Raw genomic sequence first — 115,343 nt, forward strand, 5'->3', positions numbered from 1 at the left:
TGTAATTGTGCAAGTTGTTTCATTCAAACTAACAGGTAAAAGAATTTTTATGATGGCACCAATTCATCATCACTTTGAGAAAAAAGGTTGGGCTGAATCTACAATAGTCATAAGATTTTGGATTATATCACTTATTTTGGCAATGATTGGTTTAGCCACTTTAAAACTAAGATGAAATCTACAAGGGAATTCTTCCAGAATAAAAAAATTCTAATTTATGGATATGGTAAAACTGGCAAGTCCGCCTTTAACTTTTTGAAAACAAAAAATAATTTAAAAGTTTTTGATGATAATTTACCTTTAACAAACCTTCCTTATAACAAAAAGTTTACCAGAGGAAGTGATAGTATAAGGAACTTTGACTACGTTTTATTAAGCCCTGGGATAAATTACAGAAAATGTTTATTATCGAATGAAATAATAAAAAATAAAGAAAAGATCATCTCTGATTTGGATGTGTTTTATAAAAGTTTTCCAGAAAATTTTTTTATCACAATCACGGGAACAAATGGAAAATCAACAACTTGCAAACTTCTATATCAAGTTCTTAAGTCTCAAGGAATTCATACAAAATTAGTGGGTAATATCGGAAAATCTATTTTATCAAATTATCATTTTACCAAAAAAACATTATTTGTTGTTGAAGCTTCTTCTTATCAAATCGAATATAGCAAATACTATAAAACTAATTTCGCAGCAATTTTAAATGTTTCAGTCGATCATCTAGAAAGACACGGCAATTTCAAAAATTACGTCCAAAGTAAAATTAAACTTATTTTAATGCAAAATAAAAGTTCCTACGCTTTTATAGAAAATAAAAATAAAATAATTGAAAAAGTACTAAATAAAAAAAAGATTAATTCAAAAGTTTTAAGAGTTGATGAGAAAATTTATTTGAAATTTCAAAAATTAATTAAAAATAATTATCTAAATAATAATGTTAATCAAAAAAATCTTATCTTCATTTTCAATATTTGTAATTTTTTAAAAATTAATTTGAAAAAGATTATACCTACTTTAAATAAATTTAAGGGTTTAAGATTTAGAAATGAAATTGTTATAAATGGTAAAAAAATTAAGGTAATTAATGATTCAAAATCGACATCCTTTTCCTCTACGCAAGAACTTATAGACACCAAGAAGAAGACTTTCTGGATTTTAGGAGGATTGCCAAAAAAAGGGGATAAATTTACATTAAGTAAAAAAGATTGTTTTAATTTAAGAGCCTATATATTTGGGAAAAATGCTGAATTTTTTGCAAAAAGACTAAAGGATAAAGTTCATTATCAAAAATTTAAAAATATGATTTCTGCAATAAAGAAAATTAAAATTGACTTTAAAAAAGAACAGATGTCGAATGAAAAAATTATTCTTTTCAGCCCTGCATCAGCTTCTTTTGATGATTTCAAAAATTTCGAGGATAGAGGAAAATATTTCAATTATCAGTTAAAAAAAATTGGAATTAATAGAAAATAAGATATGAATTTTTCTTTATATAATTGGTGGAAAAATATTGATAAATTTTTATTTTTTTTAATAATCTTGTTAATTTCTTTAGGTATTTTTTTTTCACTTGTTTCAACTTCTTTAATTGCATCTACCAAACTTGAAACAACAAGTTATTATTTTTTTTTTAAGCAATTTATTTATACTCTGATAGGAATTTTCACAATTTTCTTTTTTTCCTTACTTGAAGAAAAAACTTTTTATAAACTGTCACTAGTTTCTTTTTTGATAATATTTTGTGCCTTAATTTTAGTCCCAATTATTGGTGTGGAGGTTAAAGGCTCTAAAAGATGGTTAGATATATTCTTTTTTCCAAGGTTCCAACCAATCGAAATACTTAAACCATTTTTAATAATCATACTATCAATGATACTTACATCTGAAAAATATTCGAATAAGTATGCAAGATATCTTTTAAGTTTAATCGCAATCATTCCAATTATCCTTTTACTATTTTTGCAGCCAGATATTGGACAAACATTATTAGTATTATCTCTTTGGTTAAGTCTCATATTTGTTTCAGGTATAAATCTTATATTTTTAATTATTTTTATATTAATTGGTTTATGCACTTTGTTTCTGATGATTAACTTTATCCCGAAATTGAATTACATAAAATTTAGGATTGATTCATTTTTTGATTTAACTTCAAAAGGAAATTATCAGTCTGAGAGAGCATCAGAAGCAATTATGAATGGAGGTTTTTTTGGAAAAGGTATCGGAGAAGGCACTTTGAATGTTAGAGTACCAGAAGCCCATACAGATTATGTTATAGCCGTAATAGCTGAAGAATTTGGAATAATATCAATAATAGGAATTATTTTAATATTTCTATGTCTTATTTTTAGAGTTTTCAAAAAAGTATCAACTGTAGAAGATGAATGTTTCAAATTAATACTTGTTGGCTCTGTAATGTTAATTCTTTTTCAAGTTTTAGTTCATATTGGAGTAAATATTAGATTTTTACCTACAACAGGAATGACTTTGCCATTTCTTAGTTATGGAGGTTCCTCTATAATTGGTTCCTCGATATTAATAGGAATAATTTTAAATTTAACAAAGAGAAAAATAGATAAATGAGCTCCATGATAATAAGCACTGGCGGGACAGGAGGACACGTTATACCAGCTAAGGTATTTTATGATTATTTTAAGGAAAAATTTAATGTAAAAATAATTTCAGATAAAAGAGGTCTAAATTTCATTGAAAAAGAAAATTATAATGTAAATGAAATTCATATCCCACAATTTAAAAAAAATTTTAGTATTTTAATATTTCCTTTTTTTTTAATTGCTTCGTTTTTAAAATCCTTATTTTTCCTTAAAAAAGAAAATCCAAAATTGCTTTTATCTACAGGCGGATATATGAGTATTCCACACTGCTTAGCAGCAAGAATTTTAAATATTAAAATATTCCTTTTTGAACCCAATTTAGTAATTGGGAGATCTAATTTATTATTGTTAAGATTTTGCAAAAAAATATTTGCTTATGAAACTAATTTAAAAAATTTACCCTCAAAATTTTTGTATAAACTTAAAGTAATCAAACCCATAGTTAGAAAAGAATTTTTGAGACAAAAAAAAACCTCACCATCTGATAAAGAATTAAAAGTTTTAATAATTGGAGGAAGTCAAACAGCAAAAAAATTAGACACTATCTTTCTTAAAGATATTTTAAGAATCTCAAAGATGATAAACCTAACTATATATCACCAAACTAGTGAATCTAACCAAGAATATTTAAAAAACTTTTATGAACAAAATAGTATTACAAATAAAGTTTTTACTTTTGAAGATAAATTAAGTGAAATTATGTCATTGTGTGATTTTGCAATCACACGCGCTGGAGCATCTACTTTGTCAGAATTAGTTTCTTTAAAGATCCCATTTCTAGCAATTCCTTTTCCTTTTTCAAAAGATGATCACCAATATTTTAATGCAAAATTTTATGTGGATAAAAATTTTGGTTGGCTTATTAATGAACATGAGATTTTTGAAAACTATTTCTATCAATTTTATGAAAAAAATATTCATAACAAACAAATGTTAGATAACAAAGTAGAAAAAATGAGTAATTTTATTTTTGAAGGATCATGGTCTGAAAACCTTAATATGATAGAACAAACTTTTTATGAAAATTAATCTAGGAAAAAAAGAAATAATCCATTTCATTGGCATAGGAGGCATTGGTATGAGTGGATTGGCATTAATAATGAAACAACTTGGTTTTAAAATACAAGGAAGTGATATTTCAGTAAATAAAAACATTGAAAGACTTAAAAAAAATAATATTAAAATTTTTACAAAACACAAAATTTCCAATCTAAACAAGGCTAATATTATTGTCATATCCTCAGCAATTAAAAATAATAATATTGAGCTAAACGCAGCTAAGAAAAAAGATTTACCAATTTACAAAAGAGGAGACATGCTTGCACACATGACCTCATTAAAAAAGAATATTGTTGTTGCAGGTTCACATGGAAAAACTACTACAACCTCATTGATTGCAAATGTTTTTTCAAAAGCCAAGTTAGATCCTACAATAATAAATGGAGGTGTGATAAATTCAATTAACAACTCGGCCAAATTAGGTAAAAGCGAATGGTGTGTACTCGAGTCTGATGAGTCTGATGGTAGTTTTATTAAAGTCCCATTCACTTATTCAATTATTACTAATATCGATAGAGAGCATATGGATTTTTATAAATCTGAGGATAATTTAAAAAAGCATTTTGAAAAATTTATTTCAAACGTTCCCTCTTTCGGCAAAGCATTTTTGTGTATTGATGATGTCAATAATAGAAGTTTACTTAAAAAAAATCTTGTTAAAAACTATTTTACTTATGGTGTTAATAAAGATTCTAATTTTAGAATTACAAATATAAAGTACAAATTAAATAGGTCAATTTTTGATTTAATTATAAAAATACCTAATAAAAAAAAGATAAGTGTCAACAATATAGAAATCCCTTTAATTGGATTTCATAATATAAGTAATGCGGCTGCAACATTTGCATTAACTTCTCATATAGGAATATCTACAAGCTTAATAAAAAAAAGCCTCAAAGATTTTCAAGGGGTTGAAAGAAGGTTTAATAAAGTTTTTGATTTTAATGGTGTAACTTTTTTTGATGATTATGCTCATCACCCAACTGAAATTAAAGAAGTTTTAAATGGTGTAAAAAAAAGCTTTTTAAACAAAAAAGTCATATCTATTTTTCAACCACACAGAATTTCAAGACTAAATGATTTAAGCAATGATTTTAGCAAATCATTTAAAAATTCAGATCAAGTATTATTATGCCCCGTTTATAAGGCAGGCGAAAAAATTAAATTGAAGTTTAAATATGAAAAATTTGCTAAAGATATATCAAAAAATTCAAAAGCGTTAGTAATTATGGTTAATCAAAAACAAGACCTTGTAAATTTCTTCAAAAACAATTTAAAAGGAAATGAAATTGTAATTGGAATGGGTGCTGGATCAATATCTGGATGGTTAAAAGAGCTTAAAAATTTTCTTAAACAATGAACATGCAAGAAATTAAAACCTTTAAAGATCAAAATAATTCTAATCTAAAATTTGATTTCTCTCTTAAAAATTTGAATTGGATGAATATTGGTGGATCAGCAAAGGTTTTTTTTAAACCAGAAAATTTAAAAGAGCTAATAAGTTTTTTAAAAATAGTACCAAAATATAAAAAACATGTTTTAGGAGCGGGATCTAATCTTTTAATTAGTGAAAAATTGGGGGAAAAAATTTTTATTAAGTTAGGTAAAAATTTTAGCAATATATCATTGATTGATGATAATAAATTAGTTGCTGGCTGTTCATCTTTAGATAAAAATGTTTCTGATTTTGCCTGTGAAAATGGTTTATCTGGTTTAGAATTTTTGTCTTGTATACCAGGCTCAGTAGGTGGTGGTATAAGAATGAATTCTGGATGTTTCGGGTCTGAATTCAAAGATTTTTTAGTTTCAATTCAGGTAGTAGATTTTGAAGGAAAGGTAAGCTCGATTAGAACAAAGGATATTATTTTTGGTTATAGAAAGTGCAATTTACCTAATGATTTAATCTTTTTAAGTGCCACATTTGAATGTAAAAAAAGTAACAAGGAATTTATAAGAAAAGAAATTGAAAGACTAAAAAAACTTAAAGAATCATCTCAACCATTAAGAGTCAAAACTGGTGGGAGTACTTTTAAAAATCCAGTAAAAAGTACCGAAAAAAAAGTTTGGGAACTTATTCGTGAAAGTGTGCCTGAAGATATTAGTTTTGGGGATGCTAAAATTTCATCTAAACATAGCAATTTCTTTGTTAATTCAAAAAATGCCTCTTTTTCTGAGATGAACAAGTTGATTAATTTTGTGAAAGATGAAGTCAAAAAAAAAACAGGTATATCTTTGGATCTTGAGATAGAAATAATAGAATAGATGAAAAAAAGAATTCTTATTCTCGGAGGTGGTATCTCAGGAGAAAGGTCTATTAGTCTCAAAACTGCAAAAGCAGTGATGAACAGTATTAAAAAAAAATATTATTGTAGAATAGTTGAACCTGACGAAAATTTGACAAAAAATATTGACAGGTTTTCTCCCCATGTTGTTTTCAACGCTTTACACGGAAGATTTGGTGAAGATGGTTTCATCCAAACTTACTTAGAGAGCAAAGGTCTTAAATACACCCATTCAGGTGTCCTATCTTCCATGATGGCGATGGATAAAGAAATTTCAAAAAAAATATTCATTAAGAATAAGATTTTAACACCAAAATTTCAAAAAATAAGAATAGATTTAGATAAAAAAAAAGTGATAAAATTTTTAAAAAAGAAAATTAAATTTCCTGTAGTTATCAAACCAATTAATGAGGGATCAAGTTTAGGTGTTTATATTTGTAATGAAAAAAATATCGTTAAAAATCTTAATAAGCTTAAAGCTTATGATGAAATTTTGGTTGAAGAATTTATACCAGGAAGAGAAATTCAAGTTGCAATACTTGGAAAAAAAAAGCTAGGAGCAATTGAGCTGAAACCCAAAAGAAAATTTTATGATTATAAGGCGAAGTATAGTTCCAAAGCAAAAACGAAACACATTATTCCGGTGAATATTAAAATGAAAGAGTATAAAAAAGTGATGAACATTGCTTTGAAAGCTCACAAAGCTTTAAAATGTAGAGGAGTTACCAGATCAGACTTTAAATTTTATAAAGGGAAATTTTATCTTTTGGAAACTAATACTCAGCCAGGAATGACAAATCTTTCATTAGTGCCGGAAATAGCATTATACCATGGAATGAATTTCTTTTCATTAATAGACTGGATTATCAAAGATGCTTCAAAAAATAGATAAGAAAAATTATATTCTTTTTTACTTTATTATTTTTTTAATTCTATCCTCAATACACAATTCAAATTTAAAATTAAATAATTTTTTTAATGTTAAAAAAATTGAGGTTCTTGGTTTAGATAAAAAAAATAGCATAATCTTGGAGAAAAAGTTAGTTAGTTTAATTGGATATAACATTTTTACACTGAAAAAAGAGTCATTTAATTTTATGAATTCTCTAAATTTTATAAAAGATTATAGTGTTAAAAAAATATATCCTAATCATGTAAAAGTTTTTTTTGAGTCAGCTGAGGCCATTAGTACTATAAAATATTTGAATGAATTAGTTGTTCTAGGAAATAACGGAAAAATAATTAAATTAGAAAATTTACCAACCAATGTTCCTAAAATTATTGGTACTAAAAATATAAAAAAAGCTTTTCGAACTTTGAAAATGATAGATAAATCAGATCTTGAAATTGAAAAAATAATGATAATAGAATTTTTTCCAAGCGAGAGAATAGACGTAGAATTAAGAAATAAAAAAAAAATTAAATTTTCAACAAATTTATCAGTTGATAATTTTAATTTTGGTTCGAAACTTTTAAATGATGATGAGTTTAATAAATCAAGAATTATTGATTTAAGAATTCCTAATAAGATAATAACTTATGATTAATAAAGAATATCAATCTTTTTATTTTGCAATAGTTGGTCATAATCTACACATAAATTATTTTAGCTCTAATGACGATAATTTCAATTATCAAAAAAAATATCTGTTGCCAGACACGATAGATAATAATCTTAATTTAATAATATTATCAAAGTTCATTTCAGAAAAGATTAAAGACTTTGAGAAATATGTTGGAAACTTTATTGAAAAAATAAATATAATTACAGATGCTAAATATGATCACTTCTCTTTAAGTCTAAAAAATAAATACGATTCAAATAAGATAAAAGAGACCGATGTTGTTAGATTAATTAGTGATGCGAAACAACTTATTGTAAAAAACAATAAAGATTGCATTATACTACATATATTAATTGATAAATACATTCTTGATGGAAAAGAATATTTAGAATTTCCGGAAAATGTTAGTTATAAAGAACTAATTATTGATGTCAGCTTCATTACAGTTCACAGCTCTACTGTTAAAACATTAAATAAAATCTTTAAAGATTGTAATATTGAAGTAAAAAAAATCATTAGTTATCAATATTCAAATAAGTTCGCAGATAAAAGTGATATCAGTCCTTGTATCGCAGCAAAGAAAGTAATAGATGGCATCAACCCATCAGAAGTAATAACGCATAACATGCACACAAAAAAACAGGGTTTTTTCGAGAAAATGTTCAATTTTTTTGGCTAAATCTTGTATTGTTTTGTAACATAACTTGTTTTTTCTTTGATTTTACAGATGAATATAAGATCTCTTGATGTCAATTTTAAAACAAAAAACTTTAAAAAAAGAAATAAGTTTATCAGGTATTGGCTTACATTCCGGAAAAAAGGTCAACATTAAACTAATTCCCCAGAGGCCAAATACTGGAATATATTTTAAAAGGACTGATATAAAATCTAATAATATTATTTATCCAAGTGTTTTTAATGTATCGAGTGCCTCTTATTGCACTAAAATTTCAAATGAATATGGTGTATCAGTTTCAACTATCGAGCATTTAATGGCAGCATTATACGGCAAAGGGGTTGACAACTTGCTAATAGAAATTGACTCTGAGGAAGTTCCAATACTTGACGGATCTTCAAAAAATTTTGTTCAAGCTATAAATTCGACAGGTTTTGAAATAAGTGATCGACCGATCAAAATAATAACAATCAATAAAGAAGTGATTTACAAAGAGGGTGAAAAATCTATTTCTTTTAAACCAAGCAAGATAAGTTTAGAAATAGATTTTGAAATAAGTTTCAAAAATGAGTTAATCAATACTCAAAAAAATAATATTAACATTTATATGGATGATTTGTCGGATATGTATAATTCAAGAACATTTTGTTTATATGAAGATATTGAAAAGCTCAAAAAGTTAAATCTCGCTAAGGGGGGTTCTCTGGACAACGCAATAGTTGTAAAACAAAACAAAATACTTAATAACGAAAAATTAAGAAATGAAAAAGAATTTGTAAATCACAAGATATTAGATTGTCTTGGAGACCTATATTTATCAGGTTTTAAAATGGTTGGTAAAGTTACCTCTTGTCATGGTGGCCACAATATCACCAATCAAGGCTTAAGAAAATTACTGAGCAAAAATGAAAATTTCTCAATTATTGAGCTAAAAGAGAAAAATATTCCTCATTCCTTTTTGAACAAGAATATTCTAAAATCTATCGCGTAAAGATTAATTAATTTTAAATTAGTCTTTTATATTCTAATAAGATGGTTTTTTTTAAAAATACATTATTGATACTTTATTTATGCGTGATGGTTTTAGCATGTTCAAAGCAAGAAAAGATTTCTGTTGTAGAAGAAAAAGATGCGGAGTCTCAAATGATTGAAGCATTTAAAGAAGGTTATGAAGAATTTGAAAATGGAGATGTACTCTTTGCTGCAAAGAAATTTAATGAAGCCGAACTTTTATTTCCACAATCACCTTGGGCACCAAAAGCAGCTTTGATGTCAGCTTATGTTTATTATTCTCAAGATTATTATTATGATGCTGAAGCTGAGCTAATAAGATTTATAAAAACTTATCCAAAGCATAAGGATTTACCCTATGCACATTTTTTACTAGCTATTTGTTATTATGAAAAAATTGTTGATGAAAAGAAAGATCTTGCTCCATTAATTAAAGCTAAGGATAAATTCAATTTTATTATTGATACATACCCTAACACTGATTTTGCGTTGGACTCTAAATATAAAATCGATTTAATAGACGATTATTTAGCTGCAAAAGAAATGTACATAGCATCACACTATATAAAAAAAAAGAAATGGATTGCAGCAATTAATAGATATAAAACTGTCATTGAAAAGTATGAAAAAACTATATTTGTCGAAGAGGCACTTCATAGACTCGTAGAGTTATATTTTACTCTTGGTTTAAAAAACGAGTCCCAAAAGTATGCCTCTATTCTTGGATATAATTATCAATCTAGTATTTGGTATGAGAAATCATATAAGATTTTTAACAAAAACTATAAGTCAAAGACTCAGCTTAGAAAAGAAAAAAAAAGTATTTTGAAAAAATTTAAAAAACTTTTCAATTAAAATGTTGAAAAAATCCAAAGCAAAAAAAGAATATAAAGAAAAGATCAAGCAATATAAAAAATTTAGCAAACATTACTTCGAAGATAACGCACCAATAGTATCAGATCATGATTTTGATTTTTTGAAAAAAGAAATTTTGGATCTTGAAAAGAAATTTGGTTTTACCGATAAAGACTCTCCCTCCAAAACTTTAGGATTTAAACCCTCCAAAAATTTTAAAAAATATCCTCACAGAGTTAAGATGCTTTCCTTAGCTAACGCTTTTAATGAGGAGGATTTGATAAATTTTGAAAAAAAAATTGTAAATTTTTTAAATCTTAATAAAAATTTTGAGTTTGAATATAGTGCAGAGCCTAAAATCGATGGCATTTCGGCCTCTATTACATATAAGTCAGGCAAACTAATCAGAGGCCTATCTAGAGGGAATGGAGATGAGGGAGAAGATATAACTCCAAACCTGAAGACAATATCTGATATTCCACATTATGTAGACCATAAAGATTTCCCTGATGAAATAGATATTAGGGGAGAAGTTTTCATCCAAAATAATGATTTTGAGAAAATGAAAGATAGTTTTGCTAATCCACGAAATGCAGCCTCAGGTTCGTTAAGACAAAAAGATCCTAAAAAAACTTCCATCATACCTTTAAAATTTGTTGCCTATACATTTGGATTTTCATCTGATCAAACAATGGACAAACAGACTAATTTTTTAATTAAATTAAAAAAATGGGGTTTTAAAACCTCAGAGTTAAATAAAAAAATTATAGGTATTAAAAATTTATTGACTAATCACCAAAATATAGAAAAAAAAAGATTTGAATTAAATTATGATATTGATGGTATCGTTTATAAAGTTAATGATTTTGAACTCCAAAAAAGATTGGGATTCGTAACGAATGCACCAAGATGGGCAATAGCTCATAAATTTTCAGCAAGCAAATCTGTTACTGAAATTTTAAATATTGATATCCAAGTTGGTAGGACTGGTGCATTAACACCAGTAGCTAAGGTAAAGCCTGTAAATATAGGTGGGGTGGTGGTTTCAAATGCGACCCTTCATAATGAGGAAGAAATTTTGAGAAAAGACATACGTATTGGTGATACAGTTAAAATTGAGAGAGCTGGAGACGTAATACCCCATGTAATTTCGGTGGATTTATCAAAAAGAAAAAAAGAGTCTAAAAAATTTATCTTTCCCTCAAATTGTCCATCTTGCGGTTCAAAAACTATTAAAGAATTTAATTCTCAAACTAAAAAATACGATGCCATTCGACGATGTACAAGCGAAGGTTTTAAATGTGAAAAAATTTCTATAGAAAAAATCAAACATTTTGTATCAAAAGATGCACTTAACATCGATGGTTTTGGAAAAAAGATAGTCCAAAATTTTTGGGATATCGGTCTTATTAAACAACCGCAGGACATATTTAATTTAGATTTTGAGAGAATATCAAATTTAGATGGTTGGGGTAGCTTATCAGTCGATAATTTAAAAAAATCTATTCAAAAATCAAAAAATATCTCATTAGATAAATTTATATTTTCACTCGGTATAAGGCATATAGGTCAAGAAAATGCAAAGCTTTTAAGTGAATTCTTAAAGATTAAAGAAAATTTTTTTCGATTAAAAAATAAAAATTACATCGAAGAACTGATTGACATTGATGGAATAGGTGAAACTCAATTAAATTCATTAAAGATGTTTTTCAATGAAAAAATAAATTTAGATGTTATTTCAAATTTATCACAATCATTAAATATTCAAAATTTTAAAGAAAAAAATAGCAGAGGAAAGCTTAAAGGTCAGGTTTTTATGTTTACTGGTAAACTTAGCAATATATCAAGGGCAGAAGCTAAATCGTTGATTGAAAATAATGGAGGCAAAATTGTGAGCAATGTAACCAATAAACTAGACTACTTAGTTATTGGAGAAAAACCCACTAGTAAAAAAGTAGATTTGGCAAAAAAAAATAAGATTAAGGTAATTGATCAAAAAACTTTAGAGAAAATGTTAAATTGATTGTAAAAGCCATTTTTTTTCATTCAAAGACAAAAATTTATGAATTTTGGAATATACCTCAAAATGATAGTTGATTAGATATTTCTTTTCTAGAGAAGATAACAACCTAACATTTACCAAACCCATATCAATTGGCGCAAGGGTTAAGTTTTTAAAAACCAAATTATTTTTTTCTTTTTTGATATAGACCAAATTTTCTATTCTAATTCCGTATTTTCCCCTTGAGTAAAATCCTGGCTCATTACTTAGTATCATACCTTCTCTTAACTTGATATAATTTCTCTTGGAAATTGCCTGTGGACCTTCATGAACATTTAAAAAATAACCAACCCCATGTCCAGTACCATGGCTAAAATCTTTTTTAACTTTTTTAAGACATCTTCTTGCTAATTTATCAATATTTGATCCAGTCTTTTGTTTTGAGATATTTGCAGTGGCTACTGCAATATGTCCTTTTAAAACTCTTGTGAAAGTATCTTTTATGTTTTTGGGTTGTTCTTTAAAGGCAATGGTTCTTGTAACATCAGTGGTTCCATAATTATATTGTCCGCCTGAGTCACAGAGGTATATATCATCTCGTTTAATCTCTCTACATGTTTTGTTTGATGAACGGTAATGAATAATTGATCCATTTTTACCAGTTGCTGATATAGTATTGAAGCTCGGAAACAAATAGTTTTTATTTTGTTTTCTAAAAGATTCTAATTTTTTTTCAGCATCAATTTCAGAAACTTTTCTTTTTTGATTTTTCTTAATCCAGTATAAAAATTTGGTAACTGCCACACCATCATAAATATGGCTTTTAATTGTATTTTTTATTTCTACTTTATTTTTTATAGATTTCATAAAATATAAAGGATCACCAATATTTGAAATTTTAAATTTTAAATTTAATAAATTTTCAAAAAAAAAAGAACAAGTGGTTTTATCAATTATTATTTTTTTTGCGTTTAAATTATTCAAAAAACTAATTATTTGATTTTCATTGAAAAAAGATGTTTTGATAAAATCTTTTTTTTTTTGAATATAAGAAATATTTTTGATATTTGAAAAAAAACTTATTTTTCCTTTTTTGTTAAGTATGACTCTACAATTAGGTATTGGACTGAACGGATTGTCTCTTCCTCTAATGTTTAAGAGCCAAGCAACATTTTCTGGTGCTGTAATAAAAATATGGTCTGCTCCATCTTTTTTTAAAATCTGAATTAATCTTTTAATTTTATTATTTGCTGTTTCCCCGACTATATCTGGTTTTAATGTATAAAATTTCTGAGATTTAAAATTTTTTGAAATATCCGATTTTATCAATGTGGTATTTATTGGAGATAATTTATTTTTGTTTCTAAAATAATAATTCAAGTTTCTAGAGGTGAAAACCATTGGATCGAATCCCAAGTTTAAATTCGGATTTAAAATTTGATAAGGAAGTTTTTTTGGAATTTCTAATATTTGAAAATTTTTTCCTGCTTGAATTTTTGCCTGTTCAACGTATCTTCCATCAACAAATAGAAAGTTTTTTTTTTTTAATATTATTGCTAGTCCAAATGATCCATCAAAACCTGTAATAGTTTTGAGTTTATCCTTGCTGGCAAACTCAGAAAAGTATTCATCATTCTTTGGAATTATATAACCATCTATTTTGTGATGATATAATCTATTTTTTAATTCTTTTAATTTTTGTGGGATCATTTTAATCTTTTTTGATATCTGATCCATCCGGGACTTCTGAAGCTCTCATTTTCATTATCTATATCTTGATTAAATTCAAAATCTTGTTCATCTCTCTCAAGATTGCTATTCTTTTCAATAAATTTTTCGGGAAGTTCGTCCACGAATCTTGATGACAAACTATCTATCCAGTCACCTTGGTAAAATCTATTCAAAGAAAACGATATAAAACTTAAATCTTTTGCTCTTGTTATGCCTACATAAGCAAGACGTCTTTCTTCTTCAAGACCATTTTGACCTTTCTCATCTATAGATTTCTGATGAGGAAACATTCCTTCTTCCCAACAAGGCAGAAACACTGCATCAAATTCCAAACCTTTTGATGCATGCATAGTCATTAAATTTATCTTCTCTCCGTCCCATTGTTGATCAATGGAGGTTGCTAGAGAGACATGCTCAAGAAAACTTTCTAAGTTATCAAATTCTTTCATTGCACTTAAAAGTTCTTTGATATTTTCAAGTCTATTTTCATTTTCTAAATCTTTTTTATCTTTTAGGGAGGCTGAATAACCAGATTCGTCTAATACAATCTGCAATAGTTTTACATGATTTATTTTCTTTATTAAGTGATCATTTCTCCATTTCTTAATCATATTTAAAAATGTTAAAAGCCCTAGTTTAGTTTTAGGTTTAATTAAATTTTGAGCAATTAAATTTTGGGAAGAAACTTCAAGTGATAAATTATTTTTTCTTGCATAATCATTTATTTGTTTAAATGAACTTTCGCCTATAGATCTTTTGGGAACATTTACTATTCTTTCAAAAGCAAGATCATCTTTCTCATGTTGAATGATGCGCAAATAAGCAATACAATTTTTAATTTCAGCCCTCTCGTAAAATTTAGTCCCACCTAGTATTCTGTATGGCAGGCCTATCTTCAAAAATCTCTCCTCGAATTCCCTTGTCTGAAAAATCGCCCTAACAAGAATAGCAATATTATTATATGAATATTTTTTTTTAAGTTCGTTTTCAATTATGTCTGATACACCTATAGCTTCATCTTTTCCATTTCTAAAACAATTTAATCTAATTTTTTCACCTTCAGCTTTATTTGAATTCAATTTTTTTCCAAGTCTATTTTCGTTATAAGAAATTAAGTGGGATGCAACATTTAAAATATTTTGAGTCGATCTATAATTATCTTCCAATCTAATAATTTTTGTGTTTTTATAAACTTTATCAAATTCTAAAAAATTTTTGATCTCTGCACCTCGCCAACTGTAAATTGACTGATCATCATCACCAACACAGCAAATATTATTATGCAATAATGTTAAATGTTTTAGCCATTTGCTTTGAATATAGTTTGTGTCCTGGTATTCATCTACAAGAATATATTTAAACTTTTTTGAATAAATTTTGTTGATATCTTGATTTTCCTCAAAAATTTTAACACAATGAAGAATTAAATCTCCAAAATCGCATGCATTTAGGTCAGTAAGTTTCTCCTGATACACTTTGTAAACTTCTAACATGTTTTTCTCTAAAATCTGTCCCCTAGAGATTTTAACGTTTTTTGGATACCAACCAGAATTTTTCCATTTATTAATTAAAGCTAGCACAAAATTTGGAGAAATTTTTTTGATATCAATATTTTTACTTTTACAAATATTTTTAATTAATCTCTGCTGATCATCTTGATCTATTATAGTAAAATTTTGTGTTAAATTAATAGCTTTAGCATGTTTTCTTAATATCTTTGCACATATTGAGTGAAATGTACCAAGCCATGGTAGACCAACCGCTTTCTTCTTAAGAATTAAACTAATCCTATTCTGCATCTCCCTCGCTGCTCTATTGGTAAAAGTTACGGCAAGTATTTCGTTTGGAAAGGCAAGATTTTTTTCAACAATATTTGCAACTCTTGAGGTCAGAACCTTAGTTTTACCTGATCCAGCTCCAGCAACAATTAAGAGCGGTCCTGAAGTATGCAAAACCGCCTCTTTTTGGAAATTATTCAATTTTTTTATATATTCAGAGTTTATCATTTATTTTAAATCACTATAAATCATTTATAAAATAATGAAAAATTTAAAAATTCGATCCTTTTCCATTAAAAGCTTTTTTAAGAGAAATAAAACTAAGAAGAGTTTTAATAAATTTTCTTTATTTATCAATGCGCAAATAAACAAAATTAAGTCAATCTTTTATCGATTTAGATTAAAAAATATAGAAGTTTATGTGGTTGAAAAATTCAGAGTAAATTACGCTTTATTCTTTCTTAGCATACTCTTCTTTTTGTATTTATTATACTTATCAATCCCAGGTATCTTAGTAAAGAAATCGCTACAAAATGAATTAGAGACTAAACTTAAAAAGGAGTACAACTTTGAATTTGCATTGACACCTGAAATCAAATATTCAATACTTCCAAAGCCACACTATGTTATTAGCGATGTAATTATATTTACTGAAAAAAGTAGTTATCAAAAAGAATTCAGTCAGATCAAAAAACTAAAAATTTTCATAAATCAAAATAATTTTATAAATAAGAAAATAGAAATTAAAAAAATTGAAATAAGTGAGGCAAATTTTTTTATTGAAAAATCGGATTTCAATTTTTTACAAAGATTTTTAAAAAACGGTTTTTCAAGCAATTCTATTAAAATTCAAAAAAGTAAAATTTTTTATAAAAATGATCAAAATCAAATTGTTTCATTCTTAAACCTAAACAATATTTTTATTTATTATGACGAGTTGAAAAAACAAAACATAATGTCTTCACAAGGTAAAATTTTCAATATTCCTTTTAGTTTCGAGTGGAAAAATGATAAAAATTTAAATGAAAATTTAACAAAAATAATTTTGAATTCATTAAAACTAAATGTTACGAACAAATCTTTCATTGATGATAAAAAGAAAACCTTTAGAATTAATTTTAAACGATCAAAATTAATTTTTGATTACTTTTTAGAGAAAGATAAAATTTTGTTAAAATCTAGCAACTCTTTTTTGGGAACAGATAAATTTTTTTATGAGGGTACTGTTGATTTTGATCCATTCGACTTTAAAATAAAATCTAAAATTGATAAACTCGATTTAAGTGATTTAAATCCGAGTCAAAATATATTCAAAGAAATTTTCTCAAGAGATGTGTTATTAAATAACAATCTTAATGGACAATTTTCAATTTCTAGCAATAAGTTGATTAACGCTGTCTTTTTTAATGAAATTTTTTTAAATTGGAATTTTGTAGGTGAAAAAATAGAGCTGAACAACTCCTTTATTGAAAATAAAAAAATTGCAAAATTATTATTTGAATCTGGAAGTATTTATAAAGAAGAAAATAGTTTAATGTTTCAAGGACTATTCAATTTTGAAATATTTAATATAAACAAATTTAATAGGAAATTTGTAGTTGCAAAAAAAAATCAGAAGGATATCAAAAAAATTTCTTTTGGTATAAATACAAACCTCAATACAATGGATACAAAAATTTTTCATATTTCTATTAATGATAAAGACTCTGATGTAAACGAAATTCTTGATGAACTTATTTATGACTATAATAATAATTCAATTAAGGTTAATAATTGGATTAGTTTAAAAAGTTTTGTAAATAAAATTTTCTCTAGCTATTCAGGTTGAGTCATTTTTTTTGGATCAACCACTTTATCGAACTCTTTTTCATTTATTAATCCAGATTTAATTGCTTCAATCTTTAAAGTCGTTTTGTTATTAAGTGCTTTTTTTGCAATCATTGCTGCATTATCATAGCCAATTTTTGGAGCGAGCGCTGTAACGAGCATTAATGAATTGTTAAGATCATCTTTTATTTTAACAATATCTGCTTTAATACCTTTAACGCAGTATTTTGAAAAATTTAATGAACTGTCAGCTAATAGATCTATAGATTGTAAAATGTTGTGGGCAATTAGAGGTTTAAATACATTTAACTCAAATTGACCCTGCGAACCTGCCAAAGTAATTCCAGTATGATTGCCAATAACTTTTACACAGACCATAGTAACAGCTTCACATTGGGTTGGGTTTACTTTACCTGGCATTATTGATGACCCAGGTTCATTTGCCGGCAAGATTAGCTCACCATAACCAGCTCTTGGACCAGATCCTAAAAAACGTATATCGTTTGCAATTTTCATTAGACATACAGCTATAGTATTTAAAGTCCCTGAAAAATTTACAATTGCATCGTGGGACGCTAATGCCGCAAATTTATTTTCTGCAGGTATAAATTTTATTTTTGTAATCTTGCTAATCTGTCTACAAATTTTTATATCAAAGTTTTTTCTTGAATTTATCCCAGTTCCAACTGCAGTTCCACCTTGTGCTAAATAATGAATTTCTTTTAATGAGCTTTCAATCCTGTCTATACAATTTTTTAATTGAGACACATAACCAGAAAACTCTTGCCCAAGAGTTAATGGTGTAGCATCTTGCAAATGTGTCCTGCCAACTTTTATGATTTTTCTAAAACTTTTTTCTTTTTTTTTTAATTGGCTAAGAAGATCTTTTAAGCTTGGTAACAATTTTCTATTAGTTTCTTTGACTATTGAAATATGCATTGCAGTGGGGAAAACATCATTAGTTGATTGAGATTTATTGACATGATCATTTGGGTGAACAGGTTTCTTTGATCCAATTTTTCCACCCAGTATTTGAATTGCACGATTAGCAATGACTTCATTCACATTCATATTAGTCTGAGTACCCGAACCAGTTTGCCAAACTTTCAAAGGAAAATTTTCATCTAATTTTCCTGAAATAACATCCCTAGAGGCTTTGATAATTGCATTAGATATACTGGTATCTATTTGTTTTTCTTTTTTATGAACTATTGCAGCAGCTAGCTTAATAATTGCAATAGATTTTATAAGACTTTTGTTTACAAAAATTTTTCCTATGTCAAAATATTTTTTAGATCTTTGTGTTGAAGCACCCCAATATTTGTCCATAGGGACACTTATTTCACCCATGCTGTCGATTTCTTTTCTAAATTTCATTTGGATAAGATATTAATTCTTATACATTAAAAATTACAAGAATAATATAGGAGCATTATGACGAATTTTGAAAAAGTAGGTTTTTTTATGAAAACTTTTGGACAAGAGGTTAAAACTACGGCTGGATTTGCCTCAGAAAAGATAAATAATCTAAGATTAAGTTTAATCGAAGAAGAGTTGGAGGAGTTTAAAGCAGCTTTAAAAAATAAAGATTTAAAAGAAGTGGCTGATGCTTTAACTGACATACTTTATGTAACTTACGGCGCAGGACATGCACTAGGAATTAATTTAGACAAATGTTTTGATGAAGTTCAAAATTCAAATATGAGTAAACTAGGTGAGGATGGAAAACCTATTTATAATCAAATTGGAAAAGTTATGAAAGGTCCAAAGTATTTTAAACCCAATTTAGAAAAATTTTTAAAATAACTTTATCAATTTTTTTTAAATAATACATCTTGATAATGCATTGTTGGAAAATTGAATTTTTTACAAATACTAAAACCAGTGTTAGTTAAGATTTTTTTGATCGAATTAAAGTCTCTATTTTTATAATGATTTCCAAATTGATTTTCTACGATTATGAATAAAACTTCGTTCAGTTTATTTCTACTACCCTCAATAACGTTGGCTTCAAATCCTTCAACATCAATTTTCAGAAGGCTTTTTTTAAGATTTATATTTTTAAAATAGATATCAATAGATGTTGTATCAACTTCGTATTCTTCTATGTAATTTCGACTCGTTCCTGCTAAAAAATTCTTGATTCTCAAATAGACAGATCTCTCATTAAATTCAGACATGGTAGATGTCATAGTTAAATTGTTAATATATATTTTTTTTTTTGAAATCTTATTATCAACTGCTTGATTGATAAAAGATATATTCTTATATTTTAAAAAATTATTCTTCAGATCAGCAAATATTTTTTTTTGCGGCTCAAAAGCATAGAATGTATCAACAGTTTTAAGATTTAATGCGTAAGTTAAAAACTCTCCTTTATGTGCGCCTACATCAATTACAGTTTGAATGTCAAAATTATTCAGATAATTTATTATTCTTTTATGATGGAACCGTGATAAAGAATAAAAAAATTTTTCTAAAAATTTCATTTTTCAATAAATTTTTTGATACAAATTAGAAATATCAGTTTTATTTTTTTTGTCATATGCAGTTAAATAAAAAAAAGTTAAATCTGGACTCCCATAAATAAAGGATAGAATTGAGGCTTTAAGCAAATTTAAACTTTCCATTTTTGAAACATCATTAATTTTTTTTATAAAAATAGCGTCAGACCAAAATTGTTGAGTGGCAAAATTTTCATTGTTTCCCATTATGACTGGTTTCAATGTTCTTCCACCAAAGCCTAAAAACTTATGAAACATAAATTCTTTTCCATCTAAAAACGAGCTTACGTCTCCAAAAAGTGGTTGATTAATATACTGGTGAACAAACTCAACTTCGCTGACGATCATTAAAACTTTATCTAGTATTTTATTTGCGCCTTTAAACACATCTAATTCTGCGCCTTGTATATCAATTTTTATGAAATCAAGATCATCAATTTTATTCAATTTTAAAAATTCATCTAAGCTAATAGTTTCTATCTCAGTTATTTCTTTTAAGTATGCAATATTTAAATTATTATAATTACGAATTAATTTTTCATTAGGCTCGTATAAAGAACTACAGACTGGATGATATGTTTGGTAAAATTTTCTTTTTTCTTTTTTTTCCCCTAAGGCAAATGGAAAAAATTCTATTCCTTTTTTACAAGTTGTATTAAGTTTTTTACATTCTTCTTCATCTACTTCAAAGGCATAAATTTTTGAATTTGGGAAATAGTCCAATAACTGATGAAAATTTTCTTTTGGATCTCCATAAGGATGAGCTCCGATTTCAGCGATTTTAAAAGATAAATCCTTTTCGAATTTTTTAATCAAATCTATAAACTTTTTAAGTTTGTTTGGTTCATTCATTTCAAAATTATTTTTTTATCTTAGTTTACAAAAATTCTCTTTAAATTAAATAAGTTTTGTTTGTTTGTGTTAATACCAAATTCTGCTGAAGGACAAATTTTAATTCCATTTTTTTTTAGTAAATTAATTTCTCTTTTTCCATATGTGTGTTTCAATCCTTCTGGATAACTATAGTGTTCAACTTTAATATTTGTTTTTTTCTTTATAGTATAAATAGAATTAGCAATTTCCTTTTTAACATCTTCAAAATTTAAAAAAGAAAGTATAGTATGATTTATTGTATGACCACCTATTGAAAAATATTTTGATTTATTAAGCTTTTTTACTTGAGACCAATTCATTTTTTTATCTAGAATATTATTCAAGTTAGATAATTTATCATTATATCCAATCTGCGATTTGATACTTGATACTAATTGTTCAAAATTAGTCTTAGATTTTTTTGCATGTCTACGAACTGAATTTAGAAACCTTATCTTAGATTTGTGAGTATTTTGGATTTTGAATTTCTTATTGAAAATATATATTAATTTCACAAATTTAATTTTTTCAACCATTTGTTCAATTTTATCGATCCAACTCATTTCATTTTTATCGATAAAGTTTGTTGTAATATAAAAGGTAGCAAATAATTTTTTTTTTTTTAATATAGGAGCAGCAATTTTAAAATTATTATAAAAACCATCATCAAATGTTATACAATAAGAAAAATCTTTAAATTTTTTTTTCTTTTTCATCGTTAAATAAACTTCATCTAAAGAAATACATCTTCCTTTAGTTTCTAAGTCGTTAAGCACCTTGATGAAATCTTCTTTTAATAAGTGTTTTTTCGTATAATTTCTGATCTTAAAAGGATTTCTATCGATTACACCGTGAAAAAGAAAAATTGTGAGGCTTTTCTTTTTTAGAAATTTAGAATATTTTTTCATCCATTTTCTCTTAAAAATTTTTTTTCTATATTTTTTTTTATCTCTTTAGGCATAAATGAATAGTATCGACCTATTTTTTTCTGTTTTAAGGATGGAATTTTTTTCTTATTCTTAATAAGTTTAATAAGATTTTTAACAATAGAAATACAACATAATGTATTAATTGATCTTAATTGATGTATCTTTACATTTTTGTTTAACTTTATTTTTTTTTTAAAAATGATATCACCATCATCAAGTTTGGTGTTTATCTTGTGTAAGCATGAATAAAGTTTAAAATTTTCGTGATATATAGACCAATAATGACTGTCTAACCCTCTAAATTCTTCCGGATCTCCTCCGTGTAAATTAAATATTTTATTTTTATATTTATTTATTATTTTTTTCTTAATTTTTCTAGTGCCAAAAACTATTATAAATTTTATCCTGTTCATTTTCAGTATATTGATTACATTTTGATCATTAATATTCTTAACTAAATAACTTTTACTTTTAAAACTCATTTTTTTGTTTTGGAAAAATTTTTTTTTTTCATATATGTCTCTCTTTTTTTCAAACTGAACTTCTGTTGAAAACTTAGGCTTTAAGGTGCTGGTCTCGCAAATATTAATCAATTCTTTAAATTCCTTAAAAATTTTATTTTCGAAATAGACGTGGTGAGTTGTGTATGTGGTAAACAAAGCAATCATATTTTAAGGGGCGTTCTGTTGCCAGGTGCCCCAAACCCCGTTACTTAATTAATAAATTAATTAAGCAGCAAGAGCAAATTTATCATTTGCAATTGTAAATAGCCCGTCACGGTGGAACAATTCCGAACGAAAAAATAGCTTTTAGACACTCGTCGATCCTAGTTCACCCCCATAAGTTGTAAATGGTGGAGGTGGTGGGTACTGCCCCCACGTCCGCAATGTTTATTACGAAATTCGTTTATCGTCATAGTTGGAAAACCAACACTATTAATATAAAAGTTATAATACAAGATTCAATAAAAAATCATGAAGTTAACCAAAGAACAAACTCAAGAAATAAAAGACCTGCAGTCACAAGAGAACAGAACAAAAAGAGTCACCGCACCTAATCTTGAAAAAATATTATATGAGGCTATTCCTGTTTTAGACCACGGTTTTGTGAGAGTAATTGATTATATGGGTGATGACACATCTATAGTCCAGGCTGCAAGAGTATCTTATGGAAAAGGTACTAAAAAAGTTTCTACAGACAGTGGTTTAATAAAATACTTAATGAGACACTGGCACAGCACGCCTTTTGAAATGTGTGAAATAAAATATCATGTTAAGTTACCAATTTTTATCGCTAGACAGTGGATCAGACATAGAACAGCAAATGTAAATGAATATTCTGCAAGATATTCAATTTTAGACAAAGAGTTTTATTTACCAAAAGGAGAACATCTAGCTGCACAGTCAACAAATAACAGACAAGGTAGAGGAGAAGTTCTTAAGGGTGATCAAGCAAAAAAAGTTTTAGATTTGTTGAAGAATGATGCTGAAAAAACTTATCAGAATTATGAGTCTATGTTAAATGAAAGGTACGATGGCTCAAAAATTGACGAGAATAAACCTGGGCTAGCAAGAGAACTTGCTAGAATGAATTTAACATTAAATACTTATACTCAATGGTATTGGAAAACTGACCTATTAAATTTAATGAATTTTTTAAGGTTAAGGGCTGATCATCATGCGCAATATGAGATCAGAGCGTATGCAGATGTAATGATGGATACATTAAAAAAATGGGTTCCAATTACACATGATGCTTTTATGGATTATAGAGTTGGTGGAACTGAAGTATCGTTGAAAGGAAAAGTTATTTTAAAAAAATTAATTAATGGGGAAAAAATTGATATTGAAAACTCTGGACTTTCAAAGCGAGAGTGGAATGAGTTGATGCAGTCTTTTGGATTAAAAGACCACTTCATTAACTAAAATTTTGCAATGATTGATACAATAATATTTGATCTTGATGGTGTACTAATTAACTCCAAAAACCTTCATTTTGAAGCTTTAAATAGAGCGATAAGTGATAATAAAATAAAATATCAAATTAGTTATGAGGATCATTTAAAAACTTATGATGGTTTACCTACTATAACTAAATTACAGATTTTAAATAAAAAAAAACTTGTACCAAAAAAACTTAACAAAAAAATTAAACTATTAAAGAATAGATATACAAGAAAGTTGCTTGAAAAAAACCTACAATTTGACAAGGAAATATTTTCTATTTTTCAAAAACTTTCAAAAAAATATAAAATTGCAATAGCGACAAATGCGATAGATGAAACTTTAAAAATTGCAATAAAAAAACTAAGAATTCAAAAATTTGTTGATTATAGAATTTCAACTGAAAAAATTAAAAATCCAAAACCTCACCCAGAAATTTATTTGAGATGTATGATAAATCTGTCAAGCAAGCCTAAGAATACTCTGATTTTAGAGGATTCTCATAATGGTAGAATTTCTGCAAAAGAGGCTGGAGCAAAATTAATGCCAATAAAATCTTTAGGCGATGTAAGTTATAAAAATATTATAAATTTTATAAATAATAAAAAATCAGAATTTTCAAAAAAAATAGATAACTGGGATGATGATGAACTTAACATTGTTATACCTATGGCTGGTGAAGGGAGCAGGTTTGTTAAAGCTGGTTATACTTTTCCAAAACCAATGATTGAAGTTCATAAAAAACCAATGATACAATTAATTGTTGAGAGCCTAGGTCTGAAAGGAAATTTTATTTTTATCGTTAGGAGGGAGCACATTGAAAAATATAACATTAAAGGCTTATTGAATATGATGGCTCCAAATTGCAAAATTATTGCTATTGATAAACTAACTGAAGGAGCTGCATGCACGGTTTTGTTAGCAAAAAAGTTTATTAATAATAATAAACCACTTGTAATTGCTAATTCTGATCAGTTTATAGAGTGGAGTCCATCTGAAACAATGTATAATTTTTCAACAAAAAAAATTGATGGTGGTATTTTAACATTTAACGCAATTCATCCAAAATGGTCTTATGCAAAAGTTGATAACAATAACGTTGTAACAGAGGTAGCAGAAAAGAAAGTTATTTCAAACCATGCAACGGTTGGAGTGTATTACTGGAGGAGGGGAGATGATTTTGTAAAATATGCAGAGCAAATGATAAAAAATGATATAAGGGTCAATAATGAGTTTTATGTTTGTCCAGTTTTTAATGAAGCAATAAAAGATAAAAAGATAATCAAAATTTCTGATGTTGAAAATATGTGGGGCTTGGGAACTCCAGAAGATTTAGATTACTACCTTAAATATTATGAAAAAAAAAATGAGATTGGATGATGTTATTTTTTTAAAAATATATTTTTTTTATTTTTTCAGCTAATTTTAGATAAATTTTTGAGATTAAATGATCTGGCAATCCTTGAACAATTGGAATTCCAATGTCACCCTGTTTTCCAACTTCAGGACTAATTGGTATTTCTCCTAAAAATTCTTTATCAAATTCATCCGCAGTTCTTTTTACCGCTCCTTCACCAAAAATATTATATTTTTTTCCATCATCTCCTAAAAAAAAACTCATATTATCAATTAAACCTAAAATTTTAGTTCCTAGTTTATCAAACATTTTTATTCCCCTTTTTACATCTTGAAGGGCTAATTCCTGTGGTGTAGAAACAATAATGACACCATCCATTTTAACTTCTTGTGAAAAAGTAAGTTGTGTATCACCAGTCCCCGGAGGCATATCTACAATTATAAAATCCAAATTTTTCCAAGCAACTTTTTGTGTAAATGTTTTAATTGCGCTAGTGACCATTGGTCCTCTCCAAATCATAGGAGTTTGTTCGTCAGTTAAAAAACCAATTGACATACATTGGATGTCGTATTTGTTTATTGGAATTAAGTTTTGACCATCACTTTCAGGTTTTTGATTTATATCAAACAACTTTGGTAAAGATGGTCCATAAATATCAGCATCTAACAAACCAACTTTACATCCTTGTTTGTTCAAAGCTAATGCAAGATTCGATGCAAAAGTAGATTTGCCTACTCCACCTTTCGCGCTTGATACTGCTATTGTGAATTTAGTGCCTATAATCGGGTTTTTAGTAAAGGTTTTTGCTCTTGTTTTTTCAATCATTGCTTCATTAAGTCCACTATTTATATGGAAGTTTTAACATACTTAACTTGTTTTTCACATTAAAGACACTATATACATTGTCATGGTCGATGATTTTAGAGGTAGAGGTGGAAGTCCATGGGGATCACCCCCTGGAGGAGGTTCAGGAAATGGATCTGGAAGAAGAGGTCCAACTCCACCGAATATAGATGAATTAATAAAAAATCTTCAAGATAAAATAAATAAATTTCTACCTGGGGGAGCTTCAGGTGGAGGAAAACCAATTATTTTTGGACTTACAATTTTGGTTATTGTGTGGGCACTGAGCGGACTTTACAGAGTTTTACCAGATGAACAAGGTGTAGTTTTAAGATTTGGTAAATTTGTTTCAACAACACAACCTGGATTAAATTATCATATTCCTTTTCCAGTGGAGAGTGTTTTAACTCCCAAAGTAACAAAAGTTAATAGAATTGATATTGGTTTTAGATCAGAAAGAGATACAGGTTTTACATCAGGTGTTGTAGCTGATGTTCCCGAAGAGAGTTTAATGTTAACTGGAGATGAAAATATTGTAAACATAGACTTTTCTGTTTTTTGGGTAATAAAAGATGCTGGAAATTTTTTATTTAAGATACAAGATCCTGAGGGAACGGTAAAAGCTGCAGCAGAAACAGCAATGAGAGAAGTAATAGCTAGAAGTGACATTCAACCAATTTTGACTGAAGGAAGGTCACAAATAGAGATTGATGCAAGTGAGATTATACAAAATATTTTAGATGAATATCAAAGCGGAATTCAAATAACACAGGTACAAACGCAAAAAGCAGACCCACCAGATCAAGTAATTGATGCGTTCAGAGATGTTCAGGCTGCAAGAGCTGACATGGAAAGATCAAAAAACGAAGCTGAAGCTTATGCTAATGATGTAATCCCAAGAGCACGGGGTGAAGCTGAAAAAATCTTACAAGCTGCTGAAGCGTATAAAAAAGAGGTTGTTGCAAAAGCAGAGGGTGAAGCAAGTAGATTTACCGCAATTTTTAATGAGTACAAAAATGCAAAACAAGTTACACAAGAACGTATGTATCTTGAAACGATGGAAAAAGTTTTAGCAGATATAGATAAAGTAATAATAGAGAAGAATGCAGGATCAGGAGTTGTTCCTTACTTGCCACTTCCAGAATTAAAAAAGAAAACAAATTAAATGAAAAAAATTATTCTTCCAATAATTGGTGTTCTAGCTTTGACAGTATTCTTTTCAATTTTTATTGTAAAAGAAGTAAACCAAGCGATAGTACTTCAGTTTGGTGATCCAAAAAGAATTATACTTAAACCTGGTTTAAATTTTAAATTACCGTTTATACAAAACGTTGTATTTTTAGATAAAAGAATTTTAAATTTAGATGCTCCACCAGAAGAGGTAATTGCATCAGATCAAAAAAGATTAATCGTTGATGCATTTGCAAGATTTCAAATTGTGGATCCATTAAAATTTTATATTTCTGTTGGAAATGAAAGAGTTGCTAGATCAAGATTATCAACAATTATTAACTCAAGAATAAGAAGTGTTTTAGGTACTCAAGAACTTCAAACTTTATTATCTGAAGATAGAAATAAACAAATGGCTCTTATTCAAGAAGGAGTTAATAATGAAGCACAAAACTTTGGTATAAAAATAGTTGATGTAAGAATTAAAAGAGCAGACTTACCACAAGCAAACAGTGATGCAATTTATAGAAGAATGCAAACCGAAAGGGAGAGGGAAGCAAAAGAGTTTAGAGCAAAAGGAGCAGAGATGGCTGTAACAATTACTTCTACAGCTGATAAAGAAGTTACAGTTATTCTTGCAGAGGCTCAAAAAAAATCAGAGATCATGAAGGGTGAAGGTGATGGTCAGCGTAATAAAATATTCGCTGATGCTTTTGGAAAAGATGCAGAATTCTTCGCTTTCTATAGAGCTATGCAAGCTTATGAAAGAGCATTAATAGGTGGTGAAACCTCTCTTATAATGTCACCTGACAGTGAATTTTTCAAATTCTTTGGAAACGTAAAAGCACAAATTAAAAATTAGTAAAATGGACGACTTAATTGTCGCTTTCGGTTTATTTCTCTTTATTGAGGGAATTCTTTATGCCTTATTTCCTTCAAAAATGAAAAGTATGTTAGAAAAACTAAAAATGGTTAATGATAAACAATTAAGATCAGGTGGAATTATATTCGCTTTAATTGGTTTCTTTATTATATGGTTTATTAAAGGATAACGATAATGAGGGCTCTCAGATCAATATTTTCAATTATAGTTTTTATATTTTTCAGTCACTCAGCAATTTCACAAGAAAGACCTGCTTCATTTGCTGATTTAACTGAAAAGTTAATGCCTGCCGTTGTAAACATTTCAACATCTACAACTGTTGTTAAAAACGTAAATCCTTTTCCATTTGAATTCCCGCCAGGATCACCTTTTGAAGACATGTTTAAAGAGTTTGGAACACCTCAAAAAAGAAAATCAAGCGCACTAGGCTCAGGTTTTATAATTGATAAAAAAGGAATTGTTATTACTAATAACCACGTAATTCAAGGCGCAGAAGATATATTTATTAGAACAAATGAGAATAAGGAATATAAAGCAAAAATTTTAGGAACCGATCCTTTGTCTGATGTTGCGGTTTTACAAATTATTACTGATGATAAATTTGAAACAGTAAAATTTGGAAATTCAGATACTGCAAGAATTGGAGATTGGGTCATAGCAATTGGAAATCCATTTGGATTAGGTGGAACAGTTACCGCAGGAATAGTTTCAGCAAGAAATAGAAATATTGGTATGGCACGTTATGAAGATTTTATTCAAACTGATGCATCTATAAACTCAGGAAATTCTGGAGGTCCGCTATTTAACATGAAAGGAGAAGTGGTAGGAATTAATACTGCTATATTAGGTCAATCAGGATCCATCGGTATTGGATTTGCTATACCATCAAACAGTGCGAAATTAGTAATAGATCAACTTTTAGAATTTGGTGAAACAAAAAGAGGTTGGTTAGGGGTAAGAATTCAAACAGTTACAAAAGAAATAGCTGATGTAGAAAAATTGAAAAAAGCAAGAGGTGCATTAGTTGCAAGTGTTGCGCCGGGCAGTCCATCAGATAAAGCCGGGATAAAGGATGGTGATATAATTCTAGAATTTGACGGAAAAAAGATTAATGAGATGCAAGAACTTCCTTTAATTGTTGCACAAACAAAAGTCGGAAAGGTTGTAAATGTTAAAGTTTGGAGAAATAAAAAAGAAATTACAAAAAAAATTACGTTAGGTAGATTAGAAACTTCTGAGGATTTTAAAGCAGAAAAACCAACAAAACCTAAAACGACTTTCATAGATGGATTAAAAATTGAAGTAAGAAAAATAACAAGAGATGATTTAGTTGAGAAAAAAATTCCATTAAATACAACTGGAGTTGTGATCACAAAGATAGATACCGAAAGTCCTATAAACTATTTAAAAGTTGGTGATTTAATAGTTGAAGCTCAAAAAAGAAATATTAAGAGTCCAACTGAACTAAATAATTTAGTAAATGCAGCTTTAAAAACATCAAGTAAAACAATTTTAATAGCTGTGATTAATGATCAAAATCAAAAAAGATATATAGGTGTCAAACTAAAATAACATGGACTACAAGTCCAAAATCATTCTTATTGCTGGTCCTACAGCCTCTGGAAAATCAAAAATAGCAATCAACCTAGCGAAAAAAATCAATGGAGAAATTGTTAATGCAGACAGCATGCAAGTTTATAAACAACTTAAAATTCTAACAGCAAGACCTTCAGAAAAAGATCAAAAAACTATTAAACACCATTTATTTGGCATCATTGATGTGCGGAAAAGATTTTCGACTGGCCAATGGCTTAAAAAGTGTATCAAAATAATTAATCTAATTAGAAAAAAGAATAAAACTCCAATTATTGTTGGTGGAACTGGCCTCTATTTTAAAGCTTTAGTGGATGGATTAGTAAGCATTCCAAAGTTCAAACCTTCAGAAAAAAACAAGATACTTAAGCTTCATAAAAAATTGGGCCAAAAGCAATTTTATAAAAAATTAGTCAAATTAGATCCTGTCTCTAAAAAATTTGTTAATTCAAATGATGTTAATAGATCAATTAGAGCGTACGAAGTTAAAAAGCTTACAAAAAAATCATTATACAAATGGTTTAAAGAAACAAAGACCTTTTTTGATAAGAATGAGTTTGTGATGACTTATGTGGATTATCCAAGAGACAAATTAATAAAGAATATTAAAAAAAGAATAGATAGGATGTTTGATTTAGGAGCCATAAAAGAAGTAAAGAAATTTAATCTCATTAAAATTAACAAACTGAATAGCGTTAATCATGTGATTGGTATTAAAGAGATAAACACTTTTTTAAGTAAAAAAGCTGAATTGAACGATATTAAAGAACAGATATTAATAAAAACTAGACAATACGCCAAAAGACAGAGTACTTGGTCTCGAGGTCATATGATTAATTGGCACAAAATTGATCCAAAATCAAAAAATCCATTCAAAAAAATTTTAAAATAATTTCTGCTAAAACTTGACCAATTAGCTCAACTTCAGCTAGATTGGCCAAATGTCTAAATTATATTCAGGTGCAGAAATTGTTTTCAAATGTCTTGAGGATCAAGATGTAGAATATATATTTGGTTATCCTGGTGGTGCGGTTCTTCCAATTTATGATGAATTAAAAAATCACGAAAGTATAAAACATATTTTAGTAAGACATGAACAAGGTGCGGGACATGCAGCAGAAGGTTATGCAAGATCCTCGGGAAAGCCTGGTGTTGTATTAGTTACTTCTGGACCAGGTGCAACTAATGCCGTTACTGCTTTGACAGATGCATACATGGACTCTATACCGTTAGTTTGTATATCTGGACAAGTTCCTACTCATTTAATTGGTACAGATGCGTTTCAAGAGTGTGACACAACAGGAATAACAAGACCATGCACAAAACATAATTGGCTTGTAAAGGATGTTAAGGACTTGTCAAAAATCATACATAAGGCTTTTGAAGTTGCCACAACAGGAAGACCAGGACCAGTTCTAGTTGATATACCAAAAGATATTCAGTTTCAAAAAACAAAATATGTTGGTTCAATCAAAAGAAAAAAACTAAACGGTAAAATTCATAACAAATTTAATCAAAGTGAAATTGATCAACTTGTAAAGTTAATGATAAATTCATCAAGACCAATATTATATACTGGCGGAGGTGTAATTAATTCTGGGCCAAAGGCTAGCGAGTTATTAAGAGAACTCGTATCACTCACAGGTTTTCCAATAACTTCTACTTTGCAGGGCTTAGGATCATATCCTGGTGATGACAATCAATTTTTAGGTATGCTTGGTATGCACGGAACTTATGAAGCAAACAATGCAATGCATGATTGTGATTTGATGATTAACATTGGCGCGAGATTCGATGATAGAATAACTGGAAAGATAGATGAGTTTTCACCAAAATCGAAAAAAGTTCATATAGATATCGATCCATCATCTATCAATAAAAATGTAAAAGTTGATTTACCAATCGTCGGTGATGTTTCTGAGGTGATGCTTTTGGTAATAAAGACTTTAAAGAAAAAGAATCCGAATTTTGCAAGCTCTAATAAAGAAAAAACTTCGAAATGGTGGGAGAAAATTTCTGAATGGAGATCAGTCAACTCACTTAATTTTATAAACAGTGATAAAACTATAAAACCACAACACGCTATTCAAAGATTATATGAACTTACAAAAGAAAAAGATACTTATATAACCACTGAAGTAGGCCAACATCAAATGTGGGCAGCGCAACATTATAAATTTAATAAACCAAACAGATGGATGACGTCTGGAGGTTTGGGAACAATGGGATACGGTTTGCCCGCAGCAGTTGGCGTTCAAATTGCACATCCTGATAAATTAGTGGTTGATATAGCAGGAGAGGCCTCTGTGTTAATGACAATACAAGAGATGTCTACAGCAGTTCAGTATAATTTACCTATTAAAATTTTTATTTTAAACAACGAGTATATGGGAATGGTAAGACAATGGCAGGAACTTCTTCACGAAAAAAATTATTCAGAAAGTTACACTGCAGCGCTTCCAGATTTTGTAAAACTAGCTGAAGCTTATGGATGTGTTGGTATAAGGGCCAAAACTCCTGACGAACTTGATGAAAAAATTAAAGAAATGATAAACGTAAACAAACCAGTTATTTTTGATTGTCTAGTTGACAAAGAAGAAAATTGTTTTCCAATGATACCATCTGGTAAACCACATAACCAAATGTTATTAGGTCCAAATGATCAAAAAGAAAATAAGATTACTGGAAAAGGAAAAACTTTAGTTTAATGTCGAAACCTAAATCAGCTTACAGTATCCCTGGAAAAAAACAAAAAAATGATACACATGTTATTGTTGTTTGGGTCGATAATGAGGCAGGTGTTTTAGCAAGAGTTGTGGGTTTATTTTCTGGGAGAGGTTACAATATCGAGTCTTTAGCAGTTGCTGAAGTAGATCCAAAATTAAATATTTCAAGAATTACGATAGTCACAACAGGAACACCACAAGTAATAGAACAGATTAAACTCCAATTAGGAAAATTAGTACCTGTTCATAAAGTTGCTGATTTTATGAGAGGTGATAAAAAAATCATTTTTAAAGAAATGGCTTTGCTAAAGATTGTTGGAAACAACGTAAAAAGAAATAAAGCTATTAAGTTTTGCAAAAAATTTAATCCTGTTGTATTAGATAAAACAAATAAATCAGTGGTAATACAAATAACTGCTTTAAGAAGAGAGATAGATACTATAATGAATGATCTTAAAAAGACTGGTCTAGTGAGTGTATCGAGAACTGGTGCTGTAGCAATGACTAGAGGGGCTGAAGTTTTTAAATAATTTAAGGAGAATATTATGAAGATGTTTTATGAAAAAGATACTGATCCAAATCTAATTAAGAATAAGAAAATTGCTATTTTCGGGTATGGTAGCCAAGGACATGCTCATGCCTTAAACTTAAAAGATAGCGGGGTTAAAGAGGTCGTCGTAGCACTAAGAGATGGTTCTGCTAGCAAAGCAAAAGCTGAATCCAAAGGTTTAAAAGTTATGAATTTATCTGATGCTGCTGAATGGGCAGACGTGATTATGGTTTTAACACCCGATGAACTTCAAGCATCGATTTATAAAAATCACATTGAACAAAGAGTAAAAGAGGGAACTTCAATTGCTTTTGCTCATGGGTTAAATGTTCATTATGATTTAATTAAAGCTAGAAAAGATTTAGATGTTTTTATGGTTGCACCAAAAGGCCCAGGACATTTGGTTAGAAGTGAATTCGAAAAAGGAGGCGGAGTTCCATGTCTTTTTGCAGTTCATCAAAATGGATCAGGTAAAGCTAGAGATTTAGCTATGTCATATGCTTCTGCAATTGGTGGAGGTCGATCTGGTATTATTGAAACAACATTTAAAGATGAAGTAGAAACAGATTTATTTGGAGAGCAAACTGTTTTATGTGGGGGATTAGTTGAACTAATAAAAAATGGTTATGAAACTCTGGTTGAAGCTGGCTATGAACCTGAGATGGCGTACTTTGAAACTGTTCACGAAGTAAAATTGATTGTAGATTTAATTTATGAAGGTGGAATTGCAAATATGAATTATTCAATTTCTAATACTGCTGAGTATGGGGAGTATATGTCTGGTCCAAGGATCATTAATAAAGAGGAAACAAAAAAAAGAATGAAAGAAGTTCTTCAAGATATTCAATCAGGTAAATTTACCAAGCAGTGGATGGATGAATGCAAAAATGGCCAGAAAAATTTTCTTAAAACAAGAGAGAAACTTGCTGAACATCCAGTTGAAAAAGTAGGTGCTAAATTAAGAGCTATGATGCCTTGGATTTCAAAAAAGAAACTAGTAGATAGCGATAAGAATTAATTTAGAACTAATAAATAACAAGTTTAACTCTTTTATTTTGCAATCTGTGCTAGAGAATGTATTATCTTTATAATTAAATTTATTATTTTATGAGCGACAAAGAAAAAGTTTATATTTTTGACACGACAATGAGAGACGGTGAGCAATCACCTGGGGCTTCAATGAGTGTTGAAGAAAAAATTCAAATTTCAAGAGTATTTGATGAGATGGGAATTGATATAATTGAGGCAGGATTTCCAATTTCGTCTCCTGGTGATTTTGAAGCAGTTTCGGAAATAAGTAAAAGTGTGAAGAATTCTATACCGTGCGGTTTATCAAGAGCATTAAAAAAAGATATAGATGCTTGTCATGAGTCACTTAAGTTTGCAAAAAGATTTAGAATTCATACTTTTATCTCCACTAGTCCAGTTCATATGAAGCATAAACTTGATATGACTAACGACCAAGTTTTAGACGCAATTAAAGAAAGTGTAACTTACGCAAGAAAGTTTACTAACGATGTAGAGTGGTCTTGTGAAGATGGAACTAGAACAGATTTAGATTTTATGTGTAAAACTATCGAGCTAGCAATTAAATGTGGTGCGACTACAATTAATATACCTGATACCGTTGGGTATTCAATTCCTGAGGAATTTGCGCGAACAATAACACATATAAAAAACAACGTACCAAACATTGATAAAGCAATTATATCAGCACATTGCCATAATGATTTAGGTTTAGCAGTTGCAAATGCTTTAGCAGGATTGTCAGCAGGTGTAAGACAAATTGAATGTACTATCAATGGAATTGGAGAAAGAGCAGGTAACGCTGCTTTGGAAGAAATTGTAATGGCTATCAAAACAAGAAATGATTTAATGCCTTATGAAACAGGAATTAAAACAGAACTTATAAGCAAAGCTTCAAAGATAGTTTCAAACGCAACTGGATTTCCAGTTCAATTTAATAAAGCGATAGTTGGTAAAAATGCTTTTGCACATGAGTCAGGAATTCATCAAGATGGAATGTTAAAAAATAGAGAAACATATGAAATTATGACACCAGAAAGTGTCGGTGTTAAAAAAACATCTTTAGTAATGGGTAAACACTCTGGAAGACATGCGTTTAAAGATAAGTTAAATGATTTAGGATATTCAGACTTAACAGATGATGTTGTACAAGCAGCATTTGGAAAATTTAAAGTTTTAGCCGATAAGAAAAAGCACGTTTATGATGAAGATATAATTGCTTTAGTAGATGATAGCTTAATTATTGATAATAAAATAAACGCGATCAACCTAAAATCGTTGAAGGTTTTTGCAGGTACTGGTGAACCCCAAAAAGCTGAGATGACACTGGATGTCTTTGGCGAAATTAAAAAAACTTCACAGACAGGAGACGGCCCTGTTGATGCGACATTTAAGTGTATCAAAGCGCTATATCCTCATGACATGAAACTTTTATTGTATCAAGTCCATGCTGTAACAGAAGGGACTGACGCTCAAGCAACAGTGAGTGTCAAGATTGAGGAAAATGATAGATCTACTGTTGGACAATCTGCAGATACTGATACACTAGTTGCCTCAGCAAATGCTTACTTGAATGCTCTGAATAAAATGTTAATAAAGCGAGAGAAAAAAGCTATGAACGAAAGTATTAAACACCAAAAAGTAAAAGGAATTTAAATGTCAATATTAGGTAAGCTAACACAAATATGGAGCCAGGATATGGCAATCGATTTAGGAACAGCAAACACTCTTGTAGTTTTAAAAGGGCAAGGAGTTGTTTTAAATGAGCCATCAGTTGTAGCTGTTGTAGATAACAAAGGTAAAAAATCAGTTCTTGCTGTAGGTGATGAAGCAAAAACGATGTTAGGTAGAACTCCAGGAAATATTCAAGCTATAAGACCTTTAAGAGATGGGGTTATCGCTGATTTTATTGTTACAGAAGAAATGATTAAACATTTTATTAAAAAAGTTCATAAAAGAAGTTCTTTTGCAAACCCAAGAATTTTAATTTGTGTACCGACAGGTTCAACACCAGTTGAGAGAAAAGCAATTCAAGACAGCGCTCTCGCAGCAGGTGCAAGACGTGTTCAATTAATTGAGGAACCAATAGCAGCTGCTATCGGTGCGGGCCTACCAATATCAGAAGCAACAGGGTCAATGGTAATTGATATAGGTGGTGGTACAACAGAAATCGCAGTTATGTCTCTTGGTGGAGTTGTGTATTCAAATTCTTTAAGAGTAGCAGGTGATGCAATGGACGGCGCATTCGCGAATTATATGAGGAAAGAATATAATTTAATGATTGGTGATAGTACTGCAGAAAAAATAAAAAAAGAAATTGGTACAGCGATTGCAACTAATAATAATACTTATGCTGTAAAAGGTAGAGATTTAAGATCAGGAACACCTAAGGAAGTAGGTATTACCGAAGAGGACTCTGTTGAGGCTTTAAATCCCATTTTAAGAGAAATGATTAATGGAATTAAAGATGCTTTAGAAAACACACCACCTGAATTATCAGCAGACTTGGTTGATATGGGTTTAACTTTAACTGGAGGCGGTGCATTATTAAAGAACATTGATAAAAGATTATCCAAAGAGACTGGTCTACCAGTTCATATTGCAGATGATCCTTTAGCTTGTGTTGCAATCGGAACCGGGAAGGCATTGGAACAAGAGGAAATATTCTCTACTGTATTATCTGAATATTAAAAAACAATGCAAACTAACAGAGATGATTTCATTATCGCAATCAGATCTGCATTTCTTAAAAAAGGAAACCAACAGAGATTTTCATTAATAGCTCTTATACTTTTTTCAATTTTTATAATAGTGCTTGGTAAATATAATTTTAAAGGGGTAAACTTTTTAAAATTATCTATAAAAGAAATCGTTTACAGAACTACATTTATTGTATCTGTTCCAGAAAACTTTGTCATTAATAGCTATCATACAATAAGTGATCATTTTAATTTATATTCAAATTATGAAAATTTAAAAAAAGATTATGAGAGTCTTAAGGCGACAAAGTTAAATGCAGATTTCCTAAAATCTGAAAACGAAGCGCTTAAATCAAAGATTGATGATGTATCAACACAATCATCTGAGTTATTAGCAAAAGTAATTATAGATAAAAAAAGTCCGTTTTTAAGATCGGTAATAGTAAACAGGGGAAGTAAAGATAATGTGATATTGGGAATGGCGGTTTTAGATGAAAAATTTCTTGTAGGAAAAGTTGTCGAAGTAAATTATTCAACATCAAGAGTTCTTTTATTGTCTGATTTAAATAGTAAAATTCCTGTATCTATAGAACCAAATGGTGTCCAATCAATACTTTCAGGAACTGGATCAAGTTTTGGAGAAATTCAATACATTAAAGAAGATTATGAAATAGAAAATAACTCTGAAATTTTCACGTCTGGATCAGGAGGAATTTTCCGTTCGGGAATTCCAATTGGAACAACGATTGGTGATGAGGAAATTGGTCTTGATACGATTAAAATTAAATTTCACTCAGATTTTTCCCAATTGCGTTTGGTAAAAATTGTATCTTTTGAAGAGGTTAAACAAAATGATTGAAATTTCAAAAATATCAATTTTAGGTAAAATTTTTAATTCTTTACCAATTATTATATTATTTATCTCAGTTCTTAATGAATTTGATTTTAACTATCTTAACTTTAAATATTTCTCTTTTAATTTTCCATTTATATTAATTTTTTACTGGAGCTTAAAAGGTGGAGAAAAGCTAGGATATGGCCTCGTTTTTATTGCTGGATTGATAAATGATGTCGTTGTTGGATTACCTATGGGTATAAGCAGTCTTTCATATCTGCTTATATGTGGTTTTGCGGTATACTTAAGAAATATCACACTGAGGCCAAACCTTGTTAAAGATTGGCTCTTTTTTCTGTTCACTATTTCACTAGTGAATTCAATACTTTATATTGTTCTAATTCTATTCTTTGGAATAGACATGAATTTTTATTTCCTATTTTTTAATATTATTTTTACATTTATGTTTTATTATATTTTTTCATATATTTTTGATTATTATTCAAAATTTAATATTACGAGATAATTATGTTTGGCGGTGGAGGAGATTCAGGATACAAAAAACTTAGCACAGTAAATAGAAGAATGTTCATTATGACTGCTGCTAAACTAGTAATATTTGGTGGAATTATAACAAGACTTTTCAGTCTTCAAATAAATGAGAATAAAAAATATTTAACTTTATCTGATAAAAATCGATTAAGAGAGTGGAGATTACCACCTGTCAGAGGAGATTTTGAAGATTTTTTTGGAAATAAAATTGCCAGCAATCTCAAAGTTTATCAATTACATGTGGTACCTGAGCAAGTTGAAGATTTTAGATATTTAATGATAAGACTTAGAGATATCTTAGATATAGACTCTAAAACTTTTAAAAAGATTTTGAAGAAAAAAAGTCAGCAAAAATCTTGGGAGACATTGATAATATCGGAGAACTTAAGCTGGGATCAGTTTGCAAAAATTAATTTTTACCTTCATGAATTATCAGGCGCTAAACCTGTGCTTTCAGTTGCAAGAAACTATCCTTATAATGAAAAATTTACTCATTTACTTGGATATGTTGCTCAAGCAAGTGAAAAAGATTTAATTGAAAATGAAGTTATTAAAAAAAGTCACGTTCCCGGTCTAAGAGTTGGTAAAATCGGTTTAGAAAAAACTTATGAAAATCAATTAATTGGCTCAAATGGTATTCAACGATATGAAGTGAATGCATATGGGAAACGAATTAACCAAATCGATTTTGTTGAAGGTAAAAAGGGAACCAATATTAAACTAACAGTCGACACAGAAATACAAGCTCAATGTAACGAACTTCTTAAAGATAAAGCTGGATCAATATGTGTTATGGATATTTATACTGGTGAATTGATTGCAATGCATTCTTCCCCATCTTTCGATCCAAATTTATTTTTATATGGAATAAGTCATGATAATTGGAATGAAATACTTAATAATCCAAAAAAACCTTTAATAAATAGATCTATACAAGGTTTATATCCTCCAGGATCAACCATTAAACCAATTGTTGCACTTTCTGCACTTGAAAATGATGTGATCTCAACAAAGTTTAAAGTTAACTGCACCGGTAAAACAGAAATGTATGGACAAACATATCATTGCTGGAAAGATACAGGTCACGGTATAGTCAACTTAAGAGATGCTCTTAAAGTATCTTGTGATACTTTTTTTTATGAAATGTCACGAAGACTTGGAGTAGATAGATTAAATCTTACAGCAAAAAAATTTGGTTTAGGAGAAAAAGTATTTAATGGGACTTACAACGAAGAAAAAGAAGGATTAATACCATCAACACAATGGAAAAAGAATGCACTAGGAAGAGGATGGGTTTTAGGAGAAACTTTAATTACTGGTATAGGCCAAGGATATATGCAAACAACACCACTTCAATTGTGTCTTATGACTGCGCAATTGGCCAATGGAGGATTTAAAATTAAACCTAAGATAATCTATGACAAAAATAGTGACACCTATGAAAAAATAAAGTCTGAAATGGAAAAAAATAGAATTGAATTATTAAGCGACTTTCAACAAGACGATGCATTGGTTGACTTTTCTTTAGAGAAGAAAAAACGTGATACTGATCTTTATAAACCTCTGTATAGAAACCAAGAAAATATAAAATTTGTTCTTGAAGCAATGTTTGCATCTACAAATGAAGTTAGAGGCACATCTTATTCATCTAGAATAAGTGATAAAAAATACCAATTTGCAGGAAAAACTGGTACCTCCCAGGTCAAAAAAATTACAGAAATTCAGAGAGAACTTGATTTGGATATATCCCAAATTCCTTATGAAGAAAGAGATCATGCTTTATTCGTAGCATTTGGACCATATGTTAATCCACGGTATGCTTTAAGTGTTTTTGTAGAGCATGGTGGGGCGGGAAGTTCTGCTGCAGCACCCTTAGCAAAAAAACTATTTAAAAATATTGTTGATAGACACGAAGAGAGAGAAAAAATCAGAGAAAAAAGTTTAATGGAAATATAAATGTTTAAAGAAACAGCACTAAGTGGACAAACAACATTCTTTCAAAAATTAAGATCGATGGATTATATTCTTTTAGTCTGCATTTTAATATTAGGTGTCATAAGTTCTTTAGCAATGTATGCAACTGACGGAGGTGAACTTTTATACCATACAAAAAGTCATGTTTTAAGATTTATAATTTTCTTTGGAATGATGTTTGTTCTTTCTTTCTTAAATATAAGATTTTGGCATGCAACTGGTTATTTATTTTATATTATAGTTTTAGGATTACTTATATGGGCATCTCTTTACGGAATTACTGCCTCTGGTTCTCAAAGATGGGTCGATTTGTATTTTATAAATCTTCAACCGTCAGAATTGATGAAAATTGCTATTATAGTTTGTTTTGCAAAATTTTATCACAGAGCCCAGATAAATCAGATTAATCACTTTAAAAATTTACTTGTTCCAATGATGATATTGATTTTACCAATATTGTTAGTTGTCAGTCAACCTGACTTAGGTACCTCAATTTTAATTGCATTAAGCGGAATTATAGTGCTGTGGCTAGCAGGTATTAACTTAAAATATTTTATATATTCAGGTTTGTTTTTATTAATTTCAATGCCTTTTGTTATTGCATTTTTAAAACCATATCAAAAACTTAGAATTTTAACTTTTTTTAATCCTGATAAAGATCCTTTAGGTGCAGGTTATCAAATTATTCAATCTAAAATAGCTATAGGATCAGGTGGTCTTACTGGAAAAGGTTTTTTAAAAGGAACACAAGGTTACCTTGAATTTTTACCTGAGAAACATACAGATTTTATTTTTACGTTATTTTCCGAAGAGCATGGTTTTATTGGGTCGTTAACACTTTTATTTATTTACGGCGTTATTATTTATAGAGTGATAGATATAGGAAAAAACGCTAGAAGTTTTTTTGGTAAACTATTTTGTTTTGGGTTTGCATCATCAATTTTTGTATTTATCACTGTAAATATGTCTATGGTTTTAGGTTTATTACCAATAGTTGGTTCCCCTTTACCGATAATGTCTTATGGCGGTTCTTCAATGTTAGCAACGATGATAGGTTTTAGTATTGTGATGAGTACAAAAATTTATCAAAAGCAACTTATTGCTTAATTTGTCGCAATAATTTTTTACTTTGATATTGTATCTTTAAGAATGAGTAATACTAAAATTGGAATAGTAGGCGCTGGTATTCAAGGCGTTTGTAACGCTTTATTTCTTCAAAAAAAAAACTATGAAGTACATCTTTTTGATAGAGAGGAACCTGGTTCAGCAGCATCATATGGAAATGCTGGTCATTTTTCACCATACGCATCTGTACCACTTAATAGACCAGACATATTAACAGATGTTCCCGCTATGCTAATGAGCTCAACAGGACCATTAGCCTTAAAATGGAATTACGTTCCAAAAATGATTCCATGGTTTTTTAAATTAATTAAAAATTGCACAACAAAAAAAATGATGCATACAGCAAAATACATGCATCAAATTTTAGATTTAGCATTACCTGCTTATGACGAACTATTTGACGAAATTGATCTTGATGGTTTGGTAAAAAAAAATGGCATAATGTATGTCTGGACGAAAAAAAATATAGCTAGTAGAGAATTAGAAATAAAAATAAGGGATCAACTTGGTGTAGAACAACAATTAGTAACTCCTGAAGAAATAAGTGATTTAGAGCCTAATTTAAAAAAATTTTATCATGGTGGAGTTTTTTATCCTAATGCAAGACACACCATAAATCCTAGAAAAGTATTATTGAAATTATTTGATCTTTTTTTAAAAAAAGGCGGCAAATTTAAAAAAAATAACGTAGAAAATATAATTTTCAATGGCGACACACCAATCATAAAGACCCCCAATGAAAAAATAATTTTTGACAAAGTAATTGTTGCATGTGGAGCGTTTTCAAAAAAATTAACTGATAATTTAAATGAAAAAATTCCTTTAGACACGGAAAGGGGATATCATGTTCACTTCAAAAACTGTGAACATTTAATTTCAAGACCTGTTGTTTTTGCAAACAGAGGTTTCGGTATGACACCAATGGAACAGGGTTTAAGAGTTGTTGGAACAGTAGAATTTGGAGGATTAGACAATCCACTTTCAAAATCCAGAATTAAAAATTTAATAGATAATGCAAAATATATGCTTGATGGATTACCTGAGCATGAAGATGAATGGCTAGGATTTAGACCAACACTTCCAGACTTTTTACCAATTATTGGAAGTTCAAAAAATCATAAAAATGTTTACTATTCATTTGGTCATCATCATTTAGGATGGACTTTAGGTGCAATTTCGGGAAAAATAGTATCAAAAATGATTTCGGGAGAAAAAACCAATTTAGATCTGGAACCCTACAGTTCTGTAAGGTTTAGTTAGACTTGATAAGAAAAATTAATTTTGCTTATATATTTTTATTTTTAGCAGTTTTATTTTGGTCTGGAAATTTTTTGGTTGGAAAATATGCTAGTTACCATGAAATTCCACCCTTTTCTTTAAATTTTTATAGATGGTTATTTGCTTGGCTTATTTTAATACCATTTACATATAATGAAATTATTCTTAATAAAAATTATATAATAAATAATTACAAGTTTTTTATTTTGTTAGGAATAACAAGTGTTACAGTTTTTAATTCCATAGTTTATTATTCACTAAATTTTACTCAAGTTATTAGTGGTGTTCTTATGATTTCGACAATTCCAGTAATGATTATGTTCATCTCTTCGATATTAAAGATCGAGAAAGCTAACAAATTTCAATTTATTGGAGTAGCATTATCATTTTTAGGTGTCATTACGATAATTACAAAAGCTAATTTTGACGTTTTAAGAAATCTTAATTTTAATAAAGGTGATCTAACTATGGTTGTTGCAATGTTATCTTGGGCGACATATTCAGCTTTACTTAAAGTAAAAAAACATGATGTATCTCAACTTTGTTTGTTACAAATAATTATTTCTTTTGGTCTACTGTTTTTAATTCCAGTTTATGTTTTTGAGTTTATTTTGGGTTATCGTATTGAAATTAACTTACCCTTTACACTTACGCTTACTTATGTTGTTTTATTCCCAGGCTTATTATCATTCATTTGTTGGATAAAAGGAATTTCATTAATTGGTCCAAACAGATCAGGAATATTTTTACACTTAATGCCAATATTAAGTGCGATAATGGCAATGGTTATTTTTGATGAGAGATTTATGTTTTTTCATGCATTAGGAGCTTTATTCATTTTAAGTGGCATATTAATATCTAATAAGAGAATAAGTAATTAAATGAACTTACCAATAATAAACCACGATGATTATGTTGCAAAAATAAATGACGATAATAAATTTCCCATAAAAAAATTTGGTGAGCTTGCAAAATATCTGATAAGTGAAGGTGTTACTAAAAAATTTATACAACCTGAATTTTGTTCTGTTGAAACATTAAGTAAAGCGCACTCAGTAGACTATATAAATAAAATTAAAAATAAGAATTTAGATACCCAATCTCAAAAAAAAATAGGCTTTCCTTTAAATGATAGCGTAGTTAATAGGTCATTTAGAGCTACAGGTGGAACAGTCTTAGCAAGTAAATTGGCTTTACAAAATCGTTTATCGTGCAACACAGCAGGTGGAAGTCATCATGCAACACGAGATGAAGGAGCAGGTTATTGTGTTTTCAACGATGTAGCAGTTGCAGCTAAGCATGTGCTTTCAAAAAAAAAAATTAAAAAAGTATTGATAATTGACTTAGATGTTCATCAAGGAAATGGAAATTCTGAAATTTTTAAAAAAGATAGATCAGTTTTTACATTTAGTATGCATTGTAAATCAAATTACCCAGCAAAAAAATCAAATAGCGATTTGGATGTTGAATTAAAAGATAATACCGAAGATAAGGAATATATTGATGTTTTGAAAAAGAATTTACTTATTTTAAACAAAGAAAACTTCGATTTGATTTTCTACATTGCTGGAGTTGACATTCATCATAATGATAGACTAGGCAAATTAAAAATCACAGATGAAGGTATAAAAAATAGAGAAGAATTAGTAATTTCTAATTTTTTTGATAAAAAAATTCCATTATGTGGGGTTTTAGGTGGCGGATATAACAAAGATTTTAAAAAATTAGTTGAGCTTCACGCAATTTTACATAAATCTTGTGCATCAATATTATGAAAAAAATTAATTCAAAACTTTCTTCAGAACAAAAATTAGTTCTATTTGAAGAGGGTACTGAAAGACCAGGTTCAAGTATATTAAATGGAGAAAAAAGAGAAGGATCCTATCACTGTGTAAATTGTGATGTAAAATTATTCGACTCTAGTTCTAAATATGAAAGTGGTTCCGGTTGGCCTTCGTTTTACGACTCTTTACCCAACGTGTTTGAAACAAAAACTGATCATCATATTGGTTACGCAAGAACAGAATATCATTGTAAAAATTGTGGTGGTCATCATGGACATATATTTAATGATGGACCTAAACCAACTGGAAAAAGATTTTGTAACAATGGTATCTGTCTAAACTTTAAACCTAAAAAATGATTATTCAATATACACTTTTTTTATTTGGTTTAATTTGGTCATTCTCAATTATTAAAACCCAATCAATTTTTAACAAAAAAGTTGGATTAATATTTAAAATATTTATTTCAAAAATTTCTTGGTTTTCTTTTTTAGCTGCTTGTTACTTTGGATTTAAAAATTTTTCAATTAAACTTACTTTTATTGGGATTTTTGTAAGTATATTGTTTGTTCAACTAAGTTTTTCGTTTATAAAAAAGAAACTTGTAGAAAAGTTTGATGAACAAAAATTACTTAGATTTAAGACTTTTTTTGAAATTTCTTTAATAATTTTGATACTTTATTTTATTTTATTTTAAAAGTTCTTTTAGTTTATTTTCTTTTTCTAAAGCCCTTAATTCAGTGTAACCACCTACATGGTGATCGCCAAAAAAAATTTGAGGGATGGTTCTTTGACCGTTAGATTTTTTGATCATCTCATCTCTTATGTTTTCACCAGATGAAACATCTATTTCGCTAAACTTTAATTTATTTCTTTCAAGCAATCGTTTCGCTGCATCACAAAAATTACAAGAAGGGCCTGTATAAATGAGAATATTTTTCATTTCTTATATATAGTCATTTTTTTTTATTTTTCTTCTTATTTCTTTTCTAGATAATTCAAATTTTTTTCTATGTTTGATACTTTGGTTTTTAGCTCTTTTTCTCCAAAGTCTAAAAGAAGAGGGTTTCAATTTCTTTCTCATTATTTTAATTACGTCACTTTCAGAATATCCAGATCTTTTTTTTATCTCCTCAAAAGTGATGCGGTCCGCCCAGGCAGCCCACACAACCCAATCTGGACTCATAGAATTTGGTTCTGGATTTTTGACCTTTGTGATGGGTCTGTGACCTTTTTTCATAATTTATTAATAAATATTAAAAATTTGCTTAATGCAATTTTTATGGAGTGTGATATATTGGATTTAGATAGTCCTATCTAGCCATCTTTAGCTCCCGGTTTTTTAGGACTATCCTTCAAAAAAGCCTCTAAGCGTTATTTTTAGCACCACATCAATATTTTAGTTTTTGTGATAATAATTATCTTAATATTATGAAATTAGGATTTATTGGAACTGGTGAAATTACAAAAGCTTTAGTTATTGGCATCCTAGGATCGAGATTAAAGTTTAAAAAAATTTATTTATCAGAACGAAATAAAAAAATTTCTTCTTTTTTAAGAAAAAAAAATAAAAAAATTCAAATTGAAAAAGACAACCAGCTTTTAATTGATAAATCAGACTGGGTTTTCTTAGCCGTCACTCCAAATGTCGGCAATCAAATCATAGGAAAACTAAATTTTAAAAAAAAACAAGTTATTGTAAGCTTTATTTCAACAATACAACTTCCAAGATTAAAAAAATTAACTAAAAATAATAAAAATATTGTCCGAGCAATTCCTTTGCCACCAATATCTCTAAGAAAAGGTCCAGTTCCAATATTTCCACCAAATAAAAAAGTAAAAAAATTTTTTTCACATTTAGGTACAGTTATTGAAATAACTAATGAAAAAAAATCTCTTAATTTCTGGTCAACATCTGGAATGATGGCTCCATTCTATGAACTTTTAAACACTTTATCCAAATGGCTTATTTCAAAAGGTGTTAAAAAAAGTAATGCACAAAGTTATATTACTTCATTGTTCATAGCCCTATCTGAGAGTGCATATAGTCATTCAAATAAAGATTTGTCAATTTTAGTGAAAAACTCACAAACACCCAAAGGACTTAATGAACAAGCTGTGCGATCATTAAGAAAATTGAAATTTTATAGTTCCACTGATAAAACCTTAAATGAAATTCTTAAAAGATTAAAAAAATAAATAAAATGAGGGAAATTCTAAAAAACGTAAAAGAAAAACTGATTTCTAAGTATTCAAAAAGTAATAATCCAAAAAAATTTAAACCAAGAATAAAAGCTAGAATAAGAAAAAATAAACATTTACTTGTCAAAAACATAGACAATTTTTTTGATTGGATTAAAGGAGCGGAAATAGTTGAGCTTAAAAAATGTAATACTAGTGAGGATCCTGTAAGACCTGAACTGGATAATAAATTTAGAACTAGTTATGGTAGAAAAATTTATGGAGTAAAATACAAAGGTGAAATTCATGCTGTAATGTGTTTTGCTTTTACTAACGAAATACCAAAAAGTGTTGAGGAATTAGATATGATGAGCAAAGATGCTTTTCTTCAAAGTATCCGTAGAGACTATCAAGTAGGAAAAATAGCGATTGCATATACAGTTTGGTCAAAAAAAAGAGGTGGAGGTAAATTAATTGTAAAAGAGGTATTCAAATTAATTAAGAAAACACATCATTTAAATCGGCTAATTACTTTATCGCCACTCACAGAAATGGCTCGAAAGTTTCATTTAAGTAATGGGGCTATTCAAATACAAGTTAACGAGACCACCCAAAACTTTGAATACGAAAAAGTTTGAAGTTCTTTTTCAAATGAAATACGTTTGATAAGTTAATTCTTATAATAAGGATCTAACTAATGAACAGAAACTTATTCGTACTTTTTTTTAGTCAAATTTTTAGCTTTACAGCTGCACCAGTAACAGTTTTTCTAAGTGGTATTATTGGATCACAAATAAGCCCGTTGAAATCTTTATCAACTTTACCAATGTCAATATCTGTTGTTGGTATCGCACTGGGAGCAATTGTTGCCACCAAAACAATGAGCTTATTAGGAAGAAGGACAGGTTTTATTATTGCAGCTATTTCTAATTCTTTAGTTTCTTTATTGGCCGCATATTCAGTTATGACTCAGAATTTTATTTTATTTTGTTTTGCAAATTTTTTTATTGGGGTTGGAATGGCATTTACTCATCAATATCGTTTTGCTGCAGCTGAAAGTGTTGATAAAGAGAAAATACCAAAAGCAATTTCAATAATTCTTTTAGGAGGTATAGTTTCTGCATTTATTGGTCCAGGCACAGCAAATTTTACAAAAAACTTTTTGTCAGAACAATTATATGTTGGTTCATATGTATCCCTTGCGGTGTATATGTTTCTGCCAGCTATTCTTTTTTTATTTTACAAAAACAATACAATCGAAAAAAAAGATATAAGTTTTATTGGTAGAGGCTATTTTGAAATTATTTCTCAACCTAGATTTTTACAAGCAATGGTAGCAAGTGCATTTGGATACGCAATAATGACCTTTTTGATGACTGCTACTCCAATAAGCATGCATGTAATGGAAAATATGTCATTAGATAAGACAAGTTTTGTTATTCAGATGCATGTTGCATCAATGTTTTTACCATCCCTAATAACTGGAAATTTGATAAAGAAATTCGGACATAGCAAAATTATGTATGTTGGCCTGTTACTTTATGGTGTAACAATAGTCTTAAGTTTACTTGACCAAACTTTTTTTAATTATTTAATTGCTCTGATTTTTCTTGGGTTTGGCTGGAATTTTTTATTCATATCAGGGACAAGTCTTCTGGTAACAACTTACAAAGAGCACGAAAAGTTTAAAGCTCAAGGTTTAAACGATTTTGTAGTTTATTCAGTACACGCAATAGGAAGTTTATCAGCAGGTATATTGTTAGTTTTGACTAATTGGAAGTTAATGAATATCATCTGTATTCCTCTAATAGCAATTATATTGATTACAATATTAAGAGCTGAATTTATTGAAAAAAAAATTAGAAATACTTTTTAAAATCTTCGGCTACCTTTAGTATTTCTAAATCAACAAGACCACCAATTATCAATTGAATAGCAACAATTAAAATAAAGCCTAAACCTATATAAGCAATCCACAAATGTTTTTGAATGTAGTTTGCAAGGTAAGTTGCAAGAGCACCTGTCAAAACGACTGATAGAACCAAACCAAAAACCATAAATCCGAAATTTCCTTTTGCAGCACCAACTACCCCGATAACGTTATCGAAGCTGATTGTAATATCCGCAAAAAGAACTTTATAGACACTTTGTATGTATGAGGGCTGTTTTGATACCTTTGTTGGAGATTTAATTTTTTTGATCTCAAACAAATCTTTTCTTAAATCATTAACGATCCAAACTAAAAGTAAACCACCTAAAATTTTAATAAAATAAAATTTGAACAAGTAGGTTGCAAATACAGCAAAAATAACTTTAAAAACTAAAGCACCTGCAACACCCCACAATATAATCTGTTTTCTGTGTTTAGGAACAAAGTTAGCTGCTATTAGTCCAATTATAATTGCGTTGTCCGCTGCAAGAATTATATCTATGAAGATAATTTGTAAGAGTATAATAGATTGTTCAATCAAGATTCTTCAATAATATAAAATTTCTAATATAATTCAATTAAAAGTAGTGAAATTTTTTATTGATTTAAAGATTTAGACATAATCAAATAGGTTTTTAATAAATTAAGGAGGAGAAATGAAAATATTTAAATACATTTTATCAATTTTTGTTGCCCTACTTGTATTTACTCATTCAAATGCTGCTGAAAAATGGGATATGGCTCTGGCTTATGGTGCCGGAAACTTCCATTCAGCAAACGCTACTGAATTTGCAAATAATGTAACAAAAAAAAGTAAAGGCAAACTCACTATAGTTACTCATCCGGGTGGTTCTCTATTTAAAGGGGGAGAAATTTTTAGAGCCGTTAGAACTGGTCAGGCTCCAATTGGAGAAAGATTTATGTCGGCTTTAGGTAAAGAAGATCCATTACTAGAGATCGACTCACTTCCATTTTTAGCGACTTCGTATGGTGATGCTATGAAACTTTATAAGGCTTCAAAAGCTGAAATTGCAAAAAGTTTAGATAAAAAAGGACTTGTATTTTTGTATGCAGTTCCATGGCCAGCTCAAGGTTTGTACTCTAAAAAAGAAATTAATAGTGTAGCAGATCTTAAAGGTTTAAAATTTAGAGCTTATAACAGTGCAACTGTAAGAATTGCAGAGTTAACTGGAATGGCTCCAACTAAAATCGAAGCTGCTGAGATATCTCAAGCATTTTCAACAGGAGCTGTTGAAAGTATGATTACTTCTCCAACAACTGGTAAGAATAAAAAAATTTGGGAAAATGGTGTAAAATATTTTTATGACATTGCAGCATGGTTTCCAAAAAACATGATTATAGCTAACAAAGAGGCGTGGAATAAGTTAGATAAAGCGACTCAAGATTTAATCATGAAAGAAGCAGCAGTTGCTGAGAGAAAAGGTTGGCAACTTTCTAAAATGGGAAACAAAAATGATAAAAAAGCTTTAGCTGATGCTGGCATGACTGTTGGTAAAGTTAATGCTGCTTTAAAATCTCATTTTGAAAAAGTCGGTCAAACAATGTCTAAAGAATGGGCTAGTAAAGCTGGTTCGAGAGGACAAACTGTTTTATCAAAATATTAACAATTTAAAATAAAAGGCCATCTGTATAAGATGGCCTTTTTAAATCATGTTAATTAAAATAGAAAACTTCCTTCATCGAGTTTATAAATTTTCAGGTATATTAGCAGCTATATTTCTCATACTTGTCGCAGTTTTCATTTTAATTGGAATATCATCTCGAATTTTTGATTTTTACATAAGAGGTTTGTCAGAGTATTCAGGATATTGTATGGCTGCCTCAACTTTTTTTGCGCTTGCTTATACATTTTCAGAAGGTGGCCATATAAGAATTACCTTATTTTTAGAAAAAATGGGTAGTCGACTAAAAAAAATATTTGAGCTTTGGTGTTTGTCCATTTCTTCAATTTTTTCTGGTTTCCTTTTTTTCTATTTCACCAAAATGTTATTCATTTCATATAAATTTCAGGAGAGAAGCGAAGGTGCTGATGAAATTTTAATTTGGATACCCCAGACAAGTTTAGCTTTAGGATCTTTAATCTTTTTTATTTGTATTTTACACCATCTATTTAAAGCACTGAAAAATGACTGAAATTATATTAGCAATTTTTTTTATTACCGTTTTATTATTATTTCTAAGTAGTGGAGTATGGGTTGCTTTAAGCATGATTGGTGTCTCAGCCATTGCAATGGAATTGTTTACGTCAAGACCAGTTGGTGATGCAATGGCTACAACAATTTGGGGAATGTCATCTTCTTGGACACTTACCGCACTACCATTATTTGTTTGGATGGGTGAAATATTATTTAGAACTAAATTATCTGAAAATCTTTTTGAAGGACTTTCTCCATGGATGCAAAAGCTTCCTGGGGGACTTATTCATGTAAATGTTGTTGGTTGTGCAATTTTTGCAGCTATTTCAGGTTCCTCCGCGGCAACAGTTGCTACTGTAGGTAAAATGTCTATACCAGAACTTCGTAAAAGAAATTATCCAGAAAAAATATTACTTGGAAGTTTGGCTGGGTCCGGAACTTTAGGTTTGTTGATACCGCCTTCTATAATTTTAATAATTTACGGCGTTACAGTTCAAGAGTCTATTGCTAAGCTTTTTATCGCTGGAATTTTCCCCGGAATAATGATTGCAATTATTTTCATGACTTACGTTGTTATTTGGTCATTGATGAATAAAAATAAAATGCCTGTTCTGACAGAGGAAATACCTTTTATCGAAAAAATAAAAAAATCAGGCAAACTAATTCCAGTAATATTGTTAATTGTTTCTGTAATAGGATCTATCTATTCGGGTGTGGCTACCGCAACAGAAGCAGCCTCATTAGGTGTAGTTGGTGCATTAATACTATCTTTTTTTCAAAAAAGTTTAACTGTGGATTCATTTAAAAAATCCTTGTTAGGAGCAACTAAAACTTCTTGTATGATTGGATTTATTCTTGCTGGATCAACTTTTCTTTCACTGGCCATGGGTTTTACTGGATTACCTAGAAATTTAGCAATTTGGATAGATACAATGCAGCTCTCACCTTACATTTTAATTATTGTATTGATGATTTTTTACATAATTCTTGGAATGTTTTTAGATGGAATATCTGCAGTTGTTTTAACTATGGCAATAATTGAACCTATGATTAGACAAGCTGGTTTTGATATGATTTGGTTTGGGATATTCCTCGTCGTTGTTGTTGAGATGGCACAAATTACTCCTCCCGTTGGGTTTAATTTGTTTGTGTTACAAGGAATGGCAGAAAAAGATATGGGATATATAGCAAGAAGTGCTTTTCCACTTTTTCTTTTAATGGTTTTAGCAACAATAATAATTATTATCTTTCCTGAAATAGCTTTATGGCTTCCTGAGAAAATGATTCAGAATATAAATTAGTATTTAGACTCTTTTTTACCTTCAATAACCAACTTAAGATCTTTATATTCTTTGCATTTACAATCTTTAAGAACAGCAAGTCTTTCCTTGGCTTTGTCTAGTCTATTAGTAACCACAAATAATTCCCCCATGTATTCATTTATACCTACATGCTTAGGATCTAATTCAAGTCCCATTGAATAATATATTTCAGCATTCTCGTAATCACCAATTTTTCTGTGTGCAAAGCCTAAATAGTTAAGTGTATTAGGGTCTGCAGGAAATTTTTTATTATGTTTTAACAAATATCCAATAGCTTTCTTGTAATGTTTTTGTGCTTTATCTGCTTTATTCTTTTTTTCGAATTTTTTTGCCTTATTAATCATTTTCTCTCCAATTTGGTATTGGCTTACTGGTTTAGTTTCTCCACCACTGCCAGATCCTCCACTGCTACCTGCTGAAAATACAGGACTAGTAATAATAACAAATAATAAAACAGTTAAAAATTTTTTATACATCATTTAAACTTTTTTAACTCATCTAATGGCATTAGATCAAGATTATTTTTTTTTAAATTTTCTCTTACTTTATATGCCGTATCTAAAGATGAAAGATTGTCCCCATGTATACAAACTGAGTCAATTTCACACGGGATTTGTTTACCAGAGAGACAATTTAACGCTTGGTTTTTTACCATCTTTAAAACGTGTTCTTGTGCTTTAACTGGATCTGTTATTAAAGCAGTACTTTTTTTTCTTGAAACTAAGTTCCCATCGTCTTCGTAATTTCTATCTGCAAAAATTTCACAAGCAACTTTCATTCCTAATTTTTTTGCAGACAACTCCATTTTTGAACCTGTCGGAACTAAATAAATTAAATCTTTATTAATTTTGTAAATTGTTTTTGCAATAACAGTTGCCAACTCAATATCCTCACATGCCATATTATTTAGTGCACCATGAGGCTTGATATGTGATACACTGACTTCATTTTGTTGAGCAATATCTTGAAGTATGTTGTATTGTTCTTGAATAAGTTTCTCGATCTCAATTGACGAAAGATTAATTCTTTTTCTTCCAAAATTTTCAGGATCATTAAATGATGGATGTGCGCCAATACTTACACCGTTTTTTTTGGATATTTTTATAGTTTCTCTCATAGTATCTTCATCTCCCGCATGATAACCACAAGCAATATTTGCAGAATTGACTATACCTAATAGTTCAGGATCATATTTATTTGAGTGGTGTTTAGATTTCTCACCTAAATCACAATTAATATTAATTTCCATAATTTATGAGTTAAAGTATAACATGGCATGATCAAAAATATATACAATCTTGGCGACGCAGCTTTATATTGTGATTTTGGCGACACTGTAAACAAAGAAACTAATCTTAAAGTAATAAATTATTTTAATGATATAAGAAAAAAAAATATCACTGGTATAAAAAACATTGCACCCTCATATAATAAATTAATAATTTATTTTGATTTAGAACTTACCAACTTTAAAAAAATTAAAGATGTCGTACGAAATCTAGATATTTCAACTTTTGAAGCTGCTAAAACAAAAGTAGTAAAGATACCCGTATGTTTTGATGATGAGTTTGCGCTTGATTTAGAAAGGGTTGAAAAAAGGCTGAGTTTATCAAAAAAAGAAATAGTCAATCAATTAATATCTCAAAAATATTTTTGCTATATGACAGGATTTATTGCTGGCATGCCTTTCCTTGGTGATATTGAAGAAAAAATTAGATTAGATAGGCTTGAAACTCCAAGAGTTAAAGTTCCAAAGGGTTCAGTAGGTATTACAGAACAATTCTGTAATATTTATACTTTTGAAAGTCCAGGTGGTTGGAATATTATTGGCAATTCACCTAAAAAAGTTTTTACTAAAGATCCAACTAAATTAACCTTAATAGATCCAGGTGATGAGGTAGAGTTCTTCGAAATTTCAAAAAAGGAATATTCAAAATTAAATGAGCAAAAATAACTTTAAAGTATTAAGACCTGGCATAAATACCACTTTTCAAGATTTAGGAAGAGATAACCTATATCATGTAGGTCTTCCATTTAGTGGAGCAATAGACAAAAGGAATTTTTTAATCGCTAATTCAATAATTACAAATAGAGAGGATGATGCAGTATTAGAGTTTGCATACCAAGGTCCTTTACTTGAGTTTTCAGGTATTAAAACTTCTTTTGTAATCACAGGTAATGTTAATTTTAAAATAATTAAAAAAGACACTTCTGAAATAAAAGGAGAATGTTATAGAACTTATGATTTAGATAATAAAGATCGTCTTGATATTATATCAACTGAAAAGTCAGTTTATGGATACCTTTCAGTAAAAGGTGGTTTTAAGTTAAATAAATTTTGTAATAGTTATTCAACAACTGTTAGAGCGGAAATAGGTCCCAATGATGGAAAAAAAATAGAGATTGGACAGACAATAATTTTAAATTCTGCTGATAGCTCAATTAAAAAAAATTTAGAATACTTTAACTCAAAAATAGAATTTATAAGGGTAATAAAAGGCACAAACTTTGATTACTTTTCAGAAGACTCAATCAAAGATTTTACAAGTGAGGAATTTATAGTTTCAAAACTTACAGATAGAATGGGAATGAGATTAAATGGACCTAAAATTAAGAATTTAAATAAAACAAACATCAAATCAGAAGGATTAGGAAAAGGAGTAATACAAGTTCCAGCTGATGGAGACCCTATAGTAATGCTTTCAGACCACGGGACAATAGGTGGTTATCCAAAAATTGCTGTTGTAATAAGTGCAGATTATGACAAGTTAGCACAATGCCCACCTGGAGAAAAAATTAAATTCAAAATTGTAAGTCTTACGGAGGCAGAAAATTTATATAAAATTTATACTATGGAAACTAAGAATATAATTAATAAAATAAAATGAATTTAATCACAAGATTACCGGGTCCACTATTAGTTTTTTTTGGTGCTACTAGTTTAAGTTTTGGAGGGATGATTGTAAAATCTTTTGAGGGTGCCACATTATGGCAAATACTTTTTTGGAGATCTCTTTTTTTTATTTTAGTTGTATCAATTTTTTTACTAATTACTTATAAAAAAAATGTGTTTCATGCTTTCAAGAAATCAGGTTTCCCTGGTCTAATTGGCGGTATAGTTTTATCTTCAGGGTTTTGTGGTTACGTTTTTGCAATGTATAATACTACAGTAGCTAATGCTAATTTTATTATTCAAACTCAAACAATTTTTCTAGCAATCTTTGGATATTTATTTTTAAAGGAAAAAATTTCAAAATTAACTTTAATATCAATTATACTAGCTATCTCTGGCATTATTTTAATGGTTGGAGGATCTTTGTCACCAGGACAAATGTCTGGAAATATTGCAGCATTTATTATGCCAGTATCATTTGCAATCTTAATTATTATTATTAGAAAATACCCAGATGTAGACATGATACCGTTGCAATTAATTGCAGGAATAGTTGCAATGTCGGTTGGTTATTTTGTTGCAGGCAAAATTAACATTTCTTCATATGATATATTTTTAGGTTTTCTGGCAGGTTTTTTTCAACTTGGATTTGGTTTTATATTTATAACAATTGGAGCAAGATCTACGCCTTCAGCAATTGTTGGTATCATAATGCTCACAGAAGCTATTCTTGGACCCCTTTGGGCATGGTTATTTGTTAATGAAAATCCTCCATTTATTGTTTTAATTGGAGGGTCAGTTGTATTATTCGCTGTATTACTACAGTTTTACAATGTTATTAAGTTAGAAAAAAAAACTATTTCTTAATGACGATTATCAAAAATATGCTAATATAATCTAATACGGGAGAGACTACATAGTAGCGCCGAAGGAGCAACCACCCCGGAAACTCTCAGGCAAAAGGACCGTACATATTAACTCTGGAAAGAGACAAATTCTCGCCGAAGGAGCTAAAATCTCTCAGGCACCACGACAGAGGGGGTTGGAGAGTTAATATGAACATAAAAAAAACTGCATTGTACGAATTACACAAAAAGCACAGCGCTAAGTTCGTTGAGTTTGCTGGTTATAGTATGCCAATCCAATATTCAGAGGGAATTGTAAAAGAACATAACATTACAAGAAATAAGTCTGGAATTTTTGATGTTTCACATATGGGTCAACTATTCATTAAATATAGTAATGATATAACAAGTAAACTCCAAGAAATTTTGCCCACCGATCTTAAAAATTTAAAAATTAATCAGAGTAAATATTCATTTTTAATGAAAGAGAATGGCGGAATATATGATGATCTTATTATCACAAGAATGAAAGATCAGTACATGATTATTTTAAATGCAGCATGTAAACAAAATGATCTTCAAATTATAAAAAATAAATTAAATGATCAAAGTTTAGATATAAACAATGATTTGTCTCTTGTAGCAATTCAAGGTCCCGAGTCCAAAACAATACTTGAAAATGTAGTTTCAAATGTATCAAAATTAAAATTCATGAATGGTGAAAACTTTTCTTTTGAAAACAATGAAATCTATATTACAAGATCTGGATATACAGGTGAAGATGGCTTTGAAATATCATTGCCTAATAAAATTGTAAACTCTTTTGTGGGAGAATTAATTTCTAAAGGTTCAACATTAATCGGGTTAGGTGCAAGAGACACTCTTAGATTGGAAGCAGGTTTGTGTTTGTATGGGCATGACATTAATGAAAATACTAGCCCTGTTGAAGCAAATTTAAAGTGGGCAATTTCAAAAAACAGAATGAGTGATAATTTTACAGGGTCCCAAAAAATAAAGAAACAAATAGAAGAAGGTGTATCAAAATTAAGGGTTGGTATTAGACCAGAAACTAGAGTGATTGCGAGAGAGTCAACAAAAATCTTTGATGAAAGAAACAATGAGATTGGAAAAGTTACAAGCGGTACATTTGGACCAAGTGTTAATGCATCAATAGCGATGGGTTACATTTCAAATTCTCACTCTAAAACTGATACAAAAGTTTTCTTAGAAGTAAGAGGAAAAAAAGTACCTGCCAATGTTTGTGATTTACCGTTTTATAAAAAAAGTTATGTGAAAGGAGAAGCTAATGTCTGATACAAAATTTTCAAAAGAACATGAATGGATTACACTAGATGGAGAGGTAGGAACTATTGGAATTACAAAACATGCAACTGAAATGTTAGGTGACATAGTTTTTGCTGAATTACCTGAGAAAGGATCTAATGTTGAAAAAGATGGAACTGCGGGGGTGGTAGAGTCCACAAAAGCTGCTAGCGATGTATATACTCCAGTAAGTGGTGAAGTTGTAGAAATTAATCAATCAATTGTTGACGATCCATCAAAAATCAATGCTGACCCAGAAGGTGGAGCATGGTTTTTTAAATTAAAGTTAAAAGATAAATCAGAACTTGATACTCTTATGAATAAAGAAGAGTACGATAAATTTGCAAAGGAGACATCAGCATAATGTTACCAAATTCAGAAAAAGATTTTTTAAAGAGACACATTGGACCTTCTAAAGAAGATCAATCAAAAATGTTAAAAGAATTAAATTATAAATCACTAGATGATTTAATTGACAGCACAGTACCAGAAAAAATAAAGTTTAGAGGTGAATTAAATATTGGTGAATCAAATTCAGAATATGAAGCTTTGAGAAAATTAAGAGCAATATCAAAAAAAAATCAAGTTTACTCAAATTTTATTGGTATGGGTTATTATGGAACTTATACACCTTATGTAATTTTAAGAAATATATTAGAAAATCCAGGTTGGTATACTTCATATACGCCTTATCAGCCAGAAGTAGCTCAAGGAAGACTTGAGATGTTATTAAATTTTCAACAAATGATTGTTGATTTTACTGGAATGGATATAGCTAATGCCTCTTTATTAGATGAGGGTACAGCAGCAGCGGAGGCTATGGGCTTAAGTCACAGATTGAACAAAAAAGATAGTAATTTAGTTTTTGTATCTGAGGATTGTCATCCACAAACAATAAATGTAATTCAAACTAGAGCTGAACCGTTGGGTTTAAAAGTATTGGTTGGTAAAGAAGATGAGGTTCTAGACCAGTTAAAAGAAGATTTAGTTTGTGGAATTTTACAATATCCTGGAACTCTAGGAGATATTAAAGACCCAAGTGAAGCAATTAGCAAAATTCATAAAAAGAATGGTAAGGCTGTATTAGCTTGTGATTTGTTAGCATTAGCAAAATTAAAAACACCAAGAGAACTTGGTGCTGACATAGCAGTTGGAAGCTCACAAAGATTTGGTATCCCAATGGGATATGGAGGTCCACACGCAGCTTTTTTTGCAACAAAAGATGAGTACAAAAGATCAATGCCAGGAAGAATTGTCGGTGTGTCAGTTGATAGACATGGTAACAAGGCATATAGATTGTCCTTGCAAACTAGAGAGCAACATATCAGAAGAGACAAGGCGACAAGCAACATTTGCACCGCCCAAGCTCTATTAGCAATTGTATCAGCAGCTTATTCTATTTATCACGGACCAGATGGAATTAAGAATATTTCTGAAAGAGTCTCACAATTAGCAAAAAGTTTTGCCGATAAAATAAAACAGTCTGGATATGAACTTTATTCTAATTATTTTTTTGATACCGTCACAATCATTACTAAAGAAAAAACTGATCAAATTTATAAAAATGCTTTAAATCAAAAAGTTAATATACGTAAAGTAAATTCTGAAATGCTTGCAGTTTCTTTTGATGAAAGAAAGAATGTTTATAGAGTAAATCAACTGTTAAAAATTTTTAACGCAGCAGAATCAATTAAAAAAGAGGATCCTTCAGTAAGTTTACCTAATCTTCCAAAAAACTTATTGAGAACCTCAAAATATTTAGAACATCCAGTTTTCAACTCATACCATTCTGAAACTGAAATGTTGAGATACTTAAAAAGATTAGAAGATAAAGATATAGCATTGAATAGAACAATGATTGCGCTTGGTTCATGCACAATGAAGCTAAATGCTGCCGCTGAGATGATCCCAATTTCATGGAAAGAGTTTGCAGAACCTCATCCATTTGTCCCAATTGAACAAATGGAGGGATTCAGAGATCTATTTACTGATCTAAAAAATTGGTTGCGTTCCATAACTGGTTTCTCGGGTGTTTCTCTTCAACCTAATGCAGGTGCTCAAGGTGAATATGCGGGATTAATGGTTATACGAAAGTATCATTTAGATAGGGATGAGGCCAATAGAAACATATGTTTAATTCCTAGTTCGGCACACGGTACTAATCCGGCAAGTGCACAAATGACTGGAATGAAAGTTGTTGTTGTTAATTGTGATAAAGAAGGAAATGTTGATTTTGATGACTTAAAGAAAAAAGCAGAGCAACATTCTGAAAATCTTGGGGCATTAATGGTAACTTACCCATCCACTCATGGAGTCTTCGAAGAAAAAATATCAGATATTTGTGAGTTAGTTCATAAACATGGTGGTCAGGTTTATATGGATGGTGCAAATCTAAATGCATTAGTGGGAATTGCTAAACCAGGAAATTTTGGTCCAGACGTTTGTCATATTAATTTACATAAAACGTTTTGTATTCCTCATGGTGGGGGAGGACCTGGAATGGGACCAATTGCTTGTAAAAAACATTTACAAGTTTACTTGCCCAACCACCCAGTAATAAAAGATTGTGGGCCAACTTCTGGAATTGGAGCAGTTTCTGCAGCCCCTTGGGGAAGCTCAAGCATTTTATCAATTTCTTGGATGTATATTAAAATGATGGGATCAACTGGATTAAAGCTTGCTACCCAAGTTGCAATATTGAATGCAAATTATATAGCTCATAGATTAAAAGATCACTTTCCGATTTTGTACAAAGGGTCAAATGGCAATGTGGCACACGAATGTATTATTGATATTAGAAAAATTAAATCAGAAACAGGAATAACAGAGGAAGATATTGCGAAAAGATTAATTGATTATGGTTTTCATGCACCAACTATGTCCTGGCCTGTGGCTGGTACAATGATGATAGAACCAACTGAAAGTGAAAGTCTTACCGAAATAGACAGATTTTGTGAAACTTTAATTAAGATTAAAAAAGAAATAGACAAGATTAAGTCCGGGGAGTTTGATAAAGTAGATAACCCAATTAAAAATGCACCACATACTGATCTTGAACTGTCTTCTGACGAATGGAAACACAAATACACAAGAGAAGAAGCAGCTTATCCATCTAAATATTTAAAAACAAATAAATTTTGGCCTCCTGTCGCCAGAGTTGATAATGTTTATGGAGATAAAAATATATTCTGCACTTGTCCAAGTATTGATGAATTTAAAGAAGATGCAGCTTAAAATTTGATGAAAATTGCTGTAATTGGGTCAGGAATTTCTGGATTAAGTGCAGCATATTATTTATCAAAAAAACATAAAGTTGATCTTTTTGAAAAGGAAGATCGATTTGGTGGACATTCTCACACATTAGAAATTTCAACCAACAATCAAAGTAAAAAAAAAATCCGTACAGATATTGGATTTATAGTTTTTAACAAACATACATATCCAAACTTAATTAATTTTTTTAGCGAAATTGGAATAGAGATTGAAAAAAGTAATATGAGTTTATCATTTTTGGTAGAAGAAAAGAATTTAGAATACAGCGGTAAAGGAGTCCGAGGTATATTTTCTTATAAAAAAAATTTATTCGATCTTGATTTCCTAAAAATGTTTTATGAGATCATAAAGTTTTATAACAAGAGCTCTAAATTAGATGATATAGATGAAAATTTAAATCTTGGAACATTTCTTCAAAAAGAAAAAATGTCAGATTTTTTTGTTAATTATCATATTTTACCAATGGTATCAGCTATATGGTCAATGCCACCCGATAATGCAAAAAATATGCCTATTAAGTTTTTTTTAAAGTTTTTTCAAAATCATGGACTATTCAAGTTTAAGAACAGACCTCAATGGTACACTGTGAAAAATAGAAGTATTGAATATGTAAACGAAGTAGTAAAAAAAATTAGTGGGGAGCACTTTAAAAATTATAAAATTAATAAGGTTACAAGATCTAGTAACTCTGCACGCGTCTTCTATGGAGGGGATAGCGAATATTTTGAATACGATAAAGTTGTAATTGCTACGCATGCAGATGAAGCTTTATCTATAATCGATGAGCCTTCTGATGATGAAAAAAGTATTTTGAGTAATTTTAAATACAAGAAAAACTTAGCAGTAATTCATTTTGATGAAACTGTTATGCCAAAAAAAAAGATTAATTGGAGCGCATGGAATACTTTTGTATCAGAAAATAATGATAGTTCAGTTACTTACTGGTTAAATTTATTACAGAATTTAGACATAGAAAAAAATATTTTTTTAACTTTAAATCCTCATTTCAATATCGATGAAAAAATTGTGATTGATAAAATTCAATTCAGTCATCCATATTATGATCATAACACTTTAAAAAATCAAAAAAAATTAGATTTATTACAAAATAAACAAAATACATTGTTCTGTGGAAGTTATCATGGTTATGGTTTTCATGAAGACGGTATTAAATCAACATTAAATATGCTTAAATTCATTAATGATTGAGAATTCATTTATATATACGGGCGAAGTCATTCATAAAAGATTCAAACCAAAAGAACATTTTTTTAAATACAGTGTATTTTCTTTACTAATTGATCTTAGCGAAATAAGACTTATAAATAAAAAAATTCCATTTTTTTCTTACAATAAATTTAACGTTCTAAGTTTTTTTGATAAGGACCATGGCGAGAGGGATGGTTCTGATTTAGGAATTTGGGTAAAAAAAAAATTAAAAGAAAAAGGAATAACTTCAGAAGAAATAAAGATTAAAATTCTTTGTTATCCTAGAATTTTTGGATATGTTTTTAATCCTTTAAGTATTTTTTTCATTTATAATAAAATTGATGAACCAATTGCAATTTTTTATGAAGTAAAAAATACATTTGGAGAACAACACACATATATATTCGAAATTAAACATCCAAACACACAAATTAAGAATGATTGTAAAAAGAAGTTTTTCGTATCTCCCTTTATGGATCTTCAATCAGAATATTTCTTTAAAGTATTATTACCCAATGAAAAATTGTCTGTAATTATTGACCAAAGAGACAAGGAAGGTAAGCTTCTGTTTGCATCCCAGGATGGAAACAGGTGTGATTTAACCTATAAAAACTTATTAATTTGCTATCTAAAACACCCTCTAATGAGTTTTAAAGTCATATCAGCTATACATTTTGAAGCATTAAAATTGTGGATCAAAGGCGTTAAATTGATCAAAAAAAATATTAAAATTAAAAATAATTCGACCTTTGAAAACTAATGATAAATCAAATTTCAGATAAAATTGTCTTTTCTGGTTTAAAGTTAATAAAGTACGGTAAGCTAAATGTAACAACTTACCAAAACAAAAAGTTGCAGTTTGGAGACGATGGTAATTTAGAGGTGAGCATTAAAATTAATAAGCCAGATTTTTCAAAAAATATAATTGCAAAAGGTAGTGTTGGTTTAGCAGAATCTTATATGAGAGGGGATTTTGAAACAGATGATTTATCTAAGTTAATTGAATTAAGTGCTAAGAATATAAAACTAGTTCACAAATTCTCTGGAATACTGGACTTAACATATTTAAATTATTTAAAAAAATTCATTAATCGAAACACTAAAACAAAAAGTAAAGAACATATTTCAAAACATTATGATCTTGGAAATGAATTCTTTTCTTTATGGCTTGACGATTCACTAACTTATTCAAGTGCAATTTTTGAAAATGAGAAATCAAATTTATACGAAGCACAAATAAATAAATATAAAAAACTTTCAAATCTACTTAAGCCAAAGTCAGGTGACAAACTACTAGAAATTGGATGTGGCTGGGGAGGATTTGCAGAATATATCGGAAAAAACCACGATGTTAATCTTGATTGTATTACCATATCAAAAAAACAATATGAATTTGCCAAAAAACGTATCCATGATGCTGGCCTTAATGAAAAAATTAATATTCAGATGAAAGATTATAGAGATGTAAAACAAAATTATAATTCTATAGCCTCAATAGAGATGATAGAGGCTGTAGGTAAAGATTATCTAAAAAATTACTTTCAAACAATTAAGAAAAATTTGGTACCTGGCGGCAAAGCTGCAATTCAAGCAATCACAATAGACGATAACTTGTATAATAGATACAAAAGGAAAGAAGATTTCATTCAAAAATATATTTTCCCTGGAGGCTTTTTGCCATCTAAGAAGTCAATATTAGATTATGTAGAAAAAACTGGATTAAATTTTGATCAATGCAATTCTTACGGTTTACACTACAGCAATACGCTGAAAATTTGGAGAGACAAGTTTTCAGAAAGATGGGAAGAAATTTCAGATCAAGGTTTTGACAATACTTTTAAAAGAATGTGGAATTTCTATTTATCTTATTGTGAAGCAGGATTTAAATCAAAAAATATTGATTTAATTCAATTTTCTTTAACTAATAAAGCATGATAAAAATGAAAATAGTAAATTCAATTTTGTTGATAATTACTTTAGCTTTAGTTACAAGCTGTTCTAATAATATGAAACCAGAGGATTTTAAAAATACAAAACCGAGCCTTTTAATTGAAGAATATTTTGATGGGAAAGTTAAAGCATGGGGAATTTTACAAGACCGAAGCGGCAAAGTTACAAGACAATTTAAAGCAGACTTGGTTGGATCCTTTAAAGACAATGTTATAACTTTAGATGAAGATTTTTATTGGACTGATGGTGAAAAACAAAAGAGAACATGGAAAATAAAAAAAATTGATGACAATAACTATATTGGAACTGCTCCAGATGTAGTTGGAGATGCTACAGGTGTTCAATACGGATCTGCATTTAAATTTAAATACGATTTGATGGTGCCTTTTAAAAATAAAAATATCAAAATTTCATTTGATGACTGGATATTTAAACAAGACGAAAAAGTTGCGATTAATCGTGCAAAGCTTACTAAATTTGGATTTAAAGTTGGAGAACTTACCGTATTTTTTATGAGAGACTAATCTTTAATTCGCTTCATCCCTTTCTCAAGAATCTTAAAATATAAACCATTTGGAATTACTTGTAGAACCTTCATAATTGTTGTGAAAGACTTAGGAAAATGAATTTCAAAACCTTTTCTTTTTGTTAAGCCTTTAAACATTTGTTCTGCAGCAAACTCAGGAGATTTTATCATTGGCATTGGAAAATCATTTTGATCAGTCATGGGAGTTTTTATAAATCCAGGACTTACAAGAGATACTCTGACATTACTTCTTTTGAGGTCAAAATATAAACTTTCAGCAAAACTAGATAAAGCCGATTTAGACGCACAATAAGCTCCCGCTGCAGGAAGACCTCTGTAACCTGCTACAGAGGACACTATAGATATTTGACCCGCCTTTTTACTTTTATAATATTCATAAACTGCATTTATTGAATTTACTGTTCCAAAAAAATTTACTTCCATAATTTTTCTTACTTTTTCAAGATTTAATGTTTTTTCAGATTTTGGATCATGAACCCCTGTACAGAAAACAGAAATATCAACTTCCCCAAGCTTTTCTTTTACTTGCGAGAATACATTTTTACATTTTTCGTTGTCGGTAACATCTAGAGGAAAAGCAATAATATTCTCATTAGATTTAGATATTTCATCTAAAAAATTTTCTCTTCTTGCAGAAATGGCAACTTTCCATCCTTCTTGAGCAAATTTTAGCGCTAAGGATTTTCCTATGCCACTGCTAGCTCCTGTAATCCAAATTGTTTTATTATTCATATTAGATTGATGTATAGTATGATTATGCTTAAAAATAAATTTATATCTTTTCTTCTATTTGCAATAGTTACATATTCAGCGTCTTTTATTGGTAGTATAGCGACAATTTCTTACAAAGAACCGTGGTACTCAAGTTTAAATAAATCGTTTCTAACTCCACCAGATTGGGTCTTTGCTCCTGTTTGGACTACATTATATTTATTTATGACCATAGCAATATGGGCAGCGTGGCATAAAAATTATAAAAATATAAATCTTGTGTTAATTTATTTTATCCACCTATGCTTTAATACAACTTGGAGTATAGTTTTTTTTGTTTTTCACAATATTCTTTTTGCTCTTATAAATTTATTAGTAATTATTTTTTTCATAATAGTTTTAATTTTAAAATATAAAGATATAAACAAAGTAAGTTATTATTTAATGATTCCTTATTTACTTTGGAGTTGTTATGCATTAATTCTAAATTTTAGTTTGTTAATATTAAATTAATATGGATGATGTTGTTATAGTTGGTGGTGGAATAATAGGAGCTGCAACAGCTTATTTCTTGTCAAAAGAGGGAAGAAAAGTAAAAGTTATTGAAAGAGATCCAACATATAGAACAGCATCTTTCCCTTTATCATTAGGCGGTTTCAGAAGACAATTTTTTCAAACAGAAAATATTCTTTTGGGGAAATTTGCTAGAGAATTTATTTTTCAAATACCAGAACTTTTAAAGACAAAAAAAAATCCCAAACCGACTGCTAGTATGGTGCCTAATGGATATTTGCTTATGTTTGGAGCAGAACATGCCGAAGAACAATATAAAGCTCTTGAAAATCATAAAGCATGTGATGCAGGAACAAAAAATATAAAAGGTTCTGATTTAAAAAAATACTTTCCTTACATCAATAACGAAGGCATTGAAACAGCAACTTTTACAGATAACAAAAGCGAGGGCTGGATTGATCCATTTATGTTTCATGGAGCACTCAAAAGTAAAGCAATCGAGCTAGGCGCTGAGTTTATAAAAGGTGAAGTAAAATCTTTATCAGAGATAAAGGCTAAGACTATTGTATCAGCGGCAGGATGTTGGACAAAAGAATTATTGGAAGATATTCCAGTTGAGCCACAAAAACACACTGTCTTTAGAGTGAAGTGTCCCAAACATATTCCTGAAATGCCTTTGACTGGAGATTTAACTACTGGAGTTTATTGGCGACCAGAGGGAAAAGAGTATCTTGCAGGATCTCCCAAATCTGTTTTTGATGCTAAAGACCTAGAACCTGCATGGGATGATTTTGAGGAATTAGTTTGGCCAGCTCTTGCACAAAGAGTTCCGATATTTGAAGAATTAAAACTTACAGGTGGTTGGGCCGGATACTATGATTGCAATAGACTAGATAACAATGCTGTAGTTGGTAAGCACCCAAAGTTTGAAAATGTTTACCTTGCAACTGGGTTTACAGGAAGAGGGTTAATGCAAGCTCCTGGGATAGGAAGAGCTTTAACAGAGTTAATTACGACTGGAGCATATCAGTCTATTGATATTTCTAACATGGCAGTCGAAAGAGTTTTAGGAAAAGAGGCAAGACCAGAGCCTTACGTTCTTTAAAAGTTAAGTCCCACAAAAAGTTTGATATTTTTTGTCACTTTTAGGTGGTGGAGACTGATATTTTGTTAAAACCTTTTGATTAGTATATGGATTTTTCAGAGCTTGAAGTAAATCATTGAATGGTGTCAGATCATTATTCTCAGCTGATTTTAAAACATTTTCAACGTTATGATTTCGAGGAATTATTAGAGGATTATTTACTTTCATTAATTTTTTGCTATCTTTAGTCAATCTTTTTTGCCACTTCACCTTCCAAATATCAAATTTTTCATTTTGACAATTTTTTTTATCATCTATTTCTTGGTCCATTAAAAATAAAAAAGTGTTTGTGTAGTCCAGCTCTTGCTTTTTCATAATCTCTAATAATTCAAATATAAGTAAATTATCTTCCTTATCATCGCCAATCAGGCCTAACTTATTTTTCATCATATCAAACCATTTTTTTTCATAAATTTTGTCGAATTTATCGATAAGTTCGGTTGCTATTTTTAGAGCATCATCTTTTTTTGGATTAATCAACGTTAATAAACATTCAGCAAATCTAGCCAAATTCCATTTTGTTATAGCCGGCTGGTTCCCGTAAGCATATCTTCCCATATGATCAATAGAGCTGAAACAAGTGCCTGGATCATAATTATCCATAAAAGCACATGGACCATAATCTATCGTTTCACCTGAAATTGCCATGTTATCAGTATTCATTACTCCGTGAATAAATCCTACACGCATCCAATTGACTACTAATTCAATCTGTTTATCAATTAATTTGCTGAGTAAGTCGTAAGCATTATTTTTTGATTTTGATATCTCAGGATAGTGTCTATTAATTGTGTAATTAACTAAAGTATTGAGCTCATCTAAATTTTCTCTTGTTCTAATAAATTGAAAGGTTCCAACTCTAATATGACTTGATGCAACTCTTGTTAATACTGCACCCTGCAATGGTTTTTCTCTAATCACATTTTCTCCAGTTTTCACTACGGCCAAACTTCTAGTTGTTGGTATATTTAATGAGTGCATAGCCTCACTTATAAGGTACTCCCTCAACATTGGACCTAATGCTGCTCTTCCATCTCCGTTTCTTGAAAAAGGTGTTTGGCCCGATCCCTTGAACTGAACATCAAGTCTTTGATTGTTTTTTGATATGTGTTCGCCTAATAATACCGCCCGACCATCTCCCAACATTGTAAAATGACCGAACTGATGACCTGCATATGCTTGGGCTATAGATTTAGTTCCTTTAGGTAGAGAGTTCCCAGAAAATATTTTTGCTAGTTCTTCTTTATCAATATTTGAAAAATCCAAACCCATTTTATCAGCTAGATCATAATTCAAGATTACTAACTCTGGTTGTTTTACTGGGACAGGGGATATCTCATATATAAAAGATTTTGGTAAATTTGAATATGAATTATCAAAATTCCATCCAATTTTATTTTTTTCAGACATGTCTCATTTATAATCTATCATAGATTTTAAAACTGTATTATCTTTTCTAACATACCAATCATCCCAATGACTTAAGTTTTCAAAAACTCTTTTATAGTCATTTTTGGTCATTATTTTGAAAATTTTATCTCTTTTATCTTCTATAAAATTATGCTCAATGGTAAATATTTCTATGTGCGTCTTTTTAAAGTCAAAATTCTTTAAGATTTCAAATTCACTTCCCTCTGTATCAATCGAAATATAATCAATTTGTTTTTTGTCTAAATGTTCATTAATTAAATCATTTAAAGAAATTGTTTCTACTTCATAACTAGTAAAATCTTTTCTTAATTTGCTATTGTTGTCATTATCTAAGTAATCATTGAACCCAGACAATTCTGGATTTTTTGGAACTTCATTAAATATTAATTTTTTTCCACTCTCGCTAAAAACTGCTTTTTTTGACAAGATACATTTTCTGGTTTTCATTTTTTGAAGCCAAAAATTTGAGGGTTCACAAATTATCCCTGTCCATCCTCTCTTTTCTAGGGCAAAAGAATTGCTTAAATGTTTTCCATCACAAGCACCGATTTCAATAAAATAACCATCTTTCTTTTGACGTGTAAAATATAAAACAAACAAATCTTGGGAAATTTGTGATTTTGACTTCCATCTATTAGAAACAATAAATTCAAGAAAATTGGGATAATTTACCTGCATACCAGTCTAAATTTTTTTAATATATAAACCTAAAATTCCATTAAAGATAGATACAGCAATAACAATAGTCTGTCCTTCAAAAGAGTAAAAATTAAACGAAGGGTAAAAGCTTATAGCTATACTTAAGAAAAGATAAGTTAAAATAAATGGTCTTAAAAATTTCTTTATTCTCAATTTTTATTTTTTCTTATATTTTGCGGCCTCCTCAGAACCACTTGTAGCTGAACCTTTACTGTAAGAGTGCGCACCCATTCCAGCCAATTGACCATCTTTTACAATAAGATATTGATCTCTAATTGGTTTTTTATCGAAAAAGCATTCTAATATTTCTCTTACACCATCAGCATATCTTGCTTGAGCAGAAAGCGATGTTCCAGATGTATGTGGTGTCATTCCGTGATTAGGCATTGATCTCCATACATGGTCGTTTGGAGCAGGTTGTGGGAACCATACATCTCCAGCATATCCACTTAGCTGACCAGATTTTAACGCATCTGCTATATCGTTTTTGTTACAAATTTTTCCTCTAGCAGTATTTACTATGTAAGCACCTTTTTTCATTTTACTAATCATTTTTTTATCGAATAAGTTTTCAGTTTCAGGGTGTAATGGACAGTTAATTGTAACTACGTCACAAACTTTTACCATTGACTCAACAGAATCATGAAAAGTTAGATTTAATTCTTTTTCTACACTGTCAGGTAATTTATGTCTGTCAAAGTAGTGTAAGTGTACATCAAAAGGTTTCATTTTTCTTAAAGCATCAAGACCAATTCTTCCTGCAGCAACTGTTCCAATATGCATTCCTTCAACATCATAACTTCTGTGAACAGCGTCGGCTATATTCCATCCACCTTCATTAACAATTCTATGTTGATTATGATAATCTCTAACCATTGACACAATCATCATTACAATATGTTCAGCTACAGATCTTGAGTTACAAAAAGTAACCTCAACAACATCGATCTTATTATCCATTGCTGCTTGCAAGTCTACGTGATCAGATCCTATACCAGCAGTAATTGCCATTTTTAAATTTTTTGCTTTAGCTATTCTCTCTTTAGTTAAGTAATATGGAAAGAATGGTTGAGAGATTACGATGTCCGCATCAACAATATGTTTATCTGCTTCACATCCATCACCATCTTTACTATTAGTAACAATAAATTCATGACCATTGCTCTCTAAAAATTTTCTAAGACCTAATTCTCCTGATACACATCCAAGTAATTGACCAGGTGTAAAATCTCTTCCTTTAGGAGAAGGTAAAGTCATTCCGTCTGGGTATTTCTCAAGTTTTGGTAAATCACTCAAAGGATAAGATTTTGGCATTCCACCTTTTGGATCGTCATATAAAACGCATAATATTTTCATTTTTTTCTCCTATTAATTTATAAAAGCAATTATCTTGAATTTATAAGGAAGACTGTAGCACAATAATTAAGTGTCTAGCAAATAAATAGTGTTTATTTTGGATAGTTTTTTTTGAGTATAAATTTGTTTAATACAACCCCAAAAATTATAATAATCACAGAGCCGGTGATAACGGGGCTCAACAAGTAATCAAATGAGGCAGAACCTATTATTACAATTATCGGATTACCTCCTGCTGGCGGATGAGTAACGTTTAACAAAATCATAAAAAAAACCCCAAAACCAACTGCAATGGGAATTAAAATGTACTCTGGTAGAGGAATAAATGTTAAAGCAATTACCCCTACAGTTGCAGTTACTAGATGACCAAAAAAAATATTTTTAGGATGTGCAAAAGGACTTTCTGGGTAACCATATAACAGCACCATCGTTGAACCAAAAGATGCAACTAGAAATAGCCCGTAATCAGTTTTATAAGTCAACAAAGTTAATACACCAATCGTGATAGTAGAAAAAATACCAGCTATGGCATTATTGATAATTTTTTTAGTTTCCATTTGTTAAACCTTTTTTTAAAGCATTAAAGGGCAGAAGTATACATTCTTTCCTATTAACATTTTTTGAACTCAGTAATTCCTTATATTTTTTTAGGTTCTCTGATAAGTCACCTTTATTTTTAAAAAATTCATCGGCACAATCACAAACTTTAATCATTTCTTCAACTTTTTCCCCTTTTGAATTAATTGACAGTAAATTAGCAGAAGCCTGGCAGTAAACACAATTTTTACCTTGATAAGAAACTCCAGAAATTTTTCCCTTATTTACTCTAAAAAATAACTGGATTTCATCTCCACACAAAGGATTTTTAGCTTTAGAGTTGTGCGTAAAATCTAACAATTTTTTTTGATATTTTGTATCAGAGGCTAATTTTAAAATTTTTAGATCCATCTTAAGATTATATGAAATTGGCCTAAATTTACTAGCTGATAAGTTAACCAACTCAATTCGGACAAAAATTGTCTTAAATTTTTGTTGTTTAAGATTGAGAATAATAATATTAATCTGAAATGCTAGAGCTTAAAAACGAAAAAGTAGCTATTCCTGTAGTACTGTTAGCTGGTATTTTATGGTCTTTTGGACCTTTAGTTGTAAGACATATTGACCAACCCGAATTGGTTCCATGGCAATATCTTTTAGGAAGAGGTGTTACAATTTTTTTAATACTAAACTTATATTTATTTTTTGAAGAAGGATTGTCATTTTACAAAAATTATAAAAAGGTAGGGGTGTCAGGATTAATTGGGAGCGCTGGGCTGGGTATTGCCATGATCACGTTTATTTGGTCCATTACTAACACATCTGCTGCAATAACTTTGTTGTGTTTAGCAGCCATGCCTTTCATTACTGCATTTTTAGGTTTCTTATTTTTAAAAGAAAAAATTTCAACTAACGTTTGGATAGCAATAATTATTGCTGCTATTGGTATAATAATAATAGCATTCGGCAATACTAACAAAGGTTCAATTTTTGGTCTTTTGTTTGGTATTTTATCTGCAGTAGGTTTTTCAGTTTTTTCTGTGTCTCTAAGATGGAGACCTGAAACTCCAAAATTTACAACTGTTGCAATTGCTGGATTGATTTGTGCAATAGTTTCAATAGTAATACTGGTTGAGACTGACAGTAGTTTAATTTCTTCAAGCCGTAACCAAGGCTTGTTTTCAGTTCACGGCACTTTAGTTTGTGTGGGATTAATTCTTTATTCATTAGGTTCTAAAATGATACCAGCCGCAGAACTTACACTATTGTCTCTAACAGAGGTAATTGGTGGAATTTTTTGGGTTTGGTTACCAATATTAGGAATTAATGAAGTTCCTACTAATAACACAATTATAGGCGGCTTTTTAATTTTTATCTCAATAATTTATTATAGTTTAATTATAAAAAACAATAGAAGATTTATTGCATTAAACTAAATGACAAATAAAAAAATTGTTAATAGTTGGAATGAGTGGGATCCACTTAAGCACGTAATTGTTGGAAAGGCAGACGGTTGTTGCATACCAGCACCAGAGCCAGCTCTTGATGCAAAGGTTCCAGAAGATTCAGATATGAAAGGTCAACACGGTCCACGAACAAAAGATACAGTTGATAAAGCTAATCAACTTTTAAATGACTTCGCTTCCTTATTAGAAAAAAGAGGAATTAAAGTTGATAGACCTGTTCCTTTAAATCATAATCAAAAAATTTCTACACCAGATTGGGAAGTTGAAAGTATGTTTGGTTGTATGCCTGCAAGGGACATAATTTTGACTGTTGGAAACGAAATGTTAGAGGCAACAATGAGTTATAGGTGTAGATGGTTTGAATATTTAAATTATAGACCGCTAATTAAAAAATATTATGATCAAGATAAAAATATGAGACACGAGTCAGCACCAAAACCAAGACTTACAGATGTAGATTATAGAAAGGATTATTTATCTGATAAGATTGGTGTAAAAAAACGTCTTGAATGGACTGAAAAAAAGTTTTTTGTTACTACAGAGGAAGAACCATTATTCGACGCTGCAGATATATTACGATTTGGTAAGGATTTAATTGTCCAACATGGTTTTACCACAAACTTAAGTGGAATTGATTGGTTAAGAAGACATTTTAAAAATCACAGAGTTCATGCCGTGAATTTTCCAGGCGATCCATATCCAATTCATATTGATGCAACTTTCACACCTGTCACAGAAGGTATAATTATTAATAATCCTCAAAGAAAGCTACCAACTTCACAAAGAAAACTTTTTGAGGATAATGGATGGAAAATATTAGACTCAGCTCAACCAGCTCACAATACTCCACCTCCATTATGCTATTCCTCAGTTTGGCTTTCAATGAATGTGCTCGTGTTAGATCCAAAAACAGTTTGTGTTGAAAAAAGTGAAGTTTACCAAGCTGATCAGTTGGATAAACTAGGTTTAGAAGTTGTGCCAGTAGATTTAAGAGATGCTTATGCCTTTGGTGGTGGTCTTCACTGTTGTACTGCAGATGTATATAGAGAAGGTGATTTAAAAGATTATTTTCCGAAACAATAATTAATTCTTAGAAGAATTTTCAACATCAAGAGCTTCTAACTGCTGAGTAACTTCATCACTGTTATCAGAGTAGCTTGCATCATTACTTTTTTTGTTACTTTCTCTCATTCTCAATCTTTGTTCTTTTAATTTTTCTTGTTCTTCTCTAGCTTTTTGCTCACGATCAAATTTTTCTTCCCATTCTTTTAATCTAAGTGCTTCAATATTTCTTTGCTCTTGCTCTTTTTGATCTCTAATTTTTTGTTCTCTTCTTTTTCTTCTTGTTTCTTTTAATTCTTTTTCTTTTTGCTCGTCCTCTCTTACTTTTAAATCAATATCTTTACGATTTTGTTCATCAGATCTTATTTGAAGTTCTTTTTCTTTCTTTTTAAGTTCTAAATCTTTATTTTTTTGCTCTTCACTTTTAAATTTTAAATTTAATTCTTTTTCTTTTAATGAATTTTCTTTATTTTTTAATTCATTGTCTTTTAATTCTAATTCTCTTTCTTTAAGTTTTAAGTTTTCAAATTTTATCTGTAATTTTTCTTCTTGTTTTCTAAAGTTATCTTCTTTAGCTCGTAATTCTTTTTTTTCTAAACTAAGTTTACTAAATTCCTGTTTTTTTAAATCTTTCTCCAACTGTTGTTGCTTAAGTTTTTGATTATTTTTGTATTCTTTTATTGCACTTGAAGTAAAACTCGCGAGCCTTGTAAACGCTCCGTGTTCAATTTTTTTTCTTTTTTTTCTCTTAGGCATTTTTTTTTGTGCACATTTAAGCAAATAAAGTTAAATTCAACAAGATTAAATTTATTTTATTGTTTAATTTGAGTTACAACCAAGAATAGAAACAATTATTTTATTTTTTCAGGCTCCTCAATAGGCTCTGTTGTAGGGTTTAATTCCATTCCAACAGGAGTAATCGTAGTAGGAACAGCAACAAACTGTGAGTCAGGATTTTCCTCAGATGGTCTAATTTTCATTCTATAAACAGCAAAAACACCTATTAAACAGTGGAATATAATAAGAAATACAAAAAATCCATTATTACCAACTAAATCCATAAGCAAAGAACATAAAAATGGTCCACTGATCGCTCCTAAACCAAAGGCAAATTGCAAACCTGCTCCTGCAGCAACAAACTTATCTCTAGTTATAAAGTCATTGGTATGTGCAAGTATCAAAGAAAACATTGGTAAGCTACATACAGAAAAGGCTATTAAAAAAATATAAAACCAAAGCTTTGAAGACCCCAAACCATCTGGTAAATACATTGTCCCAACTGAAAAGATTGCAAAGAAAGCAAATAATGCAGCTCCGAAAGTTGAATAAATAATAACTTTTCTTCTATCAAATTTATCTGAAATGTAGCCCACAGGATATTGAGAAATAGCACCTGAAATTGCCAACATAAAAGTAACTAAAGATATATCAAATATACTAAAATTCATTGAAGCTGCATAAACTGCCAACAAGGTAAACAATGCTGATTGAATAGTTCCATAAAGAACAGAACTCACCATTCCAAGGGGTGATGATGAATACAATTCTTTTAAACTCATACTTTTTATTTTCTTAAAAGTTGGCGGCTTTCTTTTTGTCAATAAAATAGGCAGAAGGGCTAATGACATTAGAACGGATATTAAAATAAAAGGCTGAAAATTCTCGGGACTACTAAAATTTAATAAAAACATTCCTGATCCCATAGATCCATATAAAATAATCATATAAATAGATAAAACTTTACCTCTATTTTTATTACTTGATCTATCGTTCAACCAGCTCTCGGCAATCGTATAAATTGAAACCATTGAGTATCCTGTAACTACTCTTAATAAGAACCAAGTTAAGGGATTTACAAAAACTGAGTGAACTAGTATGGCAAGTGAAGCTACAGATGCAAAAGCAGCAAACACCCTTATATGACCAACACCTGATATAACTGAAGGAACGGTTCTAGCACCTATAAAGTAACCTACAAAATAGCCAGACATCATGAATCCAGTTGAGGCAAGGCTAAACTCTTCAATAACTGCTCTAACTCCCAATAAAGCATTTTGATAACCATAGGCTAGCATAATCGCACCCATACCCAAAAATAATGCCCAAGAATTTTTAAATACTTTATTCATAAATTGGCAGCTTCTTATTTCTGATTTGAGACTAAATCAAGAAATTATTATGACAAACTTATGACTTTTTTAATTTTAAGAAAGAGTGGGTAGCTATCGTTAGTACAATTATAGCACCCCCTACGATTGTTTCAGGTGTAGGCTGTTCTTTGATAATAAGCCAGACCCAAATCGGACCTATTATAGTTTCTAACAAAAAAAATAAGTTTACCTCGGCTGCTGTTATAAACCTAGGTGCTATAGTAACAAGAACGAATGGTATAGCCACACACATTACACACATTAAAGGAACAATATAAATATCGTTATTATTCAGAGAATAATCTTTTACAAAAAGCATTGCAAAAAGCGCTATGATCAACTTTCCAACCACTGCAGAGGGAACCAGGTTTAATTTTTTTGCTGATCTAATTATAACAGCACCCACTGCTAGACCTATGGCAGCAACAAATCCTAAAATATCACCAAAAAAATTTCCTAACTTGATTGAGTCGTAAAAAATATACAGTGCAGCAAAAAAAGTTATAAAAATTGCTACCCAGGTTTTTTTATCGGGATTTTCTTTAAGGAAAAATGATCCAAGAATGGCAGACAACATTGGAGCTGTAGCAATCATTATCAAAGTATTAGCGACATTTGTATTTTGAATCGAAACGACAAAAGCAATATTAGTTACTGAAAAAGTTAAAACATAAGCTAAACCATAATAGCTATTTGACCTTAACAAATTAAAAAATTTTAATCTGTAAATTAAAAGCATTCCAATAAAAACTAAAATAAACGGTATAATGCCTCTATAAAAAACCAAACTCCAAGTTTCAACATTAGATAGTCTAATAAATAAAGAGTCTGGTGTTATAAACATCACAGCCACAAAAGCCATCAAAGACCCTTTTTTTTGATCTGATAAACTTTTCATATCGAAACTTTTAAATTTATTTTAATAGTGGGAGTAAGGTTTTCTTGAAAAAATTTTTCTTACCAATGGTTCAAATTCCTTTAAACTCATTGACTTGTAATTAGGATCGAATGAACACTGATCATACTTTTCACAAAAGTTTATTGTATCTTGATAATACTTGTGATCTTTATATTTTTCTCTTTTAAATCTATCAGCTCCAAGATGGTGTGCATAATAATACATTTGGAACTCACCATGTTTTTCAATAATCCAATGAGTTTTTTCAGATACATAAGGTTTTAATACTGATGCCGCATACTCTGAGTGGTTTAAAGGAGCTAATTCATCTCCAATATCATGCAATAAACACGCAACAACCATCTCTTCACTTTCATTATTTCTAAAAGCTCTCGTAGCACTCTGCAAGGAATGCTCTAATCTCGTGATTTTATAACCTTCTAAAGTTGAGGTCATTCTAGACAAAAAATTTAGTATTCTTTCAGCCGTCTCACCAACATATTCTCTTTCTAATTTATCCAGAAAAACATAGTCCTCTTTGGAGCCATTTTTCATTTCAGTAAAGTTAACTTTTTTCATACCTAATTATTAGACTTTGTACTCAATAAAGACAACTGTGTCACTTTATTATCACCTAAGTCATCAATTAATTTAACAGGATAATCACCTGTAAAATAGTGGTCAGTCAATTGCGGGTATGTAGAGTTTCTTTTTTCATAACCCATTGCTCTATATAAACCATCAACACTTAAAAACTTTAAAGATTTTGCATCTATATATTTGCAAATTTCTTCATTGGTTTTATTAGCTGCTAAAAGCTCCTTTTTTGTGGGTGTATCAACACCATAGAAGTCCGGAAATCTAATTTCAGGTGATGCAATTCTAACATGCACTTCTTTTGCCCCAAAGTCATATAACATTTTTACTATTTTATGTGAGGTCGTACCCCTTACTAAAGAGTCATCAACTAAAACAATTTTTTTATTTTTGATAGTAGATTTATTTGCATTTAATTTTAATCTAACTCCAAGGCTTCTTATCTTTTGAGCTGGCTCAATAAAAGTTCTTCCCACATAATGATTTCTTATTAAACCGAGATCAAAATTAATTTTTTCATGTTGGCTATAACCGATAGCTGCAGCGTTCCCCGAGTCTGGAACAGGAACTACTAAATCAGCATCAATACTCGTTTCTTTTGCAAGCTCTACACCAAAATTTTTTCTATACTCATAGGCACATTTTCCATTTAAAATACTATCTGGTCTTGAAAAATAGATATATTCAAAAACACACGGCCTAATTTTTTTTAATGGAAACGGTTTCAAACTAATAAGTTTTTTATTTTCAACATAAACTATTTCACCATTTTCTACGTCTCTTACATATTTAGCCCCTATAATATCTAATGCACAAGTTTCGGAGGCAAAAACATAAGAGTCTTTTAGTTTTCCTATAACCAAAGGTCTTATTCCAAAAGGGTCTCTTACCCCGATAAGCAAATCTCTTGCTAACATCACAAGAGCATAACCTCCTTGTATTTGAAACAAAGCATCAATAATTTTATCTATAACTTTTCCTCTTTTTGATCTTGCAATTAACTGAACGATTGTTTCAGTATCAGACGTAGTATAAAAAATTGCACCATCTTCGACTAGTTTTCTTCTAAGAGTTATTGCATTTGTAAGATTACCATTATGAGCTACTCCAATTCCTCCAGTATTAGTGTCTGCGTAAAAAGGTTGAATGTTTCTTAACGTTGTACCTCCAGTGGTACTGTATCTATTGTGAGCAATAGCAAAACTACCTGGTAAAGATTTTAAAACTTCTTCTTTATTAAAATTATCACCGACTAATCCAAATCTTTTTTCTGAGTGATACTTCTTTCCGTCAAAGGTTACGACTCCACAACCTTCTTGCCCTCTATGTTGTAAAGCATGTAAACCAAGTGTAGAAAGTGTTGATGCATCTTGATTGTCGCTTATACCAAAAACACCACATTCCTCTTTAAGTTTTGGTTTAAAGTTCTTGAACTTTTTCTTTAGTATCTTGGTAATTTTCTTCATTCGGGAATTCTTTTATTAAATAATTGCTTCCCTTGAGAACATAAGGAAAGCTTATTGATTGGTCAAGATTTATTGGCCACTTATTATGATTATATATGATGTCTATTGTTGCAAAAATACATACCGAAATAACGTAAGCTCTTAAAAATCCAAAAAAGAATCCAAATATTTTATCTAAAGTACCAATTCCCGAGTAACTTACTGCTTTACTGATTCCTTTATTAATCATTAATACAATGAATAAAACAATTATAAAAATACTTAAACCAAGCATAATATCTAAAACATATTCATTATCTAAAATGCCCTCAACAAAAGGTTTGGCTTTTGGAAATAAGTAAAGAGCAACAACGTATGAGAACAACCACTTACTAGCTGACAAAACACTTAAAACAAAACCTTTAGAGGAACATTTGATTAAAGATAATACAGTTAAGGCAAGATATATAAGGTCGAACAATTGAAGTTTATCAAAAAAATTCAAAAACTGATCAAACATTTAATCTTTTTTCAAAAGGCTGTATGTGCAAAATTAAACTAGGTAATAAAGTAAGTACAAGTATCATTGCTAAGAACATTGCAATTCCAGTAAAGACACCAAAATAAATTGTAGGAATGAAATTTGAAAGAACAAGTATTGAAAAACCAAAGATAATAGTAATTGATGTGTTTAATATTGCTACACCCACAGTTGAGTGACATAATCGTATTGACTCTTCATAGTTATTATTTTTTTCATATTCCTCTTGGAAACGGTAGATATAGTGAATACTGTTATCAACAGCGATCCCTATCGTTATAGCGGCTATAGTTATTGTCATCATATCAAGTGGGATACCCAGCACTCCTATTAGGCCTAAAATTGAAAATGCTGCAATGAAATTTGGAATAACACCGATTAAAGAAATCTTTAAATTTCTAAATAAAACTAAGAACATTGCCATTATTCCACACATGACAAGGCCCAAAGTTAATATTTGAGATTTGAATAAACTTTGCAAAAGATTATTAAATAAAATTAATACACCACCCAATTTAAATTCTTCTTTACTTAAACCAATTTCATTTTGCATGTCAAAATTAATCTTCTTAATTAAATCATTCCTCCTTAAATCATTCGATGAGTCTTTAATTCTCAAACTAATTCTTGCTTCATCATCTTTAATTGAAATATAAGGATCAATAATTTCACTTTTAACTGTTTCAGGAATTTTACTATATAAGACGCCCATCTCTAAAGTTCCTAATTCTTTATTATTATTTAACTTTGTAGCTACCTGAATAATTGATGAAAATGACAGTACTTTTCCAACGTGTTCTGTATTTTCTAAATAATTATGTACTTTATTAATCTTATCGATTTTATCTTTTGTAAACCAATACTTACTTTCATCACCCCCTTCATCATCCCAATCCTTAAACTCATCTTCATCTTCATCAGTTTGATTATTTTTTTTGCCAGAAAATTTTAAAATAATTTCCAAAGGTGTTGTTCCACCTAGTTTTTCATCAATTAATTTCATTCCTTGATAAATTTCAGTATCTTTACTAAAATAATTGATGAAACTATTTTCAACTTTTAATTTTGATATTCCAAAAATACTAAAAATAATTAAAAAAGTTGAAACGATAAATACTAAATTTGTTTTTTCTATTGAAAGTTTAGAAAGTGGATTTGTTAAAAAAGATAAAGATTTTTCATGAATATCAATTTCTTTTGAATAGAAAATTCCTAGCAGGGCAGGAATTAAAGTGAAAGTGATTAAAAACGAGGTAATCAATCCATAAGTCATCATCCAACCAAAATCAATAATTGGTTTAATACCACTAAAAATTAGAGATAGAAAAGCACAAATTGTTGTTAACACAGTATAAAGTATAGGCCAAACCATCTTAGAGGTAGCAATTTTTAATACTTCATAATTATTTAGATCTAAATGAGTTTTAGCTAGTTGAATATATCTGGTGCTTAAGTGAATGTTCATAGCCATTGTAAGTATCAACATCATAGCTATAAAGTTTGATGAAATAACTGTGACTTTCCAATTCATTAGACCTAAAAATCCAATCATTATTATTACTGCAAAAAAACAACTAGAAATTGGAATTGCAATCCAAAGAACTTTTCTAAAAACAAACCACAAAGTAATAACAATAAAAGCAAAAACACCAATACCAAACACGATTATATCTTTCTTAATAAATGTCATCATGTCATCCGCAATCATAGGTATTCCACCTAAATGAATTTTTCCTATATCTTTGAATGAGTCAATCACCTCTCTTATTTCTTTGATATTTTCGTGATTTTCTGATTTTAGTTTATCTTTATATTTCTCAAATTCTTTTTCATTATCAAATGCAGAAGACTCTAAAATCTTTTTTCTTTTTAAGTTAACTATGATACCTGTCGTTGTAGCATCTTCACTTATAACTAAGTTTTTAAAAACTGGACTGTTTAAAATTTCATTAAATGCTCTGTCTTTATTTATATTTTCGTCCTTTAAAGTTCTAAAATTTTTGATACGGTCCATAAGTGGCTCGTCAGAACTTTCAAGTAAAGGCACATCTAATATTGTTACGACGCTATAAACCCAATCTAAGCTCTGTATTTTATATTTTAAACTAAGAATATTGTTAATCGAACTTTCAGAAGTCAAAGCCTCTTTTGGTGTAAAGGTGAGAACTAAAAAGTCTTTTGATTTATATCTTTTATTTATTTCCTTTAAGTATTCTAAATCAGGATCTCCCTCTATCAATAAAGTCTCTGAGGATGCATCTAATCTAAAATCTTTTGTATTAATTAAAAAAAAGGAGGTAATCAAAATTAAAGCTAAAAAAACTACACGTGGTTTTTTTAAAATTAAAGATTGATATAGATTTGAAAACATTACTAAATATATAACTTATATTTAATTATTTGTAACATCCTTAAATTTTGTGAACATTTCCTCAAATTCAAGAGTAATGTTGCCTGTTGGCCCGTGTCTTTGTTTACCAATTATAAGTTCTGCCAAATGTGAGACTTCATTCATTTTAGCTTGCCATTCAGCATGCTCCACTGTTGCTGGTCTAGGTTCCTTACTTCTTAAATAATAAGACTCTCTATATACAAACATTACAACATCAGCGTCTTGTTCAATTGAGCCAGACTCTCTTAAATCAGATAATAGTGGTTTTTTATCATCTCTCTGCTCTACTGCTCTAGATAGTTGGGATAAAGCGAGAACAGGAACTGCCAATTCTTTCGCTAAAGCTTTTAGCCCTTGAGTTATTTCTGAAATTTCCTGAACCCTACCTTCTTTATAGTTTGATGCCCTCATTAATTGAATATAATCAACCACAACCATATCCAGTCCGTAAAGCCTTTTTATTCGTCTTGCTCTATTAGATAATGCGGCTACACTTATTGCTGGCGTTTCGTCTATATAAAGTGGTAGTTCAGAAATATTTTTTGAGGTTTCTAAAAATTGTTCAAATTGCTCTTCAGTTATTTTTCCTCTCCTTATATCATTTGATTTAATTCTTGATTGTTCTGCTAGAATTCGAGTAGAAAGCTGCTCAGATGACATTTCTAAAGAAAAAAAAGCAATACAAGATTTTTTTCCATTAGATTGAATACTTTGTGCAGCGTTAAAAGCAATATTAGTCGCTAAAGCAGTTTTACCCATTGCTGGTCTACCAGCTATTATTATAAGATCTGATTTATGTAAACCACCTAATCGATCATCAACATCTTTTAAACCAGTAGGAACACCAACAATACCCTCTTCATTTTTGTAAGCGCTTGAAGCCATATCTATAGTTTGTCTGATTGCTTCATCAAACTTTATTATTGAATTATGGAGATTTCCTTTTTCAGCTAAATCATAAAGTGTTTTTTCAGAGTTTTCAATTATTGATTTACCAGTTATGTTTATATCATTAAGTTTTGCTGTATCGATAATATTTTCAGAAATCTTAATCAATTCTCTTCTTACAAAAGTATCATATATTATTTTTGAGTATTCTATCGCTTGTCTTGAAGAAGTAGAAAATTTTGTAATTTTGATAAGGTATTCTGGTACGTTAAGTTCATCTTCATCGTTTTCAAAATAATTTTTCAAAGTAATTGGATTTGCCAACAAACCTTTAAAAATTAAATTTTGAATTGATAAAAAAATTTTTTGATGCAAGGGGTCATAAAAATTTTTTTCTGATACAATTCCAGTAATTTCGTCAAATATTTCATTTTGAGTTAGAATAGAACCCAAAACAGATTGCTCAGCTTCAATATTATTAGGCAGTTCTTTGAATTTACTTTTGATTATACTTAAATTATTGGTCACTTATAAAGTATATAGATATCTCAAAAAAAAAATATAACTAATATCTTTTGGGGAAAAAATTGTATAAAATTATTTGTTGTCTTCTTCAGCAAGAACTTTAATTATAATTTCTGCTTGAACTTCTGGGTGAAGATTGAGTTTTACTTTAAATTGGCCAACAGATTTTATTTCTTTCAAAGGTTGTATTTGCGATGGTTTTATTTCAAAGTCGTTAATCTGTTTTATCAATTTTGATATTTCAGTAGGTTTGATTGAACCGTATAATTCTTTATTTTCAGTAATCAATTTTTTAATTTCAAAACTTTTATTATTTAATTTGTCAAAAATTTGCTTCGCATTTTTTTTTCTTTCAAGATCTTTTTTATTTAAATCAGTCTTAATTTTTTCCACCTCTTTAATATTGTCTTTTGAAGCATATAATGCTTTTTTATTGGAAATCAAAAAGTTTCTAGCAAAGCCTCTTTTTACATTTATGATATCTCCAATAGATCCAATTTTTGCTATATTTTCAAGAAGTATTACTTTCATATTCTTTAATTTATATTAAAGCTAAATTTCTCGCTCTTTTTATTGATAGAGATAATTCACGCTGTTTTTTTTGAGATATGTTTGTTATTCTTGAAGGAAGTATTTTGCCATTTTCAGAAACATATCTTTTTAATAACTTAACATTTTTGTAGTCAACCTTAGGAGCATTTTTTACCGATAACGGGCAACTTCTTTTAAATTTATATTTATTAGGTTGAAAAATACTTAATTTAGAAAAATTATTTGTCTTTCCTTTCTTTGAGTTATTTCTTCTATTTTTCATTTATATTTTTAACCTTATTTTTTTTTTCAATATCTTTCTCCTCTTTTGAAAAATAATTCTCTTTTAAATCAAATTTCTTAACTTTTATTGTAACAAATCTAAGTAGATTTTTGTCAATTCTCTCGTTTTTTTCTAATTCTTTTATTAGAATTCCATCTCCTTTAATTTTGAAATGGATGTAATTACCTTTTTTATTTTTTTTGATTAGATATGACAAATTCAGCAAACCCCAATCTTGTGTTTGAACTAAATCCCCTTTATTTTGTTCAATGATTTTTGAGTATTTTTCTTTAATATTTTTAATTTGTGCAGGGGTAGTATCCTGTCTAGCAATAATAGTGTGTTCGTATAGGTTCATTATTTAAATGTATATATAAAAAAAATGGATATACTATTATAATAGTTTTATTACAAGACAAAAATTATTAGAAAAAATATGTTTTCAGTTGTTTTCCCAGGGCAAGGCTCTCAAAAGATAGGAATGATTAAAGATTTATATTCAAAATTTGATACTATAAAACAATTATTTAATGATGCTGACGATATACTCGAAATACCTTTAAAAGAAATTATATTTGATGGTCCTGATACAAAACTTAATTCTACTGAGAATACTCAACCAGCAATTTTTCTTGTTAGTTATTGTATCTTCCAAATCGCTAAGAAAGAATTCAACATCAATTTAAGCAAGGCAAAATTTTTTGCAGGCCATTCTTTAGGAGAATATTCGGCATTAGCATGTGCCGATTCCTTGAGTTTCGAGGAAACCCTTAAAATATTAAAAAAAAGAGGAAAATTTATGCAAGAAGCTATGCCTGACAATCAAGGTGCCATGTTAGCAGTATTAGGCACAGGTGCAAGCGCAGTTGAAGAAATTTTATATAAAAAAAAAAATGAATACGAATGTTTTATAGCAAATGATAATTCAACTCAACAAGTTGTTGTCAGTGGGTTAGATAAAGATATAGATTTATTTTCTAATGATTTGAGCTCAAAAAAAATAAAGAACATCAAATTAAATGTGAGTGCGCCTTTTCATTGTAAATATATGAGAAATGCTTCAGACAAAATGAAAAATTTTATAGACGAATTAAATATGAAAAGTCCTAATGTGCCCATAGTTTCAAATGTTACAGCGAAAGAGGTGATTTCACCCAATGAAATTAAAACTCTTCTTATCTCTCAAATAGAAGAAAAAGTTAGATGGCTAGAAAGTGTAAATTATATGATTAAAATGGGTGTTAAAAATTTTATAGAAATAGGACCTGGAAAAGTGTTATCAGGTTTAATTAAAAGAATTAATAAAGATGTAAAAGTAATATCTATTAATTGTGAGGAAGATATTATAAATTTAAAAAATGATTAACTTAAAAAATAAAAAGGTTGTCCTTACAGGAGCAACAGGAGGAATTGGAAATTCTATTGCTGAAATTTTCATTAATCAAGACGCAATATTATTAGGTACCGGAACAAATGATGAAAGACTTGAAAATTTAAAAAAAGATTTTCAAAAAATTATTATTAAAAAATTCGATATTTCAAAACATCAAGATATTGAAGCGTTTGTAGAAGATGCATGTAATGAACTAGATGGCGCACCTGATGTTTTGATAAATAACGCAGGTATTACGAGAGATAACTTATCTTTAAGAATGACTATAGATGAATGGAGTAAAGTCATTAACACAAATTTAACTTCAACTTTTTTATTATGTAAATTTTTTCTAAAAAAAATGATAAAAAAAAAATATGGTAAAATTATAAATATTACTTCCGTAGTAGGGCACACAGGAAATGTGGGCCAGGCAAATTATTCGGCATCAAAGTCAGGTATTATTGGCATGAGCAAAAGTTTATCAATAGAATATGCCAAAAAGAACATTAACATTAATTGTGTTTCCCCAGGCTTTATTCAGACTAAGATGACAGATAAAATTGATCCAAAATTTAAAGAAGTTATTTTATCGAAAATTCCCTCTAATAAATTGGGTCAGCCCTCAGATGTAGCAAATGTCGTGGCTTTTTTATCTTCAGATATGTCAAATTATATCACTGGAGAAACAATCCATGTTAATGGAGGCATGTATTTAGGTTGACAAAAGTTGTATTTTAATTATTAAGAAAAAATCAAACAAAGGATCAAAATGGCAGATGATATATCAGGAAAAGTTAAAAAGATTGTTGCAGACCACTTAGGTATTGATGAAGCTAAAGTAACAGATGAGGCTAGCTTTATTGATGATCTAGGAGCTGACAGTTTAGATACTGTTGAATTGGTAATGGCCTTCGAAGAAGAATTTGGCTCAGAGATTTCAGACAGTGAAGCAGAGAAAATTCTAACAGTTGGTGATGCAATTAAATTTATAGAAAATAAAAGTAATTAATATTTAAATGCCCTTAAAGAACGAAGGGATAATGATTGTTCTTTCATCCCCCTCTGGGGCGGGGAAAACAACCTTAGTCAAACTTTTATCAGAACGTGAGGGTTTTACTATATCTATATCTCACACAACTAGAACTCCTAGATCTAATGAGATCAATGGTAAAGACTACCATTTCATAAGCAAGGAGGAGTTCACAAATATGATAAATAAAAAAGAGTTTTTAGAATACGCAGAGGTTTTTCAAAATTATTACGGAACATCAAGATCAAATATTTTCACAGAATTAAACAAAGGTACAAACATCATTTTTGATATTGACTGGCAAGGCACTGCTCAAATCGTATCTAAAAAGTTAGAGCAAAAATTAATTACTTTTTTTATTTTACCCCCAAGTAGAGAAATATTATTTAGAAGACTGTCGAACAGAGATATGAAAGATAAGTTGATTGCCGAGGAAAGAATGAAAGAATTTGACAAAGATATATTACACTGGAAAAATTATGACTATGTTATTATTAATAATGATCTTGAGTTGTGTTACAAGCAAATTTTAAAACATATAAACGACGAAATTAACGGCTTAAAAAAAGGTTACGATATCAAATTCATAGAAAAACATATAAAACGATTAATGCAATAATTTTTCATAGTCTTTCACAATACCCAAATATTTTTCCACATTTATATTCTGCGGTCTATCTGAAGGAGCAAGATGATATTTTTCAAAATTAAATTTATGATTTTTAAATAAAATATTTATTGGTTTTTTTATCATTTTTCTTCTTTGATTAAAAAAAACTTTTGTTACTTTTTCAATATTTTTTGGATCTTTAAATTTATATATATTTTTTTTTGGCAAAAACTCTAGAACTGTACTTTTAATTTTTGGTTTAGGATAAAAGCACTCTGGGCTCACATCGCAAATTTTTTTTATATTAAACTTCCAATTTGATATTATTGTTATACGACTAAATTCTTTTGTATTTACTTCCGCAGTTATTCTGTCGGCAACTTCTTTTTGAAACATTAATATTAATTTACTGGTGTTTAGATTTTGATTTAAACACCAATTTGATAAAATTTTTGTAGAAATATTATAAGGAAGATTCCCTATTATTAATAATTTTTTATTTTCATAGAAATTTTGTGGAACTTTAAGAATATCTTTTGATATTACTGTAACTTTTTCTTTAAAATAATTGTTGATCTTTTGAGATAAAGAAAAATCTTTTTCTATAACATAGACCTTTTTTGGATTCTGATCTACTATATAACGAGTAAGGTTCCCCGTTCCAGGTCCTACTTCCAATACCTCATCATTTGATCTAATTGATGCCGCGTGAATTATTTTTTTTAAAATATTTTTATCATGTAAAAAGTTTTGTCCTAAACTTTTTTTTGGTTTATTTAACATGATGTTTTATGAATTTAAATGCCTCAACTATACTATCAACTTTAGATTTATTCATTCCATACATTTCAAAATTTGGACCATGGTCAGGAGTAATTCTAACAAAGGGTAAACCTACTGTAATATTTATAGCTTTAAAATTGAATATAGTTTTCATTGGCGCAAGGACCTGATCGTGATACATTCCAACAATCACATCGAATTTAATTCTATTTGATTTAATAAAAATAGTGTCGGCTGAAAATGGTCCTTTTACTTTAATATTTCTTTTTTTTAAAATCTTTAGGGCAGGTATAATTTCTTTTTTTTCAACATTTTTCCCCTCAAATGTTTCACAATGAGGGTTTAAACCTGTTACCCCTATCTTAGGCCTATAACCTAAATATTTTTTATAAAAAAAATTTAATTGAGTTAACTTTGAGATGATTATTTTTTTTTTAATATTTCTACTAACTTTATTTATTGGCATATGAGTTGTGATTGGGCAAACACTCAGATAGGGGTTATAAATTAACATGGTCACGTTTTTCGATTTTGTTTTCTCAGCCAAAAACTCTGTAACTCCAGGATAATCTCCTTTGAAAAAATCTTTTTTTGATAAAGGTCCATTGATTAGAATTGAACCTAAGTTTTTTTGTAATATATCTATTGCTGCCATAAAGGCTTTTTTTATATAGTTATTTTTTTCTTTTAAAGTTAAATTGTTTCTTCTTATTGGAATATCATGTAAATAAATTTTATTCTTCTTAAGTTTTTCTAAATTTTTTTTAATTAATTTAAAGTCGAGCTTCTTTTTAAATTTTTTCATTTCACTTAAAATTATTTTTTTTGAACAAATAAGTAAAATTGGTAAATTAGTTTTTTTTAATTTTTTATTATTTAAAACTTTTAATAATATTTCTATAAATGTACTTTTTGGATCACCGCAAACTATTATAATAAATTTATTTTTCATTTATTTCAGTGTTATTAAAAACTCTTTTATAATGGAGTGTTGAAAATCTGGTAAGTTGTATTTCCCGCTCAAACTCAATTCTTTTTTGTAATTGTTCTTCTTTATTTATTTCTTGAGTTTCAATTTTAATATCATTTAATTTTAGTATCATGAAACCACCTCCCGCATTCATCGGATTTGTATATTCTCCTATATTTAAATCGTTTATTTGATCTTTAAAATTTTTTGATAGTTGATCTTTAAAAATCCAACCTAAATTCCCACCATTTTTTTTACTGCTTGATAGGCTGTATAATCTTGCAGTTTCATTAAATCCAATACTTGAGATACTTTCTTTAATTTCATTAAATTTTTTTTCAAGTTCACTTTTATCATTAACTGTAAATATTATTTCAGAAAGAAGAACACTCTCCACTTCAGTAATTGATGATTTTTCCTCCAGTTCTTGTTTTAATCTTTCCTGATTTATGCTTATTTGATTTTTAAATTTATTAACAATTAAATCATTCCAAGCAATTTCTATAGCAATTTTATCTTTCACTCTTTCTAAAGTTACATCGTTATTTTGAAGATAATTTTCAAATTCAGCTTTACCTGATATTCCTATACTTAAATAAATATCTTTAATGACTTTATCAAGCAAATTTTCATTTGGTGTAATTTCGTAATATCTCTCAATTTCAATTTTTTTTACTATTTCATTTATTAAGGAGTCTTTTGCATATTGTGTAATCTGATTTTCACTAAGTTTTTTTATGTTAGGATTTAAAGCTATAAGATATTTCTCTTCATTTTTTATGTCAACGTTCGTAATAATATTCTTGTTGACTTTGGCAACTATAAATACCTCACTTAAAGAATAATTTGAAAAAATAAAACTTAGAAATACAAAAACTAATATTCTCCAATTATATTTTTTTTTCATTATTTCACACTCGGTGTATCTATCGTAGTAAAAGGCACTATTGAAATTGAAAAGAAAATTTCTTCTGTTGGTTTAAGCTCGTTATCAGAATAGTAATCTTTATTGTATTGAATAGCTGCTTTTAGACAGTCATTTTTATATTCATACATTAAGTTATAGAATTCAGTAAAATCAGTTTTTTTATTTCTTCTTGTTCTATACTTTAAAGAATTAGATTTAGTAAAATTATATCCTGTTTCATTTGAAATATAACTCTCACTTCCTATTTCATCATCCTCTTGAAGAAATTCGAATGATGTTACAAACTTATTTACAGTGATTGCTGTTTTTAATAAATTATAATTCGTAGACTCAAAATCGTTGTCCATTGAAAAATTATAATCAACTTTAAAGTTATTGTTAGGCTCAAATATAAGCGATCCAATAATATCAGAACCCTTGTTATTTATCGTTGATTGACTAGGTAAATTTATCTCCGATTTATCTCTCAACACAGTTGCTAGTCCTCCAATAAGGATATCGTTGTTTTTAGCTTTATTTCTTAATCTGTATTCAGTACCAAAAGTAACTGATTGTCCACCTTCAACTGAGTCGTTTAAACTTAGTCTATTTTGAGTAAAAATATTGTTTATATCAATAATTCTGTCCAGACTTTTATTATCTTTGTTGGAGTTAGGACTGTACATTATGGATCCCTTTGCAGTTAAAAAACTGTCAAAAAATTCTCCATTTTTTTTCATGGGGTAAGATATATCATATAAAATTGATCCATAATTTTCCGAACTAAACTCGTTTTTGTAATCAGAGGAATTTTCTCCTTCTGCAGTAACATTTTTAAATAATAAGTTTAATTTATTAACAAAACCAAGATTTGAAATTTTAGAGGTTGATTGAAATTGTAGATCATTAATCAAAACTTTTTCAAAAATATTTGTATTATAATTTTTATAAAAACCATTAGAAATTAAATCTAAATCTCCATCAAATTTGGTTTGTATATTTTTTGAAAAACTATAGCTAGGAAAAAGAAATTCAAATTTGTCACTAGATTTAGTTTTAGTTAAATCTTCATAAGCTTGGAGTTTAATCTCAACGTCAAGATCACTTCTGTTAGCATTAAATGCTAAAAAAGACTTTAAAAGAGAAAAACTTTCTGTAATTCCAGACTCAATTTTATGAGATTTGAGATATGTATCGCTTGAAGTTGTTTCTAAATTAAACTCTATTTCACTTGTATCAAAATTTTCCATATTAAGTTTTGCTTTAGTATTTGAAAAGAAGTGAGTTTTAGAATCTGAATTTTTCTTTTTTAAACTAAAATCAGATATGTGTTCTGAATTCTTATTCACTTGACGGTATTCATTTTGAAAAAGAGCTTCATTGTTTGAAAAAATCCTTGGTGAAAATGTTAAATCTTTATTATCTGAAATTACTTTATAGTAAGGGAGCTTAAACGACATGCCCAAGCTAGATGAGTCTATCACCTGTGGAATTAAGAAACCAGATTGTCTTTTAACGCTTGGATCAGGATGAAAAAATTTCGGAAAGTATAATACAGGCATATCGTAAATTTCAAGCCATGCATCTTTATAATTTATTGTTTTTTTATTTTTATCATGCCTAATTTCTTTAGCTTTCATTTGCCAAGGCGGACAATCGTCATTTTTTTTGCAGGTTGTAAAAACACCTTTCTTTATCAAGGTTGTTTTTCCATCACTAAATATATAATTTCCTTTTAATCTTGGATCATTTTCAGAATTACCAAAGCTACCTTCAAAAAAATCAATTTTAACACCATCACCAATAAATTGGTTGTTTAAAAGATCAATAATTGCATTATCAAAATTATAGGAGTTTTTTTCAGCATCTACTAAATTTACATTTTTTGTTTTAAGCAGTTTATCATCAATTAGGTATTTAAGATTTTGTACTTTAATTGTGTTTCCGACACTATCCTTTAATAAAGCCTCACCACTAACTAAAATTTCTGCATTATTTTTAAGAAATATAATTTCTTCAGTTAAAAGCTCATATAAATTATCAAATATTATTTTGACATTCCCAGAAGATATAATCTTTTCAATATTCTTATCATAATAAATTTTGTCACTTTTAATTGAAAGTTTGTTTATTGTATCTTTAGCTAAAATATCTCCCTCAGCATTTAAAATATTTTTTTCTTTATTGTATCTCATTTGATTTGCATCAATAATTATGTTGTTTCCTGAGAGAATTTTCACCCCATCTTTTGCGATAACAATTTTATCCTTATCTATTATTTCTAGAGAGGAAGCCTCAAATTTCAGTTCATCTCCATATGAATGAAAATAAATATTCAAATTTAGAACAAAAATTAGAATTAAAAAAAATATATTATTTTTCATTTATTCTTACCAAACTAATTATTGAAGCTATTGAAATCATTAAAAGAGGCACCCAAATTGAGACAAAAACTGGTACTTGTTCATTTTTTCCGAGCTCTTCAAAAAAGAAACTGATATAATAAATAATAACCGATATAAGTATCCCAAAAATAAGGTGGAAGATTTTTGACCTATTCTGTTTGATGTTCATCATTATTGTTGAAGCCAAAATCGTCATAATCATTAGATAAAAAGGAAATGAAGCAATTTTTTGAATTGCAGAATTTACTTCAATTGACGAATAATTGATATCCTCATATTTCTTCTTAAGATTGGCTAATTCGATGATTGATAAGGAGGTTAAATTTGAGAATAAAGAATTAACATCATTAGAGTCTATATTTGTAACTAATTCCAGCGTATCAACTTTTATATTAGATTTACTTTCGGTATTTACTATAGCTTCTTCAATTATCCAAATTTTGTTTTTAATCAATGTTTTTTTGCTAGTTATATTTTTTATAAAATTAAAATTTTTATCAAACTGGACAATATCCACATTTTGAAGGTAGTCACCTTTTAGAACCTCAGCATTAATTATATTTGTGACTCCTTCTTTTTCATCTTTAATCCAAATACCGTTCTCAGTAATTACTGCCAAATACTTATTATCTTTAGCGTATGAATTTTTAATATTTAAATAAGAGTGCTTTAGGTTAGAAGATAAATTATAAAATATTGTTACAATTAATAATCCTATTAAAAAACTTAAAATAGCAAGCAATTTAATTATTCTTGTATTACTTAATCCAAAGTTCTTAAATGCAATATTTTCATTTTGTTCTATTAATTTTATAAAAAAAAATTGGGTTGTGATTAAAAAAATAAATGGAAATATCTCAAAGATGATCGATGGAATATTTAAGATAGTTAAAAAAACTGGAATTGATATCGATACATTTAAATCTTTAAAAAAATTAATTTCTTCAAAAATATTTAATATAAATGCCAAACCAACAAAAATTGATACTGTTTTTATGAACGATAACAAAAAAGATTTACTTATATAATTCTGAAAAGTTTTAATTATCATCGAGTGGCTGCCATTGATTGTCTAGAAAACATAATGCGAAATATTAAAAATAATATCAAGGGTACACTTATTATAATTGAACTTTGATTTATATCTGATGAAAAAAACTTCATTAGTATTTCTGAAATTGAAATTAAAATTATACCTAAAGCAAATATCTTAATTTTATATTTTGAATATCCTGAAGAATTTTTTGTTTTTATAATTAATAAACAAGAAATCAATCCTAACAAAGGTATATACAAAGATTTAAAAATTCTACTCAAAACCTCTTGTGCAATATTATCTAGTGGTTTCTTGGCATTTGAACATTGAAATTTAAATAAATTCTTATCTTGGAGTAATTCAGTTGATCTTTTGTCTTCAGAGGAAAATAAACACCTCGATAACGAAAAAATATTTATCTCTTGTAATTTTGGGTATTTTGTAGTTTTTGAATTATATTGAGACAAATTTATCTGTGTCTTATTAAAATTAAAAATTGTTGTTTTACCTTTATTTATATTTAATATTTTTCCATCATTTAAGACTAGAATTTTTTGATTATTCGCTTCAGAAAAAAAACCTTTTTTGGCATATATTATTCTGGAGTCTGATTTATTATATTCATCTTTAATAACTATATTTTCAAAATTATCTTGATCGTTTTTGTCTTCTACGTATATCGTAAGTCTCTCTACTGTATCCATAAATTTTTTTGGTTTCATTAAAGATGGTAGAAAATCTATGTTTGACTGCCTAATATATGATCTTGCCTTATCTTGGGTGAAGGGAACAACAAAACTACTCATTAAGAGATGTAAAATTAAAAATATGAAAGAGTACTTTATCACCACATTCAAAAACTCATTTTTTTTTATCCCATTTGACCAAAAAATTAGAATTTGATTTTGATCCTCATATTTTGAAAGAACAAAGAATACAGAAAAGAAAAACATGAAAGGAAGTAATTCATTGAAAATTTTTGGTAAACTTAAAACTGTGTATAAAAAATAAATTTTAAATCCATGACCGTCTTCAGTGACAAAGCCCAGGTAGTTTACAGCCTGAATTACCCAAACAATAAGTGCGACAGAACTACAAGAAAGTAAAAAAAATATTGTTGTTTCGCTTAAAAAGTTTTTAAAAATAATTTTTTTCATTGAAATTCTATAAAATAAACATATACACGTTTTGGTAGAAAAATGAATAAAAAATTATGATTATAAAAGATAGCTTCTCAAAACTTACAAATATCTCAAAACTTACTGGATGTATCGCCTTTTTTATTAATGAAAAGTCAGAAATAATTCATTTAAAAAAGTACATAAGTTCTTCAGACTATAAAAATTTATCTGTGCTTTTAAAAAATAAAAATAAAAAAAAAGATTTATTGTCTTTTGATCTGAACCCAAATCAAAAAATAATTTTGATTTATTTAAAAAAAGGTCAGAAACCAAATGAAATAGAGAAAAGTGGAGCTAAGCTAACTGATTTTTTAAATAGCGAGGGGACAGAGGTTGTTCATATTGTATCCGACACAATTTCTGTAAATTTTAAGCCAGATGTTATTTATGAGTTTTTACATGGAATGAGATTAAAGGCATATTCTTTTGACAGATATAAATCGAAAAAGAATTCAAATACTCTTAAAGTAAATATTACCTCGTCAAAAAAATTTAATAAAAAAATTTACGATAAATTTAAAGCGATAGAATTAGGAGTAAACTACACAAAAGATTTAGTGTCTGAACCTGGAAATATATTGCACCCAGATGAATACGCCAAAAGACTAACACAGTTAAAAAAAATTGGTCTTAAAGTTTCTGTTTATAATGAAAAGCAATTAAAAAAAATGGGTTGCAACGCATTAGTTGGTGTCGGTCAAGGGAGCATTAGAGGCTCTTATCTAGTAACTCTTGAATGGAGAGGAAAAAAATCAAATTCAAAACCATTAGCTTTTGTTGGTAAAGGAGTTTGTTTTGACACTGGAGGAATATCTTTAAAACCCGCTAGGTTTATGGAAGATATGACTTACGACATGGCCGGCTCAGCTGTGGTAGTGGGTCTTATGAAAAATTTAGCTCTTAGAAAATCAAAAGTTAATGCGGTTGGTGTTGTTGGATTAGTAGAAAATATGCCAGGTGGTAACGCACAAAGGCCTGGGGATATTGTCAAATCATATAGCGGAAAAACAATTGAAGTATTAAATACTGATGCAGAGGGAAGATTAGTTTTAGCAGACGCAATAACTTTTACAGAAAAAAAATTTAAACCTAATTTAATTATTGACTTAGCGACACTTACAGGTGCAATAGTGGTTGCTTTAGGATCTGAATATGCTGGATTATTTTCTAATAATGATAATTTATCTAGGCAAATTCATGCAGCTGGTGAAAAAGTTGAGGAAAAAGCATGGAGACTACCATTACACCCTAATTATGATAAACTTATGAATTCCAAAAATGCAGACATGCAGAATATTAACTATGTTGGTGGAGCAGGATCGACTACTGCAGCCCAGTTTTTGCAAAGATTTATTTTAAACAAAACACCTTGGGCTCACTTAGATATAGCAGGGATGGCTTTTTCAAAATATGCCGGAGCCCTTAATTCAAGCGGAGCAACAGGTTATGGTGTAAGATTGTTAAATAAATTTATTGAGGATAACTATGAGTAAAGTTGAACAAACTCTTTCATTGATTAAACCTGATGCAGTTGAAAGAAATTTAGAAGAAGAGATAAAACAATTTTTTATTAAATCTGGTTTTAAAATTACCAAACAAAAAAAAGTAAAATTAGAAAAAAAAGATGCTGAAATTTTTTATAAAGTACATGAAACAAAACCTTTTTATAATGATCTTTGTGAATATCTTTCGTCTGGGCCTATTGTTGCAATGATACTTGAAAAGGTTGATGCAGTTTCTGAAAATCGAAAAGTTATGGGAGCAACTGATCCTAATAAAGCAGACGAAGGAACAATACGAAAAAAATATGGATTATCCATTGATAAAAATTCAGTTCATGGTTCAGACAGTATTGAAAACGCCAATAAAGAAATTAATTTTTTTTTTAAGACCTAACTAGTTTTTCTATAACTAGAGGATAAAGTTTATTCTCTTCTTTAAGCACCCTTTTTTCCAATTTTTTTAAAGAATCTTTTTTTAAAATTTTTACCTTTTTTTTTGCAATGATCTTACCAGAGTCCAACTTTTTACTAACATAATGTATCGTGCATCCTGAAAATTTTTCTTTAGCTTTTAAAGCTCTTATGTGTGTGTTGAGACCTTTGTACTTTGGTAATAAAGATGGATGAATATTAATTATTTTATTCTTAAAAAAATTAATAAAATACGGACTTAAAATTTTCATAAATCCTGCTAAACAAATAAATTTTATATTTTTATTAATGAGAATTTTTGCTAATTTTTTTTGTTCAGTTTTTAAAAATGATCGAGAAAGAATTTTAGTTAAAATCTTATTTTTTTTTGCAATTTTAAGTCCATCAGCATTCTTTTTATTGCTTATTACATATGCAACTTTATAATTACATTTTTTCTTCTTTGACCTTAAAATTAGAGCTTTAAGATTTGTTCCCCTCCCAGAGATAAACACTGCAATATTAGCCTTTTTTTTAATCACATTACCAGCGTATATTGTTAGTATATTTTACTTTACTTTTGTTTTTAATGATTTCTCCAATTATGTAGGGGCGGTATTGACTTGGAAAAAACTTTAAAATTTTATGAAAATTATTTTTTTTAATGATTAAACAAAAACCTACACCACAATTAAAAGTTTTGAGCATTTCTTTTTCAGAAACACCACTTTTGTTGATCCAACTAAAAATTTTATAAGTTTTTATTTTGTCTAAATCTATTCTTGCACAAAGATTTTTTGGTATTACTCTTTCAATATTGTCACCAATGCCTCCACCTGTTATATTTGCACATCCATTAATTAGTTTTCTATCAAGCAAACTCATAATTTCTTTTACATAAATTTTAGTGGGTTTTAATATTTCATTCCGCAAAAATTTATTTTTTTTAATATTGATTTTCTTTTTTTTTAAAACTTCTCTAAGTAAGGAGAATCCATTTGAATGAAGTCCACTAGAAGGTATTGCTAAAATCAAATTATTTTCTTTTATATTTTCCTTCTTTAACACATTATTTTTGTTTACAAGTCCTACAGAAAATCCAGCCAAATCAAATTTATTTTTAGAGTAGGTTCCTGGCATTTCAGCTGTTTCTCCGCCCACTAATTGACAGTCACTCATTTTGCAACCTTCATGTATACCTTTAATGATATTTTTTAATTTTGTTAAATTTATTTTATCAATTGAAATATAGTCTAAGAAAAAAAGTGGTTTTGCTCCAAGTACCAGAATATCATTTACACACATTGCAACCAAATCTATTCCAATTGTATTAAACTTATTTAAAATATTTGCTATTTCAAGTTTGGTTCCAACACCATCAGTGCTACTTACCAATAAAGGATTATTAAATTTTTTTGGAATTTCGTTTATTGAACCAAAACTACCTATATTTTTAAATTTTTTTTTAGAATTTCCTTTTTTGGTTAATTTAGATATATATTTAATGAATTGATTAGATGCATTTATGTTTACTCCGCTTTTTTGATATGTAAATTTATATTTTTTCATAATTTAAAATGTTTTTAAAAAAAAATTTTTTGAAACCCTCATCTTATATAGTTTTTACTATATTTGTAATATTTTTTATTTGTTTTATTCACACTAATACTTTTGGCAAAATTTTCAAAATTAAAGACATTGAAATTGAAGAACCTTTTAATTCTAATTTTAATAAGGAAAAAGTTATCAACAAAGCATTTGATGAAGCCTTTGATATTCTTTTAAATAGTTTAATAACTTCTGATGATAAAAATAAAATTAAAAATACGCGATTAAAAGATATTAAATATCTCATCGATTCTTTCACTATTACAAATGAACAGTTCCTAAATAAAAACTATCAAGCAAATTTCGAGGTAAATTTTGACAAGCCTAAAATTTTAAATTTTTTTGAAAAGAAAAATATATTTCCATCAATGTATAAAAAAAAAGAATTTCTGACCTTACTTATTCTTATAGATAATGACGAAGACAATGCTCTATTATTTGATAGAAATCCCTTCTATACAAAATGGAATGATGATACAAAAAATTTTTCCCAAATAAATTATGTTTTGCATGAAGAAGACATTCTTGATCTTAAGTTTATTAACGAAAACAAAGATACAATTGAAAATTTTAAATTTGATCAAATTGTAAAAAAATATGATACAGAGGATTATATAGTCGCAATATATTTTAAGAACAAGAATAATTTAAGACTGCTTTCAAAAATGTTTTATGATGGCAAAGTAAAGATTTCAAATCAAAGTTATAAAAAAGTCGATATTTCGGATGCTTCACAACTATTAAATATTATTGAAAAAACTAAGACTTTTTTTGAAGATATTTGGAAACAGAATAACCAAATTAATACCTCAATCAAACTTCCAATTAATATTTCTGTTAATTCAAAAAAAGTTAAACAAATTCAATTAATTGAAAATTATTTAGCACAGCTTGATTTAGTTTCAAACTTTTATGTAACAAGTTTTAATAACAATAATACAATTTATAAAATAATTTTTAACGGTAATCCAAATCAATTTTTAACCTTAATGAAAGAGAAAGATATCGACATTGATACAAATCAAGAAATATGGAAAGTAAGATAAGAGACCTAAGGCAAGAAATATTTAAGTTTGAGCAATTATCAAATTTTGATAAAAATGATTTTTTTGTAAGTGAATGTAATTATTTTGCATTTAATTTAATTAAAAGCTGGCCTAATTGGGAAAAAAAAATATTAAATATTTATGGTGAGCGGAAATCAGGTAAGTCTCATTTAACAGAAATTTTTTTAGAAAATAAAAAAGGTATCAAATTTAAATTTAATGAGTTGAATGAGAAAATATTCGATAAAATTAAAGGATATCAAAACATTGTAATTGAAGATTTTAATGAAAGCTACAAAGAGGAAACAATTTATTCTTTAATTGATATGGTTGAAAAAGAGAACAAATATTTATTAATAACATCTGCGAAAGCTGTAAATGAGATGAAGACAAGACTTAAAGATTTAAATTCAAGGTTTAAAAATGTTCTTACAGCTAAAATCGGCAAACCAGACGATGAACTAATATATGCACTTATTGTTAAAAATTTTTCGGATAGCCAAATAATTTTAGATAAAAAACTAATAAATTTTATTAGTAAAAGAATAGCTAGATCTTACGATAAAATATCGGAATTTATATGTACAATTGACGAAATTAGTTTAAAAAAAAAAAAACCTATTAATTTAAAAATAATTAAAGAAATTTTAGGAGTATCAAATTGAATAAATTTAGAACACATAATTGCGGTGAGCTCACAAAAAAATTTACTAAAAAAGATGTAATATTATCTGGCTGGATAAATAAAAAAAGGGATCATGGAAATCTTCTTTTCGTTGATCTTAGAGATCATTATGGGATAACACAATGTGTAATTGATAAAGAAAATAAATTTTTTAAAGAATTGGAAAAGCTTCAGCTTGAAACAGTTATAAAAATAAATGGAAAAGTTATAGAAAGGACCAAAGAGACAATAAATAAAGATCTTTTGACAGGGGAGATTGAAGTTAACATTGAAAAATTCGAAATTATCGGAAAAACAAAAGAGTTGCCTCTACCTGTCTTTAGTGATCAGGAATACTCTGAAGAAATAAGACTTAAGAATAGATTTCTTGATTTAAGAAGAAAAAAAATTCATAATAATATTATCTTAAGATCAAAAGTAATTTCCTTTATTAGAAAAGAAATGGAGAAGATGGATTTTTTAGAGTTTCAAACTCCAATATTAACTTCATCAAGTCCTGAAGGAGCAAGAGACTTTCTTGTTCCAAGTAGATTAAATCCTGGAAAATTTTACGCTTTACCACAAGCACCACAACAATTTAAACAACTAATAATGATTTCAGGATTTGATAAATATTTTCAAATTGCTCCTTGCTTTAGAGACGAAGATGCAAGAGCAGATAGAAGTCCTGGTGAATTTTATCAATTAGACATAGAGATGTCATTTGTTGAACAAGAAGATGTTTTTTCAGTAATTGAAAATCTGTTTTTAAAATTGTTTAAGAAATTTTCGGATAAAAGACTAGCGAGTGAAAAGTTTCCTAGAATAAGATATTCAGAAGCAATTGAAAAATATGGAACAGATAAACCCGATCTTAGGAATCCGCTGATTATCTCGAATATTACAGAAATTTTTAGCAGAGAAGATGTTAAATTTGATATTTTTAAAAGAGAAGTTTCAAAAGGTAAAGTTGTTAAAGCAATCATTACAAAAAACACGAAAGATAAACCAAGAAGTTTTTTTGATAATATTGATAATTGGGCCAAGAAAGAAGGTTCAGGCGGCTTAGCATATTTCACCTTTATTGAAGAAAATAATAAAATTGTAGGCAAAGGTCCTGTTGGAAAGTTTTTTTCCACAGAAGCGTGTGAAAAAATTTTGAAATTAACTAATTCTAAAATCGGTGACAGTATTTTTATGTCATGTGGACAAAAAAAAGATGTTGAAAAAATTCTTTCTTTAGCAAGAAATAAGATCGCTGAGGATTTGAGTCTAATAGCTAACGATATATTTTCTTTTTGTTGGATCATTGATTATCCTATGTATGAAATAGATGAAAAGACCAAAAAAATTAAATTTAGTCATAATCCCTTTTCAATGCCCCAAGGAGACATTAAAAATATTGATTTCTCTAAACCGTTAGAAATGAAAGCATATCAATATGATATTGTTTGCAATGGAATAGAATTATCTTCTGGCGCTATTAGAAATCATATTCCAGAATTGATGTATAAACTTTTTGAAATAGCTGGGTACAAAAAAAAAGATGTAGATAGCAAGTTTAGTGGAATGATAAATGCATTAAGTTATGGCGCACCTCCTCACGGTGGAATAGCTCCAGGAATTGACAGAATAGTGATGTTGCTTGCAAACGAGGTGAATATAAGAGAAGTAACAATGTTTCCAATGAATCAAAATGCTCAAGATTTAATGATGATGGCGCCTTCAGAAGTCAGCACAGAACAATTAAAAGAACTTCAGCTTTCGATTACAAAAAAAAAGTAATTACTTTTTACCCTTAAGATTTATCCTAATATCAGATAAGTCAATAAGTTTTCTTTTATAATCATTTCTTACGAAACCTTTGCTGGTAATATCTTTAACTATTTTAATTAATTCATTATTCTCATCACTCATTACACCTGCATTTTTTTCTTCCATTTTGTCTGATCTTCCAATTGAAGGTGTGTGAGCAAGATCTTCTCTATTTAAATATGAAATAGCAAGTTCCCTAAAAATATAATCTAAAATAGATGAGGCAGAAAGAATTCTATCATTTCCATAAACTTTTCCCGATGGTTCAAATTTTGTATCTACATAAGCGCTAACAAATTCATCTAATGGAACTCCGTATTGCAATCCCAAAGATATAGCTATGGCAAAATTATTCATTAAAGCTTTAACCAGCTCACCTTCTTTACTTGTATCTATAAAAATTTCACCAATCTTCCCATCTTCATACTCACCAGTATGCAAGTAAACCTTATGATCTCCTATGGTAGCTTTTTGAATATAACCTTTTCTTCTGTCGGGCATACCAAATCTTTTATTAACTGATTCATTCAGATTTTTAACAAAATTATTATTCATATTTTTATTATCATCAATTTTATTTACTTTCTTAATTTGCTTTTCTTTATCACTGAGATTATCTACAGTTTTAAGATTCTTATCCAAATTCTTGGTTTTTCGATTATCAATTTTCATATCTAATATTTCAAATTTTCCATCTTCTTTTTTTTCAAGATTTTCTAATTCTTTTTCGTCTATTTTATCTAGATAATGACTGACTTTAAAAGTGCAGGTATAAAAGGTTTCAACGAGGTATTTTGCCATAATAGTTTCCTTATTTATTTTGAGTCTTAGAGATTCTATTGTATATACAAAATTAATTTTTAGTCTAATTTATTTTTTACAATTTAAAATTGAAAAAAAACTAATTTTTTATGTTGACTCTATTTAAACAGATTTTCACATGGTGGAATCATCAAACTCTAGGCACTAGGCTTCACACTTTTTTCAAAGGAAAATTTGTTGGTAAAGATGAAAATGGCAACAAATATTATGAGAGTAAAAATGGAAGAAGATGGGTTATTTATAATGGGGAAGTGGACTCAACAAAAATACCAAATGATTGGTTTTCTTGGATTCATTTTACAAAAAATAAAATAGAAAAAGTTCAGGATCAAAAAAAATTTTCTTGGCAAAAGTCTCATAAACCTAATCTTACCGGAACAGATAAAGCTTATCATCCTAAAAAAAGTAACAATGAAAATAAAAAATATAAATCTTGGAAAGAGTAAAATAGCAAAAATCACTATTCTATTGTTTTTTTTTATGATGCGCACTATTCAAGCTGACGACCTTGATTACTTTGGAAAAAAAATTGATATTAGAATTTTAGATAAGCTTAGTTCTAAAAACAAATTATTAAAATTAAATATTGGTGAAAATTTTTTATACAAGAATTTAGAAATTAAAGTTTTGAAATGTAAAAACTCTAAATTTGATGATAATCCAGAAATAACTACATATCTTCAAGTAAAGGATAGCAAAATTTCTAACAATGATGAGGTTTTTGTTTTTAATGGATGGACTTTTTCATCTAGTCCATCAATTCAAGTTTTTGATCATCCAGTCTATGATTTGTGGATTTTGAGGTGTTATTAAACAATTTTTTCGTTGTCCAACCAAGTTACATTAAATTTTGATTCGATAAATTTTTCGTGATTTAAAAGTTTTTTGTGTAACTTTATTGTTGTTGTAATTCCTTCTATAACAAATTCATCTAAAGATCTTAATGTTCGCTGTATTGCCTCTGTTCTGTTCCTACCATGGCAAATTAGTTTACAGACCATGCTATCATAATAAGGTGTTACCTTAAAACCTTGATAAATTGAACTATCTACTCTCGTTCTAAACCCAGATGGTTGATGGCACATTCCAATTAATCCTGGTGATGGCTGAAAATTTCTACTTGGGTCTTCTGCGTTTATTCTACACTCAATAGCATGACCTCTTGGGCTAATGTCGGACTGTTTTAAGGCAGTGTTTCCTGTATATGCAATCCATATTTGTTCTTTAATAATATCTATGCCAGTGACCATCTCAGTAACAGGATGTTCAACTTGAACCCTTGTGTTCATTTCTAAAAAATAAAATTTTCCATCTTCGTAAATAAACTCTACTGTTCCAGCTCCTTCATAACCAATTTTAGATACCATATTAACTGTCCTATCGAAGAGATCTTTGCGAATTTCATCATTTAAAACAGGACTTGGAGTTTCTTCAATTAATTTTTGATGTCGTCTTTGAACAGAACAGTCTCTTTCATGCAAGTGGACTGTATGATTTTTTCCCGAAAGCACCTGAACTTCAATATGACGTGGATTTTGAAAAAATTTTTCAATATACACTTCATCATTTGCGAAAAACTTCTTGGCCTCTGATTTAGCAGTTAAAAATAAATTATCAAATTCTTTTTCTGATCTCACAATCTTCATTCCTTTACCACCACCTCCACCAGCAGCTTTTATAAGGATAGGAAAACCAATTTCTTTGGCTAACTTCTTACCACTTTCTAAATCTGAGATACCACCTTCAGAACCTTCGATAACAGGTAAACCATATTTTTTTGCAATCTTTTTTGCCTCAATTTTATCACCCATCATTTTGATAAGTTTCGAAGAAGGTCCAATAAATTTAATGTTATTTTCTTCAAGCATACTAGCAAAATTAAAATTTTCCGATAAAAATCCATAACCTGGATGAACTGCTTCAGAGTTAGTTATTTCTATTGCAGATAATATTGCTGGAATATTTAAATAACTATTTGCAGGTTGATGTGAACCAACACAAACACTTTCATCAGCTAGTTTGACATGCATACTTTCTTTATCAACGTCTGAATGTATTGCAACTGTTTGAATTCCCCACTCTTTACATGCTCTGATAATCCTTACAGCTATCTCACCTCTATTAGCTATTAAAATTTTTTTGAACATTTTTTAATCGATTACAACAAGAGTCTGTCCATATTCAACAGGTTGACCATCTTCAACATTCACGCTCTTAACAACACCATCTTTAGGAGAAGGGACATGATTCATTGTTTTCATAGCTTCAACTATCATGACAGTATCGCCCTTTTTAATTTTTTTTCCAGTTTCAACAAATTTTTTTGCCCCAGGTTCAGGCGCCAGATAAGCGGTTCCAATAATCGGAGATTTTATCTCAGTTCCAGTAATAGTCTCTATTTTTTTGTTGTTTTTTTCTATTGTTATTTCTGGCGATATATTTTGACTTACTTTACTTTGTCTAGACACTTTTATTTTTGTATCTTTTTCAGAATATTCAAGCTCAGTAAGTTTAAATTCCTCTAAGTTATCGACTAGCTCTTTAATTAATTTTTTATTTATTTTCATTTTTCAAGAGTTTATGCATTGCTATTATGGCTAAAATATATCCTTCGCTTCCAAGACCAAAAATTCCGCCATTTACAACATCACTTATCAGTGATTTTTGTCTAAATTCCTCTCTTTTATAAATATTTGATATGTGAACTTCTATTTTCTTTTTTTTGTATATTTCCAATGCATCTCTAATAGCTACAGAAGTATGAGTGAATGCTGCGGCATTTATTATAATCCCATCGAATTTTTCATTTGCTGATTGTATTATAGAAACAATCTCACCTTCTACATTTGATTGGATAAAATCAATTTTTATATTAAGATCTCTACACTTTTCCTCACACTTTTTTTTTAGTTCTTCATAAGTTATGGAACCATATTGTGATTGTTCTCTTTGACCTAATAGATTAAGATTTGGACCGTTTAGAAAAAGTATATTTAAACTCATAAGTTATACATAATGAAAAAAAACAAAAAAATCAAAATTATTTTGAATGGAAAACCAAGATCTTTGCAAAAGGTAATATCAGTTTATGAATTAATGAGGTCTTTAAAATTATCAACAGAAAAAGTCGCCATTGAATTGAATAAGGAAATAATTAACAAAAGAACAATAAAAAATTTATATTTAAAAAATAAAGATAAAATTGAAATAGTACATTTTATTGGAGGAGGGTAGTGAGGGATTTTTTTAAAATTGCAAATAAAAAATTTAATTCCAGGTTAATTGTAGGAACTGGAAAATATAAAAATTTTTCAGAATGTGCAAAAGCAATAAAATATTCTGGTGCAGAAATAGTTACAGTAGCAGTAAGGAGAGTAAATATAGTTAATAAAAAAAAACCTTTATTGATGGATTATATCGATCCAAAAAAAATAACTTACCTTCCAAACACAGCTGGATGTTTTACTTCAGAAGATGCACTTAGAACTTTACGACTAGCAAGAGAAATAGGTGGATGGAAATTGGTTAAACTTGAAGTTTTAGGTGATAAAAAAAATTTATTTCCAGACATGATTGAAACATTAAGATCAACAGAAATTTTGTCAAAAGAGGGATTTAAGGTTATGGTGTACTGTAGTGATGATCCATTAATGGCCAAACGTTTAGAAGACTCAGGCGCAGTTGCTATTATGCCGTTAGCAGCTCCTATTGGATCTGGTTTAGGAATTCAGAACTATACAAATATTAGAATAATAAGAAATCAAACTAAATTACCTGTGATAATTGATGCAGGCATCGGCCAAGCTTCAGATGCCGTTATTGCCATGGAATTAGGCTGTGATGGAGTTTTAATAAATACTGCAATTGCAAAAGCAAAAAAACCATTTGAAATGGCAGAAGCTATGAAGTTTGCAGTTATTGCAGGAAGAAAGTCGTTTATTTCTGGAAGAATTTCAAAAACATTACATGGATCTCCTTCAACAACTAATAAAGGTATTATCTAGGTCTTTTACTTTTATTTTTTCTATAAAATTTTTTCTTTTTAAAATTTTTTGATTTAAATTTTGGCTTACCTTTAAGGTCTTTTTCAATTTTTTTTTCAAATGTAATTTTTTTGAGTTCAACTATATTTTCAAGTTTTTCTAGAACCTTTTTGCTTTTATTTAAAAATTCAATTTTATACTCTGGAACTAAAAGTGACAAGTCTCCCAAAAAATTAATCTTAATTTTATTTTTCTTCTCAATATAAAGTATATCCTCTTTAAAATTCTCATTGAGAAAATTTTTAATTTTTTCAGGCACTATGATTTGAACTAATTTTGATTTATTTTTAATAGCGTTAATTTCAACAGTTTTAATAACTTTTTGAGCGAATGACTCATTAGTTAAAGATATATTCCATTGTACACTACTTTCTCTTAATCTTTGACGTGACATTTCAAGAAGTCCAAAGCTACTAATTCTTCCGATTTGAATTCTTGCTCTATCTTTTCTGCACCTTTCCTTTAATCGTCGTTCAACTTGTCTTCGATTGCCAAAGCTCATCATATCTATAAAGTCAATTATAATGAGTCCAGAAAGATCTCTTATTTTTATTTGTCTTGCAATTTCCTCTGCTGCCTCAAGGTTGGTGTCAAGGGCTGTACTTTCTACATTTTTTTGTCTAATTGATCTTCCTGAGTTAATGTCTATTGAAACTAAAGCCTCTGTAGGATTGATGACCAAATATCCTCCAGAAGATAATTTTACTTGAGTGTCATAAATGTCATTTAACTTATTCTCAATATTTTCCTTGATGAATAATGGGATTTTATCCCTATATTTTTTAATTTTTTTAACATGACTAGGCATTAAAATTTTCATAAAATTTTTTGCTTTTTGATATCCTTCATTACCATCTACAATTATATTTTGAGTTTCGTCATCGTATATATCTCTTAGAGTTCTCTTAATAATGTCGCTTTCTTGGTGTATTAGTTTTGGAGCAATGGAATTCATAGCATTTTCTTTAATTGTTTCCCATGACTTTATTAAACTTTGAAGATCATAATTAATTTCATTTTTACTTTTGTTTGATCCTGCGGTTCTAACGATCAATCCCATTTCTTTTGGAATGATTATTTCGTTTAGAATTGATCTTATTTTTTTTCTTTCACTTGAATTAAAAATTTTTCTAGAAATGCCGCCGCCCTTTGGCGTGTTTGGCATTAAAACTATATATTTACCTGCGATAGATATAAAAGTTGAAAGCGCTGCACCCTTTAAACCTCTTTCGTCTTTCAACACTTGAACTAATATAACTTGATTTGGTTTTATAACTTCTTGAATTTTATATCTTTTGGAAGGAGCTCTACTCTGTTTAACATTCCCATCATTTTGGTTTTCTGTTTCTGGTTTTTTTTCAACAGCATCGTGATCACTTTTTTCATTGTCAACTTCTTCTTTTTCACTTTGCTTAGCCAATTCCTCTCTAACTTGTTTTTCCTCTTCTTTTATTTTTTCTAAATCACTTGAGGGTATTTGGTAATAATCTGATTGAATATCATTAAAAGATAAAAATCCATGTCTTTCTCTTCCAAAATCAATGAAAGCGGCTTGAAGAGACGGTTCTATTCTACTTACTTTTCCTAAATAAATATTGTTTTTAATGAGAGTATTTTTTATACCTTCATATTCATAGTCTTCGATGTTTCCATTTTCTTTAAGAACGACTCTAGTTTCATCTGGATGCGAAGCATCAATATATAAATTTTTTTCCATGTTTTTATTGTTAAATTTCTCATATTATTTTAAATTCTGATGCCTTAACTTTAACAAATTCATGAATTAAATGGAACAAAAATGAATAAACTAATCAAAAAAACTTTATTAATATTCTCTACTTCAATTTTACTATTTTTAATTGTGCTTATTGCAATATTATGGGGATTTTCAAATGATCTCCCTGATTATAAGTTTCTTAAAAATTATAAAGCACCTGTATCAAGCAAGGTTTATTCAGGAAATGGAGAACTTATCCAAGACTTTTCCTCAGAAAAGAGGATTTTTATTCCTTATAATTCAATACCACCTATAGTGATAAACTCCTTTTTATCAGCAGAAGATAAAAATTTTTTTGATCATCCCGGAGTAGATGCCAAAGGTGTGTTAAGAGCAGTGATTAAAAATGTTTCAAACATTATTAATTCAAGAAGATTAGAGGGCGCATCCACAATTACGCAACAAGTCGCTAAGAATTTTTTGTTGTCAAACGAAGTAAGTTTAAATAGAAAATTAAAAGAGGCAATTTTGGCATTTAGAATTGAGAGAAGTTTAAATAAAGAGAGAATTCTTGAGCTATATTTAAATCAAATTTACCTAGGTCAAGGATCTTATGGAATTGCATCAGCAAGTTTAGAATATTTTGACAAAGCGGTAGATGAATTGAATTACGATGAAGCAGCGTTACTAGCTGCTCTCCCAAAAGCACCAAGCAGATATAATCCTTATAAAAATAAAAAATTATCTGAATTCAGAAGAAACTTAGTTTTAAAGAACCTTTATGAAAATAAATATATAAGTTTTGAAGAATACGAGAAATTAAAAATAAAAAAAATAGTTTTAAAAAAAAGAAAAAAAGTTTTTTTGGAAGACTCAAGATATTATGTTGAAGAAATTAGAAAAAATACAATTAAAAAACTAGGATATGATAAAGTTTATAAAGAGGGTCTAAACATAAAAACACCTTTGAACTTAGAACTTCAAAAGTTGGCTACAAATTCTCTAAGGGAAGGAATAGAAAGTTATGACAGAAGAAAAGGCTGGAGAGGCCCCATAGAAAATGTTGACATTTATAATCCTAATTGGATGAAAAAAATTAAAACAAAAAAACTTGAAAGTACCTTAAATTGGACAATTGCTATGATAGTTGATGTGGATAATCTTAATTTAAAAATTAAAACAACTGAAAATAAATTAGGTTTTATAAACCATTCTGACTTAAAATGGATAAAAAAAGATCTTACTTCAACCTTTAAACCTGGAGACTTAGTTTATACAAAAAAAAAGCAGAATGGTAATGAGTATCTATTAAAACAGTTACCTAAAGCCAATGGAGCTATAGTTGTAATGGATCCATTTAATGGAAGAGTTTTAGCATTAAGCGGCGGCTTCAGTTTTAATCAAAGTGAATTCAATAGAGCAACTCAAGCATTAAGACAACCGGGTTCAGCCTTTAAACCATTTGTTTATGCAATGGCCCTTGAAAATGGATATTCTCCATCAACATTAGTTTTAGACGCACCATTAGTTCTAGAACAAGGTTCTGACTTAAAAATGTGGAAACCTGAAAATTATGGAAAAAAATTTTATGGACCTTCAACTTTAAGAATGGGTCTTGAAAAATCAAGAAATTTGATGACTGTCAGAATAGCTCAAGATTTGGGATTAAAAAAAATTACAAAATTTTCAAAACAATTGGGAATTTATGAAAATCCAAATGAATTACTCTCTATTTCATTAGGGTCTGCAGAAACCACTCTCCTAAAATTAACTAGTGCGTATTGTTCTTTTGTAAATGGTGGAAAACTTGTAAAGCCAAAGATGGTAGACAGAATTCAAGATAGCGAAGGGAACACTATATTTAAAACAGAGGATAGAAAATGTGAAAATTGTGAAAATATTTCTTTGTTAGGAAATGAAATTCCAATTATAAAAGATGAGTCTGAGCAGATTTTTTCTCCACAAACAGCTTATCAGATAACATCAATTCTAGAGGGTGCAACACAAACAGGAACTGCAAAGAAACTAAAAGATCTTAATATGGACATCGCAGGAAAAACTGGAACTACAAACAATAATACAGACACATGGTTTATTGGTTTCACCTCAAATTTAGTAATTGGTGTTTATGTTGGTTTCGATGAACCTAAAACTTTAGGAAAATTTGAAACAGGCTCAAAAACGGCAATGCCTATTTTTAAAAGATTTATTAAATCTGCTGTTAGAAAAGAAAACACCAGACCTTTTAAAGTACCCGAGGACATTACCATGATGGTTGTTGATTCTAAGACTGGCAAAAAAGTGAGTTTCTCATCAAAAAAAACTTTAATAGAGTCTTTTAAAAGTAAAAAAGACACGAATAAGTTTGATATATCTGAAAAATTAAATAATAGATTTAATAACAATAATATACTAAGGTTTTATTAATGAATGATGAATTTTTTCAAAATGTAAACGAAGTAAAAAAGGTCAATCAAAGAATCAAGGAGTATCTTTGAAAAACATGAATTTGAAAAAAAATTAGAAAACTCTAATAAACTTATATCTTCTGAAAACTTTTGGAAAAATAAATCTGAAGCTCAAAAAATTCTAAAAGAAAAAAAATTTCGTGAAACTTTAATCGACTCTTTTAAAGACTCAGTAAATTACCTGAAAGATCTTGAGGAATTCTATAATCTTGCCATAGAAGAAAATAACAAAAGTTTGATCCAGGAAACTGTGGAAAATATTAGAAATCTAAAAATTAAAGTTAAGAAAAATGAAATAAAATGCTTCCTTTCAAAAGAGACTGACAGTAATGATTGTTTCTTAGAAATCCACGCTGGAGCTGGCGGGACCGAGAGTCAAGATTGGGCAGAGATGTTAAGAAGAATGTATATGAAGTGGGCGCAATCAAAAGAATTTAAAAGTCAAATTATAAGTGAGCATAAGGGCGATGAAGCAGGTTTAAAGTCATCAACTATAAAAGTTTCTGGTGATTATGTTTTTGGATGGCTTAAAACAGAGTCTGGTATTCACAGGTTAGTGAGAATATCTCCTTTTGACTCTGGAGCAAGAAGACATACCAGTTTTGCAAGTGTTTGGGTTTATCCAGTAGTAGATGAAAATATAGATATTGAAATCGTAGAAAAGGATTTAAGAATTGATACTTATAGGTCAAGTGGGGCCGGCGGACAACATGTAAATACGACAGATAGCGCAGTAAGAATTACTCATTTACCAACAAAAATAGTTGTTCAATGTCAAAATGAAAGATCTCAACATAAAAATAAAGAAACTTGTTTGCAAATGCTTAAAGCAAGATTATATAATTTTGAACTGGAAAGAAGAGAAAAAGAAAATGAAAACAAACAGGACTCTAAAAAAGATATAGGGTGGGGTCATCAAATAAGATCATATGTTTTGCACCCATATCGATTAGTAAAAGACAATAGGACTAGTCATGAATCAAGTGATCCACAAAAGATATTAGACGGAGATATAGATAGCTTTTTAGAAAACTCACTATTTAAATTAGATGCTTAAAAAACTTTCTCAAATATTAGTTATTATAATTTTCTTAATAATTTCGTTTTGTATTTATCTAAGCATATACGGAATAAATACTGATAAGCTTAATGGAATTATCAATGAGAAAATCTCAGAGAGAGATGGTGATTTCGATATTAAATTAAATAAGATTAAAATTTTTCTAGATATAGGAAGTTTAAAATTAGAGGCTAAAACAAAAAATCCAATCATATTCTATAAAAAAAACAAAATAGAGTTACAAAGTATAAGCACTGCTTTACCTTTGTTATCTATTTTTACTCAAGAAGCAAAAATAGAAAATCTAAAATTTATTACCAAAAAAAATAAGGTAAAAGATTTAATTGAGTTTGGCAGAGGCTTTCAAAATACTCCTCAATTATTAATTTTGAAAAAGATGGTGAAATCTGGAGATATTTCTATAGAAGCTAAGATAAATTTTTCTGAGGACGGCAGCATCTTAAAAGATTATGTAATAGACGGTGATCTTGAAAATGTTAATTTAAGATTACTAAGTAAAGATATTATTGAGAATATTAAATTTGGTTTCATCTTAAAAAATAATGATTACGTCATTTACAATGCCTCATCCTTTTATCAGGATATAAAATTTAAATCAGACGAAATTCGAATAAAAGAAAAAAACAACGCCTTTTTATTTAACGGTAATATTTCCACATCAAAAGATGATCTTAGTCTTAAAATGATATCAAAAATATTCCAACTAGATCTTGAAAGTATTAAAAATGATAAAATTGTATTTTCTTCAAACAATAAGTTTTCTTTTGAGTTAAGTAAAAAGTTTAAATTTTCAAATATGAAAGCAAATTCAAAATTTAATATAGAAAGCTTGGAATACCCAAACTCTAGCCTAAAGGAATTTTTTCCAGGTTACAAAGATGGAGTAAAATTTGAAAATAATGTTGTAAATTTAGATTATCAAAATGGAAATTATAAAATATCAGGAGATAGTAAATTAAATATTAATGAAGATGTAGATAGCCTTAGTTATTTAATTGAGAAGAAAAAAGATAAAATTTCTTTTAAAACAGATTTTGAGGTTAAAAGTAATGCATTAAACCTTGAACTTTTGAACTATACAAAAAAAAAAGATGTTAAAAGCAATCTTATTTTAGAAGGAGTTGTAAATAAGGATAGTTCAGTCTTTTTAAATAAAATAAACTTCGCTGAATCTAAAAATTTAATTAAAATTAAAAATATCAATCTAAATTCAAAAAAAAAATTTAAAAGGATTGATCAAATTGAAATTGATCTTGTAAACAACAATGATCAAATTAGTCAATTGAATATTAAAAGAAAAAAAAGTAATTATTCAATTAATAGCAAAATATTTGATGGAACAAAAATCCTTGATAGAATATTATTTTCAAAGAGTGACGGAAACTTTTTTGATGTCTTTGAAAAATTAAACTCTAAAATTTCAATAAACTTTGACACAATTTATATTACAAATGAGGATTATTTAACTAATTTCAAAGCAGATATGATCGTTAATAATAATCAAATTAAAGATTTAATTCTATCCTCACAATTTGCAACTAAAGAAGATTTAAAACTTTCAATAAAAACAAATTCAAACAATGAAAAGATAACAGACTTGTTTGCAGGTAATGCAAAACCTTTGGTAAAAAAATATGATTTTATAAAAGGTTTTGAGGGTGGATATTTAAAATTTGACTCTATTGAAAAAAATAAAGTCTCTAATTCAAATTTAAGAATTTTTGATTTTAAATTAAAAGAAGTGCCAGCATTAACAAAATTACTTACTCTTGCTTCTTTACAAGGAATTGCTGATCTTTTGACTGGAGAAGGAATAAGGTTCAATGAATTTGAGATGATCTTTAACAATAAAGCTGGTCTCATGACAATTGAGGAAATCTATTCTTTAGGACCATCAATATCAATATTGATGGATGGGTACATTCAAAAAGATGATTTAGTCAGTTTAAGAGGAACTTTAGTTCCTGCAACTACCGTAAATAAAGTTATAGGTTCAATTCCATTAATTGGAGATATACTTGTTGGCAAAAAAGCAGGGGAGGGTGTTTTTGGAGTCAGTTTTAAGATTAAAGGCTATCCAGATGATTTGAAAACAACGGTAAATCCTATTAAAACTTTAACTCCAAGATTTATTACGAGAACGTTAGAGAAAATAAAAAAATCTAGCCAATAATTTTTATTAAAACGTGATTTTTCTTACCATGAGAAAGTTTTAAAACGTCATCTTCAAAGTCAGATACATTAATTGATAAATTTTCATCAGTAACTGTAGAGTTATTTATTTTTAAACCAGAATTTTTTATTGTTCTTCTAATCTCACTTTTTGAACTAAACAAATTAGTTTTAATTGAGAGATCAATTATATTTATACCATTATTAATTTGATCTTTTTTAATTTTTATTACTGGCAACTCATCTCCTGAGCCACCCGCGAATGTTTTTTTTGCTGTCTCTGAAGCTTTTATTGCAGCTGCTTTACCATGCAAAAGAGTAGTAGCCTCATTGGCCAAGAGAGTTTTTAAATCATTGATGTTTTTATCTTTTATACTCTCAATTTTAGAAACATCCTTATCTGTAAACATCTTCAAAAATTTAACAACATCTCTATCATCTGTATTTCTCCAAAATTGCCAGTAATCATAAGATGACAAAAGTTTTTTATCTAACCAAACAGCTCCCTTTTCAGTTTTCCCCATTTTTGCTCCAGAGGCTAAAGTTATTAATGGCGTTGTTAAACCATAAACTTGCTTACTTGAATATCTTTTTACCAACTCTACACCATTCACGATATTACCCCATTGATCAGAACCACCAATTTGCATTAAGCAATTTTTAGTTTTGTTAAGTTCTAAAAAATCGTATGCTTGCAGTATCATATAATTAAATTCCATATAGCTTAGAGATTGCTCTCTCTCCAATCTTAATTTAACACTATCAAAACTTAACATTTTATTAATTGTGAAATGCTTTCCAATTTCTCTTAAAAATTTTATGTAATTTAGTTTTCCAAGCCACTTATAGTTGTTTACATAAATAGGACGGGTTTTAGAATTTTTATTGTCCAAAAATATTGAAAAAACCTTTTTAATATTTTTTATATTTTTTTCGATTTCTTTTTCTGTAAGAATCTTTCTTGTTTCTTCTTTTCCTGAAGGATCACCTATTCTTGTAGTGCCTCCCCCAAGTAATATAATTGGCTGATGACCATGTTTTTGCAATAATCGTAAACACATAATTTGAAGCAAGCTTCCAACGTGTAAGCTTTGAGCAGTACAGTCGAAGCCAATATAAGCCCTTATTTTTTTCTTATCCATTAACTCATTAAGGGAGTCTAAATTAGTACATTGATTAAAATATTCTCTTTCATTAAACTCTTTAAGGAATGAATTTTTCATTTTTTTATAAAATAAGTCAGTTTCAATATACCTATATTAACTTAATTAAAAAATAAATATTATGCTAAAAAATTACTACAGCCTTGGGTTAATGAGCGGCACATCAGGAGACGGTGTAGATGCGTCTTTAATAAATACTGATGGAGAAACTAATTATAATGTAGAAATTAACAAGTATTTTGAATATGAAAATAATTTTAGTCAAAAATTACACTCACTCAAAGATAAAATTAATACTGTTGTAGATCTTGAAACTTATTCTAGAGAGATTAAAGCCTTAGAGAGGGAATTAACTATTTTTCACTCAAAAGTAGTAATTGACATAATTGAAAATACGAAAAGTAAAATTGATTTTGTTGGTTTTCACGGTCAAACAATATTCCACAATCCATCAAAAAAAATTTCTAAACAAATTGGAGATGGTAAACTTCTATCTCAACTAACACAAACAACTGTCGTTTATAATTTTAGACAAAACGACATTCAAAATAATGGAGAAGGAGCACCATTAGCTCCTATTTTTCACAAAGCATTAGTAAAACAAAATAAAATTGAATTACCTGTCTGTATATTGAATATTGGTGGAATTTCTAATGTAACAGTAATCGGAGATTATGAAAAAAATGATTTTACAAGTAGAGATTTGGGTCCAGGAAATTGCTTAATTGATGCATGGGTTAGAAAAAGTAAAAAAGGAAACTTTGATAAAGATGGCGCATATGCAGCAATGGGTAAAACAAATGATTTGATGTTAAATCAAGCCTTAGATAATTTTGATAATCGACCTGATCAGAATAGGCTTTCTTTTGACACCAAAGATTTTGACATAAATTTTTTAAGAGGTGTAAGTTTTGAAGATGGTGCCGCAACCTTAACAGACTTGTCAGGTAGAATAATTGGAGCGGGCTTAGCTTCATTATTAAGTGATACAAGAAATAAATTATTAAAAGTTTTGGTATCTGGAGGTGGAAGAAAAAATAAAACCTTAATTCAAAAAATAAAGTCTAGAACATTAAAAAACTTAGTAATCCAACTTATAGATGATTATGGAGTGGATGGAGATTATGTAGAGTCCCAAGCTTTTGCATATTTAGCAATCAGAAGATACCTGAAGTTGCCAATATCATTTCCCAATACTACAGGATGTAAAAAACCATTAATTGGAGGAGAGATCGTAAAAAATTATTAGTATAAAGCAGATTCTTTTTGTATATATTTATTCAAGGCTTTTTTTAAATTATCTTCTGATTTGGTAAAAAAATGGTTTGCTTCAGGGATTGCCTCAAAATCCACCTTAATACCTTTCTGAGAAGATAATCTTTGATTAAGTTCATTAATATTTGCTATAGGAACAAGTTCATCTTTTTTTCCGTAAATCATTAGACCAGAAGTTGGGCATGGAGATAAAAAGGAGAAATCATAAACATTAGGTTGTGGTGATATGGATATAAATCTATTTATCTCAGGGCGTCTCATCAATAATTGCATACAGATTAAAGATCCAAAGGAGAAACCAGCAACCCAACATTGAGAATTATCAAAGTTTTCTCTTTCTAACCAATCAAGTGCTGCTGCTGCATCTGCTAATTCACCTTGACCGTTATCAAACTCTCCATCACTTTTTCCAA

At 28.9% G+C, this 115,343-nt stretch carries 116 protein-coding genes, 1 other RNA gene, 1 pseudogene and 1 riboswitch (1 of these 119 running past the window's edge); of the genes and pseudogenes, 72 read left to right on the plus strand and 46 right to left on the minus strand.

Annotated elements, in window-relative coordinates; genetic code table 11:
• From mraY to ligA, 12 genes and pseudogenes are all read left to right on the plus strand, one after another.
• Nucleotides 1-175, plus strand: a pseudogene (gene mraY / locus AMN84_RS00015) (phospho-N-acetylmuramoyl-pentapeptide-transferase); the annotation flags it as partial.
• Nucleotides 172-1,476 carry a UDP-N-acetylmuramoyl-L-alanine--D-glutamate ligase gene (gene murD, locus AMN84_RS00020; RefSeq protein ID WP_075482230.1) on the plus strand — a complete coding sequence of 435 codons (1,305 nt, stop codon included), beginning with the start codon at nt 172-174 and terminating at the stop codon, nt 1,474-1,476. The pseudogene mraY and the gene murD, both read left to right, overlap by 4 nt.
• A gap of 3 nt (nt 1,477-1,479) precedes the next feature.
• Entirely contained in the window at nt 1,480-2,586 is a 1,107-nt protein-coding gene (locus tag AMN84_RS00025; RefSeq protein ID WP_075482232.1) for an FtsW/RodA/SpoVE family cell cycle protein, read from the plus strand.
• Complete coding sequence (locus tag AMN84_RS00030) at nt 2,583-3,647, plus strand: UDP-N-acetylglucosamine--N-acetylmuramyl-(pentapeptide) pyrophosphoryl-undecaprenol N-acetylglucosamine transferase (RefSeq protein WP_075482234.1); 1,065 nt, start codon at nt 2,583-2,585, stop codon at nt 3,645-3,647. Before AMN84_RS00025 ends, AMN84_RS00030 begins: the two co-directional genes overlap by 4 nt.
• Nucleotides 3,637-5,037, plus strand: a complete 1,401-nt coding sequence (murC, locus tag AMN84_RS00035) for a UDP-N-acetylmuramate--L-alanine ligase (protein ID WP_075482236.1) — start codon at nt 3,637-3,639, stop codon at nt 5,035-5,037. The genes AMN84_RS00030 and murC overlap by 11 nt, the downstream gene beginning before the upstream one ends.
• Before the next feature lie 2 nt (nt 5,038-5,039).
• On the plus strand, nt 5,040-5,939 hold the full coding sequence (gene murB / locus AMN84_RS00040) for a UDP-N-acetylmuramate dehydrogenase (protein WP_256998129.1): 900 nt from the start codon (nt 5,040-5,042) through the stop codon (nt 5,937-5,939).
• Nucleotides 5,940-6,851, plus strand: coding sequence for a D-alanine--D-alanine ligase (locus AMN84_RS00045; protein ID WP_075482240.1), 912 nt, complete (start codon nt 5,940-5,942; stop codon nt 6,849-6,851).
• Nucleotides 6,832-7,506: a cell division protein FtsQ/DivIB gene (locus AMN84_RS00050; protein ID WP_075482242.1), complete on the plus strand. Its 675-nt coding sequence runs from the start codon at nt 6,832-6,834 to the stop codon at nt 7,504-7,506. The genes AMN84_RS00045 and AMN84_RS00050 overlap by 20 nt, the downstream gene beginning before the upstream one ends.
• A complete protein-coding gene (locus AMN84_RS00055; protein ID WP_075482244.1) occupies nt 7,499-8,203 on the plus strand; it encodes a cell division protein FtsA in 705 nt (234 codons plus the stop codon). The genes AMN84_RS00050 and AMN84_RS00055 overlap by 8 nt, the downstream gene beginning before the upstream one ends.
• A 67-nt stretch (nt 8,204-8,270) precedes the next feature.
• Nucleotides 8,271-9,191 (plus strand): UDP-3-O-acyl-N-acetylglucosamine deacetylase, encoded by a 921-nt coding sequence (lpxC, locus tag AMN84_RS00060; RefSeq protein WP_075482246.1) that lies wholly within the window; start codon nt 8,271-8,273, stop codon nt 9,189-9,191.
• A 41-nt stretch (nt 9,192-9,232) separates the two neighbouring features.
• Nucleotides 9,233-10,066: an outer membrane protein assembly factor BamD gene (locus AMN84_RS00065; RefSeq protein WP_075482248.1), complete on the plus strand. Its 834-nt coding sequence runs from the start codon at nt 9,233-9,235 to the stop codon at nt 10,064-10,066.
• A gap of 1 nt (nt 10,067) precedes the next feature.
• Nucleotides 10,068-12,089: an NAD-dependent DNA ligase LigA gene (ligA, locus tag AMN84_RS00070; RefSeq protein ID WP_075482250.1), complete on the plus strand. Its 2,022-nt coding sequence runs from the start codon at nt 10,068-10,070 to the stop codon at nt 12,087-12,089.
• Here ligA and AMN84_RS00075 read toward each other — a convergent pair.
• Both AMN84_RS00075 and AMN84_RS00080 read right to left on the minus strand, forming a co-directional pair.
• Nucleotides 12,081-13,778, minus strand: a complete 1,698-nt coding sequence (locus AMN84_RS00075; RefSeq protein WP_075482654.1) for an aminopeptidase family protein P — start codon at nt 13,776-13,778, stop codon at nt 12,081-12,083. The two genes, ligA and AMN84_RS00075, sit on opposite strands and share 9 nt — an antisense overlap.
• Complete coding sequence (locus tag AMN84_RS00080; protein WP_256998130.1) at nt 13,775-15,778, minus strand: ATP-dependent helicase; 2,004 nt, start codon at nt 15,776-15,778, stop codon at nt 13,775-13,777. The genes AMN84_RS00075 and AMN84_RS00080 overlap by 4 nt, the downstream gene beginning before the upstream one ends.
• A gap of 61 nt (nt 15,779-15,839) precedes the next feature.
• Between AMN84_RS00080 and AMN84_RS00085 the strand changes: the two genes are divergently transcribed.
• Nucleotides 15,840-17,405 carry an AsmA family protein gene (locus tag AMN84_RS00085; protein ID WP_075482254.1) on the plus strand — a complete coding sequence of 522 codons (1,566 nt, stop codon included), beginning with the start codon at nt 15,840-15,842 and terminating at the stop codon, nt 17,403-17,405.
• On the opposite strand, the gene fumC is transcribed toward AMN84_RS00085, so the two are convergent.
• Nucleotides 17,393-18,781 carry a class II fumarate hydratase gene (gene fumC / locus AMN84_RS00090; protein ID WP_075482256.1) on the minus strand — a complete coding sequence of 463 codons (1,389 nt, stop codon included), beginning with the start codon at nt 18,779-18,781 and terminating at the stop codon, nt 17,393-17,395. The two genes, AMN84_RS00085 and fumC, sit on opposite strands and share 13 nt — an antisense overlap.
• Before the next feature lie 57 nt (nt 18,782-18,838).
• Here fumC and AMN84_RS00095 point away from each other — a divergent pair, with 57 nt between their 5' ends.
• Nucleotides 18,839-19,210 carry a pyrophosphohydrolase domain-containing protein gene (locus AMN84_RS00095; RefSeq protein WP_075482258.1) on the plus strand — a complete coding sequence of 124 codons (372 nt, stop codon included), beginning with the start codon at nt 18,839-18,841 and terminating at the stop codon, nt 19,208-19,210.
• Between the two features lie 5 nt (nt 19,211-19,215).
• Here AMN84_RS00095 and AMN84_RS00100 read toward each other — a convergent pair whose 3' ends face one another.
• From AMN84_RS00100 to ssrA, 5 genes are all read right to left on the minus strand, one after another.
• Nucleotides 19,216-19,893: an FkbM family methyltransferase gene (locus tag AMN84_RS00100; protein WP_075482260.1), complete on the minus strand. Its 678-nt coding sequence runs from the start codon at nt 19,891-19,893 to the stop codon at nt 19,216-19,218.
• A 3-nt stretch (nt 19,894-19,896) separates the two neighbouring features.
• Nucleotides 19,897-20,760 carry an FkbM family methyltransferase gene (locus AMN84_RS00105; protein WP_075482262.1) on the minus strand — a complete coding sequence of 288 codons (864 nt, stop codon included), beginning with the start codon at nt 20,758-20,760 and terminating at the stop codon, nt 19,897-19,899.
• 20 nt (nt 20,761-20,780) lie between these two features.
• Nucleotides 20,781-21,689 carry a polysaccharide deacetylase family protein gene (locus AMN84_RS00110; protein ID WP_075482264.1) on the minus strand — a complete coding sequence of 303 codons (909 nt, stop codon included), beginning with the start codon at nt 21,687-21,689 and terminating at the stop codon, nt 20,781-20,783.
• Complete coding sequence (locus AMN84_RS04940; RefSeq protein WP_082254942.1) at nt 21,686-22,378, minus strand: formyltransferase family protein; 693 nt, start codon at nt 22,376-22,378, stop codon at nt 21,686-21,688. Before AMN84_RS04940 ends, AMN84_RS00110 begins: the two co-directional genes overlap by 4 nt.
• Before the next feature lie 4 nt (nt 22,379-22,382).
• Nucleotides 22,383-22,679: a transfer-messenger RNA gene (ssrA, locus tag AMN84_RS00120) on the minus strand.
• A gap of 5 nt (nt 22,680-22,684) precedes the next feature.
• Here ssrA and thyX point away from each other — a divergent pair.
• Nucleotides 22,685-23,635: an FAD-dependent thymidylate synthase gene (gene thyX / locus AMN84_RS00125; protein ID WP_075482266.1), complete on the plus strand. Its 951-nt coding sequence runs from the start codon at nt 22,685-22,687 to the stop codon at nt 23,633-23,635.
• Between the two features lie 9 nt (nt 23,636-23,644).
• Nucleotides 23,645-25,033, plus strand: a complete 1,389-nt coding sequence (locus tag AMN84_RS04945; protein ID WP_082254938.1) for an HAD-IA family hydrolase — start codon at nt 23,645-23,647, stop codon at nt 25,031-25,033.
• A 10-nt stretch (nt 25,034-25,043) separates the two neighbouring features.
• Here the strand turns inward: AMN84_RS04945 and AMN84_RS00140 are convergent, their stop codons facing one another.
• Complete coding sequence (locus AMN84_RS00140; protein WP_075482268.1) at nt 25,044-25,835, minus strand: Mrp/NBP35 family ATP-binding protein; 792 nt, start codon at nt 25,833-25,835, stop codon at nt 25,044-25,046.
• 82 nt (nt 25,836-25,917) lie between these two features.
• On the opposite strand from AMN84_RS00140, the gene hflK reads away from it, so the two are divergent.
• The 19 genes from hflK (at nt 25,918) to AMN84_RS00235 (ending at nt 44,745) form a co-directional block, all read left to right on the plus strand.
• The gene (gene hflK, locus AMN84_RS00145) at nt 25,918-27,018 is read left to right on the plus strand and encodes an FtsH protease activity modulator HflK (RefSeq protein ID WP_075482270.1); all 1,101 of its coding nucleotides are present in this window, start codon (nt 25,918-25,920) and stop codon (nt 27,016-27,018) included.
• Complete coding sequence (gene hflC, locus AMN84_RS00150; protein WP_075482272.1) at nt 27,019-27,885, plus strand: protease modulator HflC; 867 nt, start codon at nt 27,019-27,021, stop codon at nt 27,883-27,885.
• Between the two features lie 4 nt (nt 27,886-27,889).
• Nucleotides 27,890-28,075, plus strand: coding sequence for a DUF2065 domain-containing protein (locus tag AMN84_RS00155; protein ID WP_075482274.1), 186 nt, complete (start codon nt 27,890-27,892; stop codon nt 28,073-28,075).
• A gap of 5 nt (nt 28,076-28,080) precedes the next feature.
• Nucleotides 28,081-29,478 (plus strand): Do family serine endopeptidase, encoded by a 1,398-nt coding sequence (locus AMN84_RS00160; protein WP_075482276.1) that lies wholly within the window; start codon nt 28,081-28,083, stop codon nt 29,476-29,478.
• A 1-nt stretch (nt 29,479) separates the two neighbouring features.
• Nucleotides 29,480-30,391, plus strand: coding sequence for a tRNA (adenosine(37)-N6)-dimethylallyltransferase MiaA (miaA, locus tag AMN84_RS00165; protein WP_075482278.1), 912 nt, complete (start codon nt 29,480-29,482; stop codon nt 30,389-30,391).
• Between the two features lie 49 nt (nt 30,392-30,440).
• A complete protein-coding gene (locus AMN84_RS00170) occupies nt 30,441-32,207 on the plus strand; it encodes an acetolactate synthase 3 large subunit (RefSeq protein WP_075482280.1) in 1,767 nt (588 codons plus the stop codon).
• The gene (gene ilvN / locus AMN84_RS00175; protein WP_075482282.1) at nt 32,207-32,755 is read left to right on the plus strand and encodes an acetolactate synthase small subunit; all 549 of its coding nucleotides are present in this window, start codon (nt 32,207-32,209) and stop codon (nt 32,753-32,755) included. The genes AMN84_RS00170 and ilvN overlap by 1 nt, the downstream gene beginning before the upstream one ends.
• 15 nt (nt 32,756-32,770) lie before the next feature.
• Nucleotides 32,771-33,793 carry a ketol-acid reductoisomerase gene (ilvC, locus tag AMN84_RS00180; RefSeq protein ID WP_075482284.1) on the plus strand — a complete coding sequence of 341 codons (1,023 nt, stop codon included), beginning with the start codon at nt 32,771-32,773 and terminating at the stop codon, nt 33,791-33,793.
• Between the two features lie 89 nt (nt 33,794-33,882).
• Nucleotides 33,883-35,457 (plus strand): 2-isopropylmalate synthase, encoded by a 1,575-nt coding sequence (locus tag AMN84_RS00185; protein WP_075482286.1) that lies wholly within the window; start codon nt 33,883-33,885, stop codon nt 35,455-35,457.
• A complete protein-coding gene (locus tag AMN84_RS00190) occupies nt 35,458-36,492 on the plus strand; it encodes a rod shape-determining protein (protein WP_075482288.1) in 1,035 nt (344 codons plus the stop codon).
• A gap of 6 nt (nt 36,493-36,498) precedes the next feature.
• Nucleotides 36,499-37,359, plus strand: coding sequence for a rod shape-determining protein MreC (gene mreC / locus AMN84_RS00195; protein ID WP_075482290.1), 861 nt, complete (start codon nt 36,499-36,501; stop codon nt 37,357-37,359).
• The gene (mreD, locus tag AMN84_RS00200; RefSeq protein ID WP_075482292.1) at nt 37,352-37,861 is read left to right on the plus strand and encodes a rod shape-determining protein MreD; all 510 of its coding nucleotides are present in this window, start codon (nt 37,352-37,354) and stop codon (nt 37,859-37,861) included. Before mreC ends, mreD begins: the two co-directional genes overlap by 8 nt.
• A 2-nt stretch (nt 37,862-37,863) precedes the next feature.
• Entirely contained in the window at nt 37,864-39,843 is a 1,980-nt protein-coding gene (gene mrdA / locus AMN84_RS00205) for a penicillin-binding protein 2 (protein ID WP_075482294.1), read from the plus strand.
• The gene (gene rodA, locus AMN84_RS00210; RefSeq protein WP_075482296.1) at nt 39,844-40,968 is read left to right on the plus strand and encodes a rod shape-determining protein RodA; all 1,125 of its coding nucleotides are present in this window, start codon (nt 39,844-39,846) and stop codon (nt 40,966-40,968) included.
• Nucleotides 40,969-41,010: 42 nt separating this feature from the next.
• On the plus strand, nt 41,011-42,246 hold the full coding sequence (locus tag AMN84_RS00215; protein WP_075482298.1) for an NAD(P)/FAD-dependent oxidoreductase: 1,236 nt from the start codon (nt 41,011-41,013) through the stop codon (nt 42,244-42,246).
• A 2-nt stretch (nt 42,247-42,248) separates the two neighbouring features.
• Nucleotides 42,249-43,145: a DMT family transporter gene (locus AMN84_RS00220; protein WP_075482300.1), complete on the plus strand. Its 897-nt coding sequence runs from the start codon at nt 42,249-42,251 to the stop codon at nt 43,143-43,145.
• The gene (locus AMN84_RS00225; protein WP_075482302.1) at nt 43,146-44,039 is read left to right on the plus strand and encodes a histone deacetylase family protein; all 894 of its coding nucleotides are present in this window, start codon (nt 43,146-43,148) and stop codon (nt 44,037-44,039) included. It begins immediately after the preceding gene.
• Nucleotides 44,033-44,407 (plus strand): peptide-methionine (R)-S-oxide reductase MsrB, encoded by a 375-nt coding sequence (gene msrB, locus AMN84_RS00230; RefSeq protein WP_075482658.1) that lies wholly within the window; start codon nt 44,033-44,035, stop codon nt 44,405-44,407. Before AMN84_RS00225 ends, msrB begins: the two co-directional genes overlap by 7 nt.
• Nucleotides 44,404-44,745: a hypothetical protein gene (locus AMN84_RS00235; protein ID WP_075482304.1), complete on the plus strand. Its 342-nt coding sequence runs from the start codon at nt 44,404-44,406 to the stop codon at nt 44,743-44,745. The genes msrB and AMN84_RS00235 overlap by 4 nt, the downstream gene beginning before the upstream one ends.
• On the opposite strand, the gene grxC is transcribed toward AMN84_RS00235, so the two are convergent.
• Both grxC and AMN84_RS00245 read right to left on the minus strand, forming a co-directional pair.
• Entirely contained in the window at nt 44,737-44,991 is a 255-nt protein-coding gene (gene grxC / locus AMN84_RS00240) for a glutaredoxin 3 (RefSeq protein WP_075482306.1), read from the minus strand. The genes AMN84_RS00235 and grxC overlap by 9 nt on opposite strands.
• Nucleotides 44,992-44,994: 3 nt before the next feature.
• On the minus strand, nt 44,995-45,291 hold the full coding sequence (locus AMN84_RS00245; RefSeq protein ID WP_218836768.1) for a TIGR03643 family protein: 297 nt from the start codon (nt 45,289-45,291) through the stop codon (nt 44,995-44,997).
• 188 nt (nt 45,292-45,479) lie between these two features.
• On the opposite strand from AMN84_RS00245, the gene AMN84_RS00250 reads away from it, so the two are divergent.
• Genes AMN84_RS00250 through AMN84_RS00260 form a run of 3 tightly spaced genes read left to right on the plus strand, consistent with a single transcriptional unit; the run spans nt 45,480 to nt 48,105 of the window.
• Nucleotides 45,480-46,247: a pyrroline-5-carboxylate reductase gene (locus tag AMN84_RS00250; protein ID WP_075482309.1), complete on the plus strand. Its 768-nt coding sequence runs from the start codon at nt 45,480-45,482 to the stop codon at nt 46,245-46,247.
• A 5-nt stretch (nt 46,248-46,252) separates the two neighbouring features.
• Nucleotides 46,253-46,867, plus strand: coding sequence for a hypothetical protein (locus AMN84_RS00255; RefSeq protein WP_075482311.1), 615 nt, complete (start codon nt 46,253-46,255; stop codon nt 46,865-46,867).
• Between the two features lie 59 nt (nt 46,868-46,926).
• Entirely contained in the window at nt 46,927-48,105 is a 1,179-nt protein-coding gene (locus AMN84_RS00260) for an MFS transporter (protein WP_075482313.1), read from the plus strand.
• Here AMN84_RS00260 and AMN84_RS00265 read toward each other — a convergent pair.
• Nucleotides 48,089-48,700: a YjbE family putative metal transport protein gene (locus AMN84_RS00265; protein ID WP_075482315.1), complete on the minus strand. Its 612-nt coding sequence runs from the start codon at nt 48,698-48,700 to the stop codon at nt 48,089-48,091. The genes AMN84_RS00260 and AMN84_RS00265 overlap by 17 nt on opposite strands.
• A gap of 115 nt (nt 48,701-48,815) precedes the next feature.
• Here AMN84_RS00265 and AMN84_RS00270 point away from each other — a divergent pair, with 115 nt between their 5' ends.
• The 3 genes from AMN84_RS00270 to AMN84_RS00280 are packed head-to-tail and all read left to right on the plus strand — an operon-like array spanning nt 48,816 to nt 51,616.
• Nucleotides 48,816-49,784 carry a TRAP transporter substrate-binding protein gene (locus tag AMN84_RS00270; RefSeq protein WP_075482318.1) on the plus strand — a complete coding sequence of 323 codons (969 nt, stop codon included), beginning with the start codon at nt 48,816-48,818 and terminating at the stop codon, nt 49,782-49,784.
• A 46-nt stretch (nt 49,785-49,830) separates the two neighbouring features.
• Nucleotides 49,831-50,313, plus strand: coding sequence for a TRAP transporter small permease (locus tag AMN84_RS00275; protein WP_082254939.1), 483 nt, complete (start codon nt 49,831-49,833; stop codon nt 50,311-50,313).
• Nucleotides 50,306-51,616, plus strand: a complete 1,311-nt coding sequence (locus AMN84_RS00280; protein ID WP_075482320.1) for a TRAP transporter large permease — start codon at nt 50,306-50,308, stop codon at nt 51,614-51,616. The genes AMN84_RS00275 and AMN84_RS00280 overlap by 8 nt, the downstream gene beginning before the upstream one ends.
• On the opposite strand, the gene AMN84_RS00285 is transcribed toward AMN84_RS00280, so the two are convergent.
• Both AMN84_RS00285 and AMN84_RS00290 read right to left on the minus strand, forming a co-directional pair.
• Nucleotides 51,613-52,116, minus strand: a complete 504-nt coding sequence (locus AMN84_RS00285; protein WP_256998132.1) for a tetratricopeptide repeat protein — start codon at nt 52,114-52,116, stop codon at nt 51,613-51,615. The genes AMN84_RS00280 and AMN84_RS00285 overlap by 4 nt on opposite strands.
• On the minus strand, nt 52,113-52,886 hold the full coding sequence (locus AMN84_RS00290) for a 5-oxoprolinase subunit PxpA (RefSeq protein WP_075482322.1): 774 nt from the start codon (nt 52,884-52,886) through the stop codon (nt 52,113-52,115). Before AMN84_RS00290 ends, AMN84_RS00285 begins: the two co-directional genes overlap by 4 nt.
• Before the next feature lie 27 nt (nt 52,887-52,913).
• On the opposite strand from AMN84_RS00290, the gene AMN84_RS00295 reads away from it, so the two are divergent.
• The 10 genes from AMN84_RS00295 to AMN84_RS00340 all read left to right on the plus strand — a co-directional run bounded on the left by AMN84_RS00295 (nt 52,914) and on the right by AMN84_RS00340 (nt 63,654).
• A complete protein-coding gene (locus AMN84_RS00295) occupies nt 52,914-53,591 on the plus strand; it encodes a 5-oxoprolinase subunit B family protein (protein WP_075482324.1) in 678 nt (225 codons plus the stop codon).
• The gene (locus AMN84_RS00300) at nt 53,578-54,525 is read left to right on the plus strand and encodes a 5-oxoprolinase subunit C family protein (protein WP_075482326.1); all 948 of its coding nucleotides are present in this window, start codon (nt 53,578-53,580) and stop codon (nt 54,523-54,525) included. The genes AMN84_RS00295 and AMN84_RS00300 overlap by 14 nt, the downstream gene beginning before the upstream one ends.
• Nucleotides 54,522-55,397: a DMT family transporter gene (locus tag AMN84_RS00305; protein WP_075482328.1), complete on the plus strand. Its 876-nt coding sequence runs from the start codon at nt 54,522-54,524 to the stop codon at nt 55,395-55,397. Before AMN84_RS00300 ends, AMN84_RS00305 begins: the two co-directional genes overlap by 4 nt.
• 26 nt (nt 55,398-55,423) lie before the next feature.
• A riboswitch (glycine riboswitch) is annotated at nt 55,424-55,508 on the plus strand.
• A 77-nt stretch (nt 55,509-55,585) separates the two neighbouring features.
• Nucleotides 55,586-56,689: a glycine cleavage system aminomethyltransferase GcvT gene (gene gcvT, locus AMN84_RS00310; RefSeq protein ID WP_075482330.1), complete on the plus strand. Its 1,104-nt coding sequence runs from the start codon at nt 55,586-55,588 to the stop codon at nt 56,687-56,689.
• Entirely contained in the window at nt 56,682-57,062 is a 381-nt protein-coding gene (gene gcvH, locus AMN84_RS00315; RefSeq protein WP_075482332.1) for a glycine cleavage system protein GcvH, read from the plus strand. Before gcvT ends, gcvH begins: the two co-directional genes overlap by 8 nt.
• Nucleotides 57,062-59,932 carry an aminomethyl-transferring glycine dehydrogenase gene (gene gcvP / locus AMN84_RS00320; RefSeq protein ID WP_075482334.1) on the plus strand — a complete coding sequence of 957 codons (2,871 nt, stop codon included), beginning with the start codon at nt 57,062-57,064 and terminating at the stop codon, nt 59,930-59,932. Before gcvH ends, gcvP begins: the two co-directional genes overlap by 1 nt.
• A gap of 6 nt (nt 59,933-59,938) precedes the next feature.
• Nucleotides 59,939-61,180 (plus strand): NAD(P)/FAD-dependent oxidoreductase, encoded by a 1,242-nt coding sequence (locus AMN84_RS00325; RefSeq protein ID WP_075482336.1) that lies wholly within the window; start codon nt 59,939-59,941, stop codon nt 61,178-61,180.
• Nucleotides 61,173-61,940, plus strand: a complete 768-nt coding sequence (locus AMN84_RS00330; protein WP_075482338.1) for a DUF1365 domain-containing protein — start codon at nt 61,173-61,175, stop codon at nt 61,938-61,940. The genes AMN84_RS00325 and AMN84_RS00330 overlap by 8 nt, the downstream gene beginning before the upstream one ends.
• Complete coding sequence (locus tag AMN84_RS00335) at nt 61,940-63,115, plus strand: SAM-dependent methyltransferase (protein WP_075482340.1); 1,176 nt, start codon at nt 61,940-61,942, stop codon at nt 63,113-63,115. Before AMN84_RS00330 ends, AMN84_RS00335 begins: the two co-directional genes overlap by 1 nt.
• Before the next feature lie 5 nt (nt 63,116-63,120).
• Nucleotides 63,121-63,654 carry a DUF3833 domain-containing protein gene (locus tag AMN84_RS00340; protein ID WP_256998133.1) on the plus strand — a complete coding sequence of 178 codons (534 nt, stop codon included), beginning with the start codon at nt 63,121-63,123 and terminating at the stop codon, nt 63,652-63,654.
• Here the strand turns inward: AMN84_RS00340 and AMN84_RS00345 are convergent.
• Nucleotides 63,651-64,409 carry an SDR family NAD(P)-dependent oxidoreductase gene (locus tag AMN84_RS00345; protein ID WP_075482344.1) on the minus strand — a complete coding sequence of 253 codons (759 nt, stop codon included), beginning with the start codon at nt 64,407-64,409 and terminating at the stop codon, nt 63,651-63,653. The genes AMN84_RS00340 and AMN84_RS00345 overlap by 4 nt on opposite strands.
• A 24-nt stretch (nt 64,410-64,433) precedes the next feature.
• Between AMN84_RS00345 and AMN84_RS00350 the strand changes: the two genes are divergently transcribed.
• Together AMN84_RS00350 and AMN84_RS00355 are read left to right on the plus strand one after the other, a co-directional pair.
• Nucleotides 64,434-64,901: a TspO/MBR family protein gene (locus AMN84_RS00350; protein ID WP_075482664.1), complete on the plus strand. Its 468-nt coding sequence runs from the start codon at nt 64,434-64,436 to the stop codon at nt 64,899-64,901.
• A 1-nt stretch (nt 64,902) separates the two neighbouring features.
• Nucleotides 64,903-66,006, plus strand: coding sequence for an NAD(P)/FAD-dependent oxidoreductase (locus AMN84_RS00355; protein ID WP_075482346.1), 1,104 nt, complete (start codon nt 64,903-64,905; stop codon nt 66,004-66,006).
• Between the two features lie 3 nt (nt 66,007-66,009).
• Here the strand turns inward: AMN84_RS00355 and AMN84_RS00360 are convergent, their stop codons facing one another.
• The 5 genes from AMN84_RS00360 to AMN84_RS00380 all read right to left on the minus strand — a co-directional run bounded on the left by AMN84_RS00360 (nt 66,010) and on the right by AMN84_RS00380 (nt 70,479).
• The gene (locus tag AMN84_RS00360; RefSeq protein ID WP_075482348.1) at nt 66,010-67,455 is read right to left on the minus strand and encodes a protein adenylyltransferase SelO; all 1,446 of its coding nucleotides are present in this window, start codon (nt 67,453-67,455) and stop codon (nt 66,010-66,012) included.
• A 3-nt stretch (nt 67,456-67,458) separates the two neighbouring features.
• A complete protein-coding gene (locus tag AMN84_RS00365; protein WP_075482350.1) occupies nt 67,459-68,154 on the minus strand; it encodes an FkbM family methyltransferase in 696 nt (231 codons plus the stop codon).
• Between the two features lie 177 nt (nt 68,155-68,331).
• A complete protein-coding gene (locus tag AMN84_RS00370) occupies nt 68,332-69,531 on the minus strand; it encodes an NAD-dependent formate dehydrogenase (protein ID WP_075482353.1) in 1,200 nt (399 codons plus the stop codon).
• Nucleotides 69,532-69,623: 92 nt separating this feature from the next.
• On the minus strand, nt 69,624-70,088 hold the full coding sequence (locus AMN84_RS00375) for an HPP family protein (protein WP_075482355.1): 465 nt from the start codon (nt 70,086-70,088) through the stop codon (nt 69,624-69,626).
• Nucleotides 70,078-70,479: an iron-sulfur cluster assembly scaffold protein gene (locus AMN84_RS00380; RefSeq protein WP_075482357.1), complete on the minus strand. Its 402-nt coding sequence runs from the start codon at nt 70,477-70,479 to the stop codon at nt 70,078-70,080. The genes AMN84_RS00375 and AMN84_RS00380 overlap by 11 nt, the downstream gene beginning before the upstream one ends.
• Before the next feature lie 119 nt (nt 70,480-70,598).
• Here AMN84_RS00380 and AMN84_RS00385 point away from each other — a divergent pair, with 119 nt between their 5' ends.
• Complete coding sequence (locus tag AMN84_RS00385) at nt 70,599-71,504, plus strand: DMT family transporter (protein ID WP_075482359.1); 906 nt, start codon at nt 70,599-70,601, stop codon at nt 71,502-71,504.
• Nucleotides 71,505-72,617, plus strand: a complete 1,113-nt coding sequence (locus tag AMN84_RS00390) for a serine/threonine protein kinase (RefSeq protein ID WP_075482361.1) — start codon at nt 71,505-71,507, stop codon at nt 72,615-72,617.
• Here the strand turns inward: AMN84_RS00390 and AMN84_RS00395 are convergent, their stop codons facing one another.
• The 11 genes from AMN84_RS00395 to rpsF all read right to left on the minus strand — a co-directional run bounded on the left by AMN84_RS00395 (nt 72,618) and on the right by rpsF (nt 83,204).
• Complete coding sequence (locus AMN84_RS00395; protein ID WP_143755520.1) at nt 72,618-73,352, minus strand: hypothetical protein; 735 nt, start codon at nt 73,350-73,352, stop codon at nt 72,618-72,620.
• Between the two features lie 95 nt (nt 73,353-73,447).
• Entirely contained in the window at nt 73,448-74,725 is a 1,278-nt protein-coding gene (locus AMN84_RS00400; protein WP_075482365.1) for an MFS transporter, read from the minus strand.
• 58 nt (nt 74,726-74,783) lie between these two features.
• Nucleotides 74,784-75,644: a DMT family transporter gene (locus tag AMN84_RS00405; RefSeq protein WP_075482367.1), complete on the minus strand. Its 861-nt coding sequence runs from the start codon at nt 75,642-75,644 to the stop codon at nt 74,784-74,786.
• Nucleotides 75,645-75,665: 21 nt separating this feature from the next.
• Nucleotides 75,666-76,223 (minus strand): HD domain-containing protein, encoded by a 558-nt coding sequence (locus AMN84_RS00410; RefSeq protein WP_075482369.1) that lies wholly within the window; start codon nt 76,221-76,223, stop codon nt 75,666-75,668.
• Nucleotides 76,224-76,225: 2 nt separating this feature from the next.
• Complete coding sequence (gene purF / locus AMN84_RS00415) at nt 76,226-77,707, minus strand: amidophosphoribosyltransferase (protein WP_075482371.1); 1,482 nt, start codon at nt 77,705-77,707, stop codon at nt 76,226-76,228.
• A complete protein-coding gene (locus AMN84_RS00420) occupies nt 77,661-78,206 on the minus strand; it encodes a CvpA family protein (RefSeq protein WP_075482373.1) in 546 nt (181 codons plus the stop codon). The genes purF and AMN84_RS00420 overlap by 47 nt, the downstream gene beginning before the upstream one ends.
• Complete coding sequence (locus AMN84_RS00425; RefSeq protein ID WP_075482375.1) at nt 78,199-80,598, minus strand: efflux RND transporter permease subunit; 2,400 nt, start codon at nt 80,596-80,598, stop codon at nt 78,199-78,201. Before AMN84_RS00425 ends, AMN84_RS00420 begins: the two co-directional genes overlap by 8 nt.
• Nucleotides 80,599-80,619: 21 nt before the next feature.
• Nucleotides 80,620-82,035 (minus strand): replicative DNA helicase, encoded by a 1,416-nt coding sequence (locus AMN84_RS00430; protein ID WP_075482377.1) that lies wholly within the window; start codon nt 82,033-82,035, stop codon nt 80,620-80,622.
• 69 nt (nt 82,036-82,104) lie between these two features.
• The gene (gene rplI / locus AMN84_RS00435; RefSeq protein ID WP_075482379.1) at nt 82,105-82,563 is read right to left on the minus strand and encodes a 50S ribosomal protein L9; all 459 of its coding nucleotides are present in this window, start codon (nt 82,561-82,563) and stop codon (nt 82,105-82,107) included.
• Between the two features lie 10 nt (nt 82,564-82,573).
• Entirely contained in the window at nt 82,574-82,846 is a 273-nt protein-coding gene (rpsR, locus tag AMN84_RS00440; protein WP_075482381.1) for a 30S ribosomal protein S18, read from the minus strand.
• Nucleotides 82,836-83,204, minus strand: a complete 369-nt coding sequence (rpsF, locus tag AMN84_RS00445; RefSeq protein ID WP_075482383.1) for a 30S ribosomal protein S6 — start codon at nt 83,202-83,204, stop codon at nt 82,836-82,838. Before rpsF ends, rpsR begins: the two co-directional genes overlap by 11 nt.
• 78 nt (nt 83,205-83,282) lie before the next feature.
• Here rpsF and fabD point away from each other — a divergent pair, with 78 nt between their 5' ends.
• Genes fabD through gmk form a run of 4 tightly spaced genes read left to right on the plus strand, consistent with a single transcriptional unit; the run spans nt 83,283 to nt 85,870 of the window.
• Nucleotides 83,283-84,212, plus strand: a complete 930-nt coding sequence (gene fabD, locus AMN84_RS00450; RefSeq protein WP_075482385.1) for an ACP S-malonyltransferase — start codon at nt 83,283-83,285, stop codon at nt 84,210-84,212.
• Nucleotides 84,205-84,942, plus strand: coding sequence for a 3-oxoacyl-ACP reductase FabG (gene fabG, locus AMN84_RS00455; RefSeq protein WP_075482387.1), 738 nt, complete (start codon nt 84,205-84,207; stop codon nt 84,940-84,942). The genes fabD and fabG overlap by 8 nt, the downstream gene beginning before the upstream one ends.
• Before the next feature lie 48 nt (nt 84,943-84,990).
• Nucleotides 84,991-85,230: an acyl carrier protein gene (locus AMN84_RS00460; RefSeq protein WP_075482389.1), complete on the plus strand. Its 240-nt coding sequence runs from the start codon at nt 84,991-84,993 to the stop codon at nt 85,228-85,230.
• A gap of 7 nt (nt 85,231-85,237) precedes the next feature.
• Nucleotides 85,238-85,870: a guanylate kinase gene (gene gmk, locus AMN84_RS00465; protein WP_075482391.1), complete on the plus strand. Its 633-nt coding sequence runs from the start codon at nt 85,238-85,240 to the stop codon at nt 85,868-85,870.
• Here the strand turns inward: gmk and rsmA are convergent.
• Genes rsmA through AMN84_RS00495 form a run of 6 tightly spaced genes read right to left on the minus strand, consistent with a single transcriptional unit; the run spans nt 85,859 to nt 93,119 of the window.
• Nucleotides 85,859-86,644 carry a 16S rRNA (adenine(1518)-N(6)/adenine(1519)-N(6))-dimethyltransferase RsmA gene (gene rsmA, locus AMN84_RS00470; protein ID WP_075482393.1) on the minus strand — a complete coding sequence of 262 codons (786 nt, stop codon included), beginning with the start codon at nt 86,642-86,644 and terminating at the stop codon, nt 85,859-85,861. The genes gmk and rsmA overlap by 12 nt on opposite strands.
• The gene (locus AMN84_RS00475; RefSeq protein WP_075482395.1) at nt 86,634-87,596 is read right to left on the minus strand and encodes a 4-hydroxythreonine-4-phosphate dehydrogenase PdxA; all 963 of its coding nucleotides are present in this window, start codon (nt 87,594-87,596) and stop codon (nt 86,634-86,636) included. The genes rsmA and AMN84_RS00475 overlap by 11 nt, the downstream gene beginning before the upstream one ends.
• The gene (locus AMN84_RS00480) at nt 87,586-88,521 is read right to left on the minus strand and encodes a peptidylprolyl isomerase (RefSeq protein WP_075482397.1); all 936 of its coding nucleotides are present in this window, start codon (nt 88,519-88,521) and stop codon (nt 87,586-87,588) included. Before AMN84_RS00480 ends, AMN84_RS00475 begins: the two co-directional genes overlap by 11 nt.
• Nucleotides 88,521-90,905, minus strand: a complete 2,385-nt coding sequence (locus AMN84_RS00485; protein WP_075482399.1) for an LPS-assembly protein LptD — start codon at nt 90,903-90,905, stop codon at nt 88,521-88,523. The genes AMN84_RS00480 and AMN84_RS00485 overlap by 1 nt, the downstream gene beginning before the upstream one ends.
• A complete protein-coding gene (locus AMN84_RS00490; RefSeq protein ID WP_082254940.1) occupies nt 90,895-91,977 on the minus strand; it encodes an LptF/LptG family permease in 1,083 nt (360 codons plus the stop codon). The genes AMN84_RS00485 and AMN84_RS00490 overlap by 11 nt, the downstream gene beginning before the upstream one ends.
• The gene (locus AMN84_RS00495; protein ID WP_075482401.1) at nt 91,974-93,119 is read right to left on the minus strand and encodes an LptF/LptG family permease; all 1,146 of its coding nucleotides are present in this window, start codon (nt 93,117-93,119) and stop codon (nt 91,974-91,976) included. Before AMN84_RS00495 ends, AMN84_RS00490 begins: the two co-directional genes overlap by 4 nt.
• 56 nt (nt 93,120-93,175) lie before the next feature.
• Between AMN84_RS00495 and AMN84_RS00500 the strand changes: the two genes are divergently transcribed.
• Together AMN84_RS00500 and ndk are read left to right on the plus strand one after the other, a co-directional pair.
• Complete coding sequence (locus tag AMN84_RS00500) at nt 93,176-94,636, plus strand: leucyl aminopeptidase (RefSeq protein ID WP_075482403.1); 1,461 nt, start codon at nt 93,176-93,178, stop codon at nt 94,634-94,636.
• Nucleotides 94,629-95,039 (plus strand): nucleoside-diphosphate kinase, encoded by a 411-nt coding sequence (gene ndk, locus AMN84_RS00505; protein ID WP_075482405.1) that lies wholly within the window; start codon nt 94,629-94,631, stop codon nt 95,037-95,039. The genes AMN84_RS00500 and ndk overlap by 8 nt, the downstream gene beginning before the upstream one ends.
• Here ndk and purN read toward each other — a convergent pair.
• Nucleotides 95,029-95,598, minus strand: coding sequence for a phosphoribosylglycinamide formyltransferase (gene purN, locus AMN84_RS00510; protein ID WP_075482407.1), 570 nt, complete (start codon nt 95,596-95,598; stop codon nt 95,029-95,031). The genes ndk and purN overlap by 11 nt on opposite strands.
• 1 nt (nt 95,599) lies before the next feature.
• The gene (gene purM, locus AMN84_RS00515) at nt 95,600-96,625 is read right to left on the minus strand and encodes a phosphoribosylformylglycinamidine cyclo-ligase (protein WP_075482409.1); all 1,026 of its coding nucleotides are present in this window, start codon (nt 96,623-96,625) and stop codon (nt 95,600-95,602) included.
• A gap of 8 nt (nt 96,626-96,633) precedes the next feature.
• Here purM and AMN84_RS00520 point away from each other — a divergent pair, with 8 nt between their 5' ends.
• Genes AMN84_RS00520 through aspS form a run of 3 tightly spaced genes read left to right on the plus strand, consistent with a single transcriptional unit; the run spans nt 96,634 to nt 100,159 of the window.
• A complete protein-coding gene (locus AMN84_RS00520) occupies nt 96,634-97,710 on the plus strand; it encodes a hypothetical protein (protein WP_075482411.1) in 1,077 nt (358 codons plus the stop codon).
• Nucleotides 97,695-98,375, plus strand: a complete 681-nt coding sequence (locus tag AMN84_RS00525; RefSeq protein ID WP_075482413.1) for a P-loop NTPase family protein — start codon at nt 97,695-97,697, stop codon at nt 98,373-98,375. Before AMN84_RS00520 ends, AMN84_RS00525 begins: the two co-directional genes overlap by 16 nt.
• Nucleotides 98,372-100,159 carry an aspartate--tRNA ligase gene (gene aspS, locus AMN84_RS00530; protein ID WP_075482415.1) on the plus strand — a complete coding sequence of 596 codons (1,788 nt, stop codon included), beginning with the start codon at nt 98,372-98,374 and terminating at the stop codon, nt 100,157-100,159. The genes AMN84_RS00525 and aspS overlap by 4 nt, the downstream gene beginning before the upstream one ends.
• On the opposite strand, the gene AMN84_RS00535 is transcribed toward aspS, so the two are convergent.
• Entirely contained in the window at nt 100,160-100,990 is an 831-nt protein-coding gene (locus AMN84_RS00535; protein WP_075482417.1) for a TSCPD domain-containing protein, read from the minus strand.
• A gap of 110 nt (nt 100,991-101,100) precedes the next feature.
• On the opposite strand from AMN84_RS00535, the gene AMN84_RS00540 reads away from it, so the two are divergent.
• Nucleotides 101,101-101,457, plus strand: coding sequence for an NADH-ubiquinone oxidoreductase subunit NDUFA12 family protein (locus AMN84_RS00540; protein WP_075482419.1), 357 nt, complete (start codon nt 101,101-101,103; stop codon nt 101,455-101,457).
• Nucleotides 101,423-101,824: a DUF2155 domain-containing protein gene (locus AMN84_RS00545; RefSeq protein WP_075482421.1), complete on the plus strand. Its 402-nt coding sequence runs from the start codon at nt 101,423-101,425 to the stop codon at nt 101,822-101,824. Before AMN84_RS00540 ends, AMN84_RS00545 begins: the two co-directional genes overlap by 35 nt.
• On the opposite strand, the gene accC is transcribed toward AMN84_RS00545, so the two are convergent.
• From accC to aroQ, 3 genes are read right to left on the minus strand one after another with little or no spacing between them, the layout of a single operon-like run.
• Entirely contained in the window at nt 101,821-103,158 is a 1,338-nt protein-coding gene (gene accC, locus AMN84_RS00550) for an acetyl-CoA carboxylase biotin carboxylase subunit (RefSeq protein WP_075482423.1), read from the minus strand. The genes AMN84_RS00545 and accC overlap by 4 nt on opposite strands.
• A gap of 3 nt (nt 103,159-103,161) precedes the next feature.
• Nucleotides 103,162-103,578, minus strand: coding sequence for an acetyl-CoA carboxylase biotin carboxyl carrier protein (locus AMN84_RS00555; protein ID WP_075482425.1), 417 nt, complete (start codon nt 103,576-103,578; stop codon nt 103,162-103,164).
• Nucleotides 103,565-104,014 carry a type II 3-dehydroquinate dehydratase gene (aroQ, locus tag AMN84_RS00560; RefSeq protein ID WP_075482427.1) on the minus strand — a complete coding sequence of 150 codons (450 nt, stop codon included), beginning with the start codon at nt 104,012-104,014 and terminating at the stop codon, nt 103,565-103,567. The genes AMN84_RS00555 and aroQ overlap by 14 nt, the downstream gene beginning before the upstream one ends.
• Before the next feature lie 12 nt (nt 104,015-104,026).
• Between aroQ and thiS the strand changes: the two genes are divergently transcribed.
• Together thiS and AMN84_RS00570 are read left to right on the plus strand one after the other, a co-directional pair.
• A complete protein-coding gene (gene thiS, locus AMN84_RS00565; protein WP_075482429.1) occupies nt 104,027-104,245 on the plus strand; it encodes a sulfur carrier protein ThiS in 219 nt (72 codons plus the stop codon).
• The gene (locus tag AMN84_RS00570; protein WP_075482431.1) at nt 104,245-105,015 is read left to right on the plus strand and encodes a thiazole synthase; all 771 of its coding nucleotides are present in this window, start codon (nt 104,245-104,247) and stop codon (nt 105,013-105,015) included. The genes thiS and AMN84_RS00570 overlap by 1 nt, the downstream gene beginning before the upstream one ends.
• Here the strand turns inward: AMN84_RS00570 and AMN84_RS00575 are convergent.
• On the minus strand, nt 105,008-106,771 hold the full coding sequence (locus tag AMN84_RS00575; protein ID WP_075482433.1) for an Rne/Rng family ribonuclease: 1,764 nt from the start codon (nt 106,769-106,771) through the stop codon (nt 105,008-105,010). The genes AMN84_RS00570 and AMN84_RS00575 overlap by 8 nt on opposite strands.
• Nucleotides 106,772-106,852: 81 nt before the next feature.
• Here AMN84_RS00575 and AMN84_RS00580 point away from each other — a divergent pair, with 81 nt between their 5' ends.
• Genes AMN84_RS00580 through AMN84_RS00590 form a run of 3 tightly spaced genes read left to right on the plus strand, consistent with a single transcriptional unit; the run spans nt 106,853 to nt 112,493 of the window.
• On the plus strand, nt 106,853-109,198 hold the full coding sequence (locus tag AMN84_RS00580; RefSeq protein WP_075482435.1) for a penicillin-binding protein 1A: 2,346 nt from the start codon (nt 106,853-106,855) through the stop codon (nt 109,196-109,198).
• A 45-nt stretch (nt 109,199-109,243) separates the two neighbouring features.
• Nucleotides 109,244-110,296: a peptide chain release factor 2 gene (gene prfB / locus AMN84_RS00585; protein ID WP_075482437.1), complete on the plus strand. Its 1,053-nt coding sequence runs from the start codon at nt 109,244-109,246 to the stop codon at nt 110,294-110,296.
• Nucleotides 110,289-112,493, plus strand: a complete 2,205-nt coding sequence (locus tag AMN84_RS00590) for a hypothetical protein (RefSeq protein ID WP_075482438.1) — start codon at nt 110,289-110,291, stop codon at nt 112,491-112,493. The genes prfB and AMN84_RS00590 overlap by 8 nt, the downstream gene beginning before the upstream one ends.
• Here the strand turns inward: AMN84_RS00590 and tyrS are convergent.
• Nucleotides 112,483-113,715 carry a tyrosine--tRNA ligase gene (gene tyrS, locus AMN84_RS00595; protein ID WP_075482439.1) on the minus strand — a complete coding sequence of 411 codons (1,233 nt, stop codon included), beginning with the start codon at nt 113,713-113,715 and terminating at the stop codon, nt 112,483-112,485. The two genes, AMN84_RS00590 and tyrS, sit on opposite strands and share 11 nt — an antisense overlap.
• A 61-nt stretch (nt 113,716-113,776) precedes the next feature.
• On the opposite strand from tyrS, the gene AMN84_RS00600 reads away from it, so the two are divergent.
• Nucleotides 113,777-114,904, plus strand: coding sequence for an anhydro-N-acetylmuramic acid kinase (locus tag AMN84_RS00600; RefSeq protein ID WP_075482440.1), 1,128 nt, complete (start codon nt 113,777-113,779; stop codon nt 114,902-114,904).
• On the opposite strand, the gene AMN84_RS00605 is transcribed toward AMN84_RS00600, so the two are convergent.
• A protein-coding gene (locus AMN84_RS00605) for an alpha/beta hydrolase (protein ID WP_075482441.1) crosses the window boundary here: on the minus strand, nt 114,901-115,343 show its 3' portion. It continues 214 nt past the right edge of the window; the window shows 443 of its 657 coding nt (coding positions 215-657); its start codon lies beyond the right edge, outside the window; it ends in the stop codon at nt 114,901-114,903. The two genes, AMN84_RS00600 and AMN84_RS00605, sit on opposite strands and share 4 nt — an antisense overlap.

Source organism: Candidatus Pelagibacter communis (assembly GCF_001180105.1).
Lineage (GTDB): Bacteria > Pseudomonadota > Alphaproteobacteria > Pelagibacterales > Pelagibacteraceae > Pelagibacter > Pelagibacter ubique_K.

Excerpts from the sequence above, each read along its gene's own strand:
- murD (WP_075482230.1), top strand. The coding sequence starts at position 172 with ATGAAATCTACAAGGGAATTCTTCCAGAATAAAAAAATTCTAATTTAT.
- AMN84_RS00025 (WP_075482232.1), top strand. The coding sequence starts at position 1,480 with ATGAATTTTTCTTTATATAATTGGTGGAAAAATATTGATAAATTTTTA.
- AMN84_RS00030 (WP_075482234.1), top strand. The coding sequence starts at position 2,583 with ATGAGCTCCATGATAATAAGCACTGGCGGGACAGGAGGACACGTTATA.
- murC (WP_075482236.1), top strand. The coding sequence starts at position 3,637 with ATGAAAATTAATCTAGGAAAAAAAGAAATAATCCATTTCATTGGCATA.
- murB (WP_256998129.1), top strand. The coding sequence starts at position 5,040 with ATGCAAGAAATTAAAACCTTTAAAGATCAAAATAATTCTAATCTAAAA.
- AMN84_RS00045 (WP_075482240.1), top strand. The coding sequence starts at position 5,940 with ATGAAAAAAAGAATTCTTATTCTCGGAGGTGGTATCTCAGGAGAAAGG.
- AMN84_RS00050 (WP_075482242.1), top strand. The coding sequence starts at position 6,832 with ATGCTTCAAAAAATAGATAAGAAAAATTATATTCTTTTTTACTTTATT.
- AMN84_RS00055 (WP_075482244.1), top strand. The coding sequence starts at position 7,499 with ATGATTAATAAAGAATATCAATCTTTTTATTTTGCAATAGTTGGTCAT.
- lpxC (WP_075482246.1), top strand. The coding sequence starts at position 8,271 with ATGTCAATTTTAAAACAAAAAACTTTAAAAAAAGAAATAAGTTTATCA.
- AMN84_RS00065 (WP_075482248.1), top strand. The coding sequence starts at position 9,233 with ATGGTTTTTTTTAAAAATACATTATTGATACTTTATTTATGCGTGATG.
- ligA (WP_075482250.1), top strand. The coding sequence starts at position 10,068 with ATGTTGAAAAAATCCAAAGCAAAAAAAGAATATAAAGAAAAGATCAAG.
- AMN84_RS00075 (WP_075482654.1), bottom strand. The coding sequence starts at position 13,778 with ATGATCCCACAAAAATTAAAAGAATTAAAAAATAGATTATATCATCAC.
- AMN84_RS00085 (WP_075482254.1), top strand. The coding sequence starts at position 15,840 with ATGAAAAATTTAAAAATTCGATCCTTTTCCATTAAAAGCTTTTTTAAG.
- fumC (WP_075482256.1), bottom strand. The coding sequence starts at position 18,781 with ATGAAATTTAGAAAAGAAATCGACAGCATGGGTGAAATAAGTGTCCCT.
- AMN84_RS00095 (WP_075482258.1), top strand. The coding sequence starts at position 18,839 with ATGACGAATTTTGAAAAAGTAGGTTTTTTTATGAAAACTTTTGGACAA.
- AMN84_RS00100 (WP_075482260.1), bottom strand. The coding sequence starts at position 19,893 with ATGAAATTTTTAGAAAAATTTTTTTATTCTTTATCACGGTTCCATCAT.
- AMN84_RS00105 (WP_075482262.1), bottom strand. The coding sequence starts at position 20,760 with ATGAATGAACCAAACAAACTTAAAAAGTTTATAGATTTGATTAAAAAA.
- AMN84_RS00110 (WP_075482264.1), bottom strand. The coding sequence starts at position 21,689 with ATGAAAAAATATTCTAAATTTCTAAAAAAGAAAAGCCTCACAATTTTT.
- AMN84_RS04940 (WP_082254942.1), bottom strand. The coding sequence starts at position 22,378 with ATGATTGCTTTGTTTACCACATACACAACTCACCACGTCTATTTCGAA.
- thyX (WP_075482266.1), top strand. The coding sequence starts at position 22,685 with ATGAAGTTAACCAAAGAACAAACTCAAGAAATAAAAGACCTGCAGTCA.
- AMN84_RS04945 (WP_082254938.1), top strand. The coding sequence starts at position 23,645 with ATGATTGATACAATAATATTTGATCTTGATGGTGTACTAATTAACTCC.
- AMN84_RS00140 (WP_075482268.1), bottom strand. The coding sequence starts at position 25,835 with ATGATTGAAAAAACAAGAGCAAAAACCTTTACTAAAAACCCGATTATA.
- hflK (WP_075482270.1), top strand. The coding sequence starts at position 25,918 with ATGGTCGATGATTTTAGAGGTAGAGGTGGAAGTCCATGGGGATCACCC.
- hflC (WP_075482272.1), top strand. The coding sequence starts at position 27,019 with ATGAAAAAAATTATTCTTCCAATAATTGGTGTTCTAGCTTTGACAGTA.
- AMN84_RS00155 (WP_075482274.1), top strand. The coding sequence starts at position 27,890 with ATGGACGACTTAATTGTCGCTTTCGGTTTATTTCTCTTTATTGAGGGA.
- AMN84_RS00160 (WP_075482276.1), top strand. The coding sequence starts at position 28,081 with ATGAGGGCTCTCAGATCAATATTTTCAATTATAGTTTTTATATTTTTC.
- miaA (WP_075482278.1), top strand. The coding sequence starts at position 29,480 with ATGGACTACAAGTCCAAAATCATTCTTATTGCTGGTCCTACAGCCTCT.
- AMN84_RS00170 (WP_075482280.1), top strand. The coding sequence starts at position 30,441 with ATGTCTAAATTATATTCAGGTGCAGAAATTGTTTTCAAATGTCTTGAG.
- ilvN (WP_075482282.1), top strand. The coding sequence starts at position 32,207 with ATGTCGAAACCTAAATCAGCTTACAGTATCCCTGGAAAAAAACAAAAA.
- ilvC (WP_075482284.1), top strand. The coding sequence starts at position 32,771 with ATGAAGATGTTTTATGAAAAAGATACTGATCCAAATCTAATTAAGAAT.
- AMN84_RS00185 (WP_075482286.1), top strand. The coding sequence starts at position 33,883 with ATGAGCGACAAAGAAAAAGTTTATATTTTTGACACGACAATGAGAGAC.
- AMN84_RS00190 (WP_075482288.1), top strand. The coding sequence starts at position 35,458 with ATGTCAATATTAGGTAAGCTAACACAAATATGGAGCCAGGATATGGCA.
- mreC (WP_075482290.1), top strand. The coding sequence starts at position 36,499 with ATGCAAACTAACAGAGATGATTTCATTATCGCAATCAGATCTGCATTT.
- mreD (WP_075482292.1), top strand. The coding sequence starts at position 37,352 with ATGATTGAAATTTCAAAAATATCAATTTTAGGTAAAATTTTTAATTCT.
- mrdA (WP_075482294.1), top strand. The coding sequence starts at position 37,864 with ATGTTTGGCGGTGGAGGAGATTCAGGATACAAAAAACTTAGCACAGTA.
- rodA (WP_075482296.1), top strand. The coding sequence starts at position 39,844 with ATGTTTAAAGAAACAGCACTAAGTGGACAAACAACATTCTTTCAAAAA.
- AMN84_RS00215 (WP_075482298.1), top strand. The coding sequence starts at position 41,011 with ATGAGTAATACTAAAATTGGAATAGTAGGCGCTGGTATTCAAGGCGTT.
- AMN84_RS00225 (WP_075482302.1), top strand. The coding sequence starts at position 43,146 with ATGAACTTACCAATAATAAACCACGATGATTATGTTGCAAAAATAAAT.
- AMN84_RS00235 (WP_075482304.1), top strand. The coding sequence starts at position 44,404 with ATGATTATTCAATATACACTTTTTTTATTTGGTTTAATTTGGTCATTC.
- grxC (WP_075482306.1), bottom strand. The coding sequence starts at position 44,991 with ATGAAAAATATTCTCATTTATACAGGCCCTTCTTGTAATTTTTGTGAT.
- AMN84_RS00250 (WP_075482309.1), top strand. The coding sequence starts at position 45,480 with ATGAAATTAGGATTTATTGGAACTGGTGAAATTACAAAAGCTTTAGTT.
- AMN84_RS00255 (WP_075482311.1), top strand. The coding sequence starts at position 46,253 with ATGAGGGAAATTCTAAAAAACGTAAAAGAAAAACTGATTTCTAAGTAT.
- AMN84_RS00260 (WP_075482313.1), top strand. The coding sequence starts at position 46,927 with ATGAACAGAAACTTATTCGTACTTTTTTTTAGTCAAATTTTTAGCTTT.
- AMN84_RS00270 (WP_075482318.1), top strand. The coding sequence starts at position 48,816 with ATGAAAATATTTAAATACATTTTATCAATTTTTGTTGCCCTACTTGTA.
- AMN84_RS00275 (WP_082254939.1), top strand. The coding sequence starts at position 49,831 with ATGTTAATTAAAATAGAAAACTTCCTTCATCGAGTTTATAAATTTTCA.
- AMN84_RS00280 (WP_075482320.1), top strand. The coding sequence starts at position 50,306 with ATGACTGAAATTATATTAGCAATTTTTTTTATTACCGTTTTATTATTA.
- AMN84_RS00285 (WP_256998132.1), bottom strand. The coding sequence starts at position 52,116 with ATGATGTATAAAAAATTTTTAACTGTTTTATTATTTGTTATTATTACT.
- AMN84_RS00290 (WP_075482322.1), bottom strand. The coding sequence starts at position 52,886 with ATGGAAATTAATATTAATTGTGATTTAGGTGAGAAATCTAAACACCAC.
- AMN84_RS00295 (WP_075482324.1), top strand. The coding sequence starts at position 52,914 with ATGATCAAAAATATATACAATCTTGGCGACGCAGCTTTATATTGTGAT.
- AMN84_RS00300 (WP_075482326.1), top strand. The coding sequence starts at position 53,578 with ATGAGCAAAAATAACTTTAAAGTATTAAGACCTGGCATAAATACCACT.
- AMN84_RS00305 (WP_075482328.1), top strand. The coding sequence starts at position 54,522 with ATGAATTTAATCACAAGATTACCGGGTCCACTATTAGTTTTTTTTGGT.
- gcvT (WP_075482330.1), top strand. The coding sequence starts at position 55,586 with ATGAACATAAAAAAAACTGCATTGTACGAATTACACAAAAAGCACAGC.
- gcvH (WP_075482332.1), top strand. The coding sequence starts at position 56,682 with ATGTCTGATACAAAATTTTCAAAAGAACATGAATGGATTACACTAGAT.
- gcvP (WP_075482334.1), top strand. The coding sequence starts at position 57,062 with ATGTTACCAAATTCAGAAAAAGATTTTTTAAAGAGACACATTGGACCT.
- AMN84_RS00325 (WP_075482336.1), top strand. The coding sequence starts at position 59,939 with ATGAAAATTGCTGTAATTGGGTCAGGAATTTCTGGATTAAGTGCAGCA.
- AMN84_RS00330 (WP_075482338.1), top strand. The coding sequence starts at position 61,173 with ATGATTGAGAATTCATTTATATATACGGGCGAAGTCATTCATAAAAGA.
- AMN84_RS00335 (WP_075482340.1), top strand. The coding sequence starts at position 61,940 with ATGATAAATCAAATTTCAGATAAAATTGTCTTTTCTGGTTTAAAGTTA.
- AMN84_RS00340 (WP_256998133.1), top strand. The coding sequence starts at position 63,121 with ATGAAAATAGTAAATTCAATTTTGTTGATAATTACTTTAGCTTTAGTT.
- AMN84_RS00345 (WP_075482344.1), bottom strand. The coding sequence starts at position 64,409 with ATGAATAATAAAACAATTTGGATTACAGGAGCTAGCAGTGGCATAGGA.
- AMN84_RS00350 (WP_075482664.1), top strand. The coding sequence starts at position 64,434 with ATGCTTAAAAATAAATTTATATCTTTTCTTCTATTTGCAATAGTTACA.
- AMN84_RS00355 (WP_075482346.1), top strand. The coding sequence starts at position 64,903 with ATGGATGATGTTGTTATAGTTGGTGGTGGAATAATAGGAGCTGCAACA.
- AMN84_RS00360 (WP_075482348.1), bottom strand. The coding sequence starts at position 67,455 with ATGTCTGAAAAAAATAAAATTGGATGGAATTTTGATAATTCATATTCA.
- AMN84_RS00365 (WP_075482350.1), bottom strand. The coding sequence starts at position 68,154 with ATGCAGGTAAATTATCCCAATTTTCTTGAATTTATTGTTTCTAATAGA.
- AMN84_RS00370 (WP_075482353.1), bottom strand. The coding sequence starts at position 69,531 with ATGAAAATATTATGCGTTTTATATGACGATCCAAAAGGTGGAATGCCA.
- AMN84_RS00375 (WP_075482355.1), bottom strand. The coding sequence starts at position 70,088 with ATGGAAACTAAAAAAATTATCAATAATGCCATAGCTGGTATTTTTTCT.
- AMN84_RS00380 (WP_075482357.1), bottom strand. The coding sequence starts at position 70,479 with ATGGATCTAAAAATTTTAAAATTAGCCTCTGATACAAAATATCAAAAA.
- AMN84_RS00385 (WP_075482359.1), top strand. The coding sequence starts at position 70,599 with ATGCTAGAGCTTAAAAACGAAAAAGTAGCTATTCCTGTAGTACTGTTA.
- AMN84_RS00390 (WP_075482361.1), top strand. The coding sequence starts at position 71,505 with ATGACAAATAAAAAAATTGTTAATAGTTGGAATGAGTGGGATCCACTT.
- AMN84_RS00395 (WP_143755520.1), bottom strand. The coding sequence starts at position 73,352 with ATGCCTAAGAGAAAAAAAAGAAAAAAAATTGAACACGGAGCGTTTACA.
- AMN84_RS00400 (WP_075482365.1), bottom strand. The coding sequence starts at position 74,725 with ATGAATAAAGTATTTAAAAATTCTTGGGCATTATTTTTGGGTATGGGT.
- AMN84_RS00405 (WP_075482367.1), bottom strand. The coding sequence starts at position 75,644 with ATGAAAAGTTTATCAGATCAAAAAAAAGGGTCTTTGATGGCTTTTGTG.
- AMN84_RS00410 (WP_075482369.1), bottom strand. The coding sequence starts at position 76,223 with ATGAAAAAAGTTAACTTTACTGAAATGAAAAATGGCTCCAAAGAGGAC.
- purF (WP_075482371.1), bottom strand. The coding sequence starts at position 77,707 with ATGAAGAAAATTACCAAGATACTAAAGAAAAAGTTCAAGAACTTTAAA.
- AMN84_RS00420 (WP_075482373.1), bottom strand. The coding sequence starts at position 78,206 with ATGTTTGATCAGTTTTTGAATTTTTTTGATAAACTTCAATTGTTCGAC.
- AMN84_RS00425 (WP_075482375.1), bottom strand. The coding sequence starts at position 80,598 with ATGTTTTCAAATCTATATCAATCTTTAATTTTAAAAAAACCACGTGTA.
- rplI (WP_075482379.1), bottom strand. The coding sequence starts at position 82,563 with ATGAAAGTAATACTTCTTGAAAATATAGCAAAAATTGGATCTATTGGA.
- rpsR (WP_075482381.1), bottom strand. The coding sequence starts at position 82,846 with ATGAAAAATAGAAGAAATAACTCAAAGAAAGGAAAGACAAATAATTTT.
- rpsF (WP_075482383.1), bottom strand. The coding sequence starts at position 83,204 with ATGAACCTATACGAACACACTATTATTGCTAGACAGGATACTACCCCT.
- fabD (WP_075482385.1), top strand. The coding sequence starts at position 83,283 with ATGTTTTCAGTTGTTTTCCCAGGGCAAGGCTCTCAAAAGATAGGAATG.
- fabG (WP_075482387.1), top strand. The coding sequence starts at position 84,205 with ATGATTAACTTAAAAAATAAAAAGGTTGTCCTTACAGGAGCAACAGGA.
- AMN84_RS00460 (WP_075482389.1), top strand. The coding sequence starts at position 84,991 with ATGGCAGATGATATATCAGGAAAAGTTAAAAAGATTGTTGCAGACCAC.
- gmk (WP_075482391.1), top strand. The coding sequence starts at position 85,238 with ATGCCCTTAAAGAACGAAGGGATAATGATTGTTCTTTCATCCCCCTCT.
- rsmA (WP_075482393.1), bottom strand. The coding sequence starts at position 86,644 with ATGTTAAATAAACCAAAAAAAAGTTTAGGACAAAACTTTTTACATGAT.
- AMN84_RS00475 (WP_075482395.1), bottom strand. The coding sequence starts at position 87,596 with ATGAAAAATAAATTTATTATAATAGTTTGCGGTGATCCAAAAAGTACA.
- AMN84_RS00480 (WP_075482397.1), bottom strand. The coding sequence starts at position 88,521 with ATGAAAAAAAAATATAATTGGAGAATATTAGTTTTTGTATTTCTAAGT.
- AMN84_RS00485 (WP_075482399.1), bottom strand. The coding sequence starts at position 90,905 with ATGAAAAATAATATATTTTTTTTAATTCTAATTTTTGTTCTAAATTTG.
- AMN84_RS00490 (WP_082254940.1), bottom strand. The coding sequence starts at position 91,977 with ATGATAATTAAAACTTTTCAGAATTATATAAGTAAATCTTTTTTGTTA.
- AMN84_RS00495 (WP_075482401.1), bottom strand. The coding sequence starts at position 93,119 with ATGAAAAAAATTATTTTTAAAAACTTTTTAAGCGAAACAACAATATTT.
- AMN84_RS00500 (WP_075482403.1), top strand. The coding sequence starts at position 93,176 with ATGATTATAAAAGATAGCTTCTCAAAACTTACAAATATCTCAAAACTT.
- ndk (WP_075482405.1), top strand. The coding sequence starts at position 94,629 with ATGAGTAAAGTTGAACAAACTCTTTCATTGATTAAACCTGATGCAGTT.
- purM (WP_075482409.1), bottom strand. The coding sequence starts at position 96,625 with ATGAAAAAATATAAATTTACATATCAAAAAAGCGGAGTAAACATAAAT.
- AMN84_RS00520 (WP_075482411.1), top strand. The coding sequence starts at position 96,634 with ATGTTTTTAAAAAAAAATTTTTTGAAACCCTCATCTTATATAGTTTTT.
- AMN84_RS00525 (WP_075482413.1), top strand. The coding sequence starts at position 97,695 with ATGGAAAGTAAGATAAGAGACCTAAGGCAAGAAATATTTAAGTTTGAG.
- AMN84_RS00535 (WP_075482417.1), bottom strand. The coding sequence starts at position 100,990 with ATGGCAAAATACCTCGTTGAAACCTTTTATACCTGCACTTTTAAAGTC.
- AMN84_RS00540 (WP_075482419.1), top strand. The coding sequence starts at position 101,101 with ATGTTGACTCTATTTAAACAGATTTTCACATGGTGGAATCATCAAACT.
- AMN84_RS00545 (WP_075482421.1), top strand. The coding sequence starts at position 101,423 with ATGAAAATAAAAAATATAAATCTTGGAAAGAGTAAAATAGCAAAAATC.
- accC (WP_075482423.1), bottom strand. The coding sequence starts at position 103,158 with ATGTTCAAAAAAATTTTAATAGCTAATAGAGGTGAGATAGCTGTAAGG.
- AMN84_RS00555 (WP_075482425.1), bottom strand. The coding sequence starts at position 103,578 with ATGAAAATAAATAAAAAATTAATTAAAGAGCTAGTCGATAACTTAGAG.
- aroQ (WP_075482427.1), bottom strand. The coding sequence starts at position 104,014 with ATGAGTTTAAATATACTTTTTCTAAACGGTCCAAATCTTAATCTATTA.
- thiS (WP_075482429.1), top strand. The coding sequence starts at position 104,027 with ATGAAAAAAAACAAAAAAATCAAAATTATTTTGAATGGAAAACCAAGA.
- AMN84_RS00575 (WP_075482433.1), bottom strand. The coding sequence starts at position 106,771 with ATGGAAAAAAATTTATATATTGATGCTTCGCATCCAGATGAAACTAGA.
- AMN84_RS00580 (WP_075482435.1), top strand. The coding sequence starts at position 106,853 with ATGAATAAACTAATCAAAAAAACTTTATTAATATTCTCTACTTCAATT.
- AMN84_RS00590 (WP_075482438.1), top strand. The coding sequence starts at position 110,289 with ATGCTTAAAAAACTTTCTCAAATATTAGTTATTATAATTTTCTTAATA.
- tyrS (WP_075482439.1), bottom strand. The coding sequence starts at position 113,715 with ATGAAAAATTCATTCCTTAAAGAGTTTAATGAAAGAGAATATTTTAAT.
- AMN84_RS00600 (WP_075482440.1), top strand. The coding sequence starts at position 113,777 with ATGCTAAAAAATTACTACAGCCTTGGGTTAATGAGCGGCACATCAGGA.